General features: G+C 63.1%; 106 protein-coding genes (2 of these 106 cut by a window edge). 64 read left to right on the plus strand and 42 right to left on the minus strand.

All coding sequences use genetic code 11. The features are described from left to right. The 9 genes from N7568_RS04415 to N7568_RS04455 all read left to right on the plus strand — a co-directional run. Positions 1 to 605, plus strand: the 3' portion of a protein-coding gene (locus N7568_RS04415) for a copper homeostasis protein CutC (protein WP_261608688.1). It extends 160 nt beyond the left edge of the window; the window shows 605 of its 765 coding nt (coding positions 161-765); its start codon lies beyond the left edge, outside the window; its stop codon occupies positions 603 to 605. Positions 606 to 779: 174 nt separating this feature from the next. Continuing rightward, on the plus strand, positions 780 to 3,863 hold the full coding sequence (locus N7568_RS04420) for a glycoside hydrolase domain-containing protein (RefSeq protein ID WP_261608689.1): 3,084 nt from the start codon (positions 780 to 782) through the stop codon (positions 3,861 to 3,863). 1 nt (position 3,864) lies between these two features. Further along, on the plus strand, positions 3,865 to 5,802 hold the full coding sequence (locus tag N7568_RS04425; RefSeq protein WP_261608690.1) for a DUF5107 domain-containing protein: 1,938 nt from the start codon (positions 3,865 to 3,867) through the stop codon (positions 5,800 to 5,802). A 186-nt stretch (positions 5,803 to 5,988) separates the two neighbouring features. Beyond that, entirely contained in the window at positions 5,989 to 10,281 is a 4,293-nt protein-coding gene (locus N7568_RS04430; RefSeq protein WP_261608691.1) for a family 43 glycosylhydrolase, read from the plus strand. A 91-nt stretch (positions 10,282 to 10,372) separates the two neighbouring features. Then, positions 10,373 to 11,002 carry a hypothetical protein gene (locus N7568_RS04435; RefSeq protein ID WP_261608692.1) on the plus strand — a complete coding sequence of 210 codons (630 nt, stop codon included), beginning with the start codon at positions 10,373 to 10,375 and terminating at the stop codon, positions 11,000 to 11,002. A 24-nt stretch (positions 11,003 to 11,026) separates the two neighbouring features. Further along, the gene (locus N7568_RS04440) at positions 11,027 to 12,091 is read left to right on the plus strand and encodes a COG1470 family protein (RefSeq protein WP_261608693.1); all 1,065 of its coding nucleotides are present in this window, start codon (positions 11,027 to 11,029) and stop codon (positions 12,089 to 12,091) included. A gap of 235 nt (positions 12,092 to 12,326) precedes the next feature. After that, positions 12,327 to 13,643, plus strand: a complete 1,317-nt coding sequence (locus tag N7568_RS04445) for an ABC transporter substrate-binding protein (protein WP_089593958.1) — start codon at positions 12,327 to 12,329, stop codon at positions 13,641 to 13,643. 116 nt (positions 13,644 to 13,759) lie between these two features. Beyond that, entirely contained in the window at positions 13,760 to 14,770 is a 1,011-nt protein-coding gene (locus N7568_RS04450; RefSeq protein WP_261608694.1) for a carbohydrate ABC transporter permease, read from the plus strand. Continuing rightward, on the plus strand, positions 14,767 to 15,669 hold the full coding sequence (locus N7568_RS04455; RefSeq protein ID WP_091465792.1) for a carbohydrate ABC transporter permease: 903 nt from the start codon (positions 14,767 to 14,769) through the stop codon (positions 15,667 to 15,669). Before N7568_RS04450 ends, N7568_RS04455 begins: the two co-directional genes overlap by 4 nt. 29 nt (positions 15,670 to 15,698) lie before the next feature. Here N7568_RS04455 and N7568_RS04460 read toward each other — a convergent pair whose 3' ends face one another. Beyond that, positions 15,699 to 16,832 (minus strand): LacI family DNA-binding transcriptional regulator, encoded by a 1,134-nt coding sequence (locus N7568_RS04460; protein WP_261608695.1) that lies wholly within the window; start codon positions 16,830 to 16,832, stop codon positions 15,699 to 15,701. Between the two features lie 123 nt (positions 16,833 to 16,955). After that, entirely contained in the window at positions 16,956 to 17,993 is a 1,038-nt protein-coding gene (locus N7568_RS04465; RefSeq protein WP_231341683.1) for a Gfo/Idh/MocA family protein, read from the minus strand. A gap of 413 nt (positions 17,994 to 18,406) precedes the next feature. On the opposite strand from N7568_RS04465, the gene N7568_RS04470 reads away from it, so the two are divergent. Beyond that, complete coding sequence (locus tag N7568_RS04470; protein ID WP_261608696.1) at positions 18,407 to 20,695, plus strand: alkaline phosphatase family protein; 2,289 nt, start codon at positions 18,407 to 18,409, stop codon at positions 20,693 to 20,695. 41 nt (positions 20,696 to 20,736) lie between these two features. Here N7568_RS04470 and N7568_RS04475 read toward each other — a convergent pair whose 3' ends face one another. Beyond that, on the minus strand, positions 20,737 to 21,828 hold the full coding sequence (locus N7568_RS04475) for a LacI family DNA-binding transcriptional regulator (protein WP_261608697.1): 1,092 nt from the start codon (positions 21,826 to 21,828) through the stop codon (positions 20,737 to 20,739). Positions 21,829 to 21,892: 64 nt separating this feature from the next. On the opposite strand from N7568_RS04475, the gene N7568_RS04480 reads away from it, so the two are divergent. Beyond that, complete coding sequence (locus N7568_RS04480; RefSeq protein WP_261608698.1) at positions 21,893 to 22,810, plus strand: carbohydrate ABC transporter permease; 918 nt, start codon at positions 21,893 to 21,895, stop codon at positions 22,808 to 22,810. Here the strand turns inward: N7568_RS04480 and N7568_RS04485 are convergent. Next, positions 22,807 to 22,974 carry a hypothetical protein gene (locus tag N7568_RS04485; RefSeq protein ID WP_253466777.1) on the minus strand — a complete coding sequence of 56 codons (168 nt, stop codon included), beginning with the start codon at positions 22,972 to 22,974 and terminating at the stop codon, positions 22,807 to 22,809. The genes N7568_RS04480 and N7568_RS04485 overlap by 4 nt on opposite strands. Here N7568_RS04485 and N7568_RS04490 point away from each other — a divergent pair. The 13 genes from N7568_RS04490 (at position 22,964) to N7568_RS04550 (ending at position 34,727) form a co-directional block, all read left to right on the plus strand. Beyond that, the gene (locus tag N7568_RS04490; RefSeq protein WP_229785142.1) at positions 22,964 to 23,770 is read left to right on the plus strand and encodes a carbohydrate ABC transporter permease; all 807 of its coding nucleotides are present in this window, start codon (positions 22,964 to 22,966) and stop codon (positions 23,768 to 23,770) included. The genes N7568_RS04485 and N7568_RS04490 overlap by 11 nt on opposite strands. A gap of 66 nt (positions 23,771 to 23,836) precedes the next feature. Further along, positions 23,837 to 25,192: an ABC transporter substrate-binding protein gene (locus N7568_RS04495; RefSeq protein WP_261608699.1), complete on the plus strand. Its 1,356-nt coding sequence runs from the start codon at positions 23,837 to 23,839 to the stop codon at positions 25,190 to 25,192. A 70-nt stretch (positions 25,193 to 25,262) separates the two neighbouring features. Then, entirely contained in the window at positions 25,263 to 27,032 is a 1,770-nt protein-coding gene (locus N7568_RS04500; protein WP_261608700.1) for a glycoside hydrolase family 35 protein, read from the plus strand. A 2-nt stretch (positions 27,033 to 27,034) separates the two neighbouring features. Continuing rightward, positions 27,035 to 28,030 carry an aldose 1-epimerase family protein gene (locus N7568_RS04505; protein WP_261608701.1) on the plus strand — a complete coding sequence of 332 codons (996 nt, stop codon included), beginning with the start codon at positions 27,035 to 27,037 and terminating at the stop codon, positions 28,028 to 28,030. Between the two features lie 2 nt (positions 28,031 to 28,032). Then, positions 28,033 to 29,007 carry a UDP-glucose 4-epimerase GalE gene (galE, locus tag N7568_RS04510; RefSeq protein ID WP_261608702.1) on the plus strand — a complete coding sequence of 325 codons (975 nt, stop codon included), beginning with the start codon at positions 28,033 to 28,035 and terminating at the stop codon, positions 29,005 to 29,007. Positions 29,008 to 29,037: 30 nt separating this feature from the next. After that, complete coding sequence (locus N7568_RS04515; protein ID WP_261608703.1) at positions 29,038 to 29,253, plus strand: hypothetical protein; 216 nt, start codon at positions 29,038 to 29,040, stop codon at positions 29,251 to 29,253. After that, complete coding sequence (locus tag N7568_RS04520; protein ID WP_261608704.1) at positions 29,243 to 29,614, plus strand: hypothetical protein; 372 nt, start codon at positions 29,243 to 29,245, stop codon at positions 29,612 to 29,614. Before N7568_RS04515 ends, N7568_RS04520 begins: the two co-directional genes overlap by 11 nt. Further along, positions 29,611 to 29,751 carry a hypothetical protein gene (locus N7568_RS04525; protein ID WP_261608705.1) on the plus strand — a complete coding sequence of 47 codons (141 nt, stop codon included), beginning with the start codon at positions 29,611 to 29,613 and terminating at the stop codon, positions 29,749 to 29,751. Before N7568_RS04520 ends, N7568_RS04525 begins: the two co-directional genes overlap by 4 nt. Further along, a complete protein-coding gene (locus N7568_RS04530; protein WP_261608706.1) occupies positions 29,744 to 30,115 on the plus strand; it encodes a hypothetical protein in 372 nt (123 codons plus the stop codon). Before N7568_RS04525 ends, N7568_RS04530 begins: the two co-directional genes overlap by 8 nt. A gap of 51 nt (positions 30,116 to 30,166) precedes the next feature. Further along, a complete protein-coding gene (locus N7568_RS04535; protein WP_261608707.1) occupies positions 30,167 to 30,820 on the plus strand; it encodes a DUF1349 domain-containing protein in 654 nt (217 codons plus the stop codon). Between the two features lie 73 nt (positions 30,821 to 30,893). Then, positions 30,894 to 33,128, plus strand: a complete 2,235-nt coding sequence (locus N7568_RS04540) for an McrB family protein (protein ID WP_261608708.1) — start codon at positions 30,894 to 30,896, stop codon at positions 33,126 to 33,128. A 115-nt stretch (positions 33,129 to 33,243) separates the two neighbouring features. Beyond that, on the plus strand, positions 33,244 to 34,452 hold the full coding sequence (locus tag N7568_RS04545; RefSeq protein ID WP_306422634.1) for an McrC family protein: 1,209 nt from the start codon (positions 33,244 to 33,246) through the stop codon (positions 34,450 to 34,452). Between the two features lie 35 nt (positions 34,453 to 34,487). Then, on the plus strand, positions 34,488 to 34,727 hold the full coding sequence (locus N7568_RS04550) for a PLD nuclease N-terminal domain-containing protein (protein ID WP_261608710.1): 240 nt from the start codon (positions 34,488 to 34,490) through the stop codon (positions 34,725 to 34,727). Between the two features lie 2 nt (positions 34,728 to 34,729). On the opposite strand, the gene N7568_RS04555 is transcribed toward N7568_RS04550, so the two are convergent. Next, positions 34,730 to 36,400 (minus strand): sensor histidine kinase, encoded by a 1,671-nt coding sequence (locus tag N7568_RS04555; RefSeq protein ID WP_261608711.1) that lies wholly within the window; start codon positions 36,398 to 36,400, stop codon positions 34,730 to 34,732. A 99-nt stretch (positions 36,401 to 36,499) separates the two neighbouring features. On the opposite strand from N7568_RS04555, the gene N7568_RS04560 reads away from it, so the two are divergent. After that, on the plus strand, positions 36,500 to 37,240 hold the full coding sequence (locus tag N7568_RS04560; protein WP_261608712.1) for a response regulator transcription factor: 741 nt from the start codon (positions 36,500 to 36,502) through the stop codon (positions 37,238 to 37,240). Here N7568_RS04560 and fdxA read toward each other — a convergent pair. The 10 genes from fdxA to N7568_RS04610 all read right to left on the minus strand — a co-directional run bounded on the left by fdxA (position 37,237) and on the right by N7568_RS04610 (position 46,887). After that, positions 37,237 to 37,557 carry a ferredoxin gene (gene fdxA / locus N7568_RS04565; protein ID WP_261608713.1) on the minus strand — a complete coding sequence of 107 codons (321 nt, stop codon included), beginning with the start codon at positions 37,555 to 37,557 and terminating at the stop codon, positions 37,237 to 37,239. The genes N7568_RS04560 and fdxA overlap by 4 nt on opposite strands. Before the next feature lie 6 nt (positions 37,558 to 37,563). Then, positions 37,564 to 39,042, minus strand: a complete 1,479-nt coding sequence (locus N7568_RS04570; RefSeq protein ID WP_261608714.1) for an aldehyde dehydrogenase family protein — start codon at positions 39,040 to 39,042, stop codon at positions 37,564 to 37,566. 26 nt (positions 39,043 to 39,068) lie between these two features. After that, on the minus strand, positions 39,069 to 39,881 hold the full coding sequence (locus N7568_RS04575; RefSeq protein WP_261608715.1) for an SDR family oxidoreductase: 813 nt from the start codon (positions 39,879 to 39,881) through the stop codon (positions 39,069 to 39,071). Then, positions 39,881 to 40,843 carry a dihydrodipicolinate synthase family protein gene (locus N7568_RS04580; RefSeq protein WP_261608716.1) on the minus strand — a complete coding sequence of 321 codons (963 nt, stop codon included), beginning with the start codon at positions 40,841 to 40,843 and terminating at the stop codon, positions 39,881 to 39,883. The genes N7568_RS04575 and N7568_RS04580 overlap by 1 nt, the downstream gene beginning before the upstream one ends. A 38-nt stretch (positions 40,844 to 40,881) precedes the next feature. After that, positions 40,882 to 41,688 (minus strand): enoyl-CoA hydratase-related protein, encoded by an 807-nt coding sequence (locus N7568_RS04585; RefSeq protein ID WP_261608717.1) that lies wholly within the window; start codon positions 41,686 to 41,688, stop codon positions 40,882 to 40,884. Beyond that, positions 41,685 to 42,941: a CaiB/BaiF CoA transferase family protein gene (locus tag N7568_RS04590; RefSeq protein ID WP_261608718.1), complete on the minus strand. Its 1,257-nt coding sequence runs from the start codon at positions 42,939 to 42,941 to the stop codon at positions 41,685 to 41,687. The genes N7568_RS04585 and N7568_RS04590 overlap by 4 nt, the downstream gene beginning before the upstream one ends. Beyond that, positions 42,938 to 44,311: an FAD-dependent oxidoreductase gene (locus tag N7568_RS04595; protein WP_261608719.1), complete on the minus strand. Its 1,374-nt coding sequence runs from the start codon at positions 44,309 to 44,311 to the stop codon at positions 42,938 to 42,940. The genes N7568_RS04590 and N7568_RS04595 overlap by 4 nt, the downstream gene beginning before the upstream one ends. Before the next feature lie 10 nt (positions 44,312 to 44,321). Further along, positions 44,322 to 45,653 (minus strand): MFS transporter, encoded by a 1,332-nt coding sequence (locus N7568_RS04600; RefSeq protein ID WP_261608720.1) that lies wholly within the window; start codon positions 45,651 to 45,653, stop codon positions 44,322 to 44,324. 164 nt (positions 45,654 to 45,817) lie between these two features. Further along, positions 45,818 to 46,417 carry a helix-turn-helix domain-containing protein gene (locus N7568_RS04605; protein WP_261608721.1) on the minus strand — a complete coding sequence of 200 codons (600 nt, stop codon included), beginning with the start codon at positions 46,415 to 46,417 and terminating at the stop codon, positions 45,818 to 45,820. A gap of 89 nt (positions 46,418 to 46,506) precedes the next feature. Next, positions 46,507 to 46,887, minus strand: coding sequence for an Hpt domain-containing protein (locus N7568_RS04610; RefSeq protein ID WP_261608722.1), 381 nt, complete (start codon positions 46,885 to 46,887; stop codon positions 46,507 to 46,509). Positions 46,888 to 47,092: 205 nt separating this feature from the next. Between N7568_RS04610 and N7568_RS04615 the strand changes: the two genes are divergently transcribed. Next, positions 47,093 to 47,266 (plus strand): hypothetical protein, encoded by a 174-nt coding sequence (locus N7568_RS04615; RefSeq protein ID WP_261608723.1) that lies wholly within the window; start codon positions 47,093 to 47,095, stop codon positions 47,264 to 47,266. Positions 47,267 to 47,274: 8 nt separating this feature from the next. Here the strand turns inward: N7568_RS04615 and N7568_RS04620 are convergent, their stop codons facing one another. The 7 genes from N7568_RS04620 to bioB all read right to left on the minus strand — a co-directional run bounded on the left by N7568_RS04620 (position 47,275) and on the right by bioB (position 53,382). Beyond that, on the minus strand, positions 47,275 to 47,706 hold the full coding sequence (locus N7568_RS04620; protein WP_261608724.1) for a very short patch repair endonuclease: 432 nt from the start codon (positions 47,704 to 47,706) through the stop codon (positions 47,275 to 47,277). Between the two features lie 65 nt (positions 47,707 to 47,771). After that, on the minus strand, positions 47,772 to 48,941 hold the full coding sequence (locus tag N7568_RS04625; protein WP_261608725.1) for a cytochrome P450: 1,170 nt from the start codon (positions 48,939 to 48,941) through the stop codon (positions 47,772 to 47,774). Beyond that, complete coding sequence (gene bioD / locus N7568_RS04630) at positions 48,938 to 49,621, minus strand: dethiobiotin synthase (protein WP_261608726.1); 684 nt, start codon at positions 49,619 to 49,621, stop codon at positions 48,938 to 48,940. The genes N7568_RS04625 and bioD overlap by 4 nt, the downstream gene beginning before the upstream one ends. Then, a complete protein-coding gene (locus N7568_RS04635) occupies positions 49,618 to 50,787 on the minus strand; it encodes an 8-amino-7-oxononanoate synthase (RefSeq protein WP_261608727.1) in 1,170 nt (389 codons plus the stop codon). Before N7568_RS04635 ends, bioD begins: the two co-directional genes overlap by 4 nt. After that, positions 50,784 to 52,109, minus strand: coding sequence for an adenosylmethionine--8-amino-7-oxononanoate transaminase (locus N7568_RS04640; protein ID WP_261608728.1), 1,326 nt, complete (start codon positions 52,107 to 52,109; stop codon positions 50,784 to 50,786). Before N7568_RS04640 ends, N7568_RS04635 begins: the two co-directional genes overlap by 4 nt. Then, positions 52,106 to 52,336, minus strand: a complete 231-nt coding sequence (gene bsaP / locus N7568_RS28650; protein WP_439898958.1) for a biotin synthase auxiliary protein BsaP — start codon at positions 52,334 to 52,336, stop codon at positions 52,106 to 52,108. The genes N7568_RS04640 and bsaP overlap by 4 nt, the downstream gene beginning before the upstream one ends. After that, positions 52,333 to 53,382, minus strand: coding sequence for a biotin synthase BioB (gene bioB / locus N7568_RS04645; RefSeq protein ID WP_261608729.1), 1,050 nt, complete (start codon positions 53,380 to 53,382; stop codon positions 52,333 to 52,335). Before bioB ends, bsaP begins: the two co-directional genes overlap by 4 nt. A gap of 194 nt (positions 53,383 to 53,576) precedes the next feature. Here bioB and N7568_RS04650 point away from each other — a divergent pair, with 194 nt between their 5' ends. Continuing rightward, the gene (locus tag N7568_RS04650; protein WP_261608730.1) at positions 53,577 to 55,307 is read left to right on the plus strand and encodes a purine-cytosine permease family protein; all 1,731 of its coding nucleotides are present in this window, start codon (positions 53,577 to 53,579) and stop codon (positions 55,305 to 55,307) included. Between the two features lie 154 nt (positions 55,308 to 55,461). Here N7568_RS04650 and N7568_RS04655 read toward each other — a convergent pair whose 3' ends face one another. Beyond that, positions 55,462 to 55,647, minus strand: a complete 186-nt coding sequence (locus N7568_RS04655) for a CsbD family protein (RefSeq protein WP_089593984.1) — start codon at positions 55,645 to 55,647, stop codon at positions 55,462 to 55,464. A gap of 108 nt (positions 55,648 to 55,755) precedes the next feature. On the opposite strand from N7568_RS04655, the gene N7568_RS04660 reads away from it, so the two are divergent. Then, positions 55,756 to 56,742: an SDR family oxidoreductase gene (locus N7568_RS04660; protein ID WP_306422590.1), complete on the plus strand. Its 987-nt coding sequence runs from the start codon at positions 55,756 to 55,758 to the stop codon at positions 56,740 to 56,742. A gap of 19 nt (positions 56,743 to 56,761) precedes the next feature. Here the strand turns inward: N7568_RS04660 and N7568_RS04665 are convergent, their stop codons facing one another. Further along, complete coding sequence (locus N7568_RS04665; protein ID WP_261608731.1) at positions 56,762 to 57,937, minus strand: zinc-dependent alcohol dehydrogenase; 1,176 nt, start codon at positions 57,935 to 57,937, stop codon at positions 56,762 to 56,764. A gap of 132 nt (positions 57,938 to 58,069) precedes the next feature. On the opposite strand from N7568_RS04665, the gene N7568_RS04670 reads away from it, so the two are divergent. From N7568_RS04670 to N7568_RS04730, 13 genes are all read left to right on the plus strand, one after another. Beyond that, entirely contained in the window at positions 58,070 to 58,273 is a 204-nt protein-coding gene (locus tag N7568_RS04670) for a hypothetical protein (protein ID WP_261608732.1), read from the plus strand. A 92-nt stretch (positions 58,274 to 58,365) separates the two neighbouring features. Beyond that, a complete protein-coding gene (locus tag N7568_RS04675; RefSeq protein ID WP_261608733.1) occupies positions 58,366 to 58,788 on the plus strand; it encodes a hypothetical protein in 423 nt (140 codons plus the stop codon). A gap of 106 nt (positions 58,789 to 58,894) precedes the next feature. Next, positions 58,895 to 59,422, plus strand: coding sequence for a hypothetical protein (locus N7568_RS04680; protein ID WP_261608734.1), 528 nt, complete (start codon positions 58,895 to 58,897; stop codon positions 59,420 to 59,422). A 26-nt stretch (positions 59,423 to 59,448) separates the two neighbouring features. Beyond that, positions 59,449 to 60,072, plus strand: coding sequence for an SIS domain-containing protein (locus N7568_RS04685; RefSeq protein WP_261608735.1), 624 nt, complete (start codon positions 59,449 to 59,451; stop codon positions 60,070 to 60,072). 105 nt (positions 60,073 to 60,177) lie between these two features. After that, positions 60,178 to 61,248, plus strand: coding sequence for an alkene reductase (locus N7568_RS04690; protein ID WP_261608736.1), 1,071 nt, complete (start codon positions 60,178 to 60,180; stop codon positions 61,246 to 61,248). Positions 61,249 to 61,429: 181 nt separating this feature from the next. Continuing rightward, positions 61,430 to 62,128, plus strand: coding sequence for a GntR family transcriptional regulator (locus tag N7568_RS04695; RefSeq protein ID WP_261608737.1), 699 nt, complete (start codon positions 61,430 to 61,432; stop codon positions 62,126 to 62,128). Between the two features lie 213 nt (positions 62,129 to 62,341). Continuing rightward, the gene (locus N7568_RS04700) at positions 62,342 to 63,343 is read left to right on the plus strand and encodes a sugar phosphate isomerase/epimerase family protein (RefSeq protein ID WP_261608738.1); all 1,002 of its coding nucleotides are present in this window, start codon (positions 62,342 to 62,344) and stop codon (positions 63,341 to 63,343) included. A 4-nt stretch (positions 63,344 to 63,347) separates the two neighbouring features. Further along, positions 63,348 to 65,114 (plus strand): dihydroxyacetone kinase family protein, encoded by a 1,767-nt coding sequence (locus N7568_RS04705; protein ID WP_261608739.1) that lies wholly within the window; start codon positions 63,348 to 63,350, stop codon positions 65,112 to 65,114. Further along, positions 65,111 to 65,593, plus strand: coding sequence for a ribose-5-phosphate isomerase (locus N7568_RS04710; protein WP_261608740.1), 483 nt, complete (start codon positions 65,111 to 65,113; stop codon positions 65,591 to 65,593). Before N7568_RS04705 ends, N7568_RS04710 begins: the two co-directional genes overlap by 4 nt. Positions 65,594 to 65,595: 2 nt before the next feature. After that, on the plus strand, positions 65,596 to 66,585 hold the full coding sequence (locus N7568_RS04715) for a 3-hydroxyacyl-CoA dehydrogenase family protein (protein WP_261608741.1): 990 nt from the start codon (positions 65,596 to 65,598) through the stop codon (positions 66,583 to 66,585). A 21-nt stretch (positions 66,586 to 66,606) separates the two neighbouring features. Further along, a complete protein-coding gene (locus N7568_RS04720) occupies positions 66,607 to 67,371 on the plus strand; it encodes an SDR family NAD(P)-dependent oxidoreductase (protein ID WP_017197721.1) in 765 nt (254 codons plus the stop codon). A 148-nt stretch (positions 67,372 to 67,519) separates the two neighbouring features. Next, on the plus strand, positions 67,520 to 68,869 hold the full coding sequence (locus N7568_RS04725; protein WP_261608742.1) for an MFS transporter: 1,350 nt from the start codon (positions 67,520 to 67,522) through the stop codon (positions 68,867 to 68,869). Positions 68,870 to 68,878: 9 nt separating this feature from the next. Further along, positions 68,879 to 69,709, plus strand: coding sequence for a triose-phosphate isomerase family protein (locus N7568_RS04730; RefSeq protein WP_261609027.1), 831 nt, complete (start codon positions 68,879 to 68,881; stop codon positions 69,707 to 69,709). Here the strand turns inward: N7568_RS04730 and N7568_RS04735 are convergent. Further along, the gene (locus tag N7568_RS04735) at positions 69,696 to 73,271 is read right to left on the minus strand and encodes a TM0106 family RecB-like putative nuclease (protein WP_261608743.1); all 3,576 of its coding nucleotides are present in this window, start codon (positions 73,269 to 73,271) and stop codon (positions 69,696 to 69,698) included. The genes N7568_RS04730 and N7568_RS04735 overlap by 14 nt on opposite strands. A gap of 124 nt (positions 73,272 to 73,395) precedes the next feature. Here N7568_RS04735 and N7568_RS04740 point away from each other — a divergent pair, with 124 nt between their 5' ends. Beyond that, positions 73,396 to 73,848 (plus strand): nucleoside deaminase, encoded by a 453-nt coding sequence (locus N7568_RS04740; RefSeq protein WP_261608744.1) that lies wholly within the window; start codon positions 73,396 to 73,398, stop codon positions 73,846 to 73,848. A 113-nt stretch (positions 73,849 to 73,961) separates the two neighbouring features. Here N7568_RS04740 and N7568_RS04745 read toward each other — a convergent pair whose 3' ends face one another. Beyond that, positions 73,962 to 76,196: a hypothetical protein gene (locus N7568_RS04745; protein WP_261608745.1), complete on the minus strand. Its 2,235-nt coding sequence runs from the start codon at positions 76,194 to 76,196 to the stop codon at positions 73,962 to 73,964. Positions 76,197 to 76,535: 339 nt separating this feature from the next. Here N7568_RS04745 and N7568_RS04750 point away from each other — a divergent pair, with 339 nt between their 5' ends. Then, positions 76,536 to 76,970, plus strand: coding sequence for a CBS domain-containing protein (locus N7568_RS04750; protein ID WP_261608746.1), 435 nt, complete (start codon positions 76,536 to 76,538; stop codon positions 76,968 to 76,970). Between the two features lie 73 nt (positions 76,971 to 77,043). Here N7568_RS04750 and N7568_RS04755 read toward each other — a convergent pair whose 3' ends face one another. Next, positions 77,044 to 77,340 carry a hypothetical protein gene (locus tag N7568_RS04755; protein WP_261608747.1) on the minus strand — a complete coding sequence of 99 codons (297 nt, stop codon included), beginning with the start codon at positions 77,338 to 77,340 and terminating at the stop codon, positions 77,044 to 77,046. A gap of 88 nt (positions 77,341 to 77,428) precedes the next feature. Between N7568_RS04755 and N7568_RS04760 the strand changes: the two genes are divergently transcribed. Then, a complete protein-coding gene (locus N7568_RS04760) occupies positions 77,429 to 79,885 on the plus strand; it encodes a Tex family protein (protein WP_261608748.1) in 2,457 nt (818 codons plus the stop codon). Positions 79,886 to 79,981: 96 nt separating this feature from the next. Here N7568_RS04760 and N7568_RS04765 read toward each other — a convergent pair whose 3' ends face one another. The 3 genes from N7568_RS04765 to N7568_RS04775 form a co-directional block, all read right to left on the minus strand. After that, positions 79,982 to 80,998, minus strand: a complete 1,017-nt coding sequence (locus N7568_RS04765; RefSeq protein ID WP_261608749.1) for an alpha/beta hydrolase — start codon at positions 80,996 to 80,998, stop codon at positions 79,982 to 79,984. After that, complete coding sequence (locus tag N7568_RS04770; protein WP_261608750.1) at positions 80,995 to 81,387, minus strand: DUF1622 domain-containing protein; 393 nt, start codon at positions 81,385 to 81,387, stop codon at positions 80,995 to 80,997. Before N7568_RS04770 ends, N7568_RS04765 begins: the two co-directional genes overlap by 4 nt. A 140-nt stretch (positions 81,388 to 81,527) precedes the next feature. Next, the gene (locus N7568_RS04775) at positions 81,528 to 82,442 is read right to left on the minus strand and encodes an MSMEG_6728 family protein (RefSeq protein ID WP_261608751.1); all 915 of its coding nucleotides are present in this window, start codon (positions 82,440 to 82,442) and stop codon (positions 81,528 to 81,530) included. A gap of 83 nt (positions 82,443 to 82,525) precedes the next feature. Between N7568_RS04775 and N7568_RS04780 the strand changes: the two genes are divergently transcribed. The 3 genes from N7568_RS04780 (at position 82,526) to N7568_RS04790 (ending at position 85,040) form a co-directional block, all read left to right on the plus strand. Beyond that, the gene (locus tag N7568_RS04780) at positions 82,526 to 83,557 is read left to right on the plus strand and encodes an adenosine deaminase (protein ID WP_261608752.1); all 1,032 of its coding nucleotides are present in this window, start codon (positions 82,526 to 82,528) and stop codon (positions 83,555 to 83,557) included. Positions 83,558 to 83,702: 145 nt separating this feature from the next. Then, positions 83,703 to 84,599, plus strand: coding sequence for a pullulanase X25 domain-containing protein (locus N7568_RS04785; protein WP_261608753.1), 897 nt, complete (start codon positions 83,703 to 83,705; stop codon positions 84,597 to 84,599). A gap of 156 nt (positions 84,600 to 84,755) precedes the next feature. Further along, positions 84,756 to 85,040 carry an acylphosphatase gene (locus N7568_RS04790; RefSeq protein ID WP_261608754.1) on the plus strand — a complete coding sequence of 95 codons (285 nt, stop codon included), beginning with the start codon at positions 84,756 to 84,758 and terminating at the stop codon, positions 85,038 to 85,040. On the opposite strand, the gene N7568_RS04795 is transcribed toward N7568_RS04790, so the two are convergent. After that, positions 85,037 to 85,438 carry a type II toxin-antitoxin system VapC family toxin gene (locus N7568_RS04795; protein ID WP_261608755.1) on the minus strand — a complete coding sequence of 134 codons (402 nt, stop codon included), beginning with the start codon at positions 85,436 to 85,438 and terminating at the stop codon, positions 85,037 to 85,039. The genes N7568_RS04790 and N7568_RS04795 overlap by 4 nt on opposite strands. Next, on the minus strand, positions 85,435 to 85,704 hold the full coding sequence (locus N7568_RS04800; protein WP_261608756.1) for a type II toxin-antitoxin system Phd/YefM family antitoxin: 270 nt from the start codon (positions 85,702 to 85,704) through the stop codon (positions 85,435 to 85,437). Before N7568_RS04800 ends, N7568_RS04795 begins: the two co-directional genes overlap by 4 nt. Before the next feature lie 81 nt (positions 85,705 to 85,785). Between N7568_RS04800 and N7568_RS04805 the strand changes: the two genes are divergently transcribed. Together N7568_RS04805 and N7568_RS04810 are read left to right on the plus strand one after the other, a co-directional pair. After that, positions 85,786 to 86,388: a TetR/AcrR family transcriptional regulator gene (locus N7568_RS04805; protein WP_261608757.1), complete on the plus strand. Its 603-nt coding sequence runs from the start codon at positions 85,786 to 85,788 to the stop codon at positions 86,386 to 86,388. Then, positions 86,385 to 87,446, plus strand: a complete 1,062-nt coding sequence (locus N7568_RS04810; RefSeq protein ID WP_261608758.1) for an SDR family oxidoreductase — start codon at positions 86,385 to 86,387, stop codon at positions 87,444 to 87,446. Before N7568_RS04805 ends, N7568_RS04810 begins: the two co-directional genes overlap by 4 nt. Here the strand turns inward: N7568_RS04810 and N7568_RS04815 are convergent. Both N7568_RS04815 and N7568_RS04820 read right to left on the minus strand, forming a co-directional pair. Then, positions 87,392 to 88,300: a ribokinase gene (locus N7568_RS04815; RefSeq protein WP_261608759.1), complete on the minus strand. Its 909-nt coding sequence runs from the start codon at positions 88,298 to 88,300 to the stop codon at positions 87,392 to 87,394. The two genes, N7568_RS04810 and N7568_RS04815, sit on opposite strands and share 55 nt — an antisense overlap. A 47-nt stretch (positions 88,301 to 88,347) precedes the next feature. Further along, entirely contained in the window at positions 88,348 to 89,121 is a 774-nt protein-coding gene (locus N7568_RS04820) for a GntR family transcriptional regulator (protein ID WP_261608760.1), read from the minus strand. Positions 89,122 to 89,256: 135 nt separating this feature from the next. Between N7568_RS04820 and N7568_RS04825 the strand changes: the two genes are divergently transcribed. Together N7568_RS04825 and N7568_RS04830 are read left to right on the plus strand one after the other, a co-directional pair. Next, positions 89,257 to 90,699, plus strand: coding sequence for an MFS transporter (locus N7568_RS04825; protein WP_261608761.1), 1,443 nt, complete (start codon positions 89,257 to 89,259; stop codon positions 90,697 to 90,699). A 109-nt stretch (positions 90,700 to 90,808) separates the two neighbouring features. After that, positions 90,809 to 91,807 (plus strand): nucleoside hydrolase, encoded by a 999-nt coding sequence (locus tag N7568_RS04830; RefSeq protein ID WP_261608762.1) that lies wholly within the window; start codon positions 90,809 to 90,811, stop codon positions 91,805 to 91,807. 70 nt (positions 91,808 to 91,877) lie between these two features. Here N7568_RS04830 and N7568_RS04835 read toward each other — a convergent pair whose 3' ends face one another. Beyond that, the gene (locus N7568_RS04835; RefSeq protein WP_261608763.1) at positions 91,878 to 92,630 is read right to left on the minus strand and encodes an ArsR/SmtB family transcription factor; all 753 of its coding nucleotides are present in this window, start codon (positions 92,628 to 92,630) and stop codon (positions 91,878 to 91,880) included. 395 nt (positions 92,631 to 93,025) lie between these two features. Here N7568_RS04835 and N7568_RS04840 point away from each other — a divergent pair, with 395 nt between their 5' ends. From N7568_RS04840 to N7568_RS04860, 5 genes are read left to right on the plus strand one after another with little or no spacing between them, the layout of a single operon-like run. Then, positions 93,026 to 95,101 carry a beta-galactosidase gene (locus tag N7568_RS04840; RefSeq protein WP_261608764.1) on the plus strand — a complete coding sequence of 692 codons (2,076 nt, stop codon included), beginning with the start codon at positions 93,026 to 93,028 and terminating at the stop codon, positions 95,099 to 95,101. Then, positions 95,101 to 96,081, plus strand: a complete 981-nt coding sequence (locus N7568_RS04845; RefSeq protein ID WP_261608765.1) for an ABC transporter permease — start codon at positions 95,101 to 95,103, stop codon at positions 96,079 to 96,081. Before N7568_RS04840 ends, N7568_RS04845 begins: the two co-directional genes overlap by 1 nt. Positions 96,082 to 96,137: 56 nt before the next feature. Then, entirely contained in the window at positions 96,138 to 97,007 is an 870-nt protein-coding gene (locus N7568_RS04850) for a carbohydrate ABC transporter permease (protein WP_306422640.1), read from the plus strand. Positions 97,008 to 97,012: 5 nt separating this feature from the next. Continuing rightward, positions 97,013 to 98,677 carry an ABC transporter substrate-binding protein gene (locus tag N7568_RS04855; protein ID WP_306422591.1) on the plus strand — a complete coding sequence of 555 codons (1,665 nt, stop codon included), beginning with the start codon at positions 97,013 to 97,015 and terminating at the stop codon, positions 98,675 to 98,677. Between the two features lie 5 nt (positions 98,678 to 98,682). After that, a complete protein-coding gene (locus N7568_RS04860; protein WP_261608768.1) occupies positions 98,683 to 99,405 on the plus strand; it encodes a YesL family protein in 723 nt (240 codons plus the stop codon). Here the strand turns inward: N7568_RS04860 and N7568_RS04865 are convergent. The 4 genes from N7568_RS04865 to N7568_RS04880 form a co-directional block, all read right to left on the minus strand. Then, entirely contained in the window at positions 99,402 to 100,739 is a 1,338-nt protein-coding gene (locus N7568_RS04865; RefSeq protein ID WP_261608769.1) for an amidohydrolase family protein, read from the minus strand. The genes N7568_RS04860 and N7568_RS04865 overlap by 4 nt on opposite strands. Positions 100,740 to 101,031: 292 nt before the next feature. Next, on the minus strand, positions 101,032 to 102,870 hold the full coding sequence (locus tag N7568_RS04870; protein WP_261608770.1) for an HNH endonuclease signature motif containing protein: 1,839 nt from the start codon (positions 102,868 to 102,870) through the stop codon (positions 101,032 to 101,034). 42 nt (positions 102,871 to 102,912) lie between these two features. Continuing rightward, a complete protein-coding gene (locus tag N7568_RS04875; protein ID WP_261608771.1) occupies positions 102,913 to 103,407 on the minus strand; it encodes a DinB family protein in 495 nt (164 codons plus the stop codon). Beyond that, positions 103,404 to 103,835 carry a VOC family protein gene (locus N7568_RS04880; RefSeq protein WP_261608772.1) on the minus strand — a complete coding sequence of 144 codons (432 nt, stop codon included), beginning with the start codon at positions 103,833 to 103,835 and terminating at the stop codon, positions 103,404 to 103,406. Before N7568_RS04880 ends, N7568_RS04875 begins: the two co-directional genes overlap by 4 nt. Positions 103,836 to 103,882: 47 nt before the next feature. Here N7568_RS04880 and N7568_RS04885 point away from each other — a divergent pair, with 47 nt between their 5' ends. After that, positions 103,883 to 104,365 (plus strand): hypothetical protein, encoded by a 483-nt coding sequence (locus N7568_RS04885; protein WP_261608773.1) that lies wholly within the window; start codon positions 103,883 to 103,885, stop codon positions 104,363 to 104,365. 62 nt (positions 104,366 to 104,427) lie between these two features. Further along, positions 104,428 to 105,117 (plus strand): hypothetical protein, encoded by a 690-nt coding sequence (locus N7568_RS04890; RefSeq protein WP_261608774.1) that lies wholly within the window; start codon positions 104,428 to 104,430, stop codon positions 105,115 to 105,117. 34 nt (positions 105,118 to 105,151) lie between these two features. Here N7568_RS04890 and N7568_RS04895 read toward each other — a convergent pair whose 3' ends face one another. After that, on the minus strand, positions 105,152 to 105,652 hold the full coding sequence (locus tag N7568_RS04895) for a GNAT family N-acetyltransferase (protein ID WP_261608775.1): 501 nt from the start codon (positions 105,650 to 105,652) through the stop codon (positions 105,152 to 105,154). Positions 105,653 to 105,679: 27 nt separating this feature from the next. After that, positions 105,680 to 108,022, minus strand: a complete 2,343-nt coding sequence (locus N7568_RS04900) for a glycoside hydrolase family 3 N-terminal domain-containing protein (protein WP_261608776.1) — start codon at positions 108,020 to 108,022, stop codon at positions 105,680 to 105,682. A gap of 211 nt (positions 108,023 to 108,233) precedes the next feature. Between N7568_RS04900 and N7568_RS04905 the strand changes: the two genes are divergently transcribed. The 4 genes from N7568_RS04905 to N7568_RS04920 are packed head-to-tail and all read left to right on the plus strand — an operon-like array spanning position 108,234 to position 112,128. Further along, entirely contained in the window at positions 108,234 to 109,340 is a 1,107-nt protein-coding gene (locus N7568_RS04905; RefSeq protein WP_261608777.1) for a Gfo/Idh/MocA family protein, read from the plus strand. 25 nt (positions 109,341 to 109,365) lie between these two features. Further along, entirely contained in the window at positions 109,366 to 110,328 is a 963-nt protein-coding gene (locus N7568_RS04910) for a PmoA family protein (protein WP_261608778.1), read from the plus strand. 2 nt (positions 110,329 to 110,330) lie between these two features. After that, positions 110,331 to 111,077, plus strand: a complete 747-nt coding sequence (locus N7568_RS04915; RefSeq protein ID WP_261608779.1) for a cupin domain-containing protein — start codon at positions 110,331 to 110,333, stop codon at positions 111,075 to 111,077. Between the two features lie 25 nt (positions 111,078 to 111,102). Further along, a complete protein-coding gene (locus N7568_RS04920; RefSeq protein ID WP_261608780.1) occupies positions 111,103 to 112,128 on the plus strand; it encodes a LacI family DNA-binding transcriptional regulator in 1,026 nt (341 codons plus the stop codon). On the opposite strand, the gene N7568_RS04925 is transcribed toward N7568_RS04920, so the two are convergent. Then, a complete protein-coding gene (locus tag N7568_RS04925) occupies positions 112,115 to 112,993 on the minus strand; it encodes a LysR family transcriptional regulator (RefSeq protein WP_261608781.1) in 879 nt (292 codons plus the stop codon). The genes N7568_RS04920 and N7568_RS04925 overlap by 14 nt on opposite strands. 110 nt (positions 112,994 to 113,103) lie before the next feature. Between N7568_RS04925 and N7568_RS04930 the strand changes: the two genes are divergently transcribed. Both N7568_RS04930 and N7568_RS04935 read left to right on the plus strand, forming a co-directional pair. Further along, positions 113,104 to 114,081, plus strand: coding sequence for a nitrilase family protein (locus N7568_RS04930; RefSeq protein WP_261608782.1), 978 nt, complete (start codon positions 113,104 to 113,106; stop codon positions 114,079 to 114,081). A gap of 223 nt (positions 114,082 to 114,304) precedes the next feature. Next, positions 114,305 to 114,838, plus strand: partial view of an ANTAR domain-containing response regulator gene (locus tag N7568_RS04935; RefSeq protein ID WP_261608783.1) — the 5' portion only. 204 nt of this gene lie beyond the right edge of the window; only the first 534 of its 738 coding nucleotides appear in the window; its start codon is at positions 114,305 to 114,307; its stop codon lies off the right edge, out of view.

Below are 114,838 nucleotides of genomic sequence, written 5' to 3' on the forward strand. Positions count from 1 at the left end.
AGATCCACCCGCTGATTCGTCCCAGGCCCGGCGATTTCCGGTACTCAGCATCGGAAGTGGACACGATGGTCCACGAGATACGGCACCTTTTTGCCCAGGGCGCGCACGGCGTGGTGGTCGGGGCTCTCACTCCGTCCGGCGAAGTGGACGTAAAAGCGGTTCGGCGCATGGTGGACGCAACAAAAATGGCCAACCCCGAGGCCCAGCTGACCTTCCATCGCGCGATTGACCAATCCCGGGATCCGTTCGCCGCCCTTGATCACTTGCTGGATCTTGGCTTTACACGGGTCCTTACATCCGGGCACCAGGCCACCGCAGGGGCAGGATTGCAGACCTTGGCCGCCATGGTGGAAAGGGTCGGCGGCGGCTTGGAGATCATGGCCGGCGGGGGATTGTCCTTGGAGGACATCCCCGCGATGCATGCAGCAGGCTTGTCCGCCGTTCACTTGTCCGCCAAAAAGACTGTCTCCACCCTCGGGGTTGGGGCGATTTCGCTTGGAGCCCAAGACGGTAATGATCCCACTGCGTACACCGTCACCGACCGCGAAATTGTCCGGGCCGCCAAGGCGAAGGTCAACGCGCTGAACCTGGCAGCCACGAAGTAAGCCTGCCTGCCTGGCTGTCTGCCTGACTTGGAGGCTGACGTCCAGTGCCCTCGGGCAGAAATGCCAGTGAGTACGCATCGTAATGACCCTTTACGGTTCTGCGGTATCCCGGGATGATGTAAGGATTCACCAACTCGGTGACACCCCCGGAAGCTACCTTCAGGAGTCCCAGCGATGCCGCTGCCCTCGCCGGTTTCACCGGCCGTTATTTCCCCTCCAACAACCGACAGAAAAAGCAACCTGACCGAGGGCCACCCGGAGGTGGAATGCGGCATCGGGACGTGGGACAAACTGCTCTACGGAAACCACCGGTTCGTGGTGGAAGTAGTGAAAGTGGTGGAGAACGGTGGCCAGGCAGACCGGGCTTGCCGGGTGGTGCTGCCCTGGCGCCGGCAGGACAAGGATCCGGCAGCTGTGGATGTCATCGTTGTCTCGGAAAGGACCGGAACGAGAGTCCGCAACGTCGTCGTGGAAGAGGCAACCCGGGAGTCGGGAACCCTGGTTTTCGAAGCCATCGATGGTCAAGGGACCTACTTTGTCTATTACCTGCCCTACGCCATGCTGGGGAAACCCCACTATCCGCAGGCGCAGTACCTCCCGCAGCGTCCGGCCGCAGACCCGGCGTGGGCTGCCGGCGTCGTGCGTTCTCCGTGGGCGCGGGCGGCAGAAGCGGAGCTGCCGGACGCTGCACCACCCCAGGCGGTAGTTCTCCGTTATGAGGCCGCCAGCGAGCGGGATTCCTTCGCGCCGATGAACTTCACGGCCCGCAGCGACGAACTGGAGACCTTCCACCGGAGCCATGCAGGCGAGGCGTTCCTGGTGTTTCCCGAGGACCACCTGAATCCCGTCTCGATGCACAGGGACCTTCCGGCGCACTGGGTGATCAACGGACCGAAGCGAACCTTCCACGCGAATGCCCAGCCCGGGGAGGATTACGTGGTCCAGCTTGGGTTGTATGCGCAGGAAGACCTCCAAGGCGTCTCCGTCCACGTGACCTCACCGGCCGGCGGGCACTGCATCAACACCAGCGGCGTGGACCGTCGTGGCGGGCCATGGCAGCGGAGTCTGGCCATTCCGGCGGGGAAGGTGAAGGCCCTGTACGTGATCGTTCCCGTCCCCCTGGAGAGTGCAGGAACCACGGTGGAAGCGGCGGTTACCATCACGGCTGCGGGCCAAACGGCGCGGGGGATTGACGTCAGGCTGGACGTGGCTGCTGACGTAGACGCAGACCCGTCGGTTGCCGCCGGTGGTTTTGGCGATCCGCGTCTCCTGCGGCGGCTGGCCTGGTTGGATTCACGGGTGGCGCAGGACTGCGAGCTCGTCAGCCCCTTCACCGCCGTCACGCTGGACGAACACACCAGGACGTTGGGAATTCTGGGCAGGTCGCTTCGGCTGACCGAGTCGGGGCTCCCGGCGCAGGTGACGTCCACTTTCACCGCCGCCGTTACCGCAACCGATGGTCCCGCCGTCGAACTTTTCAGCGCTCCGATGGGTCTGGCCATTGGCGGCATCGACTGGAGCTATTCACCGCTCACCTTCAGGGAAGAGGGCCGGGGGAGAGTCTCGTGGCGCTGTCACTGGTTGGGTCGGGTTCGTGGCGAGGCTGCTGTATCGCTGGAGTTGCGCGGCGCTCTCGACGCCGATGGGGCAGTTTCGTACACGCTGCGGCTCAGCCCGGAGCGGACCCTGGACGTGCCCGACGTCGGCCTGCAGCTTGGCTTCATTGAAGCTGCGGCGCCGCTCGCCATGGGTTTGGGCGTCCCGGGTGGGCGTCGCCCGGAAAGCCTGGACTGGACATGGGACGTGGCGGACAAGAACCAGGATGCGCTCTGGTTGGGAGGCGTCAACGCCGGGGTTCAATTGGCCCTGCGGGATGACGGGTATGAGCGGCCCCTCAACACCAACTTTTACCGGGAGAAGCCGCTGGCTGAACCAATCTCGTGGGCCAACCGGCAGCCCGATGACGGGAAGGGCGAGGTGGTGCGAGGTGGGGTTAGGGTGCGGACTGCTGGAAGCACAGTGACGGTGCACGCCTTCAGCGGCGCCCGGACGCTCAATGCGGGTGAGCCATTGCACTTCGATTTCCGGCTGCTGCTGACGCCCTTCAAACCGATCGAGCCCGGGAAACACCTGTCCAAGCGTTACTTCCACCAGCCCGCCGACCCAGCGGACATCAAGGCGGCCGGCGCCACCGTGGTCAACGTCCACCACGCCACGGCCCCTGCGCCCTATATTAATGACCCCCTGCTGACCCAGGACGCGCTGCGAGAGTACGTGGCTGAGTGCCATCGGCATGGCCTGAAAGCCAAGATCTACAACACGGTCCGCGAGCTCACGTTCCGCAGCCCGGAGCTGCTGCCGTTGTTGCAGTTGGACCACGAGATCTTCAGCGATGGTCCTGGTGCCGGACACATCTGGCTCCAGGAACATGCAGTGAGCGAATACGTCTCCGCGTGGTTCGCGCCGAACGTTGAAGACATCGCGGTGGTGACCACGGGCGAATCGCGGTGGGAGAACTTCTACGTGCGGAGCCTGGCGGAATTGGCCAAGGGTGAGGACGGGATCGACGGTATCTACCTGGACGATATCGCGTACGATCGGCACGCCATGCTGCGTGTCCGGAAGGTCCTTGAGCGGGCTTGCGAGGCGCGCGGCGTGGACGGCCCGGAGATCGACCTCCACTCGGCCAACCAGTTCACAGCCCACGACGGATACGCGTCATCGGCCAACCTGTACATGGAGCAGCTGCCCTATGTGGACAGGCTCTGGCTGGGGGAGTACTTCGACTACGACACTACCGATCCAGACTATTGGCTGGTGGAACTGTCCGGCATTCCGTTCGGTCTCATGGGCGAGATGTTGGAGGGTGGCGGCAACCCGTGGCGCGGCATGGTGTTCGGCATGACCGGCAGGGCGCCCGCCGTCGATAACCGGCCGCTCTGGGAGTTCTGGGCAGCCAACGGCCTGGAACGGGCCGCGATGCAAGGGTTCTGGGACCCCCAGGGACCAGTCAAGACAAGCCACCCCGGAATCCTGGCCACCACGTGGCTCACGGACCAAGGGCTGGTGGTGGCGCTGGCTTCCTGGGCCGAGCACACTGAGCAAGTGACGTTGACTTTCGACGACGCTGCCGTCACCAAGGACACCGTAGTAAAAGCTCCGGCGATCCGCGGCTTCCAGTCCGCCGCCAGCTACTCACCGGACGATGCCATCACCATTGAGCCGCAGCGCGGCCTCCTTCTCACGATCGGATACTGACGTGGCAGACACAGCAACCTCCACCCTCACCGTCACCACCATTTCCCTGACCATGGCCGAGCTCGGCCCGCTCAACCCTTTGCCCGTGGTGGCTGCCGAGCTTGACCAGCCCTACACGGTGGGCGAGGGCGTCCCGGAAGATCTGCAGGCCTCGGCCCGCTACGGTGTGGTGCCCAACGTGTACCCGTACCTGATGCAGGACGGCTACAGCCGGGAGGCGGCACCCAAGGAAATGCCCGCCGTCGTGCTGGAAAACAGCAAGCTCAAGGTGACGGTCATCCCGTCGCTGGGCGGCCGAATCTGGGAACTCTTCGACAAAGCGACCGGCAAGCAGCTCCTCCACACCCACGACGCCCCACAGCTGGCCAACATCGCGCTGCGCAAGGCATGGTTCGCGGGCGGACTGGAGTGGAACATCGGGACCCGCGGGCACTCGCCCACCAGCTGCGATCCCCTGCACACTGCGGTTGTCCATACCCCGGATGGCAGGCAAATCCTGCGGATGTGGGAGTTCGAACGGCTGAGGGAAGTGGTGTTCCAAGTGGACATCTGGCTCCCCGCGGAATCGCCCGTGGTGTTCGCTGCGGTGCGGATCCGGAACCCTAATGACCACGACGTTCCGATGTACTGGTGGAGCAACGCCGCCATCCCGGAGACGGACCGCACCCGCGTGATCGCCCCGGCGGACGAAGCTTACGGCAGCGACTACACCACGGACATCACCCGCGTCCGCCCCACCAAACACGAAGGCTATGACGGCACGTGGCCGGTCAACAGCCCGCACGCGGCGGACTTCTTCTTCGACATCGACCCTTCCGAGCGGCGCTGGGTTGTGGCAGCGGACGACGACGGCGACGGGCTGGCGATGCTCTCAACGGGGCTTCTGCGGGGCAAGAAGCTGTTCGTATGGGGCCAGGGACAGGGCGGCAAACGGTGGCAGGAGTGGCTGAGCCCCGGAGCCGGGCCGTATGCCGAGATCCAGGCGGGCTTGGCGCAGACGCAGTTCGAGCACCTGGTGATGCCAGCCGGCGCAGCATGGGCGTGGGTGGAGGCCTACGGTAACGGGCATCTGAATTCGGAGACCTCGCACGGTGATGATTGGGCCGCCGCGGTGGCGCACGCCGGCGAACGCTTGGAAGAGCTTCTGCCGCACGAAGAACTCGAGGCGATGCTTCCCGCAGCCATCGCCGACGCCGACGTCCCGCCGTCGACATTGTTGCTCAACGGCAGCGGATGGGGAGTGGTGGAGCGGGCCCGGCGGCAGAAGAGCGGCAGGGGCTGGGTGGACGAAAGCGGAACGCCGTTTGCGGACGGGAGCATCACGGGGGAGCAGGAACCGTGGCTTGGGCTACTGCAGGGAAAAGCGTTCGACGGCGCGCCCAGTTTTGTTACGGGGGCAGATTGGGAAGCATTGCTCGTGGCGCAGGACAGCCCTGAGGCGACCTTCCAACTGGCCACCATGCGGCACGCCCGGCAGGATCTGGAGGGTGCGAAGGAGCTGTACCGGGACGTGTTGTCCAATGAAGAGGCTTCTGCCGGTGTCAAGGCGCTCGCACACCGCGGACTGGGCTTGGCGCTGCTCGCCGCCGGACAGGACACCGCTGGACTCGCTGAGCTCCGGAAGGGCGTGGAGACTGACTCTTCAAACGCAGCTTTGCTGACAGAAGCCGTGACTCTCAGCATCCGGCACGGGGACCCAGCCATGGCGCTGGAACTGAACGACACGGCACCCAAGGAGGGTGCCGGCGTCGGACGTTTGAGGTTCCTCAGGGCGCTGGCGCTCGCAAGAACCGGAAACCCCGGTGCGGCAGCCGCGATCCTGCGAGAGGGCGTCGAGATTCCGGACCTTCGCGAGGGCGAGGACGCCATCGCTGCGCTGTGGGAAGAAATCTGCCCGAACGAGGCAGTGCCTGCCGCATACCAATTCGGGATGCATTAGTCCCTTCGAAGGATAAAAAGTCCCGGGGATAGTGGGTTCCAGTGGGAATGCGCTATCCCCGGCGGCCGGGTGGCAGACGTTGGGTGGACAGCAAAAATCACCACTTGACGGGTGACGTGGGTCACTGTATGTTTACGTAAACCTCTTCTATGTTCACGTAAACATGAACGGATTGGATTTAAGACAATGTTGTCGAGCTCGCACGCATCGTCGCGTCATCGTTTGGTCGCGGCCTTAGCTGCTTCAACCCTCGCCCTAGGCGCCCTTCCCCTGCTGGCCTCGCCGGCATCCGCCGCTGAGGACCTTGTCCTCACCCCCAACCCGGCCCAGGCAGGCCCGTCGTTCAAAGGCTGGGGCACCAGCCTCGTCTGGATGGCCAACGCCACCGGACAGTATCCGGAAGCCATCCGGAACGATCTGATCGACAAGGTCTTCGGTGACGACGGCCTGAACCTCAACATCGCCCGCTATAACGTTGGCGGTGGCAACGCCACGGATATCCCTGACTACCTTCGTCCCGGCGGAGCTGTTCCCGGCTGGTGGAACCCGAATGCCGGCCTCTCCGACCAGGATGGGCCGATCACCACCAACTACGCTGACCGGGACCGTTTCCTGGCCGCCTGGACCGGCGAGAACGCCTCGGACTACAACCTCGACGCCGATGCTTCCCAGCGTGCCTGGATCGCGGCTATCAAGGACAAAGTGACCACCTGGGAGGCCTTCAGCAACTCGCCGCCCTACTTCATGACCGAAAGCGGCTACGTCAGCGGTGGTACAGACCCTAACGCCGACCAGATCAAGCCCGCAGCCATCGGTAAGTTCGTCAACTACGTCAAAAAGGCGGCTGAGCACGTCGAAGAAACTGAAGGCATCAGCTTCGACACGATCAACCCCCTCAACGAGCCCAACACGAATTACTGGAAGACCACCTTCGGCGGCAACGGCCTGCCAAATGGAGGAGGCCAGGAGGGTGCCCACGCAGGCCCCGCACTGCAATCCCAGGTGCTGACCGCCATGGCTGCCGAGCTCGCCGAGCCTGGCACCACCACCGAGGCCAAGGTCTCCGGTCCGGATGAGACCTCCCCGAGCCGCTTCCTGGAAGATTGGAACGGCTGGACTCCGGAAACCAAAGAGGCCGTCAGCCAGCTGAACGTCCACACCTACTCCACCGGCGACCGCCTCGCGGTTCGCGACATCGCCAAGGCAACGGACAAGCCGCTGTCCATGAGCGAAGTCGAAGGCAACTGGGGCGGTGACTCCTGGAATCCGGAGAGCATCGAAAACGGTTTGGGTATGGCCACGCGCATCACCGATGACCTCCGCGAGCTCGATCCTGAGTCCTGGGTGCTGTGGCAGCCGGTCGAAGACCTCTACAACATGGAACTGGGCGAGAAGAAGAACTGGGGATCCGTCTTCATCGACTTCGACTGCAATGCCGATGGCGACTCCGTGCGGCGTTTGGCCGCAGGCGCCGCAGATCCTTCGTGCCGCACCACGGTGAACTCGAAGTACAACACCATCCGCAACTTCACCCACTACATCGCCCCGGGTGACCGGATCATTCCCACCAGCGACGGCAAGACCACATCTGCGCTGAAGGCCGATGGTTCCGGTCTGTCGATGGTGCACACCAACGATTCCGATCAGGCCAAGACCATCAAGGTGGACTTGTCCAAGTTCGCAACGATCGCTGCCGGTGCCACGGTTACTCCAGTGGTCACCACCCAGTCCCTATCCGGTGATCCGACGGCCAACGCGCTTGTCAGCGGTACCGCCGTCGCCATCGACGCCGGAACGCGCTCGGCGACGCTGACCGTTCCTGCCAAGTCCGTCACCACCTTCGTGGTGAACGGGGCATCCGGCGTCGCAGCGGATGCGCCGGCGGTACAGGATGGACAGTCCTACAGCTTCGTCGGAGTTCAGAGTGGCCGTGCAGTTACGGCATCGGAGGGCTCACCGAAAACCGTGCTCAGCGATTCGGTCGCCGGTGGAAACCAGGTATGGAAAGCAACCCTCATCGCTGATGAAGACGGCACCACCCGTGACCGTTTTGTCCTGAGGCTCGCTGATGGCCGTGCATTGGCAGCCGATGCCAACGGCACTACGCTGCGCACCATCACTGACGAAGAAGCACGCACGGACAGCTCGGCCCAGTGGCTGTTCAGCACCACGGACGGTACCTCGTTCAGCCTTCTGAACGCTGGCGTTCACCAGGTCCTGGACGTCTCAAACCAGTCCACGCACGAAGGTGCTTGGATTGGGTTGTGGACCTCCAACGGTGGGGCCAACCAGGCCTTCACCCTGCGGAATGCCAGTGAGGGCACGGGCTACAACAGCTTCCGGCCCGGCCAGGACTGGCGGGATAACAACGGCAACCTGATCCAGGCCCATGGTGGCCAGGTGGTGACGTCCAAGGATTCCGAAGGTAAGACGATCTACTACCTGTACGGGGAGGACCGCACCAATGGTTACCACTCCGCACCGGGTGTGCACGCCTACAGCTCCTACGATCTGTACAACTGGAAGGACGAGGGAGTTGCGCTGAAGACGTTGTCCTCACGCGGGCAAATCGACTCGGATCCGTACTTCCAGAACCTGTACTCGGGCTACACCACGGAGCAGAAGGACGCCGTCTACCGTGACCTCGGAACAGTGCCTGTGAATGGCGAGACCCCGCCGATCCTTGAGCGGCCCAAGGTCATCTACAACGCTGCCACCAACAAGTGGGTCATGTGGGTCCACGCTGACGGGCCGTCGTCGTGGTCTACCGCTCAGTACGCCAAAGCCAACGCAGGCGTAGCAGTTTCTGATTCACCGTTCGGACCGTTCCGGTACATCGACAGCTACCGCCTCCACAAGGCAACGGCCGGCGATCCCACCAACTTCGCTCCGAACAACCCGGGCATGGCCAGGGACATGAACCTCTTTGTGGATGACGATGGCACCGGTTACATCATCTACTCCAGCGAAGAGAACAAGACCATGTTCATCTCCAAGCTCAACGCTGATTACACCTACCTGTCCGCTTCACCGGATACGGCGGTGGAGGGCGTCGACTTCCGGCGGGCCTTTGTCAACCAGTCCCGTGAATCACCGGCCATCATGAAATACCAGGGCCGCTACTTCATCATCTCGTCGGGAACCACTGGTTGGTCGCCGAACCCGTCCCGGTACGGCACGGCCACCAGCATCCTGGGGGAGTGGACTGACATGGGAGATCCGTTCAGCAGCGATGTTTCCTGGAACTCCAACAACTCGCAGCCGTCCTCGGTGATCCCCGTTGATCCAGCGAACGGCAAATTCATCTACATGGGCGACCGCTGGAACGGCGGATCGGATCAGGCCTTGGCTACCGCACCCATGGTGTGGCTGCCTATCCAGATGGGCGAGGGTGGCAAGACGCTGGCGGTGAAGTCCCCGTCCGAGTGGAAACTTGAGGATTTGGACGCCAACTCCGCATGGAACGTCACGGGTGTTCCTGCCAGCCTGGCTGTTGGCGCAACCTTCAGTGTTAACTCCGTGACAGTCACCCAGAACGGGCAAAGCTCCACCCAGCCCGTCACCTGGCAGGTCACCGGCAACACGAACACCGTGGGAGTCATCACCGCTACGGGCACGCTCCCCGGTTTCGGTAACCGGACATTCACCCGGACCATCCCTGTTGTTCCTGACGGTGTCCAGTACGCGGTCAATGCCGGTGGGCAGCAGACGGCCGACTGGACCGCGTTGATGGCAGCAGCGGCCCAGGACGGACCTGTCCTGAACAGCGCGGCGGACCAGCCCTTCGGCGCTGATCCGGCGACGGGCAAGAGCTGGGGTTACGAAAGCCAGGACAGTGGAGTCTCCGGAACCGCGGATGGCAATATCTTCACCACCCTCCGCTACGCCAAGGCTGGGAGGGATCTGAGCTACAAGTTCAACGATCTGGCTCCGGGCACCTACACGGTCTACGCCGGGTACTACGATCCATGGGCCCAGTGGGACGACCGCGGGGCCAAGGTCACCGTCAACGGTGCCGTGGTGGAAGCTGACCATGACTACAGTGGCGACTACCAGTCCGCTGCCTACCAAAACGTGACGGTGGGGACGGATGGCAAGATCACCTTCTCGCTCAGCCCGACACGGGGACCGGATGTGCAGTTGAGCTGGCTGATGATCGCCAACCCGGTCCTCACGGAGACCACCCCGGCGCTGAACGTCACCGCAGCGGCAAGCACCAAGTGTGTTGCCGGCAAGGTCACCGTGACGGCACAACTGACCAATAACGACACCAAGTCAGTCCAGGCCACCTTCACCTCGGCCTACGGAACCAAGACCTTCGCCGAGGTCAAACCCGGTAAGAACGCAGTGCACGCCTTCACCACCCGCGCCGCTTCGGTACCAGCGGGCACCGTAGCCGTTGAAGCCAAGGCCACGGTCAACGGCCAACCGGTATCAGTGACAGCAAACGCCGCCTACAACGCAGCATCCTGCAACTAACCTGACGCTGGTGGCCCGCCTGATTGGCGGGCCACCAGCTTCTCTTACCCCTCTCCATCCGGCAGGTTTGCCGGGCTTAAATGAAAGAAGCATGAAAGTGAACCGACATAAATTTCTGCCCCGTGCTGCCGCCATCACAACTGCCACGGCGTTGTTGCTGGGTGTCGCCGGTATGGCGATGGCTGACCAAAACCACGGCGACCAGGACGTGGACGTGAACGTTGGCATCTCCGAAATCGTGGACGCCGGTGTGCTTGCGATGAGTGTCGCCGGTACCGCCACGACCTTGACCGAAGACGGGTCGACCCCTACGGTGCGGCAGTTCAAAGGAACGTTGCCCACGGTGACTGTCACCGATACCAGGGCTGCCAATGACATCCCGGCGGGTGCCGGTTGGTACGTGTTGGGAACGTCGTCAGACTTTGCCGGGGCGGCAGGTCAGCCGGCCATCAGCGCCTCCCACCTGGGGTGGCAGCCGCAGATTATCGACGGCGGTGAGTCCGGTCAGGTGACCGAAGGCGACCAGGTGGACACGTCGATGGATTCCGGTGCCAATGCCGTAGGCCTGGTGGACCAGGAACTGCTCGCTTTGGCCTTGGATTCAGCGGCGATTGCCTCTGAAGGGCAGTGGACAGCCAATGCTGACTTGTTCCTTCGCACGCCTGCAACGGTGGCCCCTGGCGGCTATTCCGCCAAGCTGACATTGTCCCTGTTCGAGTAGTTGCTGCGGAGGTATGTTCGTCCCATGAGGTCCCCAACCCTCAAGTCGTCCGATGGCGGACTGCTGCGACGCTGCATTACAGCGATGTGCATCATGGTGGCCATGGTCTGTGCAAGTTGCGCTGCTGCAACCGCCAGCCTTGCCACCACCAGTGACAACCCCGTCACATGGGCGGTGACCCCATCGGATGCATCGGGCCCGGATGGCCGCTCGTGGGTGGAACTCGAACTCGATCCAGGGGCCAGCGTCGACGGGCATCTGGCGGTCAGGAACCTCAGCGACAGGGACGTTACGTTTGCCCTCACCGCAGCTGACGGGTACTTCACGCCAACGGGACGCTTCAATATGTTGCCCGCCGACAAACAGTCGGTTGCTGCGGGAACGTGGATCTCCATGGACAAGACGGTCACCGTAGCGGCGGGAGGTACCGCCGTCGTGCCGTTCACGGTGACGGTCCCGGACAACGCGACACCAGGCGATCATGCAGCGGGCATAGCTGCCTCGATCTATTCACAGGGCGGCTCGGACGGGACGCAACTGGGTGTGGAAAGCCGCGTTGGGTTCCGTGTCATGACCCGGGTGAAGGGGGAGGTCAGACCTGCGCTCAGCATGAAGGCAACCGCGAGCTACGATACGTCGTGGAATCCCCTGGAACCAGGATCCGCTGACCTTACCGTTGACCTGGAGAATACGGGCAACGTCCGACTTTCGGTGGATCCCTCCACCATGGTCAATGACGCCCGGTGGCCGGCCTCCGGGACCGAAGAAGCCAGAACTCTCGAATTGCTGCCCGGGGACCGTCGAACCGTCAGCATCCATGTGCCGAGTGTCTGGCCGCTGGGCATCATGACCTTGCCGGTGACCGTTTCGCAAGGGGTGATTGCCCCTGACGGGGCCACCCAATCGCTGGAACCCGTGCAGGAAAGCGTGACGCTATGGGCCATTCCGTGGCCGCAGCTTGCCATCCTTGTTGCCTTGGTACTCCTCTTTGCGGGCCTCTTTTGGGGGCGCAGGCGGCGGAAGAAGGAGCTTGTCCGGCTGGTCGAAGAGGCCCGGGAGGCTGGGCGCCGGGAAGCGGGAACCCCCTGATATCGGGGTGCTTGCCGCGCTCCCGTAAAAGTGCCGGAATGCAGCAAAAATACCCTTGTCAAACCACCGATGTTTACGTAAACTTCTTGCAACTCAATGTTTACGTGAACATTCACAAGAATGTTGATTAGATCCGGCGACTTTATGCCTCCACAGGCCCACACTTGAGCTATCTCACGGTGCGCATGCGGATGTTGGACAGTCTCACGAAGAACCACGATCCAAAGGAGTAATCATGGCTGTAAATCTTGGCCCGTTCCAGGCGGCGGAAGGCGCCGGTCCAGGACGGCGAACCTTCCTCAAAACACTTGGAATCGGCGCCGTAGCCGCCTCCGGCATCCCGTTGCTGTCTGCATGCACGGGTGGTTCCGGTCCTGCCCCTGGTGCTTCATCAAAAAGCCTCACCTTCGGCTCGGGTTCATCGGACGAAGTTCCCCGTGCTGCCTACAAGGCAGTAACGGACGCCTTCACCAAAAAGTCGGGCTTCGACGTGGTGACCAACGTGGTTCCCCACAACGACTTCCAGAACAAGATCAACTCCTACCTGCAGGGCAGCCCGGATGAGTCCTTCACCTGGTTTGCCGGTTACCGCATGCAGTACTACGCAGAGAAGGGCCTCCTGGCTCCCGTCGACGACGTGTGGGAAAAGATCGGCGGCAACTTCTCCGACGCCATCAAGAAGGCGTCCACCGGCCCCGACGGCAAGATGTACTTGGTCCCCAACTACAACTACCCGTGGGGCTTCTTCTACCGGAAGAGCTTCTGGGCGGAAAAGGGCTACTCAGTTCCCGCTACCTTCGATGAGCTGACCACGCTCGCTGCCAAGATGAAGGCCGATGGCATCATTCCGATCGGCTTTGCCGACAAGGACGGCTGGCCCGCCATGGGCACTTTCGACTACATCAACATGCGCCTCAACGGGTACCAGTTCCACATCGACCTGACCGCGCACAAGGAGAGCTGGGACCAGAAGAAGGTCAGCGACGTCTTCGATACCTGGAAAGCACTCCTGCCGTTCCAGGACCCCGCAGCACTGGGGCAGACCTGGCAGGACGCAGCCAAAGCCCTCGAGGCCAAGAAGACCGGCATGTATCTCCTGGGCTCATTCGTGACGCAGCAGTTCACGGATCCCGCAGTACTGGCGGACATCGACTTCTTCCCGTTCCCTGAGATCGCCATGGAGGGAACTGACGCTGTTGAAGCTCCGATCGATGGCCTGCTGCTGTCGAAGAAGGGTGGAGAGAACCAGGCTGCCCGCGACTACCTTGCCTTCATGGGAACCCCGGAGGGCCAGGACGCTTACGCGGCCGTAGATACTTCCAACATCGCGACGGCCAAGGGCGCTGACACGTCCAAGTACTCTGCCCTGAACAAGAAGTGTGCGGACACCATCGCGAACGCGAAGTACATCAGCCAGTTCCTGGACCGCGATGCGTTGCCGGCCATGGCCAACAACGTCATGATTCCGGCTCTTCAGTCCTTCATTAAGGATGGAAGCGTCGACGTGAAGAACCTGGAAGCGCAGGCAAAGTCGCTCTACGCGGCCCAATAGCGCAGGACTGCCTTGGCCATACGGTTGCTGGTCAACCGGCCAGGCTTCCCGAGCAAGGGTCGGCCGCGGGTCACACCGCGGCCGGCCCCTGTGCGACGAATACCAAAGGAATTCCCATGAGTACCACAGCCGAAAAACCGGCCTCCCCGAACAGTGGGCCCACTGCAGGCGGCGCCCAACGCGGGACAGCACACGCCTCGCCGGCAACAGCCGGAAGAACGCGCAAGAAATCCAGGAAGGTTCGCCGCCTGAGTCGCAGGGACAAAATCGTCCTTGGCATCATGGTGGGCCTTCCAACGCTCATTCAGCTGCTGTTCGTTTGGTTGCCCACCCTGGCCTCTATTGGACTGAGCTTCACCCGATGGAACGGGCTGGACTTGGCCGACATCAAGTCTGCCGGGACGGAAAACTATGAGTTCATCAGCCAGAACTACCCACCGTTCTGGCCGGCCATGCAGCACAACGTGCTGTGGCTGGCTTTCCTGGCCCTGATTGCAACGCCGCTGGGCCTTCTGCTCGCTGTGCTCCTGGACCAGAAGATCCGGGGAAGCAAGATCTACCAGAGCATCTTCTTCACGCCCGTCATGCTCTCCCTGGCATTGATCGGTATCATCTGGCAGCTCTTCTACAACCGCGACAGCGGTCTGCTGAACTTCCTGCTCGGTACGGCCGGCACGCCCCAGGCAGTGGACTGGTTCGGCGACTCGAACGTCAACATCTGGGCCGCCATGATCGCAGCTACGTGGCGCCACGCAGGCTACGTCATGATCCTCTACTTGGCTGGCCTGAAGGGTGTGGACCCTGCCCTCAGGGAAGCAGCGTCGATTGACGGCGCCAATGCTGTCCAGACCTTCTTCCGCGTTGTCTTCCCCGCCATGCGCCCGGTCAACATCGTGATCGTGGTCATCACCATCATTGAGTCCCTCCGCGCCTTTGACATTGTCTATGTCATCAACCGCGGCACCAACGGGCTTGAACTGCTCAGCGCCTTGGTGATCCAAAACCTGATCGGTGAAGGACAGGTGATCGGCGTCGGTTCAGCATTGGCCGTGGTACTGCTGGTGATTTCCCTGGTGCCGATTGTCTTCTACCTCATCCGCACCTTCGGCAAGGAGAAAGAGGCATGAGCACCATCGCCCGTACCCTTCCTGTCCAGACCGGCAGGACCGGCAAGACCGGCAAACGCCACTATGGCACTCACATCTTCCTCATCGTCATGGCCGCCATCTGGTTGGTGCCGCTGGTCTGGTCGCTCTATACGGCGCTCCGTCCCAAAGAGGACACCGACAAATACGGCTACTTCAGCTTCGGCGGCAGCTTCGGCTTCGAGAACTTCGTCCAGGCCTGGAACCAGGGAGGATTCTCGAAGTACTTCCTGAACTCAGTCCTGATCACGGTTCCCACCGTCCTGCTGACGCTTCTCTTCGCGTCCATGATGGCTTTTGCAGTATCGCGGGTGAGCTGGAAGTTCAACATCACGCTGCTGATCATGTTCACCGCCGGCAACCTCCTGCCACCGCAGGTCCTTGCAGCACCGCTGTTTGAGATGTTCAAGCATGTTTCCCTGCCGTACTCCATCAGCGACTCCGGTAACCTGCTCAATACCTACATAGCCGTCATCATCGTGGACACTGCTTTCCAGATTGGCTTCTGCACCTTTGTGCTCTCCAATTACATGAAAGCCCTGCCGCAAGACCTGACGGAAGCTGCGTTGGTGGATGGCGCTGGAATCTGGCGGCAGTACTGGAACATCATCATGCCACTCTGCCGTCCGGCACTCGCGGCTTTGGGCACGCTGCAAGTCATCTTCATCTACAACGACTTCTTCTGGCCCTTGCTGTTTATCCAGAGCGGTGACAGGCTCCCGATCACCACCGCCATCAATAACCTCCAGGGCCAGTTCCTGAGCAACTACAACCTGATCGCGGCTGGTGCCATGATCACCTTGATTCCCACCATGATCATCTACCTTGTCCTGCAACGACAGTTCGTGGCAGGGCTTACCCTGGGCGCAAGCAAGGGGTAGCAGTCCAACGGCGTAGCTGCGGAGGAGGGTTACCCCTTGTCCGCAGCTACGCGCTTTTTCCGCGCAGACGGCGGCCGGGCTCCCTCAGGGGGAGCTGCAGTGCTCTTGCGCACCACCATGCTGGTAGGCACGGTGGTGAAATCGTCCACCGAACCGGTGCCGGCAATCTGCTGAAGCAGGTTTTCGATGCTGAGTCGGCCCACGGCGTAGAAATCCTGGTGGATTGTTGTCAGTGGCGGCCAGAAGGACGTGGACTCGTCCAGGTCGTCGAATCCAACAATGCTGACATCTTCGGGAATGCGGCGACCCTGTTCATGCAGGGCACGCATCGCTCCCAAGGCCATTTGGTCGTTGGCGGCAAAAATGGCGGTGACATCCGGGTTGCCCGCAAGCTCCAGACCGATTTGGTAGCCGGATTCGGTGGACCAGTCGCCATGGGGGACCGAAGGGGCCTCAATACCGGCGTCCTTGAGCGTCCGCCTCCATGATTCTTCCCGGTGCGTCGCCGAGAAGGACGTGGTGGGTCCACCGATATGCCACACCTGTTGGTGGCCAAGGTCCAGAAGGTGCTGGGTAGCAAAGCGTGCACCCTGTGCCTGGTCAGTGTCCACCATGGGGTAGCCAAAACCGGCGTTGGAATCGATGACCACGGCCGGGAGGTCCTCAGGAAGCGTTATGTCAGCGTCATCCAAAAGGTGGGCTTCGAAGATGACAACCACACCGTCGACCTGCTGCTCCCGCAGTCTTTCGTAGGCCCCGGACACGGTTCCGGTGGTGGGGTCCTGCACGGGGATGAGCGTCACTGAATAGCCAGCCTGCGAGGCAGCCGTGGCGATGGCGTCCAAGGTTCGCATGTTGCCGAAGCTGGAGAGGGTGAACATGATGACACCGATGGATTTGAACTGGCCGCTCTTGAGCGCACGTGCGGCCCTGTTGGGCCGGTAGCCAAGTTCCTTCATGGCGTCGAGAACCCTGTTCTTAGTGGATTCTTCGACATTGGTGAGTCCGTTGGAAACCCGGGAAACGGTTTGGGCGGAGACGCCTGCGGCCTTTGCCACGTCCCCGATGGACGGCCCCCTGGTGGCGCGCTTTTTGGCCGCGAGCTTCCGGGACTCCTTGGACGGTCCCGCCGGAGTCCCGATGCTTGTGTTCTCCTGATCCATGTTCACCTAAACAAAGGTACTGTCACTTTCAGTCCCGTTTGCGTAGATATTTCCAAGTGTTGCCGAAAGGCTTCCAGTGCCGGAACGGCCGGGAGCTCGGCGCTGGCGGAAGAAAGGGGTTGTCTAAAGCGATGCGGATACATCGAGCTGACGGCGCGCTTCGTCAAGTGTCTCGAGGATGGAGATGGTCTCGTCCAGAGTATGGATGGGCGATTCTGTACGGCCTTCGCCAACGAATCGTGCCAATGCCGTCGCTTCCCAAGACAGCCCGGCCATGGACGTCACCCCGGTCGTATCGTTCCACACCATTGCGTCACCATCATTGCCCGCGAGGCGGAAAGTGGTCGGCATGTAGAAGGAACCATCCATCTCGATTCTCGCTTGTGTGCCGGAGATGACTGCGGTGGACGGAGTGCGGACGGCAAGACTGGTGGTGAGAGTGGATTGGACGTCACGCCCATGGCCAAGCACAAGAGTGGAGAAGGCGTCGACGCCGGTATCGAGTAGACCGCCGATCGCCGTGATCGATTGTGGCGCACCCAGGACCATCGAATCCAGTTGTACGGGGTAGATGCCGAGGTCGAGCAGTGCCCCTCCGCCCAGTTCGCGGCGGTGAAGGCGATGATCCGGGTAGCCAGGAATGGCCTGGCCGTGATCGGCGACCACAGAACGGACGTCCCCGAGGAACCCGTCGTTGACCAGAGTGCGCACCACGGAGGTCTGCGGTAGGTAGCGGCTCCACAGCGCCTCCATCAGCAGCACTCCGGCGTTTCGAGCCGCCGCGGCCAGCGCGCGGGCTTCGTCGGCAGTGGTCGCCATCGGCTTCTCGATCAAAGTGTGCTTTCCGGCAGCGATAGACAGGCGCCCGAGCGTTAAGTGCTCACTTTGCGGCGCAGCTATATAGACCACGTCAACCTCGGGGTCGGCGACGAGCTGCTCGTACGAGTCGTACGCCCTTGCAATGCTGTGCTGCGCTGAGAACGATCGCGCACGGTCAGCAGACCGGGAGCCGACGGCGACGAATCGTTGGTCAGTGTGCTCGTGCATGGCAGACACGAAAAGGTCCGCTATCCATCCAGGCGCCAGCAGCCCCCAACGCAACGCCGGGACGTCTTTGCCCGGGGAGAAGAGTTCAGGCTCGGGAAACGTGGTCGGAAACATTGGTGGATTATTCCTTCATTCTGCGCCTTGGTGCGCATCGAAACTTATGGGGGCAGGCAACGGACTTGGGGAAAGCGCAGCGGTGGAGAAGGAAGCGGCCGGTGCCACCGGTACAAGAATCTTCGGAACGATCCACCCTAAGGATTGCACCATTATTAAACAATAGCTACCAAAATAGAACATTTTACGCGGGTAGTCCAAGCTCTTCGGCAGGGGTGCTGGCGGGGCGGCCCGCGACTACGGCTGTGTCATGGCGGGATCGCGGTTCCCACACTCTTGACAATGACGCCGGGGCAACACTTCAATGTTTACGTAATCATTCGTCGGTGCAGACGATTTCGGGTGTTGGTGGGGCACTGCCTGGCAGCTGGTCGCTGCACCACGAGCACCCTAGAGATCGTGAGAACCACTCCATGGCACACCATCTACGTCTGTGGGCGGGGGTCGCGGCTACGGCCGTGGCACTGACCGGCACAGTCTTGTCCAGCGCCCCCGTGATGGCCGCCGAGGCGCCCATAGCGAAGACGCTGATTATCGGGGTTGACGGGGCAGCCTTCGATTCCCTGGGCCCGGCAGAGATGCCCCGGTTGGATGCGCTGCGTGCTCAGGGCACAACGTCGGTCAGCAACCTGTATACCCAGCCAATGGCGGAGACGTCCTCCGGGCCGGGATGGGCAACCATCGCCACCGGCGTCTGGCCGGACAAGCACAACGTCCTGGACAACGGGTTTGGCTCTCCACAATTTGGCGCTTACCCGGACTACCTGACACGCATTAACGCGGCATCACCGTCGCGCAAGACCGCGGCAATGGGAACATGGCAGCCCATTACCGCCACCATTTTCGGTCCGGGTGTGGACGTGCGGACCAAGTTCTCCACCGATGCGGACACAACGACGGCCGCAGTGGACGCAATCTCCACTGGCTCAGTGGACGATCTCTTCTTCTACCTGGAGGACGTGGACACGGTGGGGCACCGTGTGGGCACCAGTGGGGCTGACTACGGCGCGGCTCTTGCCAGCGCGGACGCAAGGATTGGCCAAGTCATGGACGCGGTGGCGGCACGCCCAAGCAACGAGGAATGGACGGTTGTTGTCACCACCGACCATGGTCACACCCCAACAGGAGGCCACGGCGGAAGCTCCGCGGGGGAGCGGCGTGTCTTTACCACGATGGTTGGCAAGGGAATCGCCGCAAACGTAACCCGGTACGACGCCAAGCTTGTGGACGTTGCCCCCACCGTCATGGCCGCCGCAGGGGTGCCCGTGAAGTCCGAATGGAATCTCGACGGAAATTCCTTTGGCAGCCTCACCCACGATGATTTCGACTCCCTGCGCCCAGTGCTGCAGCCCGGCGTCGATGAGACCGCGATCCCCGCGGGCACTCTTGGGTGGACCAAGGCGACGCCTGTGGGGTGGTCCATCGACAACTCGGCAATGCCCACCGGTGGGACTGCGGAGTGGCGGGGGTGGACCTTTGCCACGGATGACTTCTGGACAGCAGCCGATCGCGATCAGGGCCGTGAAACCACGGTACGTGGCCGCGACGTGATCGCGGTGGCTGACTCGGACGAATGGGACGACAAGCAGCACGCGTCCGGTCAGTTCGACTCGACGCTGGTCAGTCCCGCTTTTCCCGTTGACGGGCTGCGACGCGCGAGCCTCAGCTACGCAACCAACTACGCCATCGATGGTCCCCAGTCAGCCACGGTCACAGTAACCTTCGATACCGGGGCCGCCCAGACGCTGAAGAGTTACTCCACGGCTACGAATACGGTGGAGAAGCTGCCCTTCACCGTGCCAACAGGAGCCACGACGGCGCAGTTCCGGTTCCGTTACACGGGAGAGAACAGTTCCTTCTGGGCTGTGGACGCGGTGGGTATCCAGGACACGATCGAGGCGTCCGACATCCGTTACGTGGTCAACGCCGGCGGACAGCAGACATCTGACTGGCTGTCGCTGACCGGTGCGGCCGCCCAGGACGGGGGTCTCCTCAACAGCACGGCCGATCAGCCCTTCGGTGCGGATCCGGCCGGCGGAGCGCCCTGGGGATACGAAAGCCCCGGTAGTGGGAGCAGCGGCGAATCCAGCGGAGATATGTTCTCAACGTTGCGGTACGCCGTGTCCAGCCGGGACCTGACCTACCGGTTCGGAAACCTTCAGCCGGGCATGTACACGGTTCACGCCGGCTATGCCGATCCCTGGTCCTGGGACAACCGCGGCGCCAAGGTGACCATTAACAACGAGGTCCGCGAAGCCGACCATGACTACTCATCGGAGAACCAGGCCGCGGCCTACGGCAACGTCACCGTTGGCGAGAACGGCGAACTCACCTTCACGCTCCGCAAGACGCGCTCCTCTGATGTGCAGTTGAGCTGGCTCATTGTCAGTGCCGTGAACCCTGGGGAAACCGGTAACCCGCCCACGCACTCGGCCACCACCGCCATGCGATGCATCGGAAACAAGGCCTACCTCGCGGTCTCCGTGCAGAACACCACGGCAGACGCCCTGACCATCGCTGTGGATACTGCCTATGGGTCCAAGTCCTTTGCCGGGGTAGCCCCGGGGAAGGGTGCTTCGATCGCTTTCAACAGCCGTGCTGCGATACTCCCGGCTGGCTCCGTCAGTGTCACCTCGGGTGCAACGGATGAGTCTGCAGGCTTCACCTCGACAGTTCCTTACACCGGCACCAGCTGCCCATAAGCAGCCCGGCTGCCTCAGCAGGCCAGCACGGTCGCGTTGCCCTAGTGGGCCGGCGCGGCCGTGCTTTTGCGCACCATGAGGCGGGTCGGCACCGTGGTGACGACGCTGGCCGGGGTGTTTCCGGCGATCTGCTGAAGCAGCTTTTCAATGCTCAACCGGCCAACTGCGAGGAAGTCTTGACGGATGGTGGTCAGTGGAGGCCAGAAGGAAGTGGATTCCTCGAGGTCATCAAATCCCACAACGCTGACATCCTCCGGGATGAGGCGCCCAAGTTCATGAAGGGCCCGCATTGCCCCGAGCGCCATCTGATCGTTCGCGGCGAAGATTGCGGTGACTTCCCGATCGCGGCCGAGCTCCATCCCGACCTGATATCCGGATTCGGTGGACCAATCTCCATGAAGGACAGTGGGCGCTTCGATGCCTGCCTCGTCCAGCGTCCGTCGCCAGGACTCCTCACGGTGCCTGGCTGAAAAGGAGGACACCGGGCCCCCTATGTGCCAAACCTGCTGGTGGCCTAGATCGAGGAGATGCTCGGTGGCAAAGCGCGCACCCTCGGCTTGGTCTGTATCCACCATGGGATAGCCGTAACCGGGGCTTGAGTCGATGACCACAGCGGGGAGGTCCTCGGGCAACGTAATGTCCGCACGATCAAACAGGTGCGCCTCGAAGATGATGACCACCCCGTCCACATCCTGTTCCTTCAGCCGGTTGTAGGCGCCTGTCACGGTACCTGTAGTGGGGTCGTGCAGGGGGATGAGGTTCACCGAGTATCCGGCCTGTGAGGCCGCGGTGGCGATGGCATCCAGGGTGCGTCTGTTGCCGTAGGTCGAGAGATTGAACATGATGACGCCAATGGATTTGAACTGACCGCTCTTGAGTGCGCGTGCAGCCCTGTTGGGCCGATAGCCCAGTTGTTTCATGGCGTCCAGCACCCGCTGCTTGGTCTTTTCTTCAACATTCGTCAGGCCGTTGGATACGCGGGAGACGGTCTGGGCGGAAACCCCGGCTGCTCGTGCAACATCGCCGATTGATGGGCCGCGGGCAGCCCGGGCACTCCTGACCGAGGGCGAATCGCTGGTGTGCGACGTGCTGGCCGGGCTAACGCTGTCTGCGGCATCCTCTTGTATGTTCACCTAAACATGCTAATCTTCTTTCAAGAATGTTTGCGTAAACATAGCGAGAAGAGAAGAATTCATCATGACAACGACGTCGCCCGTGGCCGACGCTCCACCCTTGGTCCAATCCCGCAAGCGCGCAGGTCGATGGATGGGGTGGGCATTCGTGGGCCCGTTCATGGCTGTCTTCCTGCTGGTATTCGTGGCTCCAGTCCTCTACGCGTTTTACCTGAGCCTCTTCCAGAACCAGATGGTGGGCGGCGACAAGTTCGTTGGGGGAGCCAACTATCTTCAGGCGCTGGGCGATCCCCAGTTCTGGGACTCCGTGATCAGGGTGTCCGTCTTCCTGGTGGTCCAGGTCCCCATCATGTTGTTCCTCGCCCTTTTCGCAGCCTTGGCACTGGACAGCGGGCGTCTGCGCGCGTCGTCGTTCTTCCGCATTTCGGTGTTCCTCCCGTACGCAGTACCGGCAGTAGTGGCGACGCTGATGTGGGGATTCATCTACGGCCCCCGTTTTGGCCTGTTCGGCAGCATCAACGATTTCTTCGGGTTGGATCTGGCCGAGCCCCTCTCTTCCAGCTGGATCCTCGCCTCGATCGGGAACATCAACACCTGGGAGTTCACGGGCTACAACATGCTGATCTTCTATTCGGCGCTGAAGGTCATCCCCGCGGAACTGTATGAGGCAGCAAACCTTGACGGAGCAGGCACGTTCCGGGTCATCCGGAGCATCAAGCTTCCCTCCATCCGCGGAGCCATCGGCATTGCGAGCATCTTCTCGGTTATCGGCAGCTTCCAGTTGTTCAACGAGCCGAACATCCTCAAGGCGTTGGCACCAAACTCCATCAGCTCCTACTTCACGCCGAACATGTACGCATACAACCTCTCGTTTGCAGGCCAGCAGTTCAATTACGCCGCGGCTATCTCCATCATCATGGGCGTCCTGACGGTCATTGTTGCCTACGTCGTCCAGCTCTCCGGCTCGCGAAAGGATGCCTAGCCCATGTCCGTACGTTTGAGCCCAGCCCATTCCAGCGATACCGCGCCCACACCGTCACCGGCGGTGAGGCCCCGGCGGTCACCTGCACCCAGGTTGAACACCCGGCGCCACGGGGTCAGCCGGAAGCGCTCGTCCGTCCTTCTCACCATCCTGATGGGGGTCATGGCAGTGTACGCACTGCTTCCCTTGTTCTGGTTGCTGGTCAACTCCACCAAGACGCAAACCTCCCTTTTCAGCTCCTTCGGCTTGTGGTTCTCCGGGGACTTCGCACTGTGGGACAACATCGTGGGTACCTTGACCTACAACGACGGCGAATTCCTGCGCTGGCTTGCCAACACCGTGCTCTATGTCGTGGTGGGTGCCGGCGGGGCAACATTCCTTGCCACCCTGGCCGGTTATGGCCTGGCCAAGTTCGATTTCCCCGGCAAGCGCGGCGTCTTCGCGGTGGTCCTGGGAGCGGTAGCTATTCCGGGCACTGCCCTTGCTGTTCCGACGTTCCTCATGTTCAGCCAGATGGGGCTCACGAACACCCCGTGGTCGGTCATCATTCCGTCCCTGATCAGCCCGTTTGGGCTCTACCTGGTGTGGATCTACGCCCTCGAGTCCGTCCCCACGGAAGTTCTGGAAGCAGCGCGCATGGACGGTGCAGGGGAGTTCCGCACGTTCTTCACCATCTCGTTGCGAATGCTGGCTCCCGGCTTCATCACCGTCCTGTTGTTCACGGTGGTGGCCACTTGGAACAACTATTTCCTCCCCTTGATCATGTTGAGCCAATCAACCTGGTACCCGCTCACCGTGGGGCTCAACAGCTGGAACGCCCAAGCGACCACGGCCGGAGGCGAGGCCATCTACAACCTCGTCATCACCGGATCATTCCTCACCATCGTGCCCATCGTGGGGGCGTTCCTCTTCCTCCAGCGCTTCTGGCAGTCAGGACTGTCTGCGGGAAGCGTCAAGTAGAAGCCCGACGACGGCGACCTCCCGCCGTCGTAAATCTCCAAACCGCATCTGAAAGGCACTCATTCAATGAAGAACAACCATCGCTTCCGGCGGGTGGCCACTGCCGCCCTGGCGGCAAGCCTCATGATCGGCGGCCTCGCCGCCTGCAGCGGCTCGGGAACAACGGCAAACGCAGGAGCCGAAGGCGCAAGTGCCGCGGACATCGCGAAAGCACTCGATACCGAAACCACCCTCACGGTGTGGGGTTGGGCGCCGCAGCTCGAACCGATCGTGGAGGCCTTCGAGGCCAAATACCCCAAGGTCCACGTCAACCTGGAAAACGTGGGAACGGGCAACGCCCACTACACCAAGCTTCAGAACGCCGTTAAAGCCGGAAGCGGTGCTCCGGACGTTGCGCAGATCGAATACAACGCCCTGCCGCAGTTCGCCCTGTCCGATTCCCTGGTAAATCTGAAGGACTTCGGTGCCGAGGAGCTCAAGGACAACTACACGGCGTCCACCTGGGGTTCTGTGAACCTCAACGGTGGCGTCTACGCACTCCCGCAGGACTCCGGTCCCATGGCCATGTTCTACCGGGCGGATGTCTTCGAAAAGCACGGCATCAGCATCCCCACCACCTGGGATGAGTACGTTGAAGCCGGCAAGAAGCTCCACGCTGCCGACCCCAAGGCCTACATCACCAGTGACACCGGCGATGCCGGCTTCACCACGAGCATGATCTGGCAGGCCGGCGGCAAGCCCTACACGCTGGACGGAAGCACCAAGGTAGCCGTTGATCTCCAGGATGAGGGCGCCAAGAAGTGGACCGGCACCTGGAACCAGCTGCTCAAGAACGATCTCCTGTCGCCCGTCACCTCGTGGAGTGACGAGTGGTACAAGGGCCTCTCGGACGGAAGCATTGCCACGCTGATCATCGGCGCATGGATGCCCGCAAACCTGGAATCGGGTGCGGCAGGTGCCAGCGGTCAGTGGCGGGTAGCCCCGATGCCGACATATGAGAAGGGCGCAGCCGCAACGGCCGAGAACGGCGGCGGCGGCGACGCCGTACTGAAGCAGAGCAAGAACAAGGCAGCAGCCTACGGCTTCCTCCAGTTCGCCAACGGCCCTGAAGGATCCAAGATCCACGCTGCAAACGGTGGCTTCCCCTCCACCACGGCCGATCTTCAGAGCGAAGCGTTCCTGAACGCTGAAAACGCCTACTTCGGCGGCCAGAAGATCAACGAGGTCCTGGTCCAGGCTTCCAAGGACGTTGTTCCGGGGTGGAGCTACCTTCCGTTCCAGACCTACGCCAACAGCATCTACAGCGACACCGTTGGTCAGGCCTACGGTTCCAAGGGCGATCTGAATGATGGCCTCAAGGCCTGGCAGGATGCCACGGCAAAGTACGGCCAGCAGCAAGGCTTCACAGTTACCACCAAGTAAGACGTGGCGCGGGTCCGGGGCGTCCCCCGGCCCTGGACCCCGCTCCACCATTTCAGATTGGATTTCCCCTATGCCAACCTTCACTATCGGCGAGCAGGACTTCATGCTTGACGGTCAGCCCCACCGCATCCTTTCCGGCGCCCTGCATTACTTCCGCGTCCATCCGGATCAGTGGGCGGACCGGATCCGGAAGGCCAGGCAAATGGGGCTCAACACCATTGAGACCTACATTCCGTGGAACACCCATGCCCCGTCCCCTGAAGTATTCGACACCTCGGGGGGATTGGATCTGGGCCGATTCCTGGACCTGATCGCTGCGGAAGGAATGCACGCGATTGTTCGCCCTGGTCCGTACATCTGTGCGGAGTGGGACAACGGCGGGCTCCCTGCATGGTTGTTTGACCGCGGCGCTGCGGCCATTCGGGCCGATGATCCCGTGTATATGGCAGCCCTCACCGAGTACCTTGAACAGCTCGCCCCCATTCTTGTTCCCCGTCAGATCGACGCCGGCGGTCCCATCATCCTGATCCAGATTGAGAACGAGTACGGTGCCTACGGCGCTGACCGGTTCTACCTGGAAAAGCTCGTCAAGGTCAACCGGGAAATGGGGCTGACCGTGCCGTTCACCACGGTTGACCAGCCGCAGGACGACATGTTGGCCAACGGCAGCCTCCCGGAACTGCACAAGACGGGCTCGTTCGGCAGCCGCTCTGCTGAGCGCCTGGAAACACTTCGCCGCCATCAGCCCACCGGCCCCCTCATGTGTTCTGAATTCTGGGTGGGCTGGTTCGATCACTGGGGTGCGCACCACCACACCACCACCGTGGAGCAGTCCGCCAACGATCTGGAGGTGCTGCTGGAGCTTGGCGCGTCCGTGAATATCTATATGTTCCACGGCGGCACCAACTTTGGATTCACCAACGGCGCCAACGACAAGGGTGTTTACCAGCCGATCGTTACCAGCTACGACTACGACGCCCCTTTGGACGAAGCTGGAAACCCGACGCCGAAGTACTGGGCGTTCCGTGACGTTATTGCCAAGTACACAGACCTCGACGACGACGACGTGCCGGCACCTGCGCAACTCGGTTCCAGTTTTAGCGTCCCGCTGGCGCAGTCCCTCCCGCTGTGGGATTGCCTGGACCGGCTCGGGAAGTGGACCTCGCACGAGGGAATGCGCTCCCACGACGAGCTGGGCCACTACTCCGGCTTCACCCTCTACCGCAGGGAAATCGAAGTTTCCGGTCCCGCTGTGCTGGAGTTCGACGAAGTACGTGACCGGGCCCAGGTATTCCTGGACAGGGTGCCGGTGGGAATCCTCTCCCGGGATCACCATGAAAGTTCCCTGGCGCTGCCCCATGACGCGGTTGGCACGCTGGAAATCCTGGTGGAGGACCAAGGACGCGTGAACTACGGTCCCCGTTTGGGGGAGTCCAAGGGCCTGATCGGAAATGCCCGGATCAACGGAGAAACTCTCTGGAACTGGGACATCCTTCCCTTGGAACTCGACGACGCAGTTCCGGTCTCAGCGGTGTTGGAGGAACAGCCCTCCCTTCCTGACGTACCAGTGTCCGGGCCGGTCTTTGTCCATGGGACTTTTGACCTCCCCGGCGGCGGCGATATCTTCCTCTCCACCATGGGCTGGACCAAGGGCGTGGTGTGGATCAACGGCTTCTGCCTGGGCCGGTACTGGTCCCGCGGACCGCAGGCCACGCTTTACGTTCCCGGCCCCCTCCTGCGAAAGCACGGTAACACCATCACCATGCTTGAACTCCAGGCGGCCTCCCACAGCTCGGTTTCCTTCGTGGCCAGCCACGATCTTGGCCATACGGAGTTCTGACCATGACGCTGACTCAAGCAACATCGGCAGGAATTGCTGCTCCGACCGGCCGTCAGTTTCGGATTTCCGCGGAATCGGAGACAGATGGCCGCATGGTCGCGGCGGTGATCACGGAGGTCGGCGGCACCATCCGCAGCCTCACCGTGGACGGCGAGCCTCTGATCGAGGAGTTCCCCGAGTTCGGTCTCCCCAAACACTGCGAGGGCGAGATCCTCATTCCTTGGCCCAACAGGGTCCGGGATGGGCGATGGCCGCATGACGGGAAAGACCTCCAACTGGCCATCAGCGAACCCGGGCGTGGCAACGCCATTCACGGCCTGGTCAGGTTACGTCCTCACACGATGGTTCGCCGGTCCGCCAGCGAGCTGACCCTTCACGTTCGGATCTACCCGAGCGACGGCTACCCGTTCGCTGTGGACGTGGAGACCACGTATTCGGTATCTCCGGAGGGGCTGGCGGTCACTCACGCATTGACCAACAAGTCAGCAAAGCCCGCCCCTGTGGCCATTGGTTCCCATCCGTACATGCGGGTGGGTGCCACGCCCATGCAGGACGTTTCCCTGACCATCAACGCTGCCACCTATGTGGTGGTGGATGAGCGTCTGAATCCCGTGGGGACGTCCCCTGTCTCCGGGACGCCCATGGATCTGTCCGCAGGGCCCAAGGTGGGCTGGCTGCACCTGGACACAGCATTCCTGGATCTCACTCCGGCGCCGGACGGAATGTACCGGCACCTCCTGGAGGCGCCCAATGGTGACGCCGTGGAGGTCTGGGGCGATGCCAACTACCAGTACGCGCAGGTGTACACCACCACGAGCTATCCAGCGGGAGGCCACCGGACCGCGGTAGCGGTGGAACCCATGACGGCGCTCCCCAACGCCTTCAACTCCGGAGCCGGCCTGCGCTGGCTAGAACCGGGGGAGGAATGGATCTCGACCTGGGGGATTTCACACCGGCTCGGCCCCGCACAGGGCAACCACCATAGAGGAGAGAACTGACCATGGCATGGCTAGTAACTGGAGGAGCCGGCTACATCGGCTCCCACGTAGCCCAAGCACTCATGGATGACGGCCACGACGTGGTGGTCATCGATGACCTGTCCAGCGGCAAGCGCGGATTTGTGCAGGAAGGCGCAGCCTTCGAACAGGGATCCCTGCTGGATACTGGTTTCCTTAAAGACGTCTTCACACGCCACGACGTGGCCGGCGTGATCCACTTAGCGGGTTTCAAGTACGCCGGCGTATCGGTTGAATGGCCGCTTCACACCTATTTCCAGAACGTCACCGGTACGGGAAACCTGCTCGCCGCCATGGAAGCAGCCTCTGTACGGGCGATCGTTTTTTCCTCGAGCGCCGCCGTGTATGGGAACACTGACGTGGATCTCGTGACCGAATCGACGCCCACGAGGCCGGAATCTCCCTATGGCGAATCCAAGCTCATTGGTGAGTGGCTCATCGCAGACCAATCACGGGCAACCGGGCTTCGCCATACATCCCTCCGGTATTTCAACGTTGTTGGCTCCGGGATTCCGGACGTGGTGGATGTCAGTCCGCACAACCTGTTCCCCTTGGTCTTCCAAGCGCTGAAGGATGGCGCAACGCCGAAGATCTTTGGTACTGCCTATGCCACGCCGGACGGCAGCTGCGTCAGGGATTACGTCCACGTTGCCGACGTTGCCGCGGCCCACGTGGAGGCTGCCCGGAAACTCCAGGAGGGCGTTGACCTTGAACCGGTCTACAACCTTGGCAGCGGTACCGGCGTATCTGTCCGTCAGATCATGACCGAAATGGCGTCTGTGACGGGGATTCAGTTCGCTCCACAAATTTGCGCAGCCCGGCCCGGCGATCCTGCCCGGATCGTCGCTTCCGGCGAACTGGCACGCCGGGACATCGCGTGGGAACCGAGGCATACGCTCCGGGACATGATCTCCAGCGCCTGGGCGGCAGCCGGGAACCAGAAGTTATCCACCCACTAGCACTGCAACGCACTATCCCAAAGGAACATCATGATCGAGGCGCCGGAACTCTTGGCAACCATCACGGCTACCAGCAAGACCACCATGGAAATCAACCTCAACGCCGCCATCCAGGCTGCGGAGCAGCGTGCGCGCAATGAAGGCCGCTGCGGGATCCTGGTCACGCGGCTGGACTATGCGTCCTACACGGTTGAGCTCTCACCGGACGTGCCCTACGGCTACACCTATGAGAAGCATGACGCCTGAGGCGAAGGGATCGTGGGGCACGCCTCGCTCCACCCGCCGGCGCTTCACTGTCCGGCTTCGTTGGGCGGACTCGGCCAGGATCCTGTTGTCGTGCGTGCTGGTCGGCTTCAGCCTGGTGCTGGGGCTCACGCCGGGTTGGGCTTCGGAGATCAACGGCTCCGACATCAAGCTCAGTGTTGACATTGCGCCGCGTACACAATGTAGCGGCCAGTGTCTTCCGAATGGACTCCCCGCGACGGGCCTCGACCCCGTAGGGGCCCTCGTGGCTGCCGGGCTCTGCGGCGGGACCGGGCTGCTCCTCTTGTTCGTCGGGCGCGATATGAATCTCCCCCCGCATTGCAATGAAGGAGCAAGACGATGAGCAAAGCAAGCTTGATCGTCAGAATCTCAGCAGCTGCCGCCGGCACTGCCGTACTGGCCGGCGTGGCCGGAGCCGCACGGCTCGTCTCCCACCGTCCGCCAGTTCACGGGTTCGCTGCCCACGGTAACGGTGACTGATACGCGACTCCCGGACCAGATCCCGGCCGGCGCCGGCTGGTACGTCATTGGTACATCCACCGACTTCACGGGAACCACGGGCCAGCCGGCCATCGGGGCTGGACACCTGGGTCGGTCCCCTTCGCTGATTGACGGTGGTGAATCGGGACAGGTCGCCGAGGGTGACGTTGTGGAAACGGTCATGGACTCGGGCGCGGACGCAGTGGGCCTGGTGGACCAGGAATTGCTGGCCCTGGCCCTGGACTCAGCAGCGATTGCGCCTGAAGGGCAGTGGACCGCAACGGCCGGCTTGTTCCTCCGTACGCCGGCTACCGTCTCGCCCGGCGACTACGCCGCGAACCTGACGTTGTGGTTGTTCGAGTAGACGCATTGGTGGTCCGCTTCCTGGGGGAGCCGGACTATTTTCGTGTCCAGTATGGAAAAGTTGCAGAGAAATGTCCTGACTGCCGAATACAAGGAGCGCCCATTGATTCCCGAAATAGCTGGACTCCCGTCCCTGGAGTGGACTTCATCGCCCAGCCACGCGAGCTACGACGACGCCGAGGGAACACTCACGCTCACGGCAGCGCCCGGCGTCGATTGGTCCAACGATTCGCTCGGGGGCGACCAGCAGCACCGGGCCTCGGCCCTTGCTTTCACGGCTCCAGCGTCGTTCTCGTTGTCGGCCAGGGTCATGGTGGCCTCGCCGCGAACAACGTTCGACGCCGGTGTGCTGGCTTTGTGGGTGGACAACGACCACTGGGCCAAGCTTTGCTTCGAATACTCCCCGCAGGGGGAAGCCATGGTTGTCAGCGTGGTGACCAATACCCACTCTGACGACTCGAACGGTCCCGTGGTGACCGCACCGTGGATCTACCTGCGGGTCAGCCGTGTTGGCCCCGCATGGGCGTTTCACTCGTCAGCCGACGGTCGGGAGTGGTCCTTTGTCCGTCTTTTTAGGCTGGACACCGACAGGCCAGTCCGCGTTGGGTTCATGTCGCAGGCGCCCATGGGAGACAGCTGCGAAGCGCGTTTTGACGCCATCGAATTGACGGAAGAACCTCCGGCAGATTTGCGCGACGGAAGTTAGCCCGGGTCAAACGGGTGGAGCGGCTGCCTGTGGATATCCAGATGCTTAGGTAAGCCAAACAAGGTAAGTTGGCATGGTGATTCCCTCCGTAAAACCTGCCATTGACCGCGCCCCCGGAGTCTCCAAGGAGATCGAGGACGCGGCCTGGTATGTGCTCGGTCCGGCGCTGCAGGGGAGACCCTCGGCGCTGGACGGCGCTACGTTGACGTGGACCGCGGATGCCGCAGGAGAGCTGCTCGAAAGGCTTGATCGCGGGGTGGAGGACTCCAAAGCACCCATGATGACCAACCTGCGGCAAAACCTCGAAGGCGCGTCCCGGGAGGCCAAATTGCTGGCCGTGGAATTGCTGTTCCTGCAATCGCTGCCGCTCGCCCATGAGGTCAAGTCCCTCAGGGTGAAGCGGGCCCGTGTTGCCGAGGCTGCCTCCTGGGTGGAACCTCCCGTTGACCTGCCGGAAGAACTCTACGAGGGCATGACGGACCACGGCGTCATCCGCGACCGCACCGCTGAATTCAACTGGACCATCTGGGACCACCTGAAGTGGCTTTGCCGCTTCGTGGCCCACGTTGACAGCCAGAGCACCGCCACCATCAACCAGGCCCTCGCGGACCCCCTCAAGTTCCACGAGCTCGCCGCAGCAACTCCCGAAGACCAGCCCGCCCTGCGCCGCAGCATCGAGTACCTGGTGTGGCCCAGCTACTTCGAGCCCGTAGTGGCGGACGTTGAACGCCAGGAGATCCGGGACGCTTTCGCTTCGCTCGTCGGCGGCGCCAAGGGCGATTCGGATGAGGACATCACCGCGGACATCCACCGCATCCGCGTGCATTTGGACGAGCAGGCCGGACAGCGCATCGATTGGTACGCCCGCCAACTGGTGAGCCAGTGGCGCAAGGTGGGAGACCCCGGCCGGCGCTCCTGGCTCCTGCGCAGCCATCACGACAACGCTGACCTTCTCGCCGCATGGGTCGCCGAGGAAAAAGCCACCCTTGACGTGGAGCACCTGCGCACGTTGACGGCAGGTGTCACTGCGGGCGTGGTCCAGCACGCAGTCGACGAGGATTACAAACACTTGGGTTATGTGGAGCGGGAAGATACCAAAACCGCCGTCTTTGCCTTCTTGACCGTGATGAAGCCGGGCGACCTCACGCTGTACCAGCACGCTGGAAGGGTGCGGGTTGGCGTGGTCCTCGGCGAGCCTGAACACCACGAAGACAACCGACGCATCCGCCGGAAGGTCCGCTGGTTCGATGACAGTTACGCCATCCCGGAGCTGCCGCGCCATGCCCAGCGGCAGTTGTCCACGCCCGGTATCCTCGTGGACGTCACCAGGGTCATCCAGGCCCTGCAGGAATTGCTCCCGGTAGAAGCCGAAACCGACGGCGACGACGAAGCACCGCCCACCGCCGTCGTCGAAGTTGTCCAGCAAGGTTTCCGGCCGCTGACCGAAGAGTTCGCGGCATCCCTGCACATGGACCTTGAGCCCCTCAAGGAGATCGCCGAACTGCTCGAAGAGAACCGGCAACTGGTTCTTTACGGTCCGCCGGGGACTGGCAAAACCTACCTCGCCAAGCACATCGCCGCCGAGCTGGCAGGCGACCATACCGACGAGCGGGTGAAGCTGGTGCAGTTTCACCCGTCGTACGCCTACGAGGACTTCTTTGAAGGCTTCCGGCCGGACAAGACGGACGACGGGCAGGTCTCCTTCAAGCTCGTCGCAGGACCGCTGCGACGCCTCGCCGAAGAAGCCGCGAAGCCGGAGAACGCGCACAAGCCGTACTTCCTGATCATCGACGAAATGAACCGCGCCAACCTGGCCAAGGTGTTCGGCGAGCTCTACTTCCTGCTCGAATACCGGGACGACCGCATCTACCTGCAGTACAGTCCCAATGAGCCCTTCAGCCTGCCGGACAACCTGTACATCATCGGAACCATGAACACGGCGGACCGCTCCATTGCCATGATGGACGCTGCCATCCGCCGCCGTTTCGCGTTCATCGAGCTGCACCCCAACGTGGAGCCGGTCAAGGGCTCGCTGCGGCGGTTCCTGGAAGCCCGCGGGTTGGACACGCTCAACGCGGACCTCCTGGATGCCCTGAATGACGCCATCGACGACTGGGACCGGGACCTCATGATCGGGCCGTCGTACTTCATGAAGAACGCAGCCCAAAACCCCACTGGCCTTCGCCGCATCTGGAAATACGAGCTCATGCCGTTGCTGGAGGAGCACTACCACGGTCAACTGAACAGGGCACAGCTGGAAGAGCGATTCGGACTTGACCAGCTGCTGGGACGTCTTGCAGCCCGCTAAGGCCATCCCGCCGCGGCCGGGCCGGGCACCTGCCAGCGCCGGCCAGGCACCTGCCAGTGCGGGCCGGGCACCTGCCAGTGCCGGCCGGGCTACCGCGGGTCCCCGGCATATCGTCATGGACGAGCTCTCCGGCGGCGTGGTGGACAAACTCGATCCCGATTCCGCGGCGTTCATCAACGCCAGCGGCTTGGCCAAGGCTTCGCCCATGGGCATGGGCCTCTACCGGATTGAGCCCGTCGGCAAGGTCGGATCAGTACGGACAGCGACAGTGCAGCTGGAAGTCCGGCCCAAGGACCGCCTTGGCCTCAGCCGGCTCCTGTTCCTGCTCAGTTACGCCGGTGAACAAGGCTTCCGTGATCATTCAGTGGAGGCCGTGGAGCACCCTGACCTGTGGAGTGCCCTGGCTGAATCCCTGGCGCAGTTGGCGGACCGTGCCCTCAGCCGCGGGGTCCTGCAGGGCTACCTGACCGTGGAAGAGTCGCTTCGTACCGTCAAGGGCCGGATCCGGATCTCGGATCAGATTTCGCGCCGCCCCGGAATGATGGTGCCCCTGGAGGTGTCCTACGACGAATTCACTGAGGACATTGCCGAGAACCGTATTCTCCGTGCCGCGTTGGACCGGATGGGCAAGGTCCCCGGGGTCCGGCCCGATGTCCTGAGCCGGTTGCGGCAGCTTAAGGGAAAGCTCGACGCCGTCACCCGGCTTCAGTCCGGGGCGCCGCTGCCGCCGTGGCGGGCCAACCGGATGAATCTCCGCTACCACGCCGTGCTGAGGCTGGCCGAGGTGATCCTGCGCAACGCATCCGCCGAGGCGGGCGAGGGCAAGCAACAAACGGCTTCGTTCGTGGTGGACATGGGCAAGGTGTTCGAGGAGTTCGTCGGGACCGCCTTGCGCGCTGCCATGAGCGCCCATCCGGGGGAGATGCGGCTCCAATACGGTGCGCTGCTCAATGAGGCCGTCCGGGACTCCGATCGCCTGACGGTCCGTCCCGATGCCGTGCACTTCCTGGGTGGCCGTCCCGTGGTGGTGTACGACTCCAAGTACAAAGCAGCGTCCGACGCCGGAGCCTCCTTGAGTGCCGATCATTACCAGTTGCTGGCGTACTGCACGGCCCTCCGGGTTCCCACTGCCTGGCTGGTCTACGCGGGGCACGGTGAAATGAAGTTGCGGCGGATCCTCAACACGGACATCGACATCGTGGAGTATCCGCTGGACCTGTCGCTGCCGCCGTCGGACATCCTTGCAGCGGTAGCCGACCTCGCCGAGCAATCATGGGGCGAAGTAGTACGCCAGGCTGTGGCGGGCCGGTCGGCGCCGGACTAGCCTAGGACGTAAACCGTTCACCAACAGGAGGCATCATGGCCCGCAAGAAGACGTGGCGTGACATGAGCAAGGGTCAACGAATCTCAGTCCTGGTCAGCGGGGTGATGAACCTGGCATTGCTGGTGGCAGCGCAACGCAGCATCGCGAAGACCCCGGACTCAGACATCAGGGGCAAGAAGGCAGTGTGGCGTGCCGTTTCCTTCATTAACTTCTTCGGCCCGGTCAGTTACTTCCTGTTCGGCCGCCGTCGGGATGCAGCAGGGTTGAACAGCTAAGTTCAGGCGGGCATCTTCACCGTGAAGGTGGTGCCCCGGCCTGGTTCGCTCGTCAGCGTGATGGTGCCGCCGTGGGCTTCAACGATTGCCTTGCTGATGGGCAACCCCAGGCCCACTCCAGGAATCGTGCTGTTGCGGACACCGCCGGCACGGAAGAACTTCGTGAAGGCTTCTGCCTGTTCCTCTTCGTTCATGCCCATGCCAGTGTCGGTGACCCGGCAGAAAACGTAGTCCTCGTCCTCCCAAGCCGCTACTTCCACGTCACCGCCATCGGGGGAGTACTTGATCGCATTGGAGACCAGGTTGTCCAGAACCTGGGCGATGCGGGAAGAGTCCACGTGCGCTTCCAAAGCGTCGGGGAGGTCCATGGAAAGTCGGATCCCGGCTTTTGCGGCGCGGGGTTCGGCGGAGGTGACACTGCCTCGAACCAACTCGGCCACGTCCACGGCATGCGGCTGGATGACGATCTGCCCCGAACGCACGGCCAAGAGGTCGGAGACGAGGGTGAGCAGACGCTCGGCGTTTCGCCGGACGATGTCCAGTTGCTTGCGGGACCTTGCATCAAGGGTGTCGGGATCGTCCAGGATCAGTTCCACGTAGCCCAGGATGGACGTCAGCGGTGTGCGGAACTCGTGGGACACGTTGGCAACAAAGTCGTCCTTGGCGGCCAGCGCGTTCACCAGGTCCGTGACGTCGCTGAACACCACCACTGAGCCGGCGAACTTTCCGGCGTCGTCCACCATGGGGCGGGCGCTGGCGGTGAAGGCGCGCTGCTCCTGTCCTGCTCCGAGCCACACCAACTGGTCTGTGAACCGTTCGCCCAGGACGGCGCGGCGCACAGGGCGGCGGTCCGTGGGCAGGGGCGTGGTCCGGTCAGTATCAAACACCAGCAGTTGGGATTCGTTGGGGTCTTCATTGTCAGAGGGAGTGGCCAGGATGTGGGTTTGGCGTTGGCGGCGGTTCATGAGGATGTCATGACCGTCCCCATCAACGGCCACTACGCCCAGGGGCAGGGCCTCCATGACGGTATTCAGGAGCCGTTCCTGCGTGGTGCTGACATCCAGTGCATCCTTGAGGGCCTGGTCCTTTTGCTCCAACGCGCGTTGTTGGCGGACCATGCTCAACGTCAGAACGCTGACGGAGACTCCGATCCCGAGAATGAGGATGGGGAACAGCAGCGGTTTGGTGAGGTCCTGCTCAGTCAGGGTGCCCCGGACAAACAAGGGAATCCAGACGATACCCAATGGGCCGAGGAACGACAGGGCGATGGCCAACTTTGGATACAGCCCCGAAGCGCACAACCAGATGACCGGCAGGACCACCAAAACGCTGATGCCGGTCAGTGCCTCCTGCCCGCCCTCCCGTCCAAACCCAATCGACACCATGTCCAGGATGGGAATGCTGAGGAAACTGGCGAAGGGCAGCCGGTGCCACGGCACAATGACACACAGCGCCAAAAGGAATGCCTGGCTGAGCAAGAAGACCAGGAACATCGGATTTTGAAGTGTTGCCGGGAAAAACAGCCACACCAGGATGGCCGAAAGACAAACACATACCGACAACGGCAGTTGGCTCAGGACAACACGCATCCGCAGGGTATGTTCGTGGAACGAGCGTTGAAAGACCAACAGTTTCTTCTTTTCACCAATATCCCAAGTGGAAGGGTGGGTCATGGCACATCCACCACGGATGCAGAAGAAAGTCGGTTCATGAGATCAGCCTAACCATAATGGATATACTTCTGAGGTTATCGAAGGGGCTGAGGGGCAGCGATGAGTGAAGTACGTGTGGGGCTGGTCATTGAAGATGACCAGGATATTCGGGAATTGGTACGTGTAGTTCTATCCCAGGCGGGGTTTGATGTGCACACAGCGTCCACCGGATCTGCGGGTGTGACGTCGGCCCGTGAGCTCAATCCGGATGTCATAACCCTGGACCTCGGCCTTCCTGACATCGACGGTTTTGAAGTTGCACGCCAGATCCGGAAATCCTCCGACGCCTACATCATTATGTTAACGGCACGCGCGGAGGAACTTGACACCCTCATGGGGCTGGAGGCCGGCGGCGACGATTACTTGACCAAGCCGTTCCGTCCCCGCGAACTGCGCGCCCGTGTTGAGGCCATGATGCGAAGGCCCCGTGCGTCGTCGGACTCCAAGAGCGTCCCGGAGGCCGTGGACCCCGAGGTGAGCCACAACGGCCTGGCCGTTTCGGCAGGCTCCCGCACCGCGGTACTGAACGGTGCGGAGCTGAAGCTCACCCGGACCGAATTCGACCTCCTGCTTGCCCTGCTGGAAACCGGGCGGATTGTGCGGACCAAGGCAGACCTCGCCCGTCGCCTCCGCAACGAACCGTACGACGTCGGCAGTTACGTCAGCGACGCGGACGAACGCGCCGTCGAGGTACATATGGGGAACCTGCGCAAGAAACTCGGCGACAGCATCCAGGCCCCCCGTTGGCTTGAGACGGTCCGCGGCGTCGGGTACCGGCTGGCTCCCGCGAACAACAATTAAGCAACCCGCAACGGCTGGGCCGCGATCACCGGGTGATCGCGGCCCAGGTTGCCCAAACCGTCCGCGCCCTGCGGCGAGCCCAGTTCCTCGAAGAACTCCACGTTGGCCCTGACGTAGTCGGCCCATTCATCCGGGACGTCCTCCGCGTAGTAGATCGCCTCAACGGGGCACACAGGATCGCATGCCCCGCAGTCCACGCATTCAGACGGATGGATGTAGAGCGAGCGTTCGCCCTCGTAGATGCAGTCCACGGGGCATTCCTCGATGCACGCTTTGTCCTTGACATCAACGCAGGGCTGGGCGATCACGTAGCTCATGGCGCGCTACACACCCGTGTAAACGGTCTTGCCCCACGTGTAAAAGTCCAGGGCGGACCTGCCCTGTTCGCGGAACGTGTTGGTGGAGGAGTCCTTTACCCCGCCGAAGGGGACGTTCAGGTCCAGCCCAGCCGTCGGGCGGTTGACCTTGACCACGCCTGCCTGTGCGCGGGCAGCGAAGTCAGTGGCAAGGGCCAATGAGTCCGTGCAGATCCCGGCGGTCAGGCCGTATCGGGAATCATTGATGGCGGCGAGGCCGGCTTCGTAGTCGGGCACCTCAAGCACGGCCACCACTGGTCCGAAGATTTCCTCCGTCACGGCTGCGTCATCGAACGGCAGCCCGGTGAGGACCGCCGCCGGGAAGAACAGCGCGCCGGACGGGTCGCCGTCGTATGTTCCGTGGAGGAGCGTCGCACCGCGTTCGACGGCGGTACGCACCGCAGCTTGGTCCTGCTCGAACTGCTGCCGGCTCACCACGGCGCCCATCTTCGTGTCACCGTCGAGGCCGTCGCCGGTGGTGTACGCGGCGGCTTCATCGACCAAAGCTTCCAGGAACGCGGCGCGGATGCCCGGCGTAACGTACACGCGCGAGGTTGCCGTGCACGCTTGGCCCGTCAGGCCGAACGCACCTGCGGCCACCACTTGGGCAGCCTTGCGGGCATCGGCGTCGTCCAGGACCAGGACGCCGTTCTTGCCGCCCATTTCCAGCTGGACCCGGGCACGGCGGGCGTTCAGGATCTCCTGCAGTCCGAGGCCCACATTGGTGGAGCCTGTGAACGACATGCCGGCGATCCGCGGATCCCTGGCCAGCGCGTCTCCCACTACACGGCCTTTGCCATGCACCACGTTGAATACGCCTGCGGGCAGTCCTGCGTCCTGCAGGGCACGGGCCAGGTGGGTTGCGGACAATGGTGTGAGCTCCGCCGGTTTCATGACCACGGTGTTGCCGCTGATCAGCGCCGGGGCGGTCTTCCATGCCGGGATGGCGATGGGGAAGTTCCATGGAGTGATGAGCCCAATGACGCCCAGCGGTTCGCGGCGTGTGGTGATGGTGGTGTCCGGCAGGCCGCTGGGCAGTACCTCGCCGGTGGCTGCCCAACCGAGCGAGCCGAAGAAACGAAGGACGTCCGAGGCACGTTTCACCTCGCCTTTGGCCTCGGCCAGCGTCTTGCCTTCTTCGCGGACCAAGTCCTCGGCGATGGCAGCCTGGCGTTCGATCAGCAGGTTCCCGGCAGCGATGAGGATGGCGCCGCGGGACGGTGCGGGCAGGGCAGCCCAGCCCGGCTGGGCTGCTGCGGCTGCCGTGATGGCCGCGTCAACGTCCCGGGCTGTGCCGCTGGGCGAGAGCGCGGCGAGTTCGCCGGGCCTGGCCGGGTTCATCCGCTGGGTGTCGGCTTCGCCCAGCCACTGGCCGTTGATGAGGTGTTGGGCGGTGCTTGTTTCGGCGTCGTTGGTGGTGGCGGTTTCCAAGGCGGTGGACGTCATGGCGTTTCCTTTGAAAGTAGTGGGGTTTAGAGGCTGCGGATCAGGCCGCCGTCGCACCTGAGTGCGACTCCGGTGATGTACGACGCCGGCGTGCTGCACAGGAAGGCGGCAGCCGCACCGAACTCGGCGGGTTCTCCATAGCGGCGGGCGGGGATGGTCTTGCGGGACTCGAGCTGGATGTCTTCCAGCGTGGTGCCGCGTCGTTTGGCGGCGGCTTGGTCAAGCTGCGTCACCCGATCCGTGGCGATCCTGCCGGGCAGCAGCAGATTCACGGTGACCTCGTCCAGGGCAACTTCAGCGGCGAGTGTCTTGAGGTACCCGGCAAGTGCAGCGCGTCCGGTGTTGGACACTGCCAGATTGGGTAAGGGGGCCGATACGCCGCTGGACCCGATGGCCAGGATGCGGCCCCAACGCCGCTCACGCATTCCCGGGAGGACGTGGGTCACCAGTGCGTGGTGTGGCTTGACCAGCAGATCGAACGCCGCCGCGATGTCGTCGGAGGTCAGGGTGGCCGCGGCTCCGGGTTTGGGGCCGGGACCGTTCAGGACCAGGATGTCTATGGGCCCGAGGTCCGCGACGGTCTGTGCCACGGCTGATTCGATGCCCTCGGGGGTTGTCAGATCAGCCTCGATGGCCACGGCGTCGAAGCCGGTGGCACCGAGTGAACCGCTTCCGTACGCAGCCTGCAGTTCTTCGACGATCTCCTTGGCGCGGTCCCTGCGACGGCCTACGATCGCAACCCGGACGCCCTCAGCTGCGAGGGCACGGGCAACGGCCAAACCCAGGCCGCCCGTGGAGGCAGCAACCAAGGCTGTCTTGCCGGCGATTCCGAGGTCCATTAGAAGCTCCCTGCAGTTGTCTTCACTGTTGTCGTCGCGGCTTCCAGCGCCGCGGCCGCTTCGCGGAGATGTGTCGCCATGCTGTTCCGAAGGTTCTCGGGGAAACCCGCTGCCGGTACCCGGACACCGGAGTCCTTGATGATTCCGCGCTCGCGCAGGCACTCCTTGCGGATGGCTAACGCCACCTTGGCCTGCTGCTCGAAATTGATGAGCGGCAGGTATGGCAGCAGCTCGCGATGGGCGGCCTCGTAGCCGTCCTGGTGCCATGCCCGGACACAGGCGATGAGTGCTTCGGGGTACGAGAAACCGGTCATGGCTCCTGCCGCGCCGGCCATGAGTTCGTCCAGCAGTCCCTGCCCGCCCAGACCGCCAAAGACAGACACCTCGACGGCGGCACTCAGCTCCGCGATCGCCACGCTGGTGGGCGGTGCTTCGGCCTTGACAGCAATGACATAGTCGCAGGCCGAGACCACGGAGACCAGTGCCTTGGTGGGGATGCTGACGCCGCTGGCCAGCGGATAGTCCTGCAGGACTACTTTTGCTCCCGTGGCGCGGTGGATGGCGTCCAGGTGGGCGATCACCGTTTGGGGCGTGGCGGAGTTGGCTTGCACCATGACCGCTGCGAGGCGGCTTCCGGCGACGTCCTGCGCGGCACGTACTTCCTCGATGGCGGGCCGGGTGGCCAAAGCGGTCACTCCCACAACCAGCGGAAGCGATGTGCATTCCACCACGGTTTCCAGTACCTGACCGCGTTCCCCGGCGGTCAGTGCAGCTGCCTCGCCAAAGACGCCCAACACTGTGAGCCCGGCAGCGCCGATCGCTTCATAGTGCTCCACGAGCTCTGACAGGCTGTCCGTGTCCACGTCCAGCGTGCTGCCCTGGAACGGTGTGGCAACAACGCCCCACACGCCTGCTGGCAAGGATTCACGGTTGGGGGATTCGCGCGCATCTGTTGGCTGCATCGGTATCTCCTTAGGTTCGTTTGAGGTGGTGGCTGGCATTAGCGGCCAGGCCAGACCGGCGGGCGCTTCTCCTGGAAGGCCCGGACGCCTTCAGCAGAGTCTTCGCTGTCCAACGCCGCCATGAGGGCCGGCAGGCGAAGGCCGCGGGCCTCCTTGGCTGTGAGGTGGGTGGTCTGCGTGACCATCTGCTTCACGGCCCGGACCGAGGTGGGCGCGCAGGCAAGAATCTGGTCCACCCAACGCTGCACCGCGGCGTCGAGCTCTGCGGCCGGAACTACCTCGTTGACGAGTCCCATGGACTGCATTTCAGCGGCGTCGGCTTTTCGGCCGGTCAGCAGCATGCCCATGGCCTGCGTGTGCGGGATCCGCCGCACCAACTGGTGGATGCCGCCGTCGAGCGCCAACCGCCCAACACGTGGTTCGGTCAAGCCGAACTTGGCGGTATCGGCCGCCACCACGATGTCTGCGCCGAGCACCATCTCCATCCCGCCGCCCAGGGCGTAGCCGTTGACGCGGGCTATCACGGGGATATCGAGGGTGGTGCGCAGGCTCAGGCCACCGAAACCGTTGGGGTCCAGGCCGGCCCAGTATTCAAGGCCGGTCTTGTCCACGGCGGAGGCTGACATGTCCGCGCCCACCGAGAAGGCACGGGATCCGGCGCCCGTAATGACCACGGCACGCACTGATGGATCGTTCTCCAGTTGGTCCCAGATCTCATTGAGTTGGGTGTGGGTGGCAGCGTCCACGGCGTTCAGGACATGCTGGCGGTCGATGACCACCGTAGCCAGATGGTTCTCGATGGTGAGGGTGACGGTGTCAACGCGCTCTTGTACGGAAGCGGTCATCGCAGGACTCCCAACTGCTGCAGGCGCTCGATGGTTTCCTCATCGAAGCCGTTCTCCAGCAGCACTTCCACGTTGTGCTCGCCGAGGCGCGGCGCAGCACGACGGATGGTGGGAGGGGTTGCAGAAAGCCGGATGGGCGCGTTCAACATACGCACCGTGCCCACACCGGGGTGTTCCGCTTCCACGATCATTCCGTTGGCCTCCGTCTGCGCGTCCGCCAGAGCCTGCTCCAGCGTGTGAACAGGTGCGTTGAGGAGTCCCTGCTCCTCGAGTTGGTGGGTCCAGTACCCGGTGGAGTTGGTGGCGATGTGCTCCCGGAAGATTGCCTGCAACGCCGGCTTGTTCTTGAACTGCTGTTCCAGGCTGGAGAACTCCGGACGCTGGGTCAGGTCCTCATCCAGCCCCAGGGCGTCGGAGATCCGGGCCAGCGGGTCCGGGGTGAAGCCGCCCACCATGCACACGGCACCGTCGGTGGTTTCGAAGACGCCGCTCAGGGGCATGGCACCCCAGTTGACCTCGTAACCGCGGTTGAGCTGCATGCACGCCTCCTGCATCTGCAGGTGCAGCATGGAGTCGTACATGGTCACCTCCACTTTCTGGCCCGCACCGGAGGTTTCCCGGGTGCGCAACGCCAGCAGGATGCCCTGCATAAGGTGCATGCCCGTGATGTAGTCGCACAGGGTGGTGGGGTAGATGGAGGGCTTGGTGTCCTCGGACTCGCGCCGCCACATCACACCGGAATACGCTTGCGCGATCGCGTCCTGGCCACCCTTGTGGGAGTAGGGACCGTCCGGGCCGAAGCCGGTGCCCGATGCCCAGATGATCCCCGGGTTCGTGGCCTTGAGCTCTTCGTAGCCGAAGCCCATGCGTTCCATCACGCCGGAGCGGAAGTTACTGACCACGACGTCTGCATCGGCCAACAGCCGGTGCAGCACCTCGCGGCCCTCTTCGGTGCGGGTGTCGACGGAGACGCTGCGCTTGTTCCGGTTGATGGACAGGAAGATCGGGTTGTCCTGGCCATCCTGGTCCGGGAAGGAATTGCGCGAGATGTCACCGGCGCCGGGGCGTTCAACCTTGATGATGTCCGCGCCGTAGTCGCCCAGCAGTTGCGTGCAGGATGGACCCATGAACACCTGCGTGAAATCCACGATCTTGATGCCATCCAGTGGGAGCGGCATCGTTGCCGGGGCAGCGGCGGCGAGTGCCGCCGTCGTGCTTTCCCGCTGTTCCGGTTCTACGGTCACGGTGCTCATGCCGGCACCGCCGCGGTTGCGTCGACAGTAGCGTTCGACGACGGGACGTCGCCCGGGTCTGCGCCGTGGCGGCGCATGCCCTGCTGGATGTCCAGCGCGGAGACGTCGCGGACCAGGAGGTTGTTCTCCACGGCGAGGGCTGCCGCAACGCCGACGGCCTGGCCCATGGCCATGCAGGGCGGGATCTCGCGGGACATTTTCTGCGCCTCCGGTGTGGCGGAGTAGTGGCGGCCTGCGACCAGGAGCTGGTCCACTTCCTTGGGCAGCAGCGAGCGGTACGGGTAGTAGTAGTCACGGCCGCGGGCCACGGTGTCTGCGAAGTGCCGGCGCTGGGTGACGTCGTCCTTGGTCATGACGTACTCGCCCTGCAGGAGGCGGGTCTGGCGAACACCCATCTGGGAGGCGACGTCCAGCATGTAGCAGTTTTCGAAGCCGGGGAGGTTGGCGCGGACGTAGTCCACGGCTTCGGAGATGCGGTCCCTCGCGGCAAACTCCGCGGCAGTCATGTCGGCGGGATCCACGCCATCGAAGCCGGTCATGTGGGGGGCGTTGCACCAGACTACGCCGTCGATGGGCGTCTTGAGCCACCAGAGTTCCCACGCGCCGCCGAGGAGGCGCTTGATCTTGCGGTTGATGGCGCGGGCTTCCTTGGGGTTGGCCTGCTCGAAGGCTTCGGCGGCGTTGGTGTCCACGTTGCCCAGACGGAAGACCAGCGTGGTGAGGTAGTTGTCCTTGGCGTAGCTGGCGCCGGCACGGGAAGCGACGTCGATGTCACCGGTGGTGTCGATGACGACGTCGGCCATGAACGCCTGCGGGCCAAGCTTGGTTTCGCAGATGACGCCCTTGATCACGCCGTTGTCCACGATGGGCCGGGAGAACCAGGAGTGCAGGCGGAGGTCCACGCCGGCCTCGCGGACGAGGTCGTTGGAGACGCGCTTCCAGCCATCAGGGTCGAAGGCCGCTGCGTAGCAGATCGGCTTGGGGTTGGTGTGGGAATGGAAGTCGAAGGTGCCGTAGCGGCCCCACTTGTTCCAGAGTTCCTCGGAGGTCTTGCGGTCATCGGCTGGCGGGACGATGGCAAGGCCCAGCTTCTGCAGCCGTTCCACATACTCGGAGACGATGCCGGTGACGGTGATTTCCTGGCCGTTGATCATGTCGTCGAGCACCAGGACCATGCCGCCGGAGGCCAGGCCGCCGAGGGATGAGTAGCGTTCCAGCAGTGTGACTTTGGCACCCGAGCGGGCGGCGGTGACCGCTGCGGCGACGCCGGCGGGACCACCACCAACTACAAGGACGTCGGAGCGTGAGATGACCGGGGCGGTGAGGTCCGCCGTCGTGGTGCTGAGTTCCAGTGAGTTCAGAGCGTTCATGGGAGGTTCCTTACTTTCCGACGAAGATGCCGTTGCTGCGGCGTGCGGCGAGGTAGAAGACGATGCTGAGGATGGACAGGACGGCCACGTAGACCGGGAAGACCCAGCTGATGTTCAGGGATTGGAACCAGACCAGCAGGTAAGAGGCGGTGCCGCCGAAGAGGGCCACGCCGATGCCGTAGCCCAGGGCTACGCCGGTGCCGCGGATGTTCTTGGGCATCAGGGAGGAACTGACCACGTTGTAGAGGGTCATGTTCAGGACCAGGACAATGGAGCCGCCCAACAGGACGGCTGCGAATCCGCCAATGCCTGGCTGGACGTACATCAGCATGAGGAACACTGACGGGATGGCCAGGATACGGGTGACGAGGAACCACTTGGACATCGCCTTGCCGTCCGCCAGCTTGCCGATGATCCAGCTGCCCACCACCAGGATGACGCCAAGGATGGTGGTCAGGGCGAAGACGGCAGTGGGGTCTTCCTTGAAACCGCTGCGTGCTGCGCTGGGGAGTCCAACGTTCCAGGCGTAGTTGTAGGCCTGTGCCGCGCCCACCACGAAGATGATGGCAAGGACGGACAGCCAATGCTTGCGTACTCCGGACCACACAGCCCGGGGAGTGTTGGTGGCCATTTCCTCGGCCTTGAGGGTTTCCGGCAGTGAGCGGCGGAGGTAGAGCACCACGAAGCCAAACAGGGCACCAATGATGAACGGTACGCGCCAGCCCCACTCGGCCATGACGGCACCGCCAAGGACCAGGCTGCAGAGGAAACTGATGAGCGAAGCCAGCAGGATGCCGATGTTCACGTAGAAGGACATGATGCCGGCTACATAGCCTTCGCGGCCTACCGGGGCGAGTTCCACTGCGTGGGATGTGGAGAGCGGAGCTTCGATGCCCGTTGAGATTCCCTGCAGCACACGGCACACCAGGAGGATGATGCCGGCCGCGGGGCCGATGGTGGCATAACTCGGGGTGATGGCAATGATGAGGGTGGTTCCTGCCATCAGCATGATGGAGAGCAGCATGACCCGGCGGCGGCCGATACGGTCGGCCAGGGTTCCAAGGAGGATGCCGCCCAAGGGACGGAACGCGAACCCGACGGCGAATACCGCCAGTGCGTTCAGCGTTGCGGAGAGGGGATCGGTGTTGGGGAAGAAATTGGGGCCGATGAAGGCGGACAGGAGGCCGAAAACCATCCAGTCGTACCATTCCAGGGCGTTGCCCAGGCCCAGGCCGAGCAGGCCTTTGCGGACTTCAGGCGTGAATTTGGCGTTCTTGCCGGGGGATGAGTGGGTGGTGCCTGGTGACGGGACTACGTTGTCCGCCGTTTGTGTGTCGAGCATGGAAGTGTCCTTACGCTGACGCCCCGGAGGGCGTGGGAGGGTATGACGCAGCGACGCCCGTTGAAGGAGGCGTTTGATGCGAAAGTGGCAAGGAGTGTCTGCGGCCACGGTTTCGTGTCCGGACAGTTAAGGGAAAACGCTGGCGCCGTGAGCGGGCGGCAGGGTTACCACGCGTGTGGTGCGTTGACCCAGATGGCTACGCATACCTCTTCGTAGCTGTTCTTGTACCAGTGGGGGATCTCTGAGGAGTAGGTGATGGAGTCGCCCTCTTCAAGGCTGTAGCAGACGCCGTCCAAGAAGACGTCCTTACGGCCGGAGATGATGTAGCAGAACTCTTCACCGCTGTGGGTAAAAGGGGTGTCGCTGGTGTCGTGCCCTGGGGGCGTGCTGATCCACTGTGCTTCGATGCTTCCATCGCGGTTGGGGGTCAGCAGTTCGTGTACTGCCTCGCCCACGGACTCGCGGGTGACGTTCTTCAGATTGCGTCGATCGGACCTGCGGACCACGGGGGATTTTGATTCATCCTGGCCAATGAAGAATCTCCCTACGGGGATGTCCAGGCCGTGGGCCAACTGGGCCAACGTGGTGAAGGATGGGTTGGCCACGCCGCGTTCGATCTGACTGACGATCGCCTGGCTGAGGCCTGTGATGTCCGAGAGTTGGGCCAGGGTCATGCCCTTTGCCTTGCGCATGGTGCGCACCTTGTTGCCAACAGTCGCCAGCAGTTCGCTGGTGGCTGGTGGTGCAGGAGTCTCGGTAGTCATTGCCGCATCCTTCGTTGGTGAGCTAACTCACACAACTATAGTGAAGATCTTTAGCGAGTCAATGGTTTTCTTCATTAAGGTGAAGAAATTTAGAGAATCGGTGTTTCCAGTTCCGTAATGGTGCCGAACACAAACTGCTCGATCTCCACTACCTGGGGCCCCAGCTCACCGAGATGGTCCGCGTTGGGCAGGAGCCTGATGCTGATCTCCAACTCCGTGGCCAGGCGGTTCATGCAGATGGCGCCCACCATCTGGCTGGACGTCTTCAGGCTCAACACCGCGTCCATGGCATCGTCCATGTCCAGGTTTTCCAAGGCCCTATGAAGCCGGGAAACCCGCCATGGCAGCAGGGCCACATAGTTCCTGATGAAGGCGCCGATGATGGCGTGGTCGCCGCCAAGCTCCGCTTGGAGTTCGGTGAGGACGGTGCGATCCACCAAGGAATCTGTGCACTCGTCATACTCAGACACCAGACTCCTCCCGCCTCCAAACAATAGATTCACGATTCAACAGTAGGACCCGTGGAACTGCCGAAGTGCCACAAAACGAAAGCTTGATCCAATCTTGAGCGGACTCAGAGGGAGTCTTGATTAGCGGCTCCCAAAGTGGTGGGAGGCAGATGAAAGTGCACCGATCCGGGGATCCCAGGACGTGAGCCAAGGAGAAGGAACCAGCATGAACAGTGGTGCTCGTCCGTCACCGGGCCTGATGGTCACTATCGTCTTTTGCATGACCGTTCTCCTGGGCATTGGCGGGACAGCAGCCTTCGCGCTCTGGGAACAAAGCTCCCACAGTGCGGAGCAGGATAAGGCCGACGCCTCCGTCCCCTCTGCCCCCGCCGCACCATAGCCGGAGGTTCAGGCCTCAAGAAATTCCGTGAGCCGGTCCTCGAGCACTGAGCGGTCCTTCAGTTCGCACTCCCACACCGTCAAAACGTCCCAGCCGGCAACGGCCAATTGCTCCCGCTGCAGTGAGTCGCGTTCGCGGGTCCGGGTCCTTTTGGCTTCCCAGAACTCAGCGTTTGCCGCTGGAGCATGCTGCCCCACCCTGCAGTCGTGGACATGCCAGAAGCAGCCGTTGACGAAAATGACCTTGCGCCGGCCCGCAAACACCAGATCCGGGCGGCCCGGTAGCTTCGCCGCTCCGACCTGTCCGTGGAGCCGGTATCGGTAGCCTTTCGAGTGCAGGAGTTTGCGGACCAACAACTCAGGTTTGGTGTCTTTGCCGCGGATTTTGGACATGTTGCGGCTGCGCTGCTCCTGCGTCAGAAGGTCCCGGCTCCGGCCCATGGATCCAGCCTACCCAAGTGGAGTTTTTGTACACCTCTTGCCCTTAAGACGGGGTTTTAGTGGCATTAGCTGTACAAAAACTCCAGGGTTACTGTCCGGGGTGCCTGGAAGGACAACAGACGGATCCATTCCGGGTTTGAGTCGCGCAGCCGGACACCTTTGAGGGCTGCCGCTGTTTCATGAACGACGACGGCGGCCTCCAGTTCCGCGAGTTTGGCACCAAGGCACCGGTGGATCCCGGAGCCGAAGGCGAGGCCGTAGGGCGTGGGGCCCGGACGATCGTTGCCGGAAGTTTCAGCCCCGGCAGTATCGGCCCACGGGAACCCGTGGTTGCCGGTCAACTCCAGCAGGACCTCCCCACCTGCCGGGACGAGGTGACCATCCAACACGGTGTCCTGGCTGGCCACCCGCCGCCAAGTTGGAACGGAGGACTCCGTCGCAAGGATGTGCCGGACCAGGTCGCGGGCTTTAGGGGCAGAAGCAGCCTCGGTCCACGAGATGCCACGGGAGCCTTCGGCCAGCCGGAAGAGCGTGGTGCTGATGAGCTGCGTGGTGGTCTCTTGCCCTGCGATCAGAAGGAAATAGCCCAGAGAGCAGATCTGCGGAGTGCTCAGCCCGTGACGGGCCAGCGCATTGAAAAGGTTGGTCTCCGGCGCCGCAACGGATTCCAGTACCATTTCCCTGAGCCAGCGATAGAAATCTGCGGCGCTCCTGGCCAGCTCAAGTTGCCGCCCAGCGTCGGGCCAACCCCAAAACAGTTCCAACGAGTCCAGGCTCCACGCCTTCAAAGCGGGCAGGTCGCGGACGGGCAATCCCAGCATCTCCAGCATCACGATAGCCGGAGGATCGGCGGCCACCGCGCCAACGAGGTCCACGCTTCCCTCAGCAGCCAGAAGCCGCCCAGCGGCAGTGGCCGACTCCCGCGCCAACCCGCGAATCCGGGGTTCCATCGCCGCAACCTTGGCTGGCGTGAAGAAGCCCGCCACCACCTTGCGGATGCCCGCGTGCGTCTCAGTGTCATTGCTGGCCAGGACCGGGGGCAAGGCAAACCTGGCCTTTTGCAGGATGCGCAGGGCTTGCCCGGTTAACGGCGTCACTGCCAGCAGCGCGTTGGCCGGACTGAACTCCATTGGCCGGTGCAGCACGTCACGGACAGTGTCAGGATTCCGGACCACCAGATACGGGCAGGTTCCGGACCCGGGAAGTCCAACGTCACTGGCAATGGCTGCGCTCATGCCGGCAGCCCCTCAAGCCATGAGTATGCTTGGGCGCGAAAATCGGCAGGACCAAGTCCGGAGGCCCCGGCAGGAACCGCACCCAGGAATCGCACGGCCCACGACGATATGGCCGCACGATTGCTCAGCTCGACTGCACCCGCGGTGGCTGGCCAGCTTCCCAGGACCACACCGACCACTGGCAGGTTCCTGCGGTCCAATGCCTCCAGCGTCAGTGCAGTGTGGTTCAACGTGCCCAAGGCCGGCCGGGCCACCACTGCGAAACCCGCATTGTCGCCCAGGTGAGTGCCCAGATCGGCCAGCGTCCCGCCGTCGTGGTCCAACTCCACCAGCAGCCCGCCAGCACCTTCCACCAGCACGTGATCGTGTTCTTCGGATAGCTCACGGATCCGGACGGCATGGGCGGTGAGCGGCGGCAGAATGACCTCATCCAGCGCTGCTGCAGGGACAGGTGCCATGGGCTCCTCAAGGACGACGCCGGCTTCCGCCGTGGCTGGATTGGCCAACCGCACCACCTCGGCGCAGTCGGAATCGCCCTGTACGCTTCCGCTCTGGCACGGCTTGTAAACAGCCACCGAATGCCCGCGTTGATGAAGCGCCGCGGTGAGGGCCGCCGTCGTGACGGTCTTGCCGACGCCGGTATCGGTACCGGTCACCAGGATGATGGGAGGCAGTTTCATGATGTCTTCTCCAAGATGCTGCGCAACGTTGCGCAAGCTTGTTCGATGTCGGCCGGCGTGAGGTTTGCCCGCGCCGTGAGGCGAAGCCGGGACACCCCATCGGGGACGGACGGTGGACGGAAGCAGCCCACGCGGACGCCGGCGTTGTGCGCTGCCGTGCTGGCTGCGAGGGCCGCTTCCGCTGACGGCATGGGGACGGACTGGACTGCCCCGGCGGAACGGTCGACGCCGGTGCCGAGCCTCTCCAGCGCGGGCTTCAGGTGGGTAGCAAGGGCGGCTGCATTCCGGTGGACGGCCGCGGCACGCCACGGCTCGGCCCTGATGACGCCGATCGCTGCAAGCGCGGCGGCTGCCGCCGGGGGAGTCAACGCGGTGTCGAAGATGAAGCTTCTGGCCCGGTTGACGAGGTGCTCCCTGAGGAGGGGTGAGCCGAGCACGGCGCCCCCTTGGCTGCCCAGGGCCTTGGACAGGGTGGCAGTGACAATGACGTGGGGATGTCCTGAAAGCCTGGTTCCCGCCACCGACCCGTGCCCTAGCCTGGTCCCGGACCCCGCGACGCCCAAACTGTGGGCTTCATCAATCAGCAGCATGGCATCGTGGGCTTCGGCGAGCTCCAGGAGTTCGGGAAGAGGTGCCGCATCACCGCCCACGCTATAGATGGACTCCACAGCGATGAGCGCCCGCGGCTGGGTACGGTTGGCCAGCTTCTCCGCGGCGTCTTCCACGCTGTTGTGCCTGAACTCTTGTACTTCGGAGCGACTCAGCCGGAAACCGTCGATCAGCGACGCATGGCATTGTTCGTCGGCCACTATCAGCGTCCCCGGGCCGCCCAAGGCAGTGGTGACGCCAAGGTTCGCCAGGTAACCGGAGGAGAACACCAACGCGGCATCCATCCCGGTCAGCTCTGCGAGTTGGCGCTCCAACTCCAGGTGCAGCTCCGTTGTGCCCGCCACCAACCGTGATGACGCAGCGCCCGTACCCCACTTCGCGATGGCTTCCCGCGCGGCATCCGCGAGCCTTGGATCGGTGGACAGCCCGAGGTAGTCGTTGCTGGCGAGATCGATCATTCCCCGGCCCGCCCCGCGAACCAACGGCGTCCTCACCAAGCCCCGGCGCTCGCGGACCCGGGCCTGCTCCTTCAGCCACTGGGTTGTTGCCGCGCTCACGCAGCCACCCGCTGATGGGATGTTGTTTCCACGGCCGCCACCATCGCAGCCGCCATCACTCCCACCTCGGCAGTGGAAGTGATGTACGGGGGCATCGCATAGACGAGGTTCCTGAACGGGCGAACCCACACTCCGTGCTCGACGGCGGTGCGCGTTACCGCGGTAACATCCACCGCGTCCGTTAGTTCAATGACCCCCACGGCGCCGAAAGTGCGGACGTCCGCAACGGCGTCGAGCGTCAATGCAGGACCCAAGCCAGCCGCGAGCCCGGCACCTACACGCGCCACGTCCTCCCGCCAGGCCCCCGTGGCGAGGAGGCCCAGGCTCGCATTGGCGGCGGCGCACGCCAGGGGGTTGGCCATGAACGTGGGCCCGTGCAGGAGCGCCCCGGCCTCACCTGCGGAAACCGTGCGGGCAACGTCGCCCGTGCACAGCGTCGCCGCCAGTGTGAGGTAGCCGCCAGTGAGCGCTTTGCCGACGCACAGAATGTCCGGCACGACTCCTGCATGGTCAGCGGCAAAGAGTTCGCCTGTTCGGCCAAAGCCGGTCGCGATCTCGTCCAGGATCAGCAGCAATCCGTGGCGGTCCGCAATGCCGCGCAGTATCCGGACGCACTCGGCCGGGTACATGAACATGCCGCCGGCGCCTTGGAGGATGGGCTCGGCGATGATCCCAGCGAGTTCGTTGGAATGCTCCATGGCAAGGCGCTCCACGGCGACCCGCCATTCCTCGATTCCCTCGGGAGTGGCTGTTGCGGCCGCAGGCGGGCGGGGTGCGAAGACGTTGCCGGCCAGCAACCCCGGGAAGGACGAATGCATGCCATCCACAGGATCGCAGACGCCCATGGCCGCGAACGTGTCCCCGTGGTATCCGCCGCGGATGGTCAGGAAACGTTGCCGGTTGGGTCGGCCGGTTGCCGTCTGGAATTGCACCGCAAGTTTGAGGGCGACCTCCACCGCAATGGAGCCGGAATCTGCCAGGAACACGCGCTCCAGGCGTCTGCCCGGTTCGCCCGGCGCCATGGCCAGCAAGCCTTCGGCGAGTTCCACCGCCGGTTGGTGGGTGAGCCCGCCGAACATCACATGGCTGAAACTGGTGAGTTGGCGTTGGATGGCATCGTCCATGACGGGGTTCCGGTATCCATGGATCACCGCCCACCACGAGGACATCGCATCCAGCACCTCGTGCGTCCGCCCCTGTTCATCGCACAGCCGCAGCGCCACGCCGTCGGCCGCTTCCACTTCCCACAGCGGCAACGTCGGAGAGGCAGGCGCATAGGGGTGCCACAACGTGGCGCGGTCGCGCTCGATCAGGGAGCTCATGATGCCAACCTTCCGTGCCGGGAGCAGTCCGCGGTCCACCCCAGCGGCGTCACTTGGACCTTCATGCGGCGGCGGCACTGCGGGCAAAAGCGCGGAGGCTCCATGGCCAACTGCTGCTGGCAGCTCCGGTGAGGGTCCGACGTCGGGTCCTCACCACCGCAGTGACCGCAGTACCCCTCTGTTAATACGCTGGTCGTTATTATGCTGGTCGTTAATATGCTGGTCACAGCGATTTCTGGAATTCCTTGATGGGCATGTTGAGCTCCACCAAGAGGTTGAGGTCGGCGTTGGCGGGGCGGCCCAGCGTCGTCAGGTAGTTACCCACGATGACAGCGTTGATGCCGCCGAGCAGGCCCTCCCGTGTGCCGAGGTCGCCGAGGGTCAGTTCGCGGCCGCCGGCATATCGGAGGACTGTGCGCGGCATGGCCAGCCGGAATGCGGCGATGGCACGGAGGGCATCCTTGCCGTCCATGATTCCTTGGTTTTCCAAGGGCGTTCCGGGGCGGGGATTGAGGAAGTTCAGCGGGACTTCATGTGGTTCAAGGGCTGCGAGCTGGGTGGCGAGTTCTGCGCGCTGCGCCAACGACTCGCCCATCCCGATCAAGGCACCGCAGCACAGTTCCATGCCGGCAGCCTTGACCATGGCGCAGGTCTCCATCCGTTCCTCGTAGCTGTGCGTGGTGACGACTTCGGGAAAGTAGCTGCGGGCCGTTTCCAGGTTGTGGTTGTACCGGTGGACGCCCCATTCGGCCAACTGGTCCACTTGGCGCTGCGTGAGCATACCCAGCGAGCAGGCGATGTTGATGTCCACTTCTTCGTTGATGCGGTCGATCGCGAACTTGATCTGGTTCATGAGTTTGATGTCCGGCCCACGGACTGCTGCGACGATGCAGAACTCCGTGGCACCCGTGGCGGCTGTTTCCTTGGCGGCTTTGACCAGTTCCGGGATGTCCAGCCAGACGCCGCGGACGGGGGAGTCGAACAGGCCGGACTGGCTGCAAAAGTGGCAGTCTTCTGGGCAGCCGCCGGTTTTGATGGAGATGATGCCTTCCACCTCCACGTCCTCGCCGCAGTGCTTGAGCCGAACCTCGTGGGCGAGTTGAAGGGCCGCGGGGATGGCATCGTCGGGAAGTTCGAGGATCTCCGTGAGCTGGGCCTCGTTCAGGCCCTCGCCGCGTTCGAGGACCTGCTCCCGGGCGGTGTCCAGGATGGCGTAGCCGGTTTCTTGGGCTGCTTGGGCTGCTTGGGTTTCAGGGGCTGCTTGGGTGGTCATGTCGTTGACGGTATCCGCGTTGGGGAAGGGCGATTTTGTGGGGTGCGTACAAACCGTGGTGCCGGATTTTGGTGCAGGCCGCGCGGGGCGCTGATGCAGAAGTTACAGCTGTGAAACATGCACGTGACTGAATTGACGCGATGCGTGACTAGCGTCGTGGACGAAGCACCCTCCCCGGACGAAAGCGACCACGAATGAGTGACGACAAGACGAGTACCGCAACATTGGAGCCGACGACGGCGGCAAGCACCGCCGTCAGAACCGGCACCACGAGTGCTCCAGCAGCCGGCAACGCCGATGCAATGAGCGCAGCGAAGGAGAGCCTGGAGGACTATACGCTCCGGTTCGCGCCGCGCTCGTACCGGAAGTGGAGCGCCGGCGTCGTGGCGACCAGCGCCCTGGGCGGCATCGCGTACCTGGCCGACTTTTCCATCGGCGCGAACATCGGCATCGCCTACGGAACAGTGAATGCGATCTTCGGCATCATTGTGGCCGCAGTGATCATCTTCGCCACAGGCTTCCCGCTGGCCTACTACGCCGCCCGCTACAACATCGACCTCGACCTCATAACCCGTGGCTCGGGTTTCGGGTACTACGGCTCAGTGGTCACCAACATCATCTTCGCCACCTTCACGTTCATCTTCTTCGCCCTTGAAGGCTCCATCATGGCGCAGGGGCTGCAGCTGGGTCTGGGCATCCCGCAGTGGATTGGCTACGCAGTGTCCACCATCATCATCATCATTCCGCTGGTGATCTACGGGATGAAGACGCTCGCCACGTTGCAGGTGTGGACCACTCCGCTGTGGCTGCTGCTCATGGTGGTCCCGGTGGGCTACTTGCTCCTTTCCCACCCGGAGAGCATCGATGCCTTCTTCGCTTTCACCGGTGCTGCCGGCGAAGGAGGCCCCAACCTGGCCTCGGTGATGCTGGCCGCAGGTGTCTGCTTGTCCCTCATGGCGCAGATCGCGGAACAGATCGACTACTTGCGCTTCATGCCGCCAAAAACGGCCGAGAACAAGGGTGCTTGGTGGCGTGCAGTGATTCTCGCAGGGCCGGGCTGGGTCATCTTCGGAGCCATCAAGCAGATCATCGGCCTGTTCATAGCGATCTACCTCATTGCCGAGCTGGACCCCGCAGCTGCTTCCTCCGCGAATGAGCCGGTCCACCAGTTCCTGGGCGTCTACGAAGAGATGATGCCGGCTTGGCTGGCGATGACCCTGGCCGTGGTCTTGGTGGTCATCTCGCAGATCAAGATCAACGTCACCAACGCGTATTCCGGCTCGCTTGCCTGGACCAACTCCTTCACCCGCATCACCAAGACCTACCCGGGCCGCATGGTGTTCGTGGTGGTGAACCTGGTGATCGCGCTGATCCTCATGGAATCGAATATGTTCGAGTTCCTGAACACCATCCTGGGCTTCTACGCCAACTGCGCCATGGCCTGGGTTGTCACCGTGGCCTCTGATATCGCGATCAACAAGTATCTGCTGAAGATCTCGCCCAAGGCTCCCGAGTTCCGTCGGGGCATGCTGTACGCCGTGAATCCGGTGGGCTTCGTTTCCATGCTGGTCTCAGCCGGGGTCTCCATTGCGGTGTTCTTCGGGGCGTTCGGATCCGCCGTCCAGCCGTTCTCGCCCATTTTCGCGGTGGGCTTGGCGCTGATTCTTCCGCCCGTCCTGGCCCTTGCCACGAAGGGCCGCTACTACCTGCGGCGCACCGACGATGGCATTGACCTGCCGATGTTCGACGCCGACGGCAACCCGAGCGACGCGAAGCTCCTCTGCCACGTCACCGGCCTGGAGTTCGAACGCCCGGACATGCTCCGGTCGGGTCAGGACGGGCCCGACGGCGAACCCCAGTACATCTCGTCCCTCGCCCTATCCACGGACAAGACGGGCAGGCTGGTGCTCCCGGCCCAGAAATAGCCCCACCCAACCCAACTGAGTCGCAGTCAGGCGTGTTTCGAGCCGTCAAAACGCGCCTCACCGCTACCTACTTGGGTCCACGCAAAACGCCCCGGCTTCCCAAGAAGGGAGCCGGGGCGTTCTGCTGTGTGTTTATTCTGTGTTGCTATGCGGCTTACTTGTCGAAGGCGTCCTTTGCGGCGTCCTTGACGTTCTCGCCTGCCTGCTTGGTCTTGGCTGCCGCCTGATCAGCGACACCCTCAGCCTGCAGTTTCTCGTTGTTGGTGGCGTCTCCCAAGGCTTCCTTCGCCTTGCCGGAAACTTCCTGTGCCTTGTTGCTGATCTTGTCTCCGAGTCCCATAGGCCCTCCTTCGATGTAATCCAACGCTGACAATTGCTAGGCTAACGAGCAATTCTGGGTACTTCCTGAACGAGTTCCACGAACAGTCAGGATGCTTACACTGAGAGCATGGCTGAGGAGATCCGGAACGAACAAACGGAGCAAACAGACCTTGACGAGGACATTGCGATGGCCTTGGTCAACAATGTGGTCTCCGGGTCCTACGACCTCGATGACCAGTCCTCGGACCCCCGCACCAAATACCCGTCGGAAGAGTTCGAACCACAAACCCAGGATTACCCGGGCTGGACCGAGGCCATGAACCCGCGCCCCGATCACGGCGAGCAAAGCTATGTGGGGCACAACCGTATGCTGGGCCGCCGAACCCTGATCACCGGCGGTGACAGTGGGATCGGTAAAGCCGTGGCAATTGCTTTTGCCCGTGAAGGTGCGGACGTCGCTTTCACCTATTTGCCTGAAGAAGAGCAGGACGCCGAGCACACGGTCCAGCTGATCGAAGACGCCGGCAGCAGGGCGCTGGCGCTGCCCGGTGACTTGCGCGACGAAGAGTTCTGCCAGGAAGTCATTGCCCAAACGGTCGAAGAATTCGGTGGACTCAACGTCCTGGTCAACAACGCCGGATTCCAAATGACCACGAGCCGGGGAATCGAAGACCTCAGTACCGAACAGTTCGATCAAACCTTCAAAACCAATGTCTACGCACTGTTCTGGCTCACCAAGGCAGCATTGCCGCATTTGAAGCCCGGCGCCGCGATCATCAACACCTCATCCGTCCAGGGTTACCATCCAAGCCCATCACTGATCGACTATGCAGCCACGAAAGCAGCCATCAACAGCATGACCTTCTCCCTGGCGGAGTCACTTGGGCCTCAGGGGATCCGGGTCAACGCTGTGGCGCCGGGTCCTGTGTGGACGCCACTGCAGCCGCCCACCCAGCCCGCGGACAAGATCCAAAAGTTTGGCCAGGACACCCCGCTGGGCCGCGCGGGGCAACCTGCCGAACTTGCCGGTAGCTACGTCCTGCTGGCCACGGAGGAATCAAGCTACATTTCCGGATCTGTCATTGGCGTCACCGGAGGTAAACACCTGGCCTAGCTGCTTGGTCCGGGCGCAATCATGGCTTGAGGACCACCTTGATGCAACCATCCTGCTTCTTCTGGAACTTCTCGTAGAGTTCGGGTGCCTCATCAAGGGAGCCGGTGTGGGTGACCAAGTGCATGACTCCCAGCGGATCGGCGTCGTCCTCTACCAAGGGGAGCAGTGTGTCAGTCCAGCTGCGCACATTGCATTGGCCCATGCGGAGCTGGATCTGCTTATCGAACATGGTCATCAGGGGCATGGGGTCGGCCTGGCCGCCATAGACGCCACTCAGTGAAATCGTGCCTCCGCGGCGCACCATATCCACGGCAGTATGGAGCGCAGCAAGCCGATCCACGCTCATGGTTTCCATGGCAACCTGGGCCGGCTTGTCCGGAAGCAGGGAGACGGCCCGGTGAAGGAACGACGCCACGGGGGAGCCGTGCGCTTCCATGCCCACCGCGTCCACCACTCCGTCCGGACCACGGCCCAGCGTCTCCTCCCGGATCTTCCCCGCAACGTCCGAACTGTAATCCATGGTCTCTATGCCATGCGCCTCAGCCATCGCACGCCGCTCCGGGACCGGGTCCACGCCAATCACCCGGAAACCCTTGTGGACACCAATTCTGGCGGCAAATTGACCCACAGGGCCCAGGCCCAGCACGGCAAGCGTGCCGCCCTCCGGAACGTTGGCGTACTCAACTCCCTGCCAGGCAGTGGGGAGAATGTCCGAGAGGAAGAGATAGCGCTCGTCCGGGGCGTCCGAGTCGACTTTCACGGGGCCGTAATCGGCAAACGGGACGCGCAGGAATTGCGCCTGGCCACCTGGGACGGAGCCATAAAGTTCTGAGTAGCCAAAGAGCGCCGCACCTGACCCTTTTGCCGTGACCTGGGTGGTTTCGCATTGCGACTGGAGGCCCTGGTTGCACATGAAGCAATGTCCGCAGGAGATGTTGAAGGGGACAACCACGCGGTCGCCCTTCCTGAGCCGGTGAACCCCGGAGCCGACTTCTTCCACGATTCCCATCGGCTCATGGCCAATTACGTCGCCCTTATGCATGTAAGGGCCCAGCACTTCGTACAAATGAAGGTCCGAGCCGCAAATGGCCGTGGAGGTAATTCGGACAATTGCGTCCGTGGGTTCCTGGACGGCGGGATCGGGTACGTCTTCGACACTGAGTGAGCGCCGGCCTTGCCATGTCACTGCTTTCACGATTGGTACTCCCTGCGTTTCGGCTGGGTGGGTCCCTCGCTGCTGGAGACCCTCCCAGCGAAGCAGAGATGGCATCGGCGCACAAGGCCACCGAGCCTCGACACCTCCATGGGGCGGGCCTGGATTGAGGCTATGAGCGAAGAGCCGAGCGAAACCGAAGTGACGGCATCCGAAGCGTCGGAGTCCGAGGTGCCTGCCGCCGTCGAGCATGAGAACGGTGCCGCGGGTACAGGCGACTTCACTACCGAACTGGACCCCACCTTTGTTCCCGACGAGAGTGGGGAAACGCCGGAAGAGAAGCGCGCCAGGGAGCACCCTGAGGCGATGGGCAGCTAAAAATCCATAAGGAATCTGACCATCGGTGTTAACATGGTGGGCAAGGGAGAGTTTCGGGCAGAGATGACCGAGGAGTGTCCGCATTGCCGTCCATGAAAAATCCTCTGGTTCCCGGTGACGCAACCCGTCCCCATGCCGAACCCCTTCTGTGCCGCCGCTGCCGGTCCGCGGATCGCCTGCACCTGGAAACCATTGAATCCATTGAGCCGCATGCCGGCGAATTGATGGTGTGGGTGTCCTATACCTGCCAGGCTTGCGAAGCCTCCTATGCCCACAATGCAGCGTTCCATGACGTTGCCGCGATCCTCAATCGCAACGGAAGCATGTCCGGATTGCTCCAGTTCGGTGGGATGTATTTTCACTGCGGCGAACCCATGACGTTCGCGAAGTCGTCCGCCCGGAGCGTGTATGCCCCTTTGACCACCGAAGACGTGGATGATGGCCTGTTGGACGTGTATCTGAAGACGCGCGTCATTCAGTGCCGGTGCGGCTTCCGGATGGAGCTGCCGGCCTAGGGGCCCTCTGTTTTGAGATGCCCCGATTGGGGTACACCTCGAGTACCAAGCACAGCGTGGGCCACGAGCGGCGCCCATAAAAGCCGTTCACAGGGAGGTAATCCACATGGATACAGGACAACTGGTACTGATCATCGTGCTGGCCGTCGTCGTCATCGCCGCTGTGATTGTCGCGGTCGTCATCGGACGCCGGAAGAAGGCTGAGATCAACCGTCACCGGGCCGAGGAACTCAGGGAGAAGGCGGCCGAAGAAGCCATCGGGGCGCATCAAGCGAAGGCCGAGTCAGCACAGGCAGAAGCGGCCGCGCTCCAAGCGGAAGTCGAGGCGAACCGGCTCCGCAAAGATGCGGAACGCCACGCGGAGAAGGCTTCAGAAGCCCACGGGCGCGTCGAGGAAAACCTCCGTCGTGCGGACAAGCTGGACCCCAATACCAGTACAGACCGCTCTCCTGACGCTGACCGCACTCGTGACGCTGACCGCGCGACTGACGCTGACCGCGCGACTGACGCTGACCGCACTCATGACGCTGGCCGCTCCAGGGCCGACGACGGCGCACGCCTGACGCGTGACCGCGGCGGACGTGATGGTTCGCCTCGTGGGGGCTCAACGCGTGACGGCGACGGGAATTCATAGTGTCAGTGGAGGATCGGAGGCAGGAAGTGAGCATCGTGGTGAGGCGAACAGGTCAGGCGGTGCGCTCGGCTGAGCCTAAGGCCAGCCGGCATGCAGTGGACGTCGTGCTGGGGCATTTGGGGGAGATCGGGCCAGCTGTCGCTGCCCTGCGCCGGGAATCCTCCAGGCTTGCCGAATGGGGCGAAGAGCTGGCGCGAGTCCGGCGTCGCGGAGGCAGTGTCTTCGCGGCCGGCAGCGACGGATCAGCGCATGAAGCGCAAAGGTTCGCGTCCGAGCTGGCCGCCCACGACCCCGGCGATGGCAGCACATTCAAGGCAATTTCGATCTCCAAGAGCGCCGGTACGGAGGCTGACGGAAAGGGCAGCATCAGCGCCCAAATCTCGGACCAGGTACGCAACGGCGACATCGTGGTCCTGCTCGCTGCGAAGGGCATCACCGATGATCTCCGCGACGCGGCCGCCGCGGCGAAATCCAAGGGTGCGCGGGTGTGGGCCCTCACGGGTAAGGACTCCAAAGACTTGGCACAGTCGGTGAATGAGGCCATTTGCATCGATACGGATCCTCCGCACGCCGAGGAGGCGCACCTTGTGGCGGTGCTGGCCTTGTGTGAGTGCTTCGACGACGCAATGAGGCACATCGGGCAGAAGTAGTACGCGGCCGGCCGCATCGGATGTGATCTGCGCCTCCATCGGAATAGTTGCAGACGCCTTGCAGTTGCCCAGAGTGAACCTGATTCATTCTGAAAGGATCCGCGCATGCTGTTTTCCCCCCTGGCCCTCGGCGAGCTTGAACTGTCCAACCGACTGGTGATGGCGCCCCTGACGCGCCTTCGCGCAGGCGACCAAGGCATCCCTGGTTCATTGATCGCAGAGCATTACCGCCAGCGGGCCTCCCTCGGCTTGATCGTCAGCGAGGGAACCTACCCCACCCCCGCGGGCCAGTCCTACCCGGGCCAGCCGGGGCTCGTGACTGAAGAGCAGATCGCCGGCTGGAAGCAGGTCACTGACGCCGTGCACGCCGAGGGCGGCCGCATGTTTGCCCAGATCATGCACGGTGGGCGCGTTTCACACGCCGACATCACCGGCGGAGTCGAGATTGTTGGCCCGAGCGCCGTCGCCATCGAAGGCGAGGTCCGCACGCCTCACGGCAAGCAGGCCTACCCGGTGCCGCGCGAACTCCGCACCGACGAACTGCCGGGTGTCATCCAGGAAATCGTCACCGCGTCCAAGAACGCCATCGAGGCTGGATTCGACGGCGTTGAACTCCACTCCGCCAACGGTTACCTGCTGCACGAATTCCTTGCACCGAACTCGAACGTTCGCACGGACAGCTACGGCGGCTCCCCGGAAAACCGGGCCCGCTTCGTGATCGAGACCGTCAACGCAGTGGTCGAGGCCCTCGGTGCCAACCGCGTAGGCATCCGCATTTCTCCGGAGCACAATGTGCAGGGAATCGCGGAAACCGATGCCGCTGACGTCCGGGCGACCTACGAGGTGCTGGTGGATACCATTGCCCCGCTCAACCTGGCGTACTTGAGCGTCCTCCACCACGAGCCCAAGAGCTCCCTGGTTCAGGACCTGCGTGAGCGTTTCAACGGAACCTTCCTGGTGAACACCGGCTTCAGCGAGATCACCACCCGCGATGAAGCGTTCGCCATTATCGAAGACGGCTTGGCTGACGCCGTGGTGGTCGGTCGTCCTGCCATCGCCAACCCGGACCTTGCCCGCCGCTGGCGCGAAAGCCTGCCGCTCAACGAACCGAACGCAGCCACGTTCTACGCCGACGGCGCCGAGGGTTACACGGACTACCCCTTCTACGCGAACTAAGGGCCTGGCGCACTAAAGAGCGCAAAGCACCCCGGCAAGACCACGACGTCGGCACTCACCAGAGTGCCGACGTCGTGCTGTCTCCAGGTGAGGTGGTGCTGTCTCCATGTGAGTGGGTAAGGGCGGAATGTGACAACGCGCTTACCCGGCCGCACGCCCACGTTCCTATAGGATTTGTGCCATGCCTGATCCTTCCCCGTCCGCGGCCCGTGCTGGCTTCCCCGTCAGTCGCCAAGTGCTGGCCGACCACGTCTACGAAGCACTGCTTGAGTGGCTCATGGACGGTCGATTGGAGCCGGGCGCGGCCGTGAGCATCGACGGGATGGCCCGGGAGCTGGACGTTTCGCCGACTCCGGTGCGGGAAGCACTTGCTCGCCTGGAGCACACCGGCATGGTCCGGCGCGTCGCGTTGAAGGGGTATCGGGTGGCCCCCGTCTTCACCCGGGAAGACTTCGCCGAGCTCATGGAAGCGCGTTTGTCCATTGAGCCGGTCAACGCGCGGCTGGCTTGTTCCCGGATGACCGACGAAGGCCTGGGCGCGTTGAAGCAAGCCGTGGAAGACCTCAAGACCGCACCCCGCGGCGGCACCTTTGCCGAATACCGCAGCTACCTCGAAGCCGACGAACGGTTCCATCAACTCATCGCCGCGCAGGCGAATAACCAGTTCCTGCTCGCCGCCTATAACACCCTGGGCGGCCAGATCCAGCGCTTCCGCTTGTTCGGGGGAGTGGGCATCACCGACGCTGAGCAGGCTATCGCCGAGCATCAGGCAGTCCTCGACGCCATGATCAAGGGCGACCCGGAGAAAGCCGCGGCAATGATGGTGGACCATGTCGAAAAGGTCCGGGGCCGTGCAATGGCGGACGCTCCGGCGGACTAGCCCGCGACTGAACAGCGAATGAACAGCGACTAATCAGCGACAGATCAAGTGGCTCGCCGGCTACTCTGGCGGGCCTTCTGTGTACGCTCAGTGACCCCCTTCACAGACATATGTAAGACATATAGGATCTAGGAAGTTTCGCGAAAAGGGTTGACAGCTTTGCTTGGTTCGTAAATCCTATAGGAAACAGGATTCCACGAAGGAGTGATCATCATGGCCTACACCGCCGAGAATTGGCCCATCACCGCGGCCCTCCTGCAGTTCCCCGGCACCGACGCTGCGGGTCAGCAGGTCAACGACGCCGATGCTTCCGTTTGGGCTTCTGTCCTCCAGGAAGTGAAGGACGCAGGTTTTGCGAACGCGGACCTCACCGACAGCTGGGTTCGTCCCGGCGACCTCAGCAAGGATCGCCTCACCGAGTTCAAGCAGACCGCCGACGAGGTAGGCATTGGCGTGCCGGTCATCTCCGCAATTCGCCGTAGCGTGATCCACCAGACTGACTGGGCGGACAACCTGGCCTACAGCCACCGCACCATCGACGCCGCAGCGGAGCTCGGCTGCGAAGTGGTGTCGTTCGGGCTCCACCAGGCCATCACCCCGGAGCAGCAGAAGCAACTGTGGTTCTGGACCGTTGAAGGCTACAAGGACCCGGTGGGGGATAAGGAAGCCTGGGGCAACGCCGTCTCCCGTATCCGCGAACTCGGCAAGCACGCAGCAGACGCCGGTGTCCTCCTGTCCTTGGAAATGTACGAGGATACGTACCTCGGTACCGCTGACTCTTCCGTCCAGCTGGTCCAGGACATCGGCTTGGACAACGTGGGCCTCAACCCGGACCTTGGCAACCTGATCCGTCTCCACCGGCCCATTGAGGACTGGCGCGAGATGGTGGCGAAGACCCTGCCGTACTCCAACTACTGGCACATGAAGAACTACATCCGCGACGAAGACGTTGCCCGTGACAGCTACATCACCATGCCGGCCCCGATGGAAAGCGGACTCATCAACTACCGCGAGGCCTTCAAGCTGGCACTTTCCGTGGGCTTCCAGGGCATCCTCTGCACCGAGCACTACGGCGGCGACGGCTTGAGCGTCACGGCCAGCAACCAGGATTACCTCCGCAGGCACGTCCTCCCGAAGACCGACGGCTACGCGCTCGGCACGAGCCAGGTTGCCCAAGGACGCCAGGAACCGGCCACCCAGCTCGCAGGAGTCTAGGAAAATGACACAGATCTTCGACAACCCGGCAGACTTTGCCGATGAAGCGCTGGACGGTTTCGTGGCCGCGAACCGCGGCTATGTGGCCCGAGTGGATGGCGGTGTGGTTCGCTCGACCGAAGTCCCGGCCGGCCAGGTGGCCCTGGTGGTTGGCGGCGGCTCGGGACACTACCCGGCCTTCGCCGGGCTGGTGGGTCCTGGCCTCGCGACGGGCTCGGCCTGCGGGAACATGTTCGCCTCCCCGGCGGCTGGCCAGGTCTACCGGGTCGCCAAAGCGGCCAACGCCGGTGGCGGGGTCCTGCTCAGCTACGGCAACTACGCCGGCGACGTCCTCCACTTCGGCCAGGCACAGCTCCGGCTCAACGCCGAGGGCATCGAGACCCGCACAGTCACCGTCACTGACGACATCGCCAGCGCCCCCATCGATCAGCTCGGGAAGCGCCGCGGAATCGCGGGCGACCTCACCGTGTTCAAGATTGCCGGCGCCGCTGCCGAAGCGGGACTGGACCTTGACGCCGTCGAGCGCTTGGCCATCAAGACCAACTACCGGACGCGTTCGCTGGGTGTGGCCTTTGACGGGTGCACACTGCCTGGCGCCGCCGACCCGCTCTTCCACGTGCCTGCCGGACAGATGTCGCTTGGCCTGGGCATCCATGGCGAGCCCGGCATCTCCGAGCACCCCATGCCCACAGCGTCCGAGCTGGCCGAACTCCTGGTCTCCAGGCTCCTCGACGACAAGCCGGAGGACGCCGGAGACCGGGTGGTGGCCATCGTCAACGGCCTGGGCACGGTGAAGTACGACGAACTCTTCCTGTTGTTCGGCAAGGTGGAGAAGCTGCTCACCGCTGCCGGACTCACCGTTGTTGAACCCGAGTGCGGTGAGCTGGTGACCAGCCTGGACATGTCCGGACTGTCCCTGACCCTGCTGTGGCTGGACGAGGAACTGGAACAGTACTGGGCTGCACCCGCCGACACTCCGGCGTTCCGCAAGGGCAGCATGGCGCCCCGGGCACCTCGCGCTGAGGCAGCTATCGACGACGCCGAAACCGCCGACGTTGAACAGCCCACCCCTGCTGCCGCTGACCTCGGGCGTTTGGCCGTGGAAATTCTCGCCCAGGTGCGGGACGTGGTTGTGAAGCATGAAGAGGAACTCGGCAAGCTGGACGCGATCGCCGGCGACGGCGACCACGGAATCGGCATGCGCCGCGGTGTCGATGCTGCAGCCACGGCTGGGGAAGCTGTGAGCGGTGGATCGGTGGCGAGGGTCCTGGCCACTGCCGGTGAGGCCTGGAGTGAACGCGCCGGCGGAACCTCGGGAGCTCTCTGGGGCTCGGCAGTCATCGCCGCCGGGCAGTCACTTGGCAACCGCGAGGCGTACGCATCCGGGGACGCGGCAGCGGCGGTCACCGCCTTCGTCCGGGCCATCACCGAGCTCGGCAAAGCCGATCCCGGGGACAAGACCATGGTGGACGCGCTGTTGCCGTTCCGTGACGCCTTCCTGGCAGAGCTCGACGGCGGCGCTCCCGTTGACCGGGCCCTGGCAGTAGCCGCTGCGGCCGCTGAGTCCGCTGCCGCAAGGACCGCGGACCTGCGTCCGCTCAAGGGCAGGGCACGCCCGTTGGCCGAGAAGAGCCTTGGCCATCCCGATCCCGGGGCGGTCTCCTTTGGCCTGATCACCGCAAGGATTTCGCACTTTATCGATTCACAACTGGCCACGGTTGCCGCAGCGGGAGAGCTGTCGGCAACGGCCGGAAACGGAGCCCAAGCATGAGCAACACCCAAGGCTGGCGCATCGTCGTTGGCAATGACGAAGCCGGAGTCGAATACAAGCAGGCCCTACTCGCCCTGCTGGAATCGGACCCGCGTGTGGCTTCGGTGACCGATGTGGGCGTTGGTTTCAACGACTCCACCGCCTACCCGCACGTTGCCGTTGACGCCGCCCGCAAGGTGGCCGAGGGCGAAGCGGACAGGGCACTCCTGATCTGCGGCACGGGGCTCGGGGTGGCCATTGCAGCCAACAAAGTACCGGGAATCCGTGCGGTCACGGCCCACGACAGCTACTCAGTGGAGCGGTCCGTCCTCAGTAACAACGCCCAGGTCCTCACCCTCGGCCAGCGGGTGATTGGCTTGGAACTGGCCAAGAAGCTCGTAGGCGAGTGGCTCGACCACCGCTTCGACCAAAACTCCTCCTCCGCCGCCAAGGTGGACGCCATCTGCTCGTACGAGCCCGACTACACGAAGGCAGTCTGATCATGACCACTCCTGAAGCAACTGAAGCGACTGCAAGCAACGCAGCCCGGAAGATCGCCGTCGTAGGCTCCGGCTACATGGGTGGCGGCATCGCCCAGGTGCTGGCGCTCGGCGGGGCGCGTGTAGCGCTTGCCGATGTGTCCGCCGAAATCGCCCAGAAGAACTACGACCGCCTGTTGGTTGAGTCGGATCAGTTCATCGCCGATGGACTTTTTCCCGCAGGCTCCACCGAGATCCTCAAGCAGAACCTGTGGGCAGCCAAGGACATTGAGGAAGCTGTGGCGGACGCCGACTTCATCGAAGAAGCCGTCCCCGAGGTCCTGGAGATCAAGCACCAGACACTTGCCCGGATCAGCGCCGCCGCCCGCCCGGACGCGCTGATTGGTTCCAACACCTCCACCATCTCCATCGGTGCGCTCGCTGAGGCCGTCACCAACCCGGAGCGTTTCCTGGGAGTGCACTTCTCCAACCCGTCGCCGTTCATTCCGGGCGTCGAGGTCATTCCGCACGCCGGCACGGCGGCTGCTACTGTCGCTGCGTCCCGTGAGCTGGTCCATGCTGCCGGCAAGCAGACCGCCGTCGTCAAGGACGTCACGGGTTTCGTGCTGAACCGCCTGCAGTACGCGCTGTTCCACGAAGCAGCGCAGCTGGTTGAGCAGGGCATCGCAACAGCGGACGACGTCGACACCCTGGTCCGTACGACCTTCGGCTTCCGCTTGCCGTTCTTTGGTCCGTTCGCCATCGCGGATATGGCCGGTTTGGATGTCTACAACTTCTGCTACAAGTCGCTGCAAACAGGATTCCCGGAACGCTTCGCGACGCCGAAGATCCTGTCGGACCTGGTGGAAGCAGGCAAGCTCGGTACCAAGACCGGCGCCGGCTTCCTCAACGTCCCGGCCGAACGCACTCCGGAACTCATCGCCTACCGCAACAAGGCCTACGTCGCCATGCAGAAGCTCATTGAAGAGCTCGGCCCGGCCCCCATCAACTAACCCTTCCTTCAGGAGAAACACATGACATTCCCCGCTGAACGCACCGCAATCGTCACCGGCGCCGTTTCTGAACGTGGCATCGGTCGCGCAACCGTCAACTACCTGGCCGCCCAAGGCTGGAACATCGGCATCATCGATCTGGACGACGCCGCCTGCAAGATCGCAGCCAAGGAAATCGCCGCAGAATATGGCGTGCAGGCCCACGGCGTTGGCGCCAACGTGGCCAGTGAAGCCGAAGTCCGCGCAGCCATTGACGAACTGGAAGCAGAACTGCCGCAGATCGTCGCCCTGGCCAATGTTGCCGGAGTCAGCTCGCCTGTTGGCTACCTGGAACTGGAACCCGCCGAGTGGGACCGGGTGCTGAACATCAACCTGAACGGTGTCCATTACGCCACCCGCCGCGTGGCCGAGTCCATGGTCAAGAACCGCATCGGCCGCATCGTGAACATCTCCTCCGTCTCTGCCCAGCGCGGTGGCGGCACGTTCTCGAAGACCCCGTACTCCGTGGCCAAGGCCGGCGTCATCGGCCTGACCCGCGCAACCGCCCGTGAGCTGGGTGAGTACGACATCACCGTCAACGCCATCTCTCCCGGCCCTATCGACACCGACATCATGGGCGGCACCTTGAGCCAGGAACGCAAGGACGAGCTCACCAAGGACCTCGTGGTGAACCGTGTGGGCTCAACCCGCGACATCGCCGCCGCCATCGCCTTCCTCATCAGCGAGGACTCCGGATACATCTCCGGCCAGACGCTGAATGTGGATGGCGGACTGTACATGCACTAGGCCGTTGGCAATGAAGACCTGGACACGAGAACGCAAGATCTACCTTGCCGTGGGCGTCCTTGCCTGCGCAGTGGGCATGGTGCTCATCTTCTTCCCGCGCTGATCGCGGCTGCATTAGTTGTTTCCTGTCACTCAAAGAGGAGTTTCAATGTCTGTTGCCACCAATTCCACCAAGGAGTTGCTGGACACGCCGGTCCTCAAATCGGCGATCTCCAAAGCTTCGCGGCGCCTCATGCCGATGCTCGTCATCCTGTACGTGGTGGCCTTCCTGGACCGCACCAACGTTGGCTTCGCAGAAGCAGCGCTGGAAGTGGACAAGGGCATCACAGCGGGCGCCTACGCTCTGGGCGCCGGTATCTTCTTCATCGGTTACGCGCTGTTCGAAATCCCCAGCAACCTGCTGCTCACCAAGTTTGGTGCCAAGGTGTGGCTCGCCCGCATCGCCATTACCTGGGGAATCGTCTCGGCGTGCTTTGCCTTCGTGCAGGGTGAGACGTCCTTCATCATTCTCAGGTTCTTGCTGGGCGTCACTGAGGCCGGCTTGTTCCCGGGCGTCATCATGTTCCTGGCGGCGTGGTTCCCCAACAAGGTCCGCGTGAAGATGTTCGCCATCTTCTACCTGGCCCAGCCTTTCTCCCAGATGATGGGTGCACCGCTGTCCGGCTGGCTCATCAACATCGGTGACCAGGTCCCGGGCGTTGCAGGCTGGCAGGTGATGTTCTTCGTCGAAGGCATGCTGGCCGTCCTGGCCGGTGTTGCCGCCTACTTCTTCCTTATCAACAGCCCACAGGACGCCAAGTTCCTGACCAAGGAAGAGAAAAAGGCGCTGTCCGACGTCATGGCACTTGAAGACACCGTCAAGGAAGAAACGGGTCCCCGAGGCGTCCTGGCCTCCATGCGGAACGGCCGCGTCTGGTACTTCACCGTCATCTACTTCTGCCTGCAGGTAGCGGTCTACGGCGTGACGTTCTACCTGCCCCAGCAGGTGGCGCAGCTGACCGGACAAAAGGTGGGCATCGCCGTCGGCCTTCTGGCGGCTATCCCGTGGTTCTTCGGCATCTTCGCCTGCTACTTCATCGGCAAGGCCGCCAACACGGTGGCGCGGCGTCGCCGTTGGGGCACGGCGCTGTTCATCTCCACCGGCCTGTGCATCTTTGGTTCCGCCTGGGCAGGCGCCAACCAGATGCCCGCCGTGGGCATCATCTTCATCACCTTGGCTGTGTGCAGCTTCCTGTCGACAGGTCCTATCTGCTGGTCATACCCGACGGCGTTCCTCACCGGTACTGCCGCAGCTGCGGGCATCGGGCTGATCAACTCACTCGGAAACCTGGGCGGGTTTGTCGCCCCGATCCTGCGCACCACGGTCAACCAGGTCACGGCATCGGACACCGGGACCATGGGCGTCTACGCCTTGGGTGTCCTGCCATTCGTGGCGGCCCTGCTGATGTTCGGCACGAAGCGCTTCAGCAACAAGGCCGACGAACTGCTGGAGAAGTAGAGCGTGAACCTGCCTGCTGTCCTCTCTGCGCCGGACACCGCGCTGGAGACTGCTCCGGACGTTCGATTCGTAGGCGTCAGCACCAAGATGTACATGGGCTACGCGCAGAGCCTGGCGTGGTTGGAACAGTTGGTTGCGGAAGTGGACGCCCGTCCGGCCCTTGCGGCCGGGCGGGTGGTCCCGTTTGTGATCCCATCGTTTCCCGTGTTGCCCGAAGCCGCGCGCTTGGTGGAGGGTACTCCGTTGGTGTTCGGCGCGCAGAACTGTGGCTGGGCCGACGGGCCGTGGACGGGTGAGGTGTCACCGTCCATGCTCGCGGAGCTCGGAGTGGGCTTCGTGGAAATCGGTCACGCTGAGCGGCGACGCTACTTTGCCGAAGACGAGGCGATGATCGCGCTCAAGGTCAGTGCCGCCGTCGATGCCGGGCTGGCTCCGCTGCTGTGCGTGGGAGAGCCTGACGTGCTGGAACCGGAGGCAGCGGCGGATACCGTGTTCGGGCAGATCAAGGCAGCAGTGTCCGGCGACTGGGCGCGTGCCTCGAAACTTGTGATCGCTTACGAGCCCGTCTGGGCGATCGGCGCTCCTGAACCTGCCTCAGCGGCCTATGTTTCGCGGGTGGTCGGTAGCTTACGGGAGTCGCTGGCCCAGCACGGGTTGGCCGGGCTTCCCATCATTTATGGGGGGTCGGCGAAACCCGGCTTGTTGCCACAACTCGAGGGGGTCTCCGGGCTTTTCCTTGGGCGCTTCGCGCACGACGCCACGAACTTCGGCCGGGTCCTGGACGAAGCCTTGAGTTTTTGTACAGCAGATGCCCCTAAGACGCCTTCTAAAGGGCATTAGGTGTACAAAAACTCCGCTGGCAGAGGGCCACGAAGCCACCAAGGTTTTCCAGGCCTTCCGGATGTGTTGGCAGATAGTTGGTCAGTTCAGGCGAACGCACGACGACGGCACGCCACTGACCGCGCGACACCGCCACGTTGATCCGGTTGCGGGACAGCAGGAACTCCATGCCCCGGGGAACTTCGCCTGCGGCCGATGCGGCCATGGAGACGATGACCACCGGGGCTTCCTGGCCTTGGAACTTGTCCACGGTACCCACCCGTACTTTCCCGAGGCCGGCAGACCGGAGCTCATGTTTGATGAGCTGGACCTGGGCGTTGTAGGCCGCGACCACCAGGATGTCTGTTTCCTCGAGGGGGCGGCGGTCCGGAGAGTCCGAAGGGTCCAGCCATTTCAGGCCCAGATGAGCCTGGACTTGCCGGACGACCTCAACAGCTTCTTCTTGCGAGGCAGTGGAGTTGGCGGTGTGCGTGACGTACACACAGGAAATCCCGGGGCTCGCCCCTTCCAGTTCACGCATGGTTGCGGCTGGAGCGGCCTCGAGCCGGTTGTCATAGGACAGCTCTGACACTGCGCTGCACAGCTCCGGATGCATGCGCCATGACAACGCCAGGAAATAGCCAAGGTGGGAGGGTAAGGTGTTGTAGCCATCCGACAGCCAACCCAGGGCTGATTCATCAACGGGTTCCGGATGCTTGCCCTGAGTGACCTGGGGAAGCTGCTGTGGGTCACCGAGGAGCAGGAGCCGCTTGGCGGCCCGGCTGACAGCCATGGTGTTGGCCAACGAGAACTGTCCCGCTTCGTCGATGACCAGAAGGTCGAGCGATCCGGCGGGGACTTCCTTGCCCACCATGGTCCATGCGGTGCCGCCGATCAGGGCGCCACCTGGCTTGGACAAGAGTTCTTCCACGTCGCCTTTGGCGCAGTTGCTCCACGGCACAGGATCGTTGTGCTTGACGTCCTTGGCTACGAGGCGGGGATCGATACCCGCTTTCTCCACGGCAGCGCAGAGCATGTTTTCCACCACGGCGTGGGATTGGGCCACGACGCCGACTTTCCACCCGTCGGCCACCAGCCTGGCCAGCACGTGGGCGCCAACATACGTCTTCCCGCTGCCTGGAGGACCCTGGACGGCCAGATAGGAATGGTCCAGGTCCCGGACCCCGGCTGTGATGGCATCAATGTAGCCATCAGGGCCGGAGGGAACCGTTGGAAGGTTGGTGAGGGTGCCGAGCCTGGGCGGCTGCCGGCGGACCAGGTCCAGCGCCGGATCCTTGGGCCAGGAAGGCAACGCCGCGCGGAGCTTGGTGGCCAACGCGGCCAATGCAGCCCTTTGCCCGGTCGTCTGAATCGGGCTGTCCGGGGTCAGCGCCATGGGGGTCTGGACGAACTCGGTGGAGTCTTTGCGAAGCTTCTCGACGATGGTGACCGACTCGAAGTCCCCCTCTTCACCGACCTCGATGACCTCTGTCCCGCCCCAGCCAGCACGGCCCAGTACCGAGGATTCCTTGGCCGCCAGGGCATCCGGCAACGGAGACCCGTACATTCGGAAATACTTCCTGCCCGGATCCAATCCCGCGCCATCACCGGACCGGCCCAGCAGTTTCACGATCCGGGCAGGGTTGCTGCGAGGCGTTGGTTTCGCCCAGTCCTGCAGCAACTCCGCGTGGTCCACGATGAATTGGTCGCGGGACTCGTCCCATTGCGAGGTCGGCTTTTCCAGACGATCGAAGTGTTCCCACCAGTGCTGTTTGTCCTCGCGGCGGTGATATCCGACTCCGGCAGCGACGATGCCAATGGCCCGGGCCTCCAGCGTTGCCTGTTCCTCCGCGGGCAGACCGGCCACATAGTCGAACAGGGCCTTCTCTTCGGGCGGTGCCTCGTACTTCTCCGGCTCGGTATCTGATTGTGGTCCGTCCGCCACAGGGCCGCCGGGAACGATGGAGCGCTCCGCAGCCCGGGCAAGCAGCCAGTTGCGCAGCTCCAGCGTCGACAAGCAGTCGTACTCGTTGTAGTCCCTGATCCCTTCGAGAATGGCCGCAGCCTGCCCGGCCTGACCAGTATCGCGGGCCGTGCAGTAGTCCGCGTAGGCAACCACGGAAGCACCGGCGTCGGTCACATCACCCGAGCGCAGATGCTGCCCCATGTACAGGGGTTCCAGTTTCTTGATGCTGTACGAGTTCTCGGAGACCCGGATGCTGTGCCGCACGGTGTCGTAGAGGTCCACCAGGACACCTTGGCGCAGGAGGTCATCGACGGCGGTTTCACCCACCACATGCGTCAGCGAAAGATTGCGCAGGGCCGTCTTCTCGTAGGCCGCATAGTGATAAATGTGCATGCCGGGATAGGTGGCACGGCGCTGGGCTACGTAGTCCAGGAAGGACACAAACGCGTGGCCTTCCTCCGCGCGTGAATGAGCCCAGAAAGGGCGGAACACAGGCTCCGCCCCTGGTTCCACGGGGTTCTCGATGACCCCGAAGAGGTACTCCAGCCCCCACTTGCCCGTGGCGGGGTCCTGCCAGAGCGGATCGCCTTCGAAGTCGAAGAAGATGTCGCCCGGATCCGGCACAGGCAGCCTGCCGAGAGTGTTCTCGGGCAGGACGTTGTAACTCACGGACTTCGCTTCTCCGGATTTGTCCGTGTACTTGACCGTGCCATCAGGAGTGCCTGTGCCTGTTTGAAGTTGGGCTTGGTCGCGGAGGCGCAGCAGCATCGAATCCCCGGACGCCGGCATGGCTGCCAGTTGGTCGATGGTGGTGATACCGGATTCGATGAGCTTTTTGCGGCGGCTGATGCGCATGCCCGCCACCATCAGGAGGTCCCGGTGCAACTGGACCTGTTCGGCGCAATAGTCGCAACGGCCGCATGCCGAGTACCGGGGATCGCCCCATTCAATGGGTCCAGCGCCGGAAACATGCGTGGATGTCATGCCAAGGAAACGCTCGCGGCGTTCCTTGAACACCGGGAGGATCTGCGAGAGCGGATGGTCGCTGTGGACCCGATTGCCGAGGACCAGCGTGACCGTGGGATCAGGGGTGATGCCGGCCTGCAGGAGCTGGTCTCCGTAGGCGGCAAGCTGCAAAAGTGCTGTGACCTTGGCATGGCGGGCCAGCTTGGTATCGAAGACGGCATACAGCCCGCCGGGTTGCTTGACCAGAAAGTCCGACCGTCCGTGGAACTGGCCGTCGAAGAAGGCGGCCTGGAACACCACATCCGCACCGGAGAGCAGGGCATCGATGGATTCCACGTGCTTGGCCGAAAGGGTGACGCGGTCCATGGCCGTGGCGGGGACGACGTCGTAAACGCCTTTTCCTGTCGCCGGATCCCAGTGCCCGAATTCAGCCACGAACTCGTCCAGTACGCGATGTTCGTGCACGTCGCCCAACTTGGCGGTGCGATCCAACATGGCGTCCGCCGCGAAGTCCGGCTTGGGTGATCGGCCGAGTTTTTCGTCGAGTTTCCGGAGCAATTGGTATTCGCAGGTGGCAGCGATAACGAGGTCGCTGGCCGAGAAGACCAGGTCCTGCGGGGCGCCCGCTATCTCCGGATCGAGAAAGAACACAGCGACCCACCTCTCTTCCAAACCAATTGAACCAAGCCAGTTGAATCCTTGTAGCCAAGCTATCAGCGGGCACCGACAAAATAACTTCCGGCAAAATAGCGTCGGGCCAACCTAGACTGCACCCATGACCGAAACAGCCCCCACAAGTGACCCTGCTTTCGAAGCCGCGTACCAGGCCGCACAGAAGAGCCTCAGCGAGGGCGGCATTCCCATCGGGGCGGCCTTGGCCCGGGGCGGAGAAGTCATCGCCAGCGGCCACAATGAACGAGTTCAGCACGGCGATCCGATTGCGCACGGCGAGATGTCTGCCCTTCGTGCCGCCGGACGCCAAAAGACATACCGTGACACCACGCTCTACACCACGTTGGCGCCCTGCGCGATGTGCACGGGAACCATCATCCAATTCAAGATTCCGAGGGTTGTGGTGGGGGAGGCAGAGACGTTCCCCGGTGAGTTCGATCTACTGCGTTCACGCGGCGTGGAAGTGGTGGTCCTGGACGATCCCCGCTGTGTGGACATGATGCGCAGCTTCCAGTCCGAACACCCTGAACTGTGGGCAGAGGACATCGCGGAGTAGGCGCTACGGTTTAGACGGTTTAAACGGTCCAGGGGAGCGACGGTTTAAAGGAGCGACGGCGGCACCAAGGGCGGGGTGCCGCCGTCGCCGGCTACAGGGGAGCCAAGGACCAACTAGCCATCCGACGGCTTTTTGGCGGGCTTCCTCGGAGCCGACCGGCGGGAACGGGCCGCCGGAGTTGATGGGATCATTTCCTTGACCCCGGCCAGCACTGTGGCGTTCGCACCACGGGTGCCCAGGTCCTTGGCGAGGGTCTCCACCTCGGACTTCGCCGCCGCAGTGTCGTCCGCTTTGGCATGCAATGCCGTGCGGAGTTCCACCAGGCCGCGGTAGGCGAGGTTGCTTGCCGCTTCTGCTCCCTGTTGATAGCTGGCCAGACCGGAATCCGTCAACGCAAGTGCCCGCTCAGGGTCGGCGCTGTGGTGCTTGACCATCCTTTCGTCCTTGCGGCGGTAGAAGTCATCTCCCACTGATTGCGCGACGGCGGTTGCCGCCTTCACGCCCAAAGGCTCGCCACTGAAACGCTCGGCAGCTTCGGTCAGGGTGTCCAGTCCCTTGCTGAGGTACGGCGACATGGATCCCTCGAAAGCGAGGGTCAGGCCCACCTCGCGCGTGAAGAACCCGGGCGCGAACCGATCCTCTTCACGGGTGACGGGGAAACCGACACGAAGAGGCAAAGTATTGGACGCTTGGACGATACCGTCCGTGGAATAGACGGCGCGGACCAGGTACTGCCCGGGCTCGTCGAAAGCGAAGCCTCCCACTCCGTAGGCGAGCTGGACGAGTTGGCTGTAGCGGTCGCTGCCGTCGTCGTCGCCCACCGGTGCAGGAGCCAGCGTAACGATCTCCGGAAGTCCGTAGAAGCAGACCACCGATTCATGCAGCACCACAGTTCCGTTGGGCTTCTGCACGTAGACCGTCGTGTTGCCGTACCGGGGATCGAGCCTGCCATCCACCATGACGGGCACGTCGGTTGTATTTCGCAACCGGAACTCGATGGACACAGGCTCCATGTAGTCGAAGTGGTCCTTGGCCGAGAGCGTCAGTTCAACGTCGCTGCCCGGCCCGGAGACCGTCATGGCGCCGGCAGGGGATTCCAGATGCCCGCCGGAGGCCCACGGATCTCCGCCCATGATCACGGAGGCCCGGTCACCGTGGCGCATGTGGAGAAGCTCGTCGTCGTCAAAGCGGAAACGGAAGTTGGCCCAGAAGGTGTCCGTGCCGTTGCGCTGATCGTATTTCCAGTCATAGTTCATCCATGACAGTGCATCCGGGCGGGCTTTGTCCCAGGCATGCAGGAAGTTGAAGGCGTGCCCGGCTTCGTGGACCCAGGTGTAGAGGAAATGCCGCATGGCCCAGGCCTGATCCTGGGTGGTGGGGTTGGAAACAAGGTTGGTGAACCAGGAATGGTTCCGGAATACCGCAAAACCCTGGCGGTCGGGTCCGCGACCTGCGCCGCCAAAGCCCGCAGCGGCGTCGAACATAATGCCACCCACCCCCGCGCTGTCAAAGATGCCGGCCTGAATGCCCCACATGTTCCACGCGGGCCACCCCGAGTTGTACTTGCCGAACGAGGTTTCCATGGCGTCGTGGAGTTCGCCGACATTCCAGGAAGCAAAGCCGGCGGCGCTGTCGTCGATGACTGTATGGACCGGATCAACGGTGACCGCGATTCCGGCGTCCTTATACGACGACTCGATAGTGATGGTCCGGTTGGGCAGGTCCGCGGGACGATTGTTGTGGGCATGGCTGTTGTAGATGGGAACCTTGGGTTCTATGTCTACGGACGAGCAATAGTCCAACTCCAGGTTCATGTCGCGGAAGGCATCCGAACGGTAGGTGCACGCGTAGGGCTGGCCGGGGACTCCGCCGGAAGTAAACGTGGCAACAGCTCCCGTGACTGCTCCGTGGGACCACGACACCACAATGTCCACCGTGGTGGCAGGACGGGTTCCTTTCCAATAGCGGACTGTTCCGAGGATGTGCACGTCGGTATCGGTGAACGTCACAAGGGGTGTGTCCACGATCCAGGACTCAACGTACGTCTTCACAAGTTGGTTGACCCCCGCCACCTTGACGAAGCGGGTGCTGTAGAAGTCACCGCTGACCTTGTTCATGACGGGAGACTGGACGCCGTCGCGGGAGTCGATGTCCAAACGGAGGTCCAAGGCGCTTCCGATGGGGCCGGGGTTGCCTTGAAAGCCTTCATATCGCCCGCTGACCGCTGCGGGTCGCCGGCACCTCCAGAACTCCGTAGAAGGAAGGGACTGGGTTGAAGGAACGGACTGGCCAGGTTCATGGGAGACATCAGGGGTGTAGTGGGTACTGGGGACGTTGGGGGTGTCCATGGGGGTGTTCTTTCTCGCTCTGTATACAGTCAAAATGCGTTCGCTCGCGCGCTGTGGCGGACGAGCGGCATGACGGTCCAGGGCGGGGCGGGTGCGCGTGGGGATGCTCGAAATGAGTCGAAGTGGCCAATGCCCAGAAGCCGTAAGTAAACCCACGATGAGGATACTCCAGCGAATGGATTATATCTAGGGAAATCAGGCGGTTTTCTTCCGAAGGAGGAGCCAACATCGTCTGGTCAGCCATTCCCGCCGGGCGTAGGCTGGCATCATCGGCGCCGGAGCCGAAGGACTCATGCCGAAGGCCCCGCGTCGATAACCCCAATCGATGAAGGAGGACCCATGAGTGTCGTACGTGAATTCATGACGACGAATGCACAGTGCATCGCCGAGGATAAGACTCTTCAGGAAGCCGCCATGCTGATGAGGGACCTGGACTGCGGTTCACTTCCCATCTGCGGCAGCGACGGCAAGCTCACCGGCTTCATCACCGACCGCGACATTGTGGTCAAGTGCCTCGCCGAGGGCAGGGATGCCCGCGAAGTCCTGGCCCGCGAGCTCGCCACCGGCAAGCCGTACTGGGTGGACGCCGATGCCAACGTCGACGAGGCCGTCGCCATGATGGAGGACCGCCAGGTTCGCCGCCTGCCCGTCATCAGCGACCACAAACTGGTAGGCATCATCAGCCAGGGCGATATTGCCCGCAACCACTACGCAGAACAGCGCCTCGGCGAAATGGTGGAGCACATCTCAGCCAAGGAGCACATGGCCCACTAAGGACCGGCAACCAAGCTGAGCCCGGCAACCCAGCTGGGCCCGGCAACCAATCCAGCCGCCGCGAGGCCTTCCTTCAGAGGAAGGCCTCGCGGCCCGTTCCTTCACGCAGTACGAGTTCGCCGTCTTCGATGGAGACGATCAGGCTCTTTGGCTTTCCGGCCAGCTTCTTCGTTGCGCTGAGTTTCCTGCTGCGGACCTCTACTCCCACCGTGGCTCCCTTGGCGGGCAGTTCCACAGTGACTTCTTCGGCCATCCCCAACAGCATTTTGGTGGAGATACCCCGCTCGGACACGGCTTCCTTGCCGTTGACGGTGACGGTCACGTCATCGGAATCAAACCCGTCCTGAAGAATGATGAGCAGTTCCTGCATGGTCCAACTACAGCACTAACGGCGCCGCCGGGATAGGGCTTCCCGATACCTCCCTTCGGAAACTGTCGGCCACGTGAGGCAAACTGTCATGGTGACTTCAAATCTCCAACACCAGTCAGCTGACTCCGCCATCCACGCCCAGATCGCCGCCGAACTCGGCGTCAAGGCCTGGCAAGTCAAGGCCGCGGTGGAACTGCTCGACGCCGGATCCACCGTCCCGTTCATCGCCCGCTACCGTAAGGAAGTTACCGGGACGCTCGATGACACCCAGCTCCGCGACCTCGAAGAACGGCTCAGATACCTGCGCGAGCTGGAAGAGCGGCGGAAGTCCGTCCTTGAGGCAATTGCTGCCCAAGGCAAGCTGACCCCGGAACTGGAAGCCGCCGTCGTCGGTGCGGATACCAAGGCGCGACTTGAGGACATTTACCTTCCCTTCAAATCCAAGCGCCGCACCAAGGCCCAGATCGCCCGCGAAGCCGGGTTGGAGCCGCTGGCCGACGTCCTGCTCGCCAATCCCCAGCTTGACCCCACTGCCGAGGCCGCCAAGTACCTGAACGCCGAGCACTCCATCGACGACGCCACTGTGGCGCTCGCAGGAGCCCGCGCCATCCTGGTGGAGCGCGTGGGGCAAGACGCCGATCTCGCCGAGGACCTGCGCGAACGCCTCTGGAAGCAGGGGCGCATGGTGTCCCGGGTCAAGAAGGGCATGGAGGCCGAGGGCCAGAAGTTCAAGGACTACTTCGAGTTCACGCAGGTGCCCTCCGGCATGCCGTCGCACCGCGTGCTGGCGCTGTTGCGTGGTGAGAAGGACGGCGTCCTGGAGTTGGATCTCGCCGAGGCGGACCCAGCCGACGACGACGCCCTGGCCGCCGCCCGCGGTAAGTATGAGAACGCTGTGGCCAAGTGCCTCGGGGTCGCCAACCAGGGTCGGCCCGCGGACGCGTGGCTGACACAAACTGCCCAGCTCGCCTGGCGGGGCCGCATCCTTGACCGCCTCACTACCGACCTTCGCGGCCGCATGTTCGCCGACGCCGAAGATGAAGCCGTGCGCGTTTTTGCCGCCAACCTCCGCGACGTCCTGCTGGCCGCTCCTGCGGGTAACCGCTCCACGCTCGGCCTGGACCCGGGGCTCAGGACCGGCGTGAAGGTGGCCGTCGTGGATGGCACCGGCAAAGTGGTCACCACGGACACCATCTACCCGCACGCACCCGCGAAGAAGTGGGACGAGGCACTGGCCACCCTTGGCCGTTTGGCACGGCAGTACAACGTGGAACTCGTGGCAATTGGCAACGGAACGGCCTCCCGTGAGACGGACAAGCTGGCCACGGAGCTCATCAAGTCCCTCGAAGCTGCCGGCTCCAAGGGGATCCAGAAGCTGGTGGTGTCCGAGGCCGGAGCATCCGTGTACTCCGCTTCGGCACTCGCCGCCTCGGAACTCCCCGGCATGGATGTCTCGCTGCGAGGAGCTGTGTCCATTGCACGCCGACTCCAGGATCCGCTGGCGGAACTGGTCAAGATCGAGCCCAAGTCCATCGGCGTGGGGCAGTACCAACATGACGTCACAGCGGCGAAGCTGGACCGTTCACTGGATGCCGTGGTGGAGGACTGCGTGAACGCCGTGGGCGTGGACGTCAACACCGCCTCGCCAGCACTGCTAAGCCGGGTTGCCGGCGTAGGGCCCCTGCTGAGTGAGAACATCGTGGCCTACCGGAACGAGAATGGGCCCTTCGCCAAGCGCAGCGACCTCAAGAAGGTCCCGCGCTTGGGTGCGAAGGCCTTTGAACAGTGCGCCGGCTTCCTTCGGATCACCGGGGGAGCGGAGCCGCTGGATGCCTCCAGTGTTCACCCGGAAGCGTATTCGGTGGCCCGCAAGATCCTGGTTGCAGCCGGCGGCGGACCCGCCACAGCGTTGGATCCGCAGGCATTCGTCGATGGCACCTTCGGCCTGCCCACGGTCAAGGACATCATGTCCGAACTGGAGAAGCCGGGCCGCGACCCCCGTCCTGCGTTCAAGGCGGCATCCTTCTCCGAAGGCATCGAGAAAATCTCCGACCTCAAACCCGGCATGATCCTGGAAGGAACTGTCACCAACGTGGCCGCTTTCGGCGCCTTCGTTGACGTCGGTGTCCACCAGGACGGTCTAGTCCATGTGTCGGCACTGTCCAACAAGTTCGTTTCAGATCCCCGCGAAATCGTGAAGTCCGGCCAAGTGGTCCGGGTCAAGGTCCTTGAGGCTGACCCCGAGCGCAAGCGCATTTCCCTGACCTTGAGGCTCGACGACGAACCCGGCGCTGCGGGCGGCCGCAGTTCAGGTGGGCGTGCTTCAGGCGGGCGTGCTTCGGGTGGCTCGGGCGAACGCGCGGCCGGTCAGCGGGCAGGCCAGCAAGGTCAGCGCGGCGGTGGGCAGCCAGGCCAGGGTTCACAGCGGGGTCAGGGGGATCGCCGCCAAAGTGGCACACGCCAGGGAAACCCTCAACAGGCTCCGGCCGCTTCTGCCAACACAGCCATGGCCGAGGCGTTGCGAAGGGCCGGGCTCGGCAAATAGCTCCCAGCTGCCCACGGATCCCGCCCTTGTTCGAATATCGCCCCGATCAACGGCGAGTCAGTCGGACGAGAGCGGGATTGTTCGGCTGGGCCGGTGCTATAGCCCCGCGGTCCTGGCTTCCCACACCACTGCATCCCAGGGTTGCAGTGCTGTGGGAAGCCAGCGGCCGATACGCTCGAAGGCCTCCCGCCTGACCGGTTCCGGCGAGAGGAAAATGTCGTGGAAGGCATTCGGCAGCCGGCTCACTGTGACCGTGTCGGCCAAGGACAGTGAGCGGTGGGCCACGGCATCGACGTTCAGGGCGACGTCGGCCGTGAGCGCGTCTGCGGACCACCTGGGCTGCAGGTAGCTCTTGTCCGAGAGCAGGACCAGCACTGGCACGTCGATGCCCAGCCCCGCGGCGACTGTGGCCTGGCCGCGGAACACGGCATCAAGGAATGCCGGAGTGATGGGGAAACCCCGGTCCGGCCGCCACTGGAGGTTGTAGTCCCATTCGCCATCCAGCGCAGCAGAAACGGCACGGGTGTAGATCCCAGGATCAACCGGCGGCAGGGGTGTCAACGGATGGAGTTTTGCGTGGAGCCCAACCAAGGGCGCAATCGCGCGCCTGCCGAGTTCCGTCGCCTGAAACTCCAGCCAGGGACTGTTGAGGATCAGGGCGGACGCCATTCCCGGGTGACGGGAGGCCCACAGGCTCAGGGTAAGTCCACCTGTCGAGTGGCCCAATAGAATAAGCGGCCGATCAGCACCGGCACCGGATCGGCCCATTGCGGTAAGAGCTGCTGCGATGTCGGCGTCGTAGTCGGCCAGGTTGGTCACGAACCCGGGGACCAGTCCGGGAGCCAGGCTGCGACCGTAGTTGTGCAGGTCCAAGGCGTAGAACCGTGCGCCGGCCCGGTGCCAGAATTCGGCGACATGCCGTTGGAAGAAGTAGTCGGACCAGCCGTGCACATAGAGGACATCAGCGTCGAGGCCAACGCCCTCCGGAGCATCCAGCCACTGCGGGCCGGCGCCGAGGTACCGCACCAAGGTGGCGACAGCGCCGCCGTCGAGGGTCAGCGTTTGTTGTTCAAAGCCTTCGCCAAGAATGTCCGGGTTCCACGGCTGCGTCATGGATTCGATCGTAGCGGCTCGCCGGCGTCCGCCTGCTTTTCCTTCTGCCACGGCCAGCGGCCGGTGATCTCCAGTTCGAGGGAGAAGCTGAGGAACGTCCGGATCAGCACGATGATCGCCAGGACCCCGACGCTCTCGAACGTGGGAGTGACTGCGACGGTGCGGATGATGTCCGCGGCCACCAGGAGTTCGAGCCCCAGAAGGATGGACCGGCCCAGGAGCTGCCGGTAAGAGCGATACGGAGAAAATGGGGCGAGGCCGCTGGCACGCTTCGGCTGGTAGCCCCGCAGTGCGAGCGGAACGGAAACCAAGGCCCCAATCACCATGACAGCCACCCCGGCAGCGTCCATGTACCGGCCAACCTGTTCGATGATGTGCTGGAAATCCATGACCCTCCCCAGTTAGCTGCGTGCCCTTACCGTCTCACACAAACGACGGCGGCAGCCGGGTTCCGTAGAAACAGAACCTGGCTGCCGCCGTCGTGCGTTATTGAGTCGTGCCTTATTGAAAGGTGCCGCAGAAACCGTAGTTACTGTGCAGGCGCGGGGACCGGGAAGAAGACCCGGGGATCCTGCAGCAGCGCGGGGTAGTCGAAGTCGCTGCGCTTGATGACGTTGGTGACCTCGAAGTTGCGGGCGAAGCGGCCGTCAACGGTGATGGGGCGGCCCTGGATGAGGCCGATCGCGAAAGTCTGTCCACCGTCGAACGGAACGGCGAGCTCGGTCTTGCCGGGCAGGGTGTTGAAGGCCTGCTCCTGGGCTTGGCGCTTACGCGTGGGCTTCTTTTCGAGCTGCTTCGCTGGACGCTTCTTGGGGCCCTTGACCTGGCGGCGGGACTTCTCCTCGGCGTACACAAACTGGTACTCGTCGGGGTCTGCGGCGACGCTTGCCTTGGCCTTGCCGTGCGGCGGCATCGCGACAGTTGTCAGCTGCTCCGGGCGGAGATCCGCAACATTGGCGCGCAGAATCAACAGGGCGTCGCCCTCGGGGTCTTGCGGGTGGAACTCGTGCTTGGGTTCCGGCCAGACGTACTCAAGCTTTTCCTCGGTGCGCGGGAAAACCTGGGTGTAGTGCTTGGGGTCCTTGCCGATCAGCTTGGAACGGTGGCTCAAGTGCAGGTCCTCGTGTCCCAACCACGGCGGCATGATGATCCTGGACGCGTAGTCCGGGTGGGCGGCCTGCGGTGCGAACTCCGCGATGTTGTCCCGGGTGTTGTCGGGGTGGCCGCGATCCATCCATTCCTCGGCCATCGCCAGGCCATACATGGTGAGCGCGGGGACGTGGCCCATCCACATGCGGACGGCCGGGTGCTGCTGCCAACCGTACTCCGGGATCACCAACGCGCGGAGAATCTGGAGTGCTTCGACGCGCTGTTTGCCGAGCCTTGAAGTGTCGAGGGCCTTGGCACTCTCACGGAAATCGGCGAAGGGGAGGAAAGTCTGCATCCTTTCAGTTTGAGGGTGCCGCGCTTGAGAACCAAGTTGAGTGCTCCGGGACACGTGCCAGTGTTGGGGCCTAGAGTTGTCGGGTGGAAACTTTTGGCGAGAAAACTACGACCACGGCGCCTCCGGTCGCCGAACTGCACCTGCACATCGAAGGGACTCTCCAGCCAGAGCTGATCTTTGCCCTGGCCGAACGAAACGGCATCGAACTGCCGTACGAAGACATCGAGGAACTCCGGGAAAAGTACGAGTTCACGGACCTGCAATCCTTCCTGGACCTTTATTACGCCAACATGGCCGTCCTGCAAACGGAGCAGGACTTCACCGACATGACGCGCGCCTACCTGAAGCGGGCAGCCGCCGGTGGAGTGCGCCACGCGGAAATCATGATGGACCCGCAGGCGCACACCTCGCGCGGCGTGGCGCTGGAAACCTGCGTCAATGGTGTGGCTGCAGCGCTTGCGACGTCGGAGGAGGACTTCGGGGTTTCGACGCTCCTCATCGCCGCGTTCCTGCGGGACATGTCCGAGGACTCCGCCCTGGAGGTTCTGGACCAACTCCTCGCCATGCACGCTCCGATCGCGGGCATCGGTTTGGATTCAGCAGAGGTGGGCAATCCGCCGTCGAAATTCGAGCGCCTTTACCAGCGCGCCGGCGAGGCGGGCCTGCGGAGGATCGCGCACGCCGGTGAGGAAGGACCTGCCTCCTACATCACTGAGGCGCTGGACATCCTGCATGTGGAGCGGATCGATCACGGCATCCGCTGCATGGAAGATACGGACGTGGTCCAACGTCTGGTGGCGGAGCAGGTGCCGCTGACTGTGTGCCCGCTGTCCAACGTCCGCCTCCGTGCCGTGGACACACTGGCAGACCACCCGCTGCCCGAGATGCTGGCCATCGGCTTGAACGTTTGTGTGAATTCCGACGACCCTGCCTATTTCGGCGGCTACGTGGACGACAACTTCGAGCAACTGGCCAAGGTCCTGGAGTTCTCCGTCCCCGAACAGGCAACCTTGGCGGCAAACTCCATCCGGTCTTCCTTCGCCAGCGAAGCGCGAAAAGCCGTGCTGTTGGACGAGGTCACGGAGTGGGTCAAAGCCTCGGTGCCGCACGCTTAGGCGCCAACAGCCGAGACCCGTGGATCACTTGCGAAGTTTGGGGTGTCACACTCGGTCACGACACACGGTGTTTACCTTCTGCAGTCGCGGGAATTAACAATTCATTGGCAAACTGCAAGGGAGTATCCACCGTTGAAGGAGAAGCATGGGCGCGAACACCGCCGAGAACACCAACCTTCGTCTGAAGGCCGTATTGGACATCCTCGCTGAAAGCGTGTGGTCCGGGGCAACGCTTAACGCCGGCGAGGTACTGGCCGAAGCAATCGTCCGCGTCCCTTTCAATGACCATGAGGCTGAACTTCTCAGTGGCGGCATTCCCCGCGGCCACAAGACCCTCACCTCGGCATCGGCCAAGCTGGTCAAGGCCGGCTGGCTGGTCAAGGGCCGCTCGGGCTGGACCATACCGGACGACGGCCTGCGTGCGACTGTCGCCTTCCCGGACGCGGCCGCTTTCGGATTGGCGCTCGACGCCGGAACCCCGGTACCTGCCGACGTTCCTGTTCCGACCGCGCCGCCGGTGAAACCTGCGGCGAAGAAGGCAGCCGTGAAGCGTTCCGCCCCGAAGAAGGCCGCCGATCCCAAAGTTGCAGCTACGGAGGTAGCGGAGCCCAAGGTTGCCGCGGCCAAGGTATCTGCACCCAAGGCCAAGGCTGCCACGGCGAAGGCTGCTCCGGCCGCGAAGAAGGCCACCACCCGCAAGGCGCCGGCCAAGACCAAGGCGGCTTCCGCCGTCGAAACCGTGCCGCAGCCCGAGGCAGTCGCGATTGCCGGTGACTTCAACAAGATCCTGGGAGCCCCCGAGGATTGGGCGCCGCAGTACGACGAAGCCCAGATGGAGTTCAACCCCATTGTCCAGGTGTGGACGCTGACGGCTGAACTGCCTGCCGGCTTCTACACCTATAAGATCGCGCTGAACCGGTCGTGGGACGAGAACTACGGTGCGTTCGGCGCCCGTGATGGTGCGAACCACGAGTTGAACCACGACGGCGGCCCCGTCACCATCACGTACAGCCACGTGACCAGGGACATCGTGATCGGCTAAGCCTCTTTTGCCGGTTCGAAACCTGCCCTTGTTCGCTCTCCTCCTCGTTGAACGGTTTGAACGGTTTGAACGGTTTGAACGGTTTGAACGGTTTGAACAGTTTGAACGTTGAACGATGAGTGGGCGGACAAGCGCACGTTTCGTTAAGGTGGTTTCATGACTGACGAAGCCCAGCGTGTCACCGCCCGGGTCACCGGCGTCGTCCAGGGGGTGGGTTTCCGTTACTGGACTGCCCGGAAAGCCGACGAACTCCTGCTGAAGGGAACGGTCCGCAACAGCCCCGACGGCTCCGTGGAGTTGGTCGCCGAGGGATCAGCGGCAGACATTGACCACCTGGTGACATGGCTCCAGTCGTCACGTGCCCCGGGCCACGTGGCGGACGTTGACTTCAGGGTTTCCGAGGCCACAGGGGAGTTCGATACCTTCCGGATTGTGGATTAGGAGCCGCCACGGCCCGGTGACGCAGTCATGAGTCCGGATTCCTTGGCTGCCAGGAGCAGTTCCTGGTCATACGCCACCATGGAGTCCACTTGCAATCTGATGGCGGTCGCCAGATGAATTGCGTCTGCACTCCGAAGTTGCCTGGGCAGAGCTGAGGCATACATTAAATCCGTGCGGGTGACATCTACAAGGTTGAGGCCGGCAAGAACATCGTTGACTTGATCAAAGGGCAGGCCGCGGCGGCGTGCTGCGCAGTGAAGCTCGGTATAGAGGAGCATCGACGTCACCAAGTGGCCTCCTGCGAGCCGGATTCCTTGGAGATGGGCGGCCAGGGCTTCGGATTCCCGCTCTTCCACAACAAGCTTCAGAACCGCGGATGTGTCCGCGTAGACGATCACCGATCCCCGCGCAGATCAGACAGGATCTCGGCTGTCGTCATGTCGCTGCTGACGCGGGGCAGGGTGCGGAAGTCCACAGGTGACGGACTGGCTGGTCGGACACTACCGGCTTGGAGCAGCCGCTCAAAGGGTGAAGCCGACGGGGGAATGAGGGTGGCTGTCACCTCGCCATTGTTGGTGACGTCGATAACTTCGCCATTCCTGACGCGTTCCAGAATCTTACTGCTCTGGTTGCGCAGTTCCCGGTGCGGAATAGTTGTCATCATCACCCTCCGTAGCAATCGTAGCACTTTGCTCAACAGGCGGAGGAGTGGCGGAAAATATATAGACTGGTCTATTATTTACGTATGGCTTCCCCGTACCCCAAAGGACTCGCAACCCGGCAGCGCTTGGTCGACTCCATGCTCGCCCTCATCCAGCTCCACGGCTATCACGGAACGGGGCTCAACACAGTGCTGGCCCGGTCGAGGGCCCCAAAAGGCTCCTTGTACTTTCATTTCCCGGAAGGAAAAACCGAACTCGGGATCGCCGCCGTGGGTCTGGCGGGCGATCAATTCTCTGAGCTGATCGGCAGGGCGACCATCGCGTCCTCCTCACCCAACGCCGTGGTCGACGCCCTGGTCGCCGAACTCAAGGGCATTCTGGAAGCCAGCGACTATCAAGCCGGTTGTCCGGTCTCGTCCGTTGCCTTGGACGCAGGGTCTGGGAACGAGCCGCTCAGGGAGGCATGCGGCCAGGTCTATGACGCCTGGGTCAGCGCCGTAGCCAGCTATCTGGCGACGTTCGGGCTCGAGAAAGAGCAGGCGCAACCTGTGGCGACATCGATGATTTGCCTGGTGGAGGGCTCGCTCATTCTGTCCCGCGCCCACAAGTCCACCCAGCCCCTGGACGCTGCTGCAGGGACGCTCAAAATGCTGATGACAGCAGTTCACAGCGAGGCCAGCGCATGAGCTCCCGGCACGCTCTGGTGTTCGGCGCCACGGGCCACATAGGGCAGTGGCTTGTCCGGGAACTCTTGCAACAAGGAGTGACCGTCACAGCCGCCGTGCGCACGAAAGATTCCTTCCAACGACTGGCTGGGTGGCTGGCGGAGCACGACGCGGGCGGGCGCCCAGCCTTCGTCCTCGTGGACTTCAGCCGTGACGACCTCGGCCAGGATCCGGCGTCGAACGACTTCGCGTCCGTGACTGAAGTCCATAACGTCGCCGGCGCCTTCGCCTTTGGCATGACCGCCGCGGATGCCTATTCCGCGAACGTGACCAGCGCCGAACGTGTGGTTCGCTTTGCCGCGAAGCTGCCGGCGTTGACCAGGTTGGTGCATCTGTCCGGCTACCGGGTGGGCGGACAGGACCCGGCCAACGTGCCGTGGGATGACTCGCGCCGCGCCAGGGAATACAAACGCTTGGGCGCCTATGAGGGGTCCAAGGTGGAGTCCGACGCGGTGGTCCAGTCGGTGGCGGCGTCCCTGGGCGTCCCCTTCACCATGGTCAATCCGGCCTCGGTAATAGGGGATTCCGTCAACGGCGAGTCCACGCAGGTGCTGGGCCTCGCCACCAGCGTCATGGACCTCTTCCGTGGAAAACTACCCGCGTTGCCGGGGAATGACCGCACGTTCGTCCCTGTAGTCACGGCGGACTATCTGGCCTCCTTCATGGCGCTGGTCCCCACGAGGCCCGAAGCGGAAAATGCCTCGTACTGGGTGCTCGATGACGCCACACCGCCGTTGCCGGATCTGCTGAGGATGCTCGGGAAACACCTGAAGGTCCGGATCCCTTGGCTGACAATTCCCAGCGGCTTGCTGAAGAAGCTGCCGCCCAAGCTCACAGGCGCGGATCCGGAGACATTGTCGTTCCTGTCCGAGGACAGATATCCGACGGCGCCGGCGGTCGCCTTGGCGGAAGCACACGGATTGCACCATCCGCCAGTGGGGCCTGCTCTGCGGCGATGGGCTGATTATTTGGTGGCAGCGGAACTCGTTGCGTCAGGCAAACGCGTCGCCTCGACGTAGTCCTCCAGCGGCTTCAGTGCGGGCTGGGACGAAGCATCGCGCACGGCGTCCGCGCCAACGGCGTTGGCCACAGCCAGTGCATGACCGTACTCAAGACCGGACTGGAGTGCCAGGACCAGGGCGGCGCAGAAGGCGTCTCCGGCTCCGATGGTGTTGGCAATGTCCGTGACACGTACGGCCGGGGCCTCGGCGACCCGTTCGCCGTCGACGAAGATCGCCGAGCCGTCGCCACCGTACGTGACGGCAACCAAAGGCGCGTTGCGAAGGGCCGGGATCAGCTCATACTCAGTCTCGTTCACGATCACCAGGTCGCAACGCTCCAGGAGCTCGGGGATGATCGGTGCCGCCGGAGCAGCGTTCAACGCAAAGAATCCCTTGGCCCGCCGAGCGGCTTCCAACACCACGTCCTGGTCCACCTCGAGCTGGCAGAGCAGGGCCTCGTCGTCGCGGAAAGTGACGCCGTCCAGGGCCACCAAGCCGTTTGCGCCCGGGCACACCACAATCTGGTTCTCGCCCTCGCCGTCCACCAGCACCAGGGCCGTACCTGTGGCAGCGTCCACCTTGGCAATGTCCTGGACGTCGACGCCGGCACCCGACATCGCGGTAATGAGGTTGAGGCCGGCGTCGTCCTGGCCTACTGCCCCCACCATGCGGGAGCTGCCCGCCAGCCGGGCCGCTGCCACGGCCTGGTTGGCGCCTTTGCCGCCGGGCTGCTGCCGGAGCACGCCGCCACCGACGGTTTCACCCGGCGAGGGGAGGCGGCCGGCGGTGGCCGTGACGTCGAGGTTGATGCTGCCCACCACGGTGAGCGAGGAGGACAAAATGGGCGCAGAAGACTGAACGGGAGTGCTCATGGAAGGTCCTTTTCGGGCTAAATCAGTACAGGGAGACTGAGGGTGGCTCAGGAAGACTGGATGACGGAAAGATGGCCGGCCTTTGCGGCGACCAGGCATTTGGCAAGGTAAAACGCCGATCCGTTCCGACGAACGTACTGGGTGAGAACCAGTACGGGATCGGACGGGCGAAGTCCCAGCAACTTTGCACGGCTGGGGCCGGCGGTGCTCAAGCTGATCTGGCATTCGCCGGGTCCAAGGTTCACGCCGGGAATTCCGTTCAGCACTTCGAGGAGCGTTGACGCGGAAAGTGTGGGAGCTTCCGCGGCTTCTGCGAGGGCCGTGGCCTCGGGGATACCCTGGGCCACGTTTTCCTGCAGGTGGGCCACAGGTTCGCCGTTCCGGATGAGCACGCTCTCCCAGAACCAGACGTCCTCGTCGGGCTCGACGCCGATGCCCGGCGCCACGAACTCGGAGGCCGGCTGCTTGATGGCGGCTACGCGTTTGACCTGGATGTCCTGGTCCGGCCCGCCGAGAAGCAGATCGAACGGGCGGATATGTTCTATGCCGATGCGGGGCAGTGAATCTGCCACGAAACGTCCAACTCCACGTCGTGCCCTGGTGAGGCCGTCTTCTTCGAGCAACATCAGCGCTTCCCGGATCACGGTGCGGCTGACGTCCATCATGGTGCCGAGCTCGGTCTCCGTGGGGAGCAGCGAACCGGGCGGCAGGATCTTGGTCCGGATTGCTTCGGCGATGCGGGAGTAGGCCGCGACGCGCAAGGGCTGCCCGGGCTGGGTAGCGATGGGTCGGGACAGGAACTGGACGGCGTTGTCGGTCAAGGGTGCCTCACTTGAGATGGGTTACCGACACTGTACCGGAAGAGTGTGACAGGTTGCACAAGCTCGTAATACATGCTTGTATAACAACTCACATCTCGTGGCGCCGCCCTGCGCCCTCGGACAAAGGAGTTTGATGTGAATATCCCCACCGCCACAGGCCAGCAGACGGAAGCCCCACAAGCCCCTGCCGCAAAGGCGAACGCGGACGAAGGCCGCTTCCAAGGCAAAGCCGCCGCACTGCTGATCACCACGCTGGTGCTTGCCGTGCTGGCCTTCCAGCTCAACGCCAGCATGATCACCCCGGCGCTCCCGCACATCGGGTCCTTCTTCGGTGAGACCCCGGAAGCAGTGGCCCAGGTTCAGTCGATGTTCTTCCTGGCCGGCGCCATCTCCGGTCCTGTGATCGGGCGCTGGAGCGACTTCATCGGTCGCCGGAATGCACTCCTCCTGGTGCTGGCCATCATGGGTGCCGGCACTGTGCTCTGCATCTTCGCGCCCACCCTCCCGTTGCTGGTCACGGGCCGTTTCATGCAGGGTGTCTCCAGCGCCATCTTTGCGCTCTCCTACATCGTGCTCAACGAGTACTTGCCCGCCCGGCTTTTCGGCACGTCCATCGGCATCATCGCTGCCATCAACGGCGGTGTTGGCGGAGTGGACGGCTACTTCGGGGGCCTCATGGCTGAGACCCTGGGTTTCCAATCGATCTTTGTCGCCGTCCTGGTACTGGCCGCGATCGCCGTCGTCTGTGTCATCAAGGTGGTCCCGAGCGGAAAGTCCGCCGTCGCACCCGGCCGGATGGACTGGTGGGGCGCAGGTTCGCTGTCCGTGTTCCTGGTCTTCATCACGTACTTCGTCTCCACGGGTTCGTCCGCCGGGTGGACCTCACCTGCCGCACTCGGCTTGCTCGCTGGCAGCATCGCGTCCTTCACGGCCTTCTGGCTCATTGAAAAGAAGCGCGAAACCCCGTTGGTAGCCGTCCATCACCTGCGTTCACGCCAGGTCTGGCCGGTCATCGCCACCACGGTGCTGACGCTCGCGGGCATCTTCGCCATCATCAACTTCACCGTGGTGCTGCTGAGCCAGGACAAGGAAAACGGCTTCGGGCTGACCGCCTCGGTGGCAGCACTGCTGTTCCTCACCCCTGCCGCGCTGATCGGTGTCTTCGCCGCTCCGCTGGCCGGCTGGATCGCCGACCGACGCGGCTGGATCAAGACTGTCCGCGTGGGCACCGCCACCAGCCTGGCCTGCGCGATCGTCGCCGCACTGTTCGCCCACAACCAAATCGCGGTCCTCATCGCCATCGCCGCGCTGGGTATCTTCTACAACGGCTTCTTCCTGACCGCCATCAACGGCCTGTCGGTGCTGCTCTCGCCCAAGGAAGCACCCGCCGCTTTGCCGGGCATCAACGGCGCCTCCTTCGGCATCGGGGCGAGCCTCGGCGTCGTGGTCGTGGCCCCGTTCGCGGGTCAGGGCACCGCAGCCGGGTACTCCACGGCCCTCTGGATTTCGGTGTCCATCACGGCACTCGCCTTCATTGTCAGCCTGTTCATCGCCGCTCCCAAGGGCGAAAAGATCTAACGCACGACGCCGGCACGCGGCTCTGCGCGCCACGCACCCCAGCTACACCCCATCCCACGCACCAAGCAGCCCGCTACACCTGAAACGAGAGACCATGACACTGCGCCCCATGACAACGGGCACCGCCGCCCCCTTCTTCCTTGACTGCGATACCGGCATCGACGACGCTCTGGCCCTTGCCTACCTGCTGGCCTCCCCGCGGGCGGACCTCGTGGGCATCGGCACCGTGAGTGGCAACGTCAGCGCGGCCGGCGGCGCCAGGAACACCCTGGACCTGCTGAACCTGGCCGGCCACCCGGACATCCCCGTGGCGATCGGTGCGCACGATCCGCAGGTGGGTACCTTCCACGGCGGGGCCCCGCACGTCCACGGCGACAACGGCATCGGCGGCGTGGACCTGGCTCCTTCCGATCGCGAACCGGTCGAAGCCACGGCTGCGGAACTCCTTGTCCAATTGGCCCACCAGTACGCGGGGGAATTGCGGCTGGTGGCCATCGGTCCGCTGACCAACATCGCAGAAGCCCTTCGCCTGGAGCCCAAGCTGCCTGAGCTGATCGCCGACGTCACCATCATGGGCGGCGCAGCGCTGGCACCAGGGAACATTACTCCCGTGGCTGAGGCCAACATCGCCAACGACCCCGAAGCCGCAGCCGAAGTCCTGGCCGCCGATTGGAACGTGACACTGGTACCCCTGGATGTCACCATGACCAATGTCCTGGAGGAGAACCACCGCCAGGAACTGCTGGCCACGGAGCACCCGGTCTCGCAGGCGCTTGGGGAAATGCTGGGCTACTACTTCGGCTTCTACGTGGACATCTTCGGGCGCGCTTGCTCGGCGATGCATGATCCGCTGGCGGCAGCCATTGCGGTCAGGGGAGTGGAGCTCACCCTGGCTCCGACCGTCCGCGTCCAGGTGGACACCACCGATGGACCCGGCCGTGGCCAGACGGTCTGCGATCTCCGGGGCCAGTACGCCGGCTTCCCGAAGCAGCGCGGTGCACGTTGTCGCGTAGTACTCGAAATCGGCGAGGACTTCGCACCGCACCTGCTGGGTACTTTGCAGGCGGCCTGGCTTTCCGAGGAGCAGGAGACTGTGCCCGTCGCCTGACGGGCGGGAGACTGAGGTATCGACGACGACGGCGGCAGGTGCCCGCCGTCGTCGTCCGCGTTTAAGTCTCCTATGCGTACATGAGCGAGCCGGGTGTGGTGAGCTTCTCCCCGGTCTCCAGCCAGGTCTTGAGGCCGGAGAGAATCATCGGCCAGCCGCCGTAGAGCTGGTCGTTGGCGCCTTCGCGGAGTTGATCGTGCGTGACGGTGAGGTGGCATGAGCCGCCCACGGGTTCGATCTCCCACGTGATGCGCGACGTGCCTTCGGCCTTCACGTCCTCGCCCCACAGTGCCCGCATGGTCTGGACCAGCCGGCGTGGGGGATCGACTTCGATGTTCTCGCCTTCACCGAGCGGGGCGTCCGCTTTGACGTTGTGCATTTCGAATCGGCTGCCCGGCGTCCAGTCCGACGTAAAGGTGTTTCCGAACTGGTACTGGCTGCGGATATCGCTGTTGGTGATTGCTTCCCACAGCCGTTCCGGAGTGGTCTTGATGTAAATCTCGAAGATCTTTTCCATGGGACTTTCCAATCTGGATTTGAGGTCGCTGAGGGCAGCGGCCCATGGTTCTGCGTATTTACTCACCCAACGATCGTGGATAAGGCGGATGGGAACCGGGTTCAGGAAGTGCAGCTTCTCGCGCCCCCGACGGCGGGTGACCACCAATCCTGCATCCTCCAGCAGCTTGAGGTGCTTGGCGATGCCGAAACGGGTCATCTCGAACCGGGCCCCGAGGGCTGTGGCGGATTGGCCATCCTCGCGGAACAGCTCATCGAGCAGTTCCCTGCGGGTTGGGTCAGCCAAGGCCTTGAACACGGCGTCCATGGGTTCAGGATAGGTGACCGATTGGTCACGTGTCAACGGGTTGGACGTTCCCCGGTGAGATCGCCGGAACGCTGCGGGGTCGCCCGTCCTGGCCGGCGTTCCCGCATGATTCCCGCGCACCCGGCGCGGCTGGGGCCCTGGAATAGTCGTTCCGATAGTTTCCATGAACACTCGGAAAGTTAACGTCATCTCGGGGCTAAATCAGGTACGGATACAGGGAAGTCAGGCTCCGAAAGTCCAGAATTCGCCTATCAATCCGGGGATTTCAGCGTCAGAAGTTACTCACGAGTTTCCGATACTCATCTGTTGTTATTGCGTAAACTTTACGATAGTTTCTCTCTGTGATGTGCGTCGCACTGCAGATCAGGGCGACGAAGGCCGAGTGAAGGACAACGATGACCATCCACCCTGAGGACTTGCGGGCTGCAGAGGCGCGGCTGCAGCAACTGCACCAACGAATAGGCGGCATTGCCTACGGCGGCGATTACAACCCCGAGCAGTGGCCGCGCGAAGTGTGGCTTGAGGACGCCAAACTCATGCAGCAAGCCGGTGTGAACCTCGTGACGCTGGCCGTGTTCTCCTGGAGCCGGCTGGAAACCAGTGATGGCGTCTTCGACTTCAGCTGGCTGGACGACGTCATGGATCTGATGCATGGGCACGGCATCGGCGTGGACCTGGCAACACCGGACGCTGTCCCTCCGGCCTGGCTGGTGGAGCAGCACCCGGACATCATGCCGGAACGCCCCGACGGCAGCATCTTTGGATTCGGATCGCGGCAACACTTCGACGTTTCCCACCCGGTGTACCGCGCCAAGTCGCTGGCCCTCGCGGAAAAGATGGGGGAGCGCTACGCCAGCCATCCCGCACTGCGCATGTGGCACGTGGGCAACGAATACGGTCCCACGTCCTATGGCCCGTGGGCTGAGAAGGCATTCCGGGAGTGGCTGCAGCGGAAGTACTCCACGCTGGAGGAACTGAACGAGGCCTGGAGCACGGCAGTGTGGGGCCAGCTGTATTCGGACTGGAACCAGGTTCGCGTTCCGGCCCAGCCGCGGACTTGGTCCAACCCTTCCCGTCGCCTGGACTTTCACCGCTTCACCTCGGACAGCATGCTGGAGCACTTCAAGGCGGAGCGTGACATCCTCCGCCGGCACAGCCCGGACCTGCCGATCGTCACCAACTTCATGCGCTTCTACAAGACCAACGACTACTGGGCATGGGCGGCCGAAGAAGACGCCGCCGCGCTGGACATCTACCCGGACCCGCGCGAGGAAGACGCGCACATCGCTGCTGCGCTGAACTTCGACCTCATGCGTTCACTCCGCCACGGCCAACCGTGGATGGTGATGGAGCAGGCCACCGGCGCGGTCAGCCAATGGTCCGTCAACGTCTCCAAGCTTCCGGGCAAGATGCGGCTCGGTTCGTATCAGGCCATTGCCCAGGGCGCCGACTCGATCCTGTTCTTCCAATGGCGCCAAGCCAAGGGCGGGACTGAGCGTTACCACTCGGCTATGGTGAACCACGCAGGTCCCAACACACGCATCTTCCGTGAGGTGTGTGAGCTGGGACAGGAACTGAAGTCCTTGGATGACCTGACCGGGACCCGCTCTGCGGCCAAAGTTGCCATCGTGTTCGACTGGGACTGCTGGTGGGCGCTGGAGTTGGGCAACTCGCCCCGCTCGGACCTCAACTACGCCCAGGAGGTCCTGCGCTTCTACCGCCCGCTTTTCGACGCCAACATCACGGTCGATTTCGTCAATGCCAACAGCGACCTGTCCGGTTACAACCTGGTGATTTTGCCGGCGTCGTATCTCCTGACGGATGCCGCCGCGGTGCGGGTGGAAAACTACGTGTCCAACGGCGGGCGGGTGGTGGTCTCCTACCTTTCCGGGATCGTGGACCAGGACAACACCATCCGCCTTGGTGGCTACCCGGGTGCTTTGCGGAAAGTCCTCGGGGCGTGGAGCGAAGAGATGCATCCGCTCGCCGGAGAGGGCGAGCAAGTGAAACTTTCAACGCTCGACGGCGGCACCTCCTCGGCGAGCTACTGGACTGAGCATCTGCACGCCGAAACGGCGGAGGTACTGGCCAGCTACTCTTCCGGCCGCCTGGCAGGCACACCAGCGGTGACCCGCAATTCCTTTGGTCTGGGCGCCGCGATGTACCTGTCGGCGCGCGTCGACGAGGACCTCCTCAACCAGTTCCTTGACGACGAACTCCGGACCGCAGGTGTGGAGCCGGAACTGACGGCACCTACGGGAGTCCAGGTCCGCCGTCGTACTGGCACCAGCGCTGACGGTACCCCCAAAAGCTTCCTCATGGTGCTCAACCACAACGACGCGCCCGCCAGCGTGGACGTCGTCGACGGCGGCATGGACCGGATCAGCGGACGCCCGGTCACCGGGCCGGTTGAGCTCCCTGCGAACGGCGTCCTGATTCTCGACGAAACTGTGGAACGGGCGGCGGACTGATGGCACTACGACTGGACGTTCCGCCCAAAGCGGTCGCGGGCCCCGAACCAGGCTCGGCAAAGAAGCGGCGCGACAAGCCTGGAAGCTGGAAGCTGGCCATCAAACGCGACTGGCGTTTGTACACGCTGGTGGCCCTGCCCCTGCTGTATCTCCTGATCTTCAGGTACTTGCCGATGGCGGGCAACGTGATCGCCTTCCGCCAGTTCCAGCCCGGCGGCAGTATCTTCGGCGAGAAGTGGGTTGGCCTCAAGTACGTCACCCTGTTCATCAATGATCCCAGCTTCTGGCAGGCGTTCCAGAACACCATCATCCTGGGTGTCCTGACCCTGGTGTTCTGCTTCCCGATGCCCATCATCTTCGCGCTTCTGCTCAACGAGCTGAGGTCGCAGAAGTTCAAGAAATTCGTGCAGACGGTGGCCTACCTGCCGCACTTCATGTCCGTGGTGATCATCGCCGGCATGATCCTGCAGAACTTCTCCATGAACGGCACCGTGAACCAGATCGCGGAATCCCTGTTCGGCACCACCGTGAACTTCACACAGGATCCGGGCTGGTTCCGGCCCATGTACATCAGCTCCGAGGTGTGGCAGACCATGGGCTGGGGCGCCATCCTCTACCTCGCCGCGCTGACGCGGGTGGACGAGTCACTCTATGAGGCCGCACGGATCGATGGCGCCAACCGCTGGCAGCAGACCTGGCACGTGACCCTTCCAGCCATTCGCCCCACCATCATCACGCTGCTGATCCTGAACATCGGCACGTTCATGGCGGTGGGCTTCGAAAAGATCCTGCTCATCTACAACCCGCTCAACTACGCAACCTCAGACGTCATCTCCACCTACCTGTACCGGGTGGGCCTGGAATCCAGCAACTTCAGCTATGCGGCCGCCATCGGAATGTTCGAATCCGTCATTGGCCTCACGTTGATCCTCTCAGCGAACGCGATCTCCAAGCGCGTCGCAGGAACGAGCCTGTGGTGAACAAGACAGCTACTGCAATCCGGGGCGCCGCAGCCCAAGGTGTCCTCCTGAAGGACATGAAGGTTTCCCGCGGAATGCGGATCTTCCGGGCCTTCAATCTGGTCTTCCTGCTGCTGGTGGTGTTCCTGACGGTGTACCCGTTCCTGAACATCATTGCCCAGTCGTTCTCCAGCGAAGGCTTCATCAACGCCGGGCAGGTCAACCTGTTCCCCATGGGGTTCAACACCGAAACGTACAAGCTGATCCTGGCCGACTCCACCTTCTGGAACAACTACGGCAATACCGTCCTGTACACGGTGGTGGCAACAGCGATATCCATGGTGCTCACCACGGCTTTCGCGTACGCCATTGCCAAGAAGGACCTCAAGGGACGCAGTGTCTTCATTGGCCTGGCCGTGTTCACCATGTTCTTCAACGGCGGGCTCATCCCCAACTACGTGCTCATCAGCTCGCTGGGCATGCGGGACACCATCTGGGCCGTGGTTCTGCCCAACGCCATCAGCGTATTCAACCTGCTCATCATGAAGTCGTTCTTCGAGAACATGCCCCGGGAGCTTGAGGAAGCGGCCTCGATTGATGGGCTTACCCAGTACGGCATTTTGTTCCGGGTGGTCCTGCCGCTCAGCAAAGCAATCATGGCCACCATGGTCCTGTTCTATGCGGTGGCCAACTGGAACTCCTGGTTCCAGGCCTTCCTCTACCTCGACAACCCGGATCTCTTTCCGGTCACCATCTACCTGCGCAACATGATCGCCGGAGTCACCACAGCGGGCTCAGCCGGCGGCACAGCGGAAAACGTCGGCCAGATCGCCGCCAACATCCAGTCGGTCACCATCGTCCTGACCGTCATCCCCATCCTCTGTATCTACCCCTTCGTCCAGAAGTACTTCTTCTCGGGCGTGATGCTCGGTTCCGTCAAGGAATAAGCCTGATGAAAGGACATCCAATGATCCACAAACCTGAGTTCCGCACACGAGATTTTCGCCGGAGAGACTTCCTGGGACTCGCATCCGTGGTCACCATCGGACTGATGATGACCAGCTGCGACGCCGACACCACCGGCAAGGTGGACACGTCCAAGTCCCGCAACGGTGCGATGGACAGCTTCGGCGTAGGGGACACGTTCAAGGCGACGGTGCCGTTGACGTTCACCTTCCTGTTCTCCGACCAGCCCACCTACCCGTACAAGAAGGACTGGCTGCTGTTTACCAAGATGGCCAGCGACAACAACATCACCTTGGAACCCACCATTGTGCCCAACAGCGATTACGAACAGAAGCGCAGCCTGCTCATCAGCTCCGGCAGTGCCCCGGAGATCATCGCCAAGACCTATCCGGGCCAGGAATCGGCCTTTGTCTCGGCCGGTGCGGTGCTCCCGGTCAGCGATTACGTGGACCTGATGCCTCACTTCCAGGAAAAGGTGAAGAAGTGGAAGTTGGAGCCCGAGATTGAAGCCCTGACGCAGGAAGACGGTAAGTACTACGTTCTTCCGGGCCTGCACGAGGAACTGTGGCCGGATTACTCGCTGTGCTTCCGGAAGGACGTGCTGAAGAAGGAAGGTCTCTCCGAGCCCACTACGTGGGACGAATTCCGGGACGTGTTGCGTTCGCTCAAAAAGGCCTATCCCGACGTCGTGCCTTTCTCGGACCGTTTCAAGGGCGACAGTGTCCTCAACGTTGCCGCGCCTTCCTTCGGGACCGTTGCCGGGTGGGGTCTGGTGGATGGATTGCAGTTCGACGAGGACAAGAAGGAATTCGGCTTTGCCGCTGGCTCGGACAAGTTCCAGGAACTGGTGACCTACTTCAACTCGCTGGTGTCCGAGGGCCTGATGGACCCCGAAAGCTTCACACAGACCGATGACTCTGCCATCCAAAAGTTCGTGTCGGGCAAATCGTTCGTTATCAGTGCCAACTCGCAGAACGTCATCACGTACCGCACATCAATGGAGCAGTCCCTGGGCAAGGGCAAGTTCGAGATCGGCAAGATCACCGTCCCCGGCGGTCCTGCCGGCGACATCATCGGTGGAACCCGACTTGAAAACGGACTCATGCTGAACTCGTCGGTGAAGGATAAGGACAGCTTTGTGGCGCTCATCCAGTACATCGACTGGTTGTTCTACAGCGACGCCGGGCAGGAATTCAGCAAGTGGGGCGTAGAAGGAACCACCTTCACCAAGTCCGGCGGTAAGCGCGAACTCGCGGCCGACATCAACTTCCAAGGACTCAACCCCGCCGGTACCAAGGACCTTCGGGTGGACTTCGGCTTCTCCGGAGGCAACTTCGCCTATGGCGGTGCCACCGAGCTGCTGCACTCCACCTTCAACGAAGAGGAACTGGCTTTCCAAAAGGCCATGAAATCCAAGAAGCCGCGCCCGGTTGCTCCGCCAGTACCGTTTAACGACGTCGACCGCGAGCAAGCTACCTTGGCACTCACCCCGCTCAAGGACCACGTCAAGCAGAACACCCTCAAGTTCATCACCGGGCAGCGGAGCATCACTGAGTTCGGCGCCTACGTCAAGGAACTCGATAGCAAGGGCCAGACTAAATACGTTGAGCTGGCGAACAAGGCGTACAAGGCCTACGCGGACAAGAAGTAGTCCTGATGGCAGGCAGGAAGACGGAGTACGGGTCAGGGCCGTTATTCAAAGCAGCTGGCACTGTTTATGGCGTCATGGTCTGCGCCGCTTTGTTGGTGCTGGCCAATGTGTATGTGGTTCTCCTGCCGCTGTTGGCGGGACTCGTGGGTCCTGTGGCGTTGTTGGGGTTCGTGTTGGTGGGCCCCGCTGTGGTGGCTTCCTGCTACGCCTTCAATCGGCTTCCCGCCGGTGAGGACACAGGGGTGTTCCACGACTTCGTGAAGTCGTACCGGGACAACTTTGGGCAGGCCTTGGTGGTGTGGCTTCCTTACATGCTGCTGCTGGGGGCGATCGCGTTCAATCTGGCTGTCCTGCCCGGAACCTCTTCCCCGGGGTCCACCGGTGGAACTGATCCTGTCCAACTGGCCGCGCGCATAGGGCTGGTGGGGCTCGCGCTCATGGTGTGCACAACAGCCATGAACGCGATGCTCCTCCTGTCCCGCTTCGCATTCCGAACACGGGACATCCATCGGTTGTCCGTTTACACCTTGGGCGTGCAGAGGCGGGTGTCACTGGGCAACGCCGGGATCCTCTTCGTCACCGCGTTTGTCCTGGTGATGACCACGGCTTGGCTGGCTTTGTTTGTCGCCGGTTTGGTGTTGTACCTGGTCTGCCTCAACTCGCGCCCACTGTTGGCAGCTGTGGAAGCAAAGTTCACGGTGGCTGGTGGACCGTCCGTGGCTGGCTAGAGGTTCGTCCGCACCACGGCACCTTGGGCGATCACTGTGCTGACCTTTTCCAAAGCCGAGCCATCGGTCAGGGGGTCCGAGTCCACCACCACGACGTCCGCCATGGAGCCGCGAACCAAACGACCAACGTTTTCGCCGCGTCCCAGCAAACGCGCCGCATTGATGGTGGCTGCCTGCAATGCTTCCAAGGGTGTCAGCCCGGCTTCCGCGAGCAAGCGCGCTTCCGTGCCGATCGGCGTCACGTCGGTTCCGAAGGAATCGGTGCCGGCCACAATCGTGACTCCAGCGTCCTTGGCTGCGCGTACCGCGGACTGAAGGATGGGTGTGTACTCCGTTCCGCGTGCGGCCAGGATCGGGTTGGAGGAGCGGGCCATGCTGGTGATGGCATCCATGGTGGGTGTGAAGAAGGTGCCGCGCCGGGCCATCTCCTGGATGGTCCTTTCCGACATGAAGACGCCGTGCTCGATGCTGCGAACCCCGGCGCGGACGGCGCCATCGATTCCTTCGGCGCTGTAGGCATGGCAGAGGACACCGGCTCCCTTGGCTGCCTTGACGATCGCTCCGAGCTGGTCCACGTTGTAGACCAACTCACGGGGATCCTGCTCGGGAAGGCCGGCCCGCGGGTTGGCGCGGGTTTTGATGACCTCGGCGCCGCGCTTGAGGTTGATGCGGGTCAGGTACGCGAGGTCCTGTGGCTCCGTCACGCCACCACTGAGCGTCGCCAAAGGTGCCAAATCCGGATCAGCCAGGAGGGAATCTCCCTGATCCGGTGAGATAAACAGTCCCGCCGGGGTCATCCGGGGCGAGAGGCCGGGAGCCCACGATGGCAGGGCGGCGAGGGCAATGTCCTGGTAGAAAGTGCTCGAACCGCTGCGCACGCTGGTGGCTCCGCCTTGCAGGAGGGCGCGGGCATCGGCCAGTGCATTGGCGTGGACGTGGGCATCGACGAGTCCTGGAAGGACCCATTTGCCCGAGGCATTGAGTCTGCGGGCACGGTTGGCGACGGCGGCAACAGCCTTGCGTGTTTCGTCCCGGCTGCCCACGGCGGCGACCTTGCCGCCGTCGAGCACCAGCACTCCATCTGCCACAGCATCGCCGGTCTTTGGGTCCACCACGGTTCCGCCCTCGATGATGAGCGCCTGGGTGGTCAGCGGCCGGCCAGGATAGTTCGGACCCGACGGCGTGTTGTCCGCAAGAGCGGCGGGCGCTGATGCCAGTTGCGCGGCGATGCCGGCCACGGAAATCCCGGCCAGTGCTGCGGCTCCGGCGAGGATGCCTCGGCGGGGCAACTCACCCTGGGGCTTGGGTGCTGAGGTGTGATCGTGAAGGCACATTGTTAGGCTCCTGGGGAACGAGCTGCTGGGCCGCTACTTGGCTGCGGCTAAGCATTTGGTATTCCAGAATGCCTCAGGCTTGCTGTTCAATGCAAGCAATATCTGCAACTTACCAGGGTGCGCTGCGCGCTTGGTATGCCAAGATGTGGAGTCGATGGTCGGGGACGGGGGCACGCGTCGGCACAGGGAGGCGGCCCGGAAACGAACAAGGTGTAGCCTGGCCCTCCCAATAATCCGACCCAAAAGGTCACTCTCACCCACGCCCGCGGCGCATCCACGCCACACAGGATCTCTATGTTCTGTGGGGTGTGTGGTGGTGGTTGCGTCGGGGTGTTTGGTTTGGGTCGAGGTGGGGTGGGGGGATGAACCAGGGGACGCCTGTTGTCATGTTGATGCGCCATTGTTCTTTGTGGATGAGGTGGTGGTGGTGGCTGCAGAGCAGGGTGCCGTTGTTGGTTGAGGTGGTGCCGCCGTGGGACCAGTAGGTGGTGTGGTGTGCTTCGCACCAGGGGGCGGGGATGGTGCAGTCGGGGAAGGCGCAGCCGCCGTCGCGGGCGGTGATGGCTTTGCGGATGTGGGGTGGGAAGATCCGGGTGGTCCGGCCGATGTCCAGGATCCGGGAGTCGCTGCCGAGCAGGACGGGGATGATGTCGGCGTCGCAGGCGATTTTGCGGATGGTGTCAGGGTGGATCGGCCCGGTGAACGTCGCTGTTCCTGTGCTGAGGGGATTCCGGGTTGTGTCGGTGTCTGGGAGTTGAGTGCCGGTGAGGTGTTCGAAGAGGTCGCGGTGGTCGATGGTGACGGTGAGTTGGGGTCGGAGTCCGCCGTTGGAGGGCAGTTTCCCGGTGCTCATCGCGACGCTGCAGGCGCCGACGAGGCCGTTGAGGTGTTTCTGGGGCCGGGTGCGGCGGTCCAGGTCCGGGCCGGCTGTGTCCTTGGGTCCTTGTGTGGTGAGGCGGGGGTTGGTGGCGGCGTTCATGGCGGTGGCGAGGATTTCGTATTGTTCGTCGGTGGCGAAGATTTCGAGGTGGTGGAGTCCGTGGCGGCGTCGGCGGCGGAGGAACGCGCCTTGGAATTGGCGGAGGATTTCTTCGGTGGGTTCGGGTCCGTCTTGGTCGATCCTGTCGGCCCAGCGTTTGGCCATTTTGGTGACGAAGTCCGGGTCGGTCTCCACGGCGGTGGTGGTCAGGGCGTGTTCCATCCGGGCGATGGTGTCCTGGTCGGTGAGGTGCCGGACCTTGTCCAGGGCGGTGCTGATGATCGACGCCGACCGGGACGGCACCAACGCTGAGGAGAGGGCTGCGGCGAGGACTTCGCGGCGGGCCGGGATTTCCTGTCCGGTCATGCCCGTCTGGGGGAGGACTTCGGCGGCGAGGGCAAGCCGTCGCCGGGCCTCGCCAATGCCGATCCGCAACCGTGCCCGCAGGAACTCGGCCGCGTTCCGGTACCCATCATCCAAGACACTGGCCGCCCCCGGAACTGTTGCCTCCGGATCTGTTGTGCCCGTGGCTTGGTCAGTCCAGCCCGTCCGCCATTCCGGCGCGGCTGCCGAGGACCCTGGCTTCGTTTGCTGAGCTTCCGTCCGGGACCGTTCCACCGCCTGCGCCGCAACAACCTGCAAGTACTCCACACACCGGGAGATCTCCTCCACCCGGCCGGCAAAGTCAGCAGCCTCAACAAACCCCAACAGAGAAGCCTCATCCGAGGCGGACAAGCGTGCGGAGTCCAGAAGTGCAGCGCTGTCGTTAAGAAGCTCTGTCAGGTTCAGCCCGCCAGATGCCTTGGGACCAGGACGCTGAGTGTCGAAACGTTGGACTGGCTGAGCCGACTTGGAGCCAAGGCTGGTCCGGGGATTCCGCTGAGCCTTAGGGATCGATCCTGTCTTTTGGGCCGAAACGTCGGCCGGGGCGGGGCCCGTTAGCGATGAAGCCCGGGCGGATTTGGCCTTACTGTTTGGCAGCCCAGCGCCGTGGAAGCGGCCGGTCCAGGTGACGGGCACCGTCGAATCCTTGAACCCGGCCTTATGCAATTCCGGCCTGCTCAAGAAGCGTCGTGACCGGACCGCGGTCAGGGCAGCCACAGCAGGGGACGATTCCGCCCTGAGCGCCGAAAACTGCCCCGTTTCTTCCATAAGAACATCGTGTCAGGGGGGTCCGACATTATTAGGCCTCGACTACCCGGTGACCTGTTCCCGCAAAATATCTGCGTGCCCGCAGTGCTGCGCGAGCTCCCGCAGCATGTGGAGGTAGACCCAGCGGAGGGGGAGTGGGCCGCGGCGGTTTCCCAGCAGCAGATCGTCGAGGGCAAGCGCAGCGGCCGCGCGCCGGGACGCCTCGCACGCTTCCAAGTGAGCCGCTTGAATGCTGGCAATGGTGTCGTGGTCGTCCAGGATGAACGACTCATCAGGCGACGCCGGGATGCCAATATCCGCTCTGGACCTTCGCGTGATGGCTTCGTCGAACCACACCTTCTCCACGAAGGTCGCATGCTTCACCAAGCCCAGAAGCGTTGTACGCGAGGCGACCAACCGCCGTCGTGCTTGTTCTTCAGTGAGTCCATCGAGGGATGCGTTGAGGGCCCTGCGATGCTCGTCCAGAAACGTATCGAACTGGGTCCGGGCGTCCTGTTTGATGACGTCATCGGCGAACGTCTGCGGCAGTGCACTCATCCGAAAACCACCGTGCCGTCGTCGTTGATCCCCCAGCCGGGGTTGTGGGCGATCTCCCAGACGATGCCGTTCGGATCCTTGACGTGGCCGTGGAAGATGCCGCCAAACGCCCCCGTCTGCGCAGGCTTCACCACCGTTGCGCCAGCCGCCACCAAGGCATCGATGGTGCTGGCGACTTCCGCAGGGCTGCCGACGTTGTGCGACAGCGTCACGCCGCTGACTCCCGCCGTCGGTGCAGCGGCGCCGAGGTCCTGGTCGAACTTTTCGGCGTCGAACAGGCCGAGCATCAGCCCTGGCGCTATCTGGAAGAAGAGGATCTCGCCCGGAACGTCCATGGCCGGATCCCAACCGAGCCCGTCCTTATAGAAGGCGCGCGCGGCGTCGAGATCCTTGGTGGCGAACGTGAGGAAATGCAGTCGCTGGTCCATAGGGGAAGCCTATCGGGAGGGGACGACAGTGGTGCCACAATGAAGGCATGGCCAAACCAGCGCAGCCAAGGTCCCGCCGAGCGGCGTCATGGATGCTGGTGCTGGCCGTGTTCCTCGCCATGGGCGCTGTCGGGTGCAGCCCTTCTTTGGGTTCACCGCCCTGTATGCCTCCCGAATACCAAGTGACCCCTTCGTCCGCCAGGCCCGGTGAAGCGGTGACGGTTTCGGCGCTGGATGCCAAGTGCGATCCCCGCTACGGAAAGAAGGCGGCGGTCCTGATTGTCGTCACAGATGCGGCCGGTGCTGAGGTCGTCAACACGACAGCCCCGATGTCCGACGCAGGCGCGTTCGCCTACACCTTTGACGTGCCGCAGCAGACGGCCTCGGGAGCAGCGTCTGTGTATGCCGTTCCGCACGGCGTGGATTGGTGCGACGACACGGGCCGGAACAACCGGGTGGGACAAGGGGAGTTGCCCCTGGAAAGGGCTTCCTGTGCCATGCGAACCGAGCCACTCACCATCTCTCGCTGAGAAACCCGCCTAATCCGCCCTGCCTGTTGAGCCCACGTTCGAGCCAGTGGGAGGATGGAGCAGTGGAACCCCTCTTCGACTTCCTTGGCAGTTACTGGTGGCTCATTTTCCCAATCGGCGGAATGGCTGGTGGCTGGGCAAGGTCGTGGTCCAAGGCCAGCGAGGAACGGCATCGCCGCAAGGTGGAGTTGCTCAAGCTGAAGAACCAGTTGGCGGTGCACGAGGAAGCCAACCAGGCCGAGGTAGTCTCGCTGATTGCTGCCCATGATTCTGTGAACCACAGGTGGCTCGACTACGAGCTCGACGTCGGTAACCTCATTGATTTCCCCCTCATGACCGACGTCCGTGAACCACTGACGGTTGCGTTCCTGCGCGCCAAGAAAGAAGCCGACGGCTTGCGGCCCGGAACACCGGAAGAGATTTCGACGCCGGCCCGGCTGGCTGAGTATCGGGCAGCAGTCCACAGCTACGAACTCGCTTTCGATGTGGCCGAACGCGAAGCCAGACGCATCAAGGACGGCAACTTCAGCGGCCCCGAACGCCAACGACTGGCCACAGCGAGGAAGCTCTTGCGCATCGCGGAGGACACTGCCGCCACCCCCGCCGAACGGCAGACGGCGTACAAGCGGGCCCGCAAGGAACTCGATGGCCTGATCGTGCTGCCGGAGGCAACGGTTGCCGCACTTGAGAGCAGGATTGTCAGCATGTTGGATGCCCGCAAGGACCCGGATACGGACGTGCGGTTCGCTTGACGCCTCGGTGGCGTGTGGGGGGAAGGCACAGCAGCTAGGTCAACTCCACACCCATCACTGTCCGCACGATTGATTCGCCCCGATCGTCCTCGAGGTGCCGCATCCCAAGCCGCTCAGCAACACGACGCGAAGCCGCGTTGTCCGGGTGGATGATGGCCACCAGTAACGCCGCCCCGACTGTGCCGCGCGCATATTCCAAACACGCCAAAGCCGCTTCTGACGCATACCCTCGCCCCTGAAGGTCAGCCCGAACGTGGTAGCCGACCTCAAGTTCGGATCGCCCATTGACGTTCTGCCACGTCAGTCCGCAGTCGCCAACGAATTCGCCGTCGTGCGTTTCGATAATCCACAGCCCGTACCCGTGGCGGGTGTAGTTGTCCCGGTTCCACTCGATCCAGGCTGCTGCTTCGTCACGGGTTTTTGGTGCAGGGTAGTACGTCATCACCAGGGGATCACCAAGGATCGAGCTCATCACGTCGAGATCAGCAAGGGTCATCTCGCGGAAACGCAACCGGTCCGTGGGGTGGGGAAGCATTTCAGAAGCCTACCCGCAGCAGGAACGCTAGCCCCGCCGCACCTCCACCGGCGTCAGCATCTCCCTCTCGAACCCCACTACGCGGCGGGGCCCGTGCAGGATCACCTCATGGGAGGCGGCGTCGGACGTGCTGGACGTCGAAACGTGCAGCTTCACCAGCCCTGGCGTCACCACTCGTTGAAGATCCAGGCCGGTGAAGGAGGTCCGGTCGGCGTGAACCACAAAATTCACGACGGCGGACGCCCCGGCTTCCAGCTCGACGCGCGAGTATCCGATCAGCTCGCGCACCGGACGAACCACTTCGCCCACTGGATCTTCCAGGTACAGCTGAACGACCTCGGCGCCACCACGCGATCCAGTGTTCGTGACCGTACAGCTCACGGTGATCGAGTCCGACGTCGACATCGTGGGTGCGCTGCACTGGTGCCCGGACAGCTCAAAGGTCGTATAGGACAGGCCGTGCCCGAAGCCGAACAAAGGCGAGGGGTCCAGTGCACTGACCCCGCTGGGTCCAGCGAGCTTCGAATGCAGGTACGTGCCGGGTTGGCCACCGGGGGAGCGTGGCACGGAGACGGGCAGTTTGCCGGAGGGATTGACGACGCCGGTTAGAACATCCCAGAGGGCCGGACCGCCTTCCTCCCCGGGGAAGAAGCCCTGGACCATCGCATCGGCGCGGTCAACGAAGTCGCCCAAAGCGTAGGGCCGACCGCTGAGCACCACCACCACGGCACGTGTCCCGGAATCGGCGCACGTGGTCAAAACACGGTCCAGCATCCGGTGCTGGTCGCCCGGGAGGCGGAGGTCGGCGGCATCGTTGCCTTCGCCCGACGTGCCGCGGCCGAACAGTCCAGCGTTGTCGCCGACCACCACCACGCAGGTGTCCACGGAGGAAGCTACCTGGCAGGCTTCGGCGATCTGTTCTTCCGTGGCCGACTCACAGTTGCCGGTGACAGCCGTAAGCAAAGTCCCGAAGCGCTTAGCCGCGACGTCCGCAACTGAAGGTACTGAAATACCCATGGGCACGTCGGGATGGGAGGCACCGACGTGGGCATCGAAGGAGTAGCAGCCGAGCATCGCGAAGGGGTCGTCGGCCAGTGGTCCCACAACGCCCAGCGAACCGGCCGGATCGAGAGGCAGGGTCGGAGCCCCACCGAATTCCCGGTTGCTCAACAACACCAAGGACTGGGCTGCCAACTGTCGCGCCAACGCACGGTTTTCGGCAGGATCAAGATCAATCACACCGGACATCGCTGGCGGAACAGCAGAGAAGTCAGGCGACAACAGCCCTACCTCGGCCTTCTGCGTCAGGACCCGTCGCAGGGCGTCGTCAACAACGGACTCGCCCAGCGCTCCTTCCTGGATGCGGCGCAGCAGCGGCTCGCCAAAACAGTTAACTGTAGGAAGTTCGACGTCGACGCCGGCGCTCAGGGCCAGCACTGCGGCGTCACCGGAATCTGCGGCCACGCCGTGCGTAACGTCAAGGAACGCGACGCCGAAGTAGTCGGCAACCACAGTCCCTGCGAAACCCCATTCCTCACGAAGCAGCCCGGTCAGGAGGGCACGGTTCGCGGCGGCCGGTACGCCGTCGACGTCGGTATAGGCGTGCATCACCGAGCGGGGACCGCCGTGGCGGATCGCCATTTCAAACGGCGGCAGCATGACGTCTGCGAGTTCGCGGGGGCCCATGGAGACGGGCGCGTGATTGCGGCCCGCTTGGGAAGCTGAGTAGCCGACGAAGTGTTTGAGCGTGGCAACGATGCCAGTGGATTCGAGGCCTTGGACGTAGGCGGTTGCCACCGTCCCCACCAGGTACGGGTCCTCGCCAATGGTCTCTTCCACGCGGCCCCACCGGAGATCGCGCACAACGTCCAGCACCGGAGCCAGGCCCTGGTGAACGCCCAGGGACCGCATGCTGGTCCCGATCCGTGACGCCATCTGCCGCACAAGAGCAGGGTTGAACGTGGCACCCCACGCCAGCGGGACGGGAAAGGCGGTGGCCTTCCACGCCGCCAGGCCTGCCAGGCATTCCTCGTGAACCTGCGCCGGAATGCCGAAACGGGACGCGGCCATGATCTGTGACTGCGCGGCGGCCAGGCGGTGGGCACCCTCGGCGGGCTCCACTGGAACGGTGCCGTACATGCGCGTGATCTGCCCGAGCCCATTGGCGATGATGTCATCCCACGAGCGGGTGTCTCCGGCCATCTGGCTCTGCAGCGGAGCAACGGAGTCGCCGTCAGTGGAAGCGTTGACCCACACACCCACCAACTGCGCGAGCTTCTCCTCAAGGGTCATTTCACGGATGAGGTGCTCGACGACGTCCGACGCTGGAATGCGGGCAAGTGCTTGCTGATCGGCGGCGCCGGTGCTCACGGGCTTCTCCTTGAAGTCAGTTGATTGTTTTTAGAAACTATCAGAAACATCCATTTACTTTCCATAGTCCTAAACCCTTGACTTGGCCTAACCGTCCTTCGTAGCGTTGGTCACTGAAGCGGAAGCACAACGCGTTGGATGTCGGAGAACTTCCATAACCGCTAAGAAACTTTCGTAAATCACCACATCGAATCCTGACGGAGAAGCTCACATGCAGACGTACAAAGTGGCCATCGTGGGAACGGGGGGAATCGCGGCAGTGCACGCGTCCAACCTGGCCCGCACCGACAACCGGGCGGAGTTGGTGGCAGCGTGCGATGTTGACGATGCACGCCTGCAGTCCTTCGCCGACGAGCACCGGATATCCGGCCGCTACCGGAGCCTCACCGAGTTGCTGGCCGAAGCCAAACCGGACATCGTGCACCTGTGCACCCCGCCGATGATGCATATCGACCAAGCGATTGAGTGCCTCGAAGCCGGCGCGCACGTCTTGTCCGAAAAGCCGCCAGCCCTCAGCCTGGCCGACTTTGACCGCCTTCATTCCGCGGCAGCCAAGGGTGGTGCGCAGTTCTCGTGCGTGTTCCAGCACCGCTTCGGAGACGCCTCAGCCGCGGCCCGAACCCTGATTGGCGGCAGCGACTTCGGCCGTCCGCTGGTGGCCCGCTGCGACACCCTCTGGTACCGCCCCGACGAGTACTTCGACCTCCCTTGGCGCGGTACATGGAAGGCCGAGGGCGGCGGACCCACCATGGGTCACGGCATCCACCAGTTCGATCTTCTCCTCCACCTGCTGGGCCCGTGGGAAGAGGTCAACGCCATCGCCTCGCGGCAAGCCCGGGCCACCTCCACCGAGGATTTCTCGGCCGCGCTGGTCCGATTCGAGAACGGCGCCGCCGCCACCGTCATCAACTCACTGCTCTCGCCGCGCGAAACTTCGGACATCCGCGTCGACTGCGAATTCGCAACGATCGAACTCAGCCACCTCTACGGCTACGGCACCAAGGACTGGACCATCACGGCGGCGCCCGGACATGAGGACGCCGTTGCGGGCGCCTGGGCCGGGCAGCCGTTGGAGCGGGGAAGCGGCCACTCCGCGCAGTTCCTCGCCATGTATGACGCGCTCGACGCCGGACTGCCGCTCCCAGCCGACGCGGACTCAGCGCGGCAAACGCTGGAGTTCGCTGCCGCGATTTACGCCTCTGCCTTCACCGGCCAGCCCGTGAGGCGCGGAGACATTGTTCCGGGCCATGCCTTCTACGAGGGAATGGATGGCGAAGGACGCGGCACCCGTGTCCTTGCTTCCACAGCCCGCGCCTAAACCCACACCCAACCGGAGATCCCTGATGACCACCACAGCCCAGACCGCCCTGACCGGGACCATTAGCTATACCGACGATGGCCGATCCCTGACTTTCACCGTTGGAGCCCAGGACATCGCCACCTACACGTATCTGCCCGACGACGAGCAATACGAAAGCCCCCGACCGTTCTTCCACCCGCTCACCACCTTGGAAGGCGACGAAGTCACCATCTCCAGGCCGTGGGATCACGTGTGGCACAAGGGCCTGTCGTGGGCACTGCCCAACGTGGGTGAACACAATTTCTGGGGCGGAGCCACCTACACCCGCGAGACCGGCTACGCGAACCTGGACAACAACGGGGCCATGAACCACAAGGCTTTTACCAGCATCGAAGATTCCGGCGCAGGGATCACGGCCGCCGAGTCCCTGCTTTGGACCGGGCAACCAGCCGGGTCCGGGCAGGAAGGCAAGCCGCTCATCGCCGAGAAGCGCCGGTTCAGAGTCCAACTGCTGCCCGCAGGCAATGCGTGGGCCCTCCTCTTCGAAACGGAGATGAGCAACGTTTCCGGCACAGAAATCGGCATCGGCAGCCCCACCACGGAGGGCCGGGACAACGCAGGCTACGGCGGCCTGTTCTGGAGGGGACCGCGCTCCTTCACCGGCGGCGAATTCCGCTCCGAGGCAGGGACAGGCGCCGACGAGTTCATGGGCACCCGCTCAGCCTGGATCGCCTTCACCGGGCAGCACGACCTCACCTGCCGGAAGTCCAGCATCATGTTCGTCGAGGACCAGGAAAACCCGGGTGCCTCCAACCAATGGTTCGCACGCTCCTCGATGTTCGCCTGCCTGGGTTCGGCCCCGTTCTTCAGCGAAGTAGTCCCTCTCAAGGAGGGCGAACCGCTCACGTACCGGTACGCCGTCGTGATCTCCGACGGGTCCCTGGAAGACCAGCAAGCCGCTGCACTCGCCGACGCCGCCAAGGGCGCCTTGGATGCTTGGGCCTGACCATGTGCACCTCCTTTCCTGGCGCCACGGCGGTCTCTGAGGTCAGCATCTACCACTGGCCGGGCCTGGACGGCGCGGCCGGCGGATCGCCCCATCTGCATACCGCGTCGACAGAGGCGTATGTGGTGCAGCAAGGGACCGGCCGCTTGGAGACGCTGGACTCGCGTGGCTTCACCACCACGGCGCTGGCTCCCGGGACGGTTGTCTGGTTTACACCGGGCACCGTGCACCGTGCCATCAATGACTCGGGCGACCTCAGGGTGCTGGTTGTCATGCAGAACGCCGGGCTGCCCGAGAACGGCGACGCCGTCATGACCTTCCCGCCCGAGCACCTGGTGGACGTGGAGACCTACTCACGCGCAGCGTCCCTGCAGTCAAAGAACGCCGACGGCGGTGACGCGGCTGCGGAGGCGGCCGCGCGCCGTCGTCGGGACCTGGCTTTGGAGGGGTATCTGGAGTTGAAGGCCGCCGTGCTGGAATCGGGCGTTGCGGCGCTCGCCGATTTCCACGCGTCGGCTGCGCGGTTGGTCAGCGCCAAGACGGCGGGTTGGCGGGACCTTCTCAGCGGGGGAGCGGAGCGGCAGGCGGTCGTGACCGGCAAGCAGTTGGAGTCTCTTGAGTCGATGGAAAGTTTCTACTTGCAGGATGCGAGGACTACGATGGGCGAACGGAAAACCCGCCGGATTTACGGCATGTGTGGTCGTATCCAGGCCTGGGAACTTTCCGAAACTGCAATCGTCGGGACGTGATTCCTGGCTGGAAGGGTGGGGACCCATGGTGACCAAGCAGGACTCGGGGCGGGCTACGATCAGCGAGATCGCCCGGGAGGCCGGCGTGTCCGTGCCCACGGTTTCCAAGGTCCTCAACGGCCATGCCCACGTTGCAGCAGCCACCCGCGCGAAGGTTGAAGAAATCATCGCCAGGCGTGACTATGCGCGGCGGCCGGCCAAGCGCAGCAAGAAAGCCGGCCTCATCGACCTCGTATTCCCGGGCATGGGCTCGGAATGGGCGTGCGAGATCATCGAGGGCGTGGAACGCGTTGCGCAGGAGGCCGGGTACGGCACCGTGGTCAGCAGCTTGTCGCTGGATGGATCGCGGATCCGCCCGTGGCTGGCGAACCTTGCGGAGCGAAAGTCCGACGGCGTGCTGCTCGCCGTGTACGAACTGGACTCCAAGCAGATCCAGCGGATCAAGTCGCTCGGCATTCCGGTGATCCTGATCGATCCGGTGGGTCAGCCGGGGCCGGACCTCATGACGGTTGGTGCCGCGAACTGGGACGGTGCCTTCTCGGCAACTGAGCACCTGTTGAAGCTCGGTCACACCAGGATCGGCATGATCGGTGGGCGTGAAGATTTGCAGTGCAGCAGTGCACGCGAGGATGGGTACCTGGCTGCACTGAGGCGTGCCGGCGTGGAAGTTGACCCTTCGTTGATGGTGCCCGGCGATTTCTCCACCGAGTCCGGGGCGCGAGGGACCGAGGCCCTGTTGGCGCTTCCCCAGCGGCCCACGGCGATCTTCACCGGGAACGACGCCCAGGCGCTCGGAGCCTACCGCGCAGCACGCTCCGCCGGGCTACGCATCCCGGAGGACCTCTCGATCATCGGCTTCGACGACATTCCCGCAGCCGAATGGATCGAACCCGGCCTCACCACCATCCGCCAACCCGTGGTCCAGATGGCAGAAACCGCCATGCGCGCGCTGCTCCGGCACCTCGAAGGTGATGAGGAGCTGCCGCAGCGGATTGAGCTGGGAACTGAATTGGTAGTGAGGGGCTCGACGGCGGCGGCTAGGGCCCGCTAGCCTCGACGGATTCCAGGAACAGGGGGACCAGCGGGTCCTTGTTTCCGGCCAACCACGCGGTTCCGATGCTCCACGTCGAGGACTCAAGGTCGATGGGCACCAAACGTACGCCTTCAGGAATGATGGCGGATGTGCTGGCGGGAACAACGGCGGAGCCGGCGCCTGCGGCGACGAGCGCCAGCACTGTAAGCAGGTCGGACGTTTCGTACAGGACATGTGGATGTGCGCCAAGGTCCGTGTACAGCATGCCGGTTTGAGCCGCCAGGCCGGGGCCGCGTTCCGGATCCAGACGGATGACGGGGCGGCCGTCGAGGTACTCCCGGAGTGATTCACGCGTGGATGGGGGAACCGGTTCAGCGCTCGGAATCGCAAGGGCCAAGCGATCGCGGCGAATCATCCGGGTGGCAATGTCTGGTGGGGCCGGCAGTCGAACGAAACCGATGCCAAGGGCCCCGCTGCGCAAGGCATCGAACTGCACCGACGATGACATGTCTTCCAGCCCGATGTCGATCGCGGGGTGTTTGGTCCGGAAATCGGCCACGGCGCGCGGGGCAACGTCGATCGCTGACATGCCGAATCCGACGTTCAGCACACCTTCCGCCCCCGCTGCGACACGTTCCATTCTCTGGGTGAGTGCGTCCGCCCTGCGCACAAGGTCAATCGCATCGGCAAGCAACGCTTCTCCGGCAGTGGTGAGTGCGGCCCCGTGTCGTCCCCGCGTGAACAGCAGGCTTCCTGATTGCCGCTCCAGGAATTGGATCTGCTTGGTCAGGTTGGATTGCGTGGTGGAGAGTGACTTCGCCGCCAGACCGAAATTCCCGGCTTCGGCAACAGCAATGAAGGAGCGCAACAGACGTAGTTCCATTCATGGACCATAGGTTCATTCCAAAAAGGAATCAAATCGCATCAAATATTCATTGGACGGAATGGGAAGGGGAGACCAGCATGGAAGGAGTCGCAGCCTAAGGAGAAACAATGCCCGCCACCCCCACCCTCCGTGCCTCAGTTGTTCAATTCGAGGCGGTCCCCGATCGCCCGGACCTCAATCTGAAGACCGTCCGCCGCCTCGCCAACAAGGCTGCAACGGACGGCGCCCATCTGGTCGTGTTCCCGGAAATGTGCCTCATCGGTTACTGGCATCTACGGAAGCAGACCCCTCAGCGCCTGCTCCAGTTGGCGCAATCCGAGCGCGGCGAACACGTCCGCGCTGTCAAAGAGCTGGCCGAAGAGCTTGGCGTGGGCATCGGCGTTGGATATTTGGAGGTCGACGACGACAAGCAACTCTACAACTCGTACTCCTTCTGCCTTCCGGACGGGACCGTTCACACCCATCGGAAATTGCATGCGTTCGAGCATGAGGCCATCAGGAGCGGCTCCGGGTTCACAGTGTTTGATACGCCTTGGGGAGTCAAGATGGGGATTCTGATCTGCTGGGACAACAACTTGGTGGAAAACGTTCGCGCTACCGCGCTACTCGGCGCAACCGTCCTGATCGCGCCCCATCAGACGGGCGGCACCAACTCAGCCAGCCCGCGCGGCATGAAGCCCGTCCCGGCTGGGTTGTGGGAAAACCGTGAAGCAGATCCTGCGGCTATTGAGGCCGCCTTCCGGGGTCCCAACGGACGTGAATGGCTCATGCGGTGGCTGCCCGCCCGTGCACACGACAATGGGATTTTCGTTCTCTTCAGCAACGGCGTGGGCCGTGACGATGATGAAATCCGGACAGGGAATGCAATGGTGATCGATCCCTACGGATCGATTGTGGCCGAGACATGGGTGGCCGATGAGGCCGTGGTGACGGCCGATTTGGACCTGGGCCTTATACCCATGTCAACGGGACGCAGGTGGATTCGTGGTCGCCGGCCGGAACTCTATGACGTCCTGAGTCGTCCCCAGGGCAACGAGTTGGGCGCGCGGGCGGCACGCTTCTCCACGGACCCCGTTCAGGTCTAAGTGGGGTTCCAACGGGCTCCGGGCACCGTTGGGTTTGGGGTGGCTGGAGTTGACGAACCATCGCTCCGCGGGTCTGCATAGGTGCAGGTCAACACGTCCCGGGGCCAACTTTGTACCGGTGATCGTTGGACGTTATGGTTATGCAAGACCGTTTTGCAGAGGGCGGCAATCTTCGCTCCTTTGCTGTCTGCTGGGGACGCATTTCAGTCAGTAGGAACGTGCCATGGTCAACCCCCGCCCCGAGCAGGAAGCTCTCCAAAACGGATACTTTCTGGATCTCGTTCTCGGCAGCGAAGATGTCGAGGCCTTTCTCAGCGATCTTGCAGAGTTTTCAGCCGAGACGCTCTCGTGTCCCGGTGCCGCCGTCTTCTGCGGCATCACCGTTCTTCGCCGCAAAAAGTCGGCCACCGCTGCCAGCAGTGACGATCGCGCCCGCGTCATGGACGAACTTCAGAACGACTATGAGGGGCCGTGTCTCACGGCCATGGACAAGCTGACCCCCGTCCTTGTGTCGGACCTCCTGAGTGAGCACCGCTGGCCGGACTATGTGGAGGCCGCGTCGCACCAGGGACTTCGGTCCATCCTCAGCGTCCCTCTCCTGGTGGAGGGCGATACCCGGGCGGCCCTGAACCTCTACTCGGAGCGGACCAACGCCTTCAGCGAGTTCGACGTGGAGCGTGCCGAGGTCTTCGCGTCGCATGCCTCGAAGTCGCTGCGTCTCGCCCTGAAGATCGCACAACTCAGCGACGCCAGGAAC

Origin of the sequence: Paenarthrobacter aurescens (genome assembly GCF_025421775.1) — a bacterium.
GTDB lineage: Bacteria > Actinomycetota > Actinomycetes > Actinomycetales > Micrococcaceae > Arthrobacter > Arthrobacter aurescens_B.

Coding starts and splice junctions, on each gene's coding strand:
- N7568_RS04420 (WP_261608689.1), top strand. CDS start 780: ATGCCGCTGCCCTCGCCGGTTTCACCGGCCGTTATTTCCCCTCCAACA.
- N7568_RS04430 (WP_261608691.1), top strand. CDS start 5,989: ATGTTGTCGAGCTCGCACGCATCGTCGCGTCATCGTTTGGTCGCGGCC.
- N7568_RS04435 (WP_261608692.1), top strand. CDS start 10,373: ATGAAAGTGAACCGACATAAATTTCTGCCCCGTGCTGCCGCCATCACA.
- N7568_RS04440 (WP_261608693.1), top strand. CDS start 11,027: ATGAGGTCCCCAACCCTCAAGTCGTCCGATGGCGGACTGCTGCGACGC.
- N7568_RS04445 (WP_089593958.1), top strand. CDS start 12,327: ATGGCTGTAAATCTTGGCCCGTTCCAGGCGGCGGAAGGCGCCGGTCCA.
- N7568_RS04450 (WP_261608694.1), top strand. CDS start 13,760: ATGAGTACCACAGCCGAAAAACCGGCCTCCCCGAACAGTGGGCCCACT.
- N7568_RS04455 (WP_091465792.1), top strand. CDS start 14,767: ATGAGCACCATCGCCCGTACCCTTCCTGTCCAGACCGGCAGGACCGGC.
- N7568_RS04460 (WP_261608695.1), bottom strand. CDS start 16,832: ATGGATCAGGAGAACACAAGCATCGGGACTCCGGCGGGACCGTCCAAG.
- N7568_RS04465 (WP_231341683.1), bottom strand. CDS start 17,993: ATGTTTCCGACCACGTTTCCCGAGCCTGAACTCTTCTCCCCGGGCAAA.
- N7568_RS04470 (WP_261608696.1), top strand. CDS start 18,407: ATGGCACACCATCTACGTCTGTGGGCGGGGGTCGCGGCTACGGCCGTG.
- N7568_RS04480 (WP_261608698.1), top strand. CDS start 21,893: ATGACAACGACGTCGCCCGTGGCCGACGCTCCACCCTTGGTCCAATCC.
- N7568_RS04490 (WP_229785142.1), top strand. CDS start 22,964: ATGGGGGTCATGGCAGTGTACGCACTGCTTCCCTTGTTCTGGTTGCTG.
- N7568_RS04485 (WP_253466777.1), bottom strand. CDS start 22,974: ATGACCCCCATCAGGATGGTGAGAAGGACGGACGAGCGCTTCCGGCTG.
- N7568_RS04495 (WP_261608699.1), top strand. CDS start 23,837: ATGAAGAACAACCATCGCTTCCGGCGGGTGGCCACTGCCGCCCTGGCG.
- N7568_RS04500 (WP_261608700.1), top strand. CDS start 25,263: ATGCCAACCTTCACTATCGGCGAGCAGGACTTCATGCTTGACGGTCAG.
- N7568_RS04505 (WP_261608701.1), top strand. CDS start 27,035: ATGACGCTGACTCAAGCAACATCGGCAGGAATTGCTGCTCCGACCGGC.
- galE (WP_261608702.1), top strand. CDS start 28,033: ATGGCATGGCTAGTAACTGGAGGAGCCGGCTACATCGGCTCCCACGTA.
- N7568_RS04515 (WP_261608703.1), top strand. CDS start 29,038: ATGATCGAGGCGCCGGAACTCTTGGCAACCATCACGGCTACCAGCAAG.
- N7568_RS04520 (WP_261608704.1), top strand. CDS start 29,243: ATGACGCCTGAGGCGAAGGGATCGTGGGGCACGCCTCGCTCCACCCGC.
- N7568_RS04525 (WP_261608705.1), top strand. CDS start 29,611: ATGAGCAAAGCAAGCTTGATCGTCAGAATCTCAGCAGCTGCCGCCGGC.
- N7568_RS04535 (WP_261608707.1), top strand. CDS start 30,167: ATGGAAAAGTTGCAGAGAAATGTCCTGACTGCCGAATACAAGGAGCGC.
- N7568_RS04540 (WP_261608708.1), top strand. CDS start 30,894: ATGGTGATTCCCTCCGTAAAACCTGCCATTGACCGCGCCCCCGGAGTC.
- N7568_RS04545 (WP_306422634.1), top strand. CDS start 33,244: ATGGACGAGCTCTCCGGCGGCGTGGTGGACAAACTCGATCCCGATTCC.
- N7568_RS04550 (WP_261608710.1), top strand. CDS start 34,488: ATGGCCCGCAAGAAGACGTGGCGTGACATGAGCAAGGGTCAACGAATC.
- N7568_RS04555 (WP_261608711.1), bottom strand. CDS start 36,400: ATGACCCACCCTTCCACTTGGGATATTGGTGAAAAGAAGAAACTGTTG.
- N7568_RS04560 (WP_261608712.1), top strand. CDS start 36,500: ATGAGTGAAGTACGTGTGGGGCTGGTCATTGAAGATGACCAGGATATT.
- fdxA (WP_261608713.1), bottom strand. CDS start 37,557: ATGAGCTACGTGATCGCCCAGCCCTGCGTTGATGTCAAGGACAAAGCG.
- N7568_RS04570 (WP_261608714.1), bottom strand. CDS start 39,042: ATGACGTCCACCGCCTTGGAAACCGCCACCACCAACGACGCCGAAACA.
- N7568_RS04575 (WP_261608715.1), bottom strand. CDS start 39,881: ATGGACCTCGGAATCGCCGGCAAGACAGCCTTGGTTGCTGCCTCCACG.
- N7568_RS04580 (WP_261608716.1), bottom strand. CDS start 40,843: ATGCAGCCAACAGATGCGCGCGAATCCCCCAACCGTGAATCCTTGCCA.
- N7568_RS04585 (WP_261608717.1), bottom strand. CDS start 41,688: ATGACCGCTTCCGTACAAGAGCGCGTTGACACCGTCACCCTCACCATC.
- N7568_RS04590 (WP_261608718.1), bottom strand. CDS start 42,941: ATGAGCACCGTGACCGTAGAACCGGAACAGCGGGAAAGCACGACGGCG.
- N7568_RS04595 (WP_261608719.1), bottom strand. CDS start 44,311: ATGAACGCTCTGAACTCACTGGAACTCAGCACCACGACGGCGGACCTC.
- N7568_RS04600 (WP_261608720.1), bottom strand. CDS start 45,653: ATGCTCGACACACAAACGGCGGACAACGTAGTCCCGTCACCAGGCACC.
- N7568_RS04605 (WP_261608721.1), bottom strand. CDS start 46,417: ATGACTACCGAGACTCCTGCACCACCAGCCACCAGCGAACTGCTGGCG.
- N7568_RS04615 (WP_261608723.1), top strand. CDS start 47,093: ATGAACAGTGGTGCTCGTCCGTCACCGGGCCTGATGGTCACTATCGTC.
- N7568_RS04620 (WP_261608724.1), bottom strand. CDS start 47,706: ATGGGCCGGAGCCGGGACCTTCTGACGCAGGAGCAGCGCAGCCGCAAC.
- N7568_RS04625 (WP_261608725.1), bottom strand. CDS start 48,941: ATGAGCGCAGCCATTGCCAGTGACGTTGGACTTCCCGGGTCCGGAACC.
- bioD (WP_261608726.1), bottom strand. CDS start 49,621: ATGAAACTGCCTCCCATCATCCTGGTGACCGGTACCGATACCGGCGTC.
- N7568_RS04640 (WP_261608728.1), bottom strand. CDS start 52,109: ATGAGCTCCCTGATCGAGCGCGACCGCGCCACGTTGTGGCACCCCTAT.
- bioB (WP_261608729.1), bottom strand. CDS start 53,382: ATGACCACCCAAGCAGCCCCTGAAACCCAAGCAGCCCAAGCAGCCCAA.
- N7568_RS04650 (WP_261608730.1), top strand. CDS start 53,577: ATGAGTGACGACAAGACGAGTACCGCAACATTGGAGCCGACGACGGCG.
- N7568_RS04655 (WP_089593984.1), bottom strand. CDS start 55,647: ATGGGACTCGGAGACAAGATCAGCAACAAGGCACAGGAAGTTTCCGGC.
- N7568_RS04660 (WP_306422590.1), top strand. CDS start 55,756: ATGGCTGAGGAGATCCGGAACGAACAAACGGAGCAAACAGACCTTGAC.
- N7568_RS04670 (WP_261608732.1), top strand. CDS start 58,070: ATGAGCGAAGAGCCGAGCGAAACCGAAGTGACGGCATCCGAAGCGTCG.
- N7568_RS04675 (WP_261608733.1), top strand. CDS start 58,366: ATGAAAAATCCTCTGGTTCCCGGTGACGCAACCCGTCCCCATGCCGAA.
- N7568_RS04680 (WP_261608734.1), top strand. CDS start 58,895: ATGGATACAGGACAACTGGTACTGATCATCGTGCTGGCCGTCGTCGTC.
- N7568_RS04690 (WP_261608736.1), top strand. CDS start 60,178: ATGCTGTTTTCCCCCCTGGCCCTCGGCGAGCTTGAACTGTCCAACCGA.
- N7568_RS04695 (WP_261608737.1), top strand. CDS start 61,430: ATGCCTGATCCTTCCCCGTCCGCGGCCCGTGCTGGCTTCCCCGTCAGT.
- N7568_RS04700 (WP_261608738.1), top strand. CDS start 62,342: ATGGCCTACACCGCCGAGAATTGGCCCATCACCGCGGCCCTCCTGCAG.
- N7568_RS04705 (WP_261608739.1), top strand. CDS start 63,348: ATGACACAGATCTTCGACAACCCGGCAGACTTTGCCGATGAAGCGCTG.
- N7568_RS04710 (WP_261608740.1), top strand. CDS start 65,111: ATGAGCAACACCCAAGGCTGGCGCATCGTCGTTGGCAATGACGAAGCC.
- N7568_RS04715 (WP_261608741.1), top strand. CDS start 65,596: ATGACCACTCCTGAAGCAACTGAAGCGACTGCAAGCAACGCAGCCCGG.
- N7568_RS04720 (WP_017197721.1), top strand. CDS start 66,607: ATGACATTCCCCGCTGAACGCACCGCAATCGTCACCGGCGCCGTTTCT.
- N7568_RS04725 (WP_261608742.1), top strand. CDS start 67,520: ATGTCTGTTGCCACCAATTCCACCAAGGAGTTGCTGGACACGCCGGTC.
- N7568_RS04740 (WP_261608744.1), top strand. CDS start 73,396: ATGACCGAAACAGCCCCCACAAGTGACCCTGCTTTCGAAGCCGCGTAC.
- N7568_RS04745 (WP_261608745.1), bottom strand. CDS start 76,196: ATGGACACCCCCAACGTCCCCAGTACCCACTACACCCCTGATGTCTCC.
- N7568_RS04750 (WP_261608746.1), top strand. CDS start 76,536: ATGAGTGTCGTACGTGAATTCATGACGACGAATGCACAGTGCATCGCC.
- N7568_RS04755 (WP_261608747.1), bottom strand. CDS start 77,340: ATGCAGGAACTGCTCATCATTCTTCAGGACGGGTTTGATTCCGATGAC.
- N7568_RS04760 (WP_261608748.1), top strand. CDS start 77,429: ATGGTGACTTCAAATCTCCAACACCAGTCAGCTGACTCCGCCATCCAC.
- N7568_RS04765 (WP_261608749.1), bottom strand. CDS start 80,998: ATGACGCAGCCGTGGAACCCGGACATTCTTGGCGAAGGCTTTGAACAA.
- N7568_RS04770 (WP_261608750.1), bottom strand. CDS start 81,387: ATGGATTTCCAGCACATCATCGAACAGGTTGGCCGGTACATGGACGCT.
- N7568_RS04775 (WP_261608751.1), bottom strand. CDS start 82,442: ATGCAGACTTTCCTCCCCTTCGCCGATTTCCGTGAGAGTGCCAAGGCC.
- N7568_RS04785 (WP_261608753.1), top strand. CDS start 83,703: ATGGGCGCGAACACCGCCGAGAACACCAACCTTCGTCTGAAGGCCGTA.
- N7568_RS04790 (WP_261608754.1), top strand. CDS start 84,756: ATGACTGACGAAGCCCAGCGTGTCACCGCCCGGGTCACCGGCGTCGTC.
- N7568_RS04800 (WP_261608756.1), bottom strand. CDS start 85,704: ATGATGACAACTATTCCGCACCGGGAACTGCGCAACCAGAGCAGTAAG.
- N7568_RS04805 (WP_261608757.1), top strand. CDS start 85,786: ATGGCTTCCCCGTACCCCAAAGGACTCGCAACCCGGCAGCGCTTGGTC.
- N7568_RS04810 (WP_261608758.1), top strand. CDS start 86,385: ATGAGCTCCCGGCACGCTCTGGTGTTCGGCGCCACGGGCCACATAGGG.
- N7568_RS04815 (WP_261608759.1), bottom strand. CDS start 88,300: ATGAGCACTCCCGTTCAGTCTTCTGCGCCCATTTTGTCCTCCTCGCTC.
- N7568_RS04830 (WP_261608762.1), top strand. CDS start 90,809: ATGACAACGGGCACCGCCGCCCCCTTCTTCCTTGACTGCGATACCGGC.
- N7568_RS04835 (WP_261608763.1), bottom strand. CDS start 92,630: ATGGACGCCGTGTTCAAGGCCTTGGCTGACCCAACCCGCAGGGAACTG.
- N7568_RS04840 (WP_261608764.1), top strand. CDS start 93,026: ATGACCATCCACCCTGAGGACTTGCGGGCTGCAGAGGCGCGGCTGCAG.
- N7568_RS04845 (WP_261608765.1), top strand. CDS start 95,101: ATGGCACTACGACTGGACGTTCCGCCCAAAGCGGTCGCGGGCCCCGAA.
- N7568_RS04850 (WP_306422640.1), top strand. CDS start 96,138: ATGAAGGTTTCCCGCGGAATGCGGATCTTCCGGGCCTTCAATCTGGTC.
- N7568_RS04855 (WP_306422591.1), top strand. CDS start 97,013: ATGAAAGGACATCCAATGATCCACAAACCTGAGTTCCGCACACGAGAT.
- N7568_RS04860 (WP_261608768.1), top strand. CDS start 98,683: ATGGCAGGCAGGAAGACGGAGTACGGGTCAGGGCCGTTATTCAAAGCA.
- N7568_RS04865 (WP_261608769.1), bottom strand. CDS start 100,739: ATGTGCCTTCACGATCACACCTCAGCACCCAAGCCCCAGGGTGAGTTG.
- N7568_RS04870 (WP_261608770.1), bottom strand. CDS start 102,870: ATGGAAGAAACGGGGCAGTTTTCGGCGCTCAGGGCGGAATCGTCCCCT.
- N7568_RS04875 (WP_261608771.1), bottom strand. CDS start 103,407: ATGAGTGCACTGCCGCAGACGTTCGCCGATGACGTCATCAAACAGGAC.
- N7568_RS04880 (WP_261608772.1), bottom strand. CDS start 103,835: ATGGACCAGCGACTGCATTTCCTCACGTTCGCCACCAAGGATCTCGAC.
- N7568_RS04885 (WP_261608773.1), top strand. CDS start 103,883: ATGGCCAAACCAGCGCAGCCAAGGTCCCGCCGAGCGGCGTCATGGATG.
- N7568_RS04895 (WP_261608775.1), bottom strand. CDS start 105,652: ATGCTTCCCCACCCCACGGACCGGTTGCGTTTCCGCGAGATGACCCTT.
- N7568_RS04905 (WP_261608777.1), top strand. CDS start 108,234: ATGCAGACGTACAAAGTGGCCATCGTGGGAACGGGGGGAATCGCGGCA.
- N7568_RS04910 (WP_261608778.1), top strand. CDS start 109,366: ATGACCACCACAGCCCAGACCGCCCTGACCGGGACCATTAGCTATACC.
- N7568_RS04915 (WP_261608779.1), top strand. CDS start 110,331: ATGTGCACCTCCTTTCCTGGCGCCACGGCGGTCTCTGAGGTCAGCATC.
- N7568_RS04920 (WP_261608780.1), top strand. CDS start 111,103: ATGGTGACCAAGCAGGACTCGGGGCGGGCTACGATCAGCGAGATCGCC.
- N7568_RS04925 (WP_261608781.1), bottom strand. CDS start 112,993: ATGGAACTACGTCTGTTGCGCTCCTTCATTGCTGTTGCCGAAGCCGGG.
- N7568_RS04930 (WP_261608782.1), top strand. CDS start 113,104: ATGCCCGCCACCCCCACCCTCCGTGCCTCAGTTGTTCAATTCGAGGCG.